Raw genomic sequence first — 113430 nt, forward strand, 5'->3', positions numbered from 1 at the left:
CCTTGTGGGGAGGGGACATGGGTGGGGGTCGCCCGTCACAAGGCGTGCCGGCATGAATTCCCAAGCACAGCCCCCCACCCGCGAGCTTTCGGTTGGGATGCCCCCCTCAACTCATCCAATTGCCGCCGTCGACATTGTAGGTCTGGGCGACGATGTAATCGGCCTCCGCACTTGCCAGAAACACGGCCATGCCGGTCAGATCCTCCGCCCGGCCCATGCGCCCGTAAGGCACCGCTTCGCCGACGAGCCGCTTCTTCTCCCCGAGCGGCCGGTTCTCGTACTTGGCAAACAGCGCATCGACGCCGTCCCAGTGCTCGCCGTCGACCACACCCGGCGCGATCGCATTGACGTTGATCTTGTGCTGGATGAGATCGAGGCCCGCCGACTGCGTGAGGCTGATCACGGCCGCCTTCGTCGCGCAGTAGACCGCGACGAGCGCTTCCCCGCGCCGCCCGGCCTGGCTCGCCATATTGATGATCTTGCCGCCTTCGCCCTTGTCGATCATCGCCTTCGCCACCGCCTGCAGCATGAAGAGCGTGCCGGAGACGTTGATCGCAAAGAGCCGGTCGAAACTCTCCCGGCGGATTTCGACGATCGGCGAAAGATCGAAGAGGGCGGCATTGTTGATCAGAATGTCGATGCGCCCAGTGCGGTCCAGAACCCGCGCCACCGCCGCGTCGATCGAGGCTTGATCGGTGACGTCGAGCGGCACCGCATAGGCTGCCTCGCCGATCTCGGCCGCCGTTGCCTCGGCGCGGTCGAGGTTGATGTCGGCGATCGCGACCCTCGCCCCTTCGCGCACATAGGCTTCCGCAAAGGCGCGCCCGATGCCGCGCGCCGAGCCGGTGATGATGGCGGATTTGCCTTCCAGCCGCCTCATGACAGCGCCATGCCCTCGGCGTCGAAGCGATGGATCTTGTCGTCCTGCGGCGTCAGAAACACGCGGTCGCCGTGGCGCACGGGAAACTCGCCGTCGGCGCGTGCCGTCAGCATCCCGGCGCGCTCCGTCTCCACATGCAGGAACGTGTCGGAGCCGAGATGCTCTGAGACGCTGACCCGGCCTTCCCAGCGACCTTCTTCGAGCGACAATTCCATATGCTCCGGCCGGATGCCGACCTTCGCCGCGTCGCGCCGCTCCGCCACCGCGCCCTCGATGAAATTCATCTTCGGCGAGCCGATGAAGCCCGCGACGAAGAGATTGCGCGGCTTGGAATAGAGTTCGAGCGGCGTGCCCACCTGCTCGATGATGCCAGCGCGCAGGACGACGATGCGGTCGGCCATGGTCATGGCCTCCACCTGATCATGCGTGACGTAGATCATCGTCGTCTCGAGCTTGTTGTGCAGCTCGGAGATTTCCAGGCGCATATTCACCCTGAGCGCCGCATCGAGGTTCGACAAAGGCTCGTCGAACAGGAAGGCCGCCGGCTCGCGCACGATCGCTCGCCCGATGGCGACGCGCTGGCGCTGGCCGCCGGAAAGCTGCCCCGGCCGCCGGTCGAGATAATCGGTGAGGTTCAAAACGCGCGCCGCATCGTCGATCTTGCGGTCGATCTCGGCCTTGTCGAACCCCGCCATCTTCAAAGGAAAGGCGATGTTCTTCCGCACACTCATATGCGGGTAGAGCGCGTAGGACTGGAACACCATGGCGAGGCCCCGCTTGGCCGGCGGCGTTTCCGTGGCGTCCCGCCCGTCGATCTTGATCTCGCCGGACGTCACGTCTTCGAGCCCCGCGATCAGCCGCAGAAGCGTCGACTTTCCGCAGCCGGACGGGCCGACGAAGACGATGAATTCGCCATCCTCGATTTCGAGATCGAGCGGCGGGATCACCTGGACATTGCCGAAAGTCTTGGTGATCTGGTTGAGCGAGATGTGTCCCATATCCGTCCCTTTTCGCCGCGTTTGTCGCCGCGCCGTTTATTGTCGGGTGCCGCCGGGGCGGCAGCCGCGTCTTGGTCGCGCCCCTATTTGACCGCCCCAAAGGTGAGGCCGCGCACGAGCTGCTTCTGGCTGAACCAGCCGAGGATCAGGATCGGCGCGATCGCCATGGTCGAGGCGGCCGAAAGCTTGGCGTAGAAAAGCCCCTCCGGGCTCGAATAAGACGCGATGAACGCCGTCAGCGGCGCCGATTTCGCGGCCGTCAGGTTCAAGGTCCAAAACGCCTCGTTCCAGGCGAGGATGATGTTGAGGAGAAGCGTCGAGGCGATCCCCGGCACCGCCATCGGCGTCAGCACGTAAAGGATCTCCGAGCGCAGCCCCGCCCCGTCCATCCGCGCCGCCTCCAGGATCTCGCCCGGAATCTCGCGGAAATACGTGAACAGCATCCAGATGATGATCGGCAGGTTGATCAGCATCACCACGATGACGAGGCCCAAAAGCGTGTCGAGCAGCCCGGTATCGCGGAAGATGAGATAGATCGGGATCAAGACGCCGACGGGCGGCAGCATCTTGGTCGACAGCATCCACATCAACACGTTCTTGGTCTGCTTGCCGGGCACGAAGGCCATCGACCACGCCGCCGGGATGGCGACGAGGAGGCCCAGAACCGTCGAGCCGAGCGAAATCACCACCGAATTCCAGAAATGCCGGAAATAGGCGGAGCGCTCCTGCACCTCGGTGTAATTGTCGAGCGTCCAGTCGAAGAACACGAAGGAGGGCGGCGAAGCGATCGCCTCCGCCTCCGTCTTGAAGCTCGTCAGGATCGTCCACAGGATCGGGAAGAAGATCAAAATCCCGATCGTCCAGGCGATCAGCGTCATGGTGAGCTTGCGCCCTGTCGTGGGGGTGTGGGCCATGGCTCAGACGTCCAGGTTCTTGCCGATCATCCGCATCAGGAAGATCGCGACGATATTGGCGAGAATGACGGCGACGATGCCGCCGGCCGACCCGCCGCCCACATCGAACTGCAGGAGCGACTGGGCGTAGACGAGATAGGTGATGTTGGTCGTGGCATAGCCCGGCCCGCCATTGGTGGTGACGAGGATCTCCGCGAACACCGAGAGCAGGAAGATCGTCTGAATGAGCACGACGACGGTGATGGCGCGCGCCAGATGCGGCAGCATGATGTGGAAGAATCGGCTCAAAGGCCCCGCCCCGTCCATTTCCGCCGCTTCGAGCTGGTCGCGGTCGAGCGATTGCAGCGCCGTCAGCAGGATGAGCGTCGCAAAGGGCAGCCATTGCCACGACACGATCCAGATGATCGAGGCGAGCGGCGCCTGACCGAGAAAGTCGAAGGGCTGCATCCCGAGCGCCCGAAAAATGTTCGAGAAGAGCCCGTTCACGGGATTCATGAACATGTTCTTCCACACGAGCGCGGAGACCGTCGGCATGACGAAGAACGGCGCGATCACCAGAACCCGCACGATCCCCTGCCCCCACATCGGCTGATCGAGCAGGATCGCCAGAAGCACGCCGCCGAAGATGGTGATGACGAGAACGCCACCGACGAGAAGAAGCGTGTTGATGAGCGCGGAGAAGAACGCCGGATCGGTCAGGAAGAACCGATAGTTCATGAAGCCGATGAAATCGTGCGTTCCCGGCATCAGAAGATTGTAGCGCAGGAACGAGAAGTAGAGCGTCATCGACAAGGGGATCAGCATCCAGCCGAGCAGAAGAAGCACGGCGGGAGAGATCATCAGTCGCGCGGCGGAACGCGAATGCGCAGTGGCCATGAGCGAACCCTTTCGGGCGATGAGGAACGAGCCGGTGAAGAGGGCCCGGGCGGACGCCGCAACGGCATCCGTCCGCGCCGATCATGTCGAGGCGGTCACGGCGTCGGCGACCGCCCCAGGCAGGTGCGTGAAGCCGGCGATATGCGGCCGGTCACGCGCGGCGCATCACTTCGGATAGCCGGCCTTCGTCATCTCGCGGTTCGTCAGCTGCTGGGCGTTCTGGATCGCCTGATCCGCACTCATCTGCCCGGCAAGCGCGGCGGAGAACATCTGCCCGACGGCCGTGCCGATGCCCTGGAATTCCGGAATGGCGACGAACTGTCCGCCCGTATACGGCACGTCCTGAACGGACGGCTTGTCGGGCGTCGCCGCCTGCATCGAATTCAAGGTCATCTCGGCGAAGGGCGCTTCCTTCTGGTATTCCTTGTTCTCGTAGAGCGAGGTACGGGTTCCCGGAGGTGCCGCGCGCCAGCCTTCCTTGTCGGCGACGAGCTTGGTGTAATCCTTCGACGTCGCCCAGGCGATGAACTGCTTGGCCGCATCTTCCGAATTCGTCGAGGTCGGAATGGCGAGGTTCCACGACCACAGCCAGTTGCCGTGGTTGTCGACGCCTTCCTTGTTCGGGAACTGCGCAAAGGCGACCTTGTCGGCGACGGTCGATTCATCGGGATCGGTCACGAAGGAGGCGGCGACCGTGGCGTCGATCCAGATGCCGCATTTGCCCTGCTGGAAGAGCGACAGGTTCTCGTTGAAGCCGTTCGAGGAGGCTCCCGGAGGGCCGTAATCGTTCATCATGTCGAGGTAGTCGTTGACCGCCGCTTTCCATTCCGGGCTGTCGAGCTGGGCCTTCCAATCCTTGTCGAACCAGGCCGCGCCGTAGGAATTCGCCATGGCCGTCAGAAACGCCATGTTCTCGCCCCAGCCCGGCTTGCCGCGCAGGCAGATACCGTAGACGTCGTTCGACTTGTCCGTCATCGCCTCGGCGGCTTTCTGGATATCCGACCAGGTCGGCTGATCGGGGATATCCACGCCCGCCTTTTCGGCGAGATCGGTGCGGTACATGACCATCGCCGATTCCCCGTAGAACGGCGCCGCATAGAGCTTGTCCTCATAGGTCAGCGCACTGCGGATCGCCGGCAGGATATCGTCGGTGTCGTAGCCGTCCGGCATGTCGTCGAGCGCGACGAGCCAGTTCTGCTTCGCCCAGATCGGCACCTCGTAATTGCCGATGGTCATGACGTCGTACTGACCGCCCTTGGTGGCGATATCCGTCGTCACGCGCTGGCGCAGCACGTTTTCTTCCAAAGTCACCCATTCCAGCTGGATATCCGGGTGCTTCTTGGTGAAATCCTCGGCGAGCTTCTGCATGCGGATCATATCGCCATTGTTGACGGTGGCGATGGTGATCGTTTCGGCATGCGCTGCGGCAGTGAAGGCGGCGACGGATACAGCGCCGGCCACCCAAATGGAGCGTCTCATCAGGTTTCCTCCGTTCCGCGTCTTTGGCCCGAAGGCCTCGCGGCTTATCAATATCGGAAAGACACGACACCGGATGTCGATATCGCATCCCTCTGCCCGCACCGAACGGCACGGACATTAAGGGCGAAGTTGCGCGAAACCGCGGCCCTCGCCTCATCTTCGGATATCTAAATTGTCGTCCGCTGCACGAAGGGAAAGACCCGACGGCAACTTGCGCAAGACTAGATCACGCGGTTTTGCCGCTGTCAAATAAATAAATCACTTTGATTTTGCAATTAATCGGGCAGCAGAATAAGTCCCGATTCCCTCGTGACTTAGCGCCAATGTCGCAGTGTTCCCAAAATTTAAAACCGGTGAGTTTCAAATCCTGAGACTGCGCGTTTATTCTTCGCGCTCCCAGGGCGGCACGCTGCCGAAATGTGCGCTCAGATAATCGATGAAGGCGCGCACCCGCGGCGACAGATTCCGCTTCTCCGAATAGAGCGCCAGAATGTCCGACCCGTCGTCGGCGTAATCCGGCAAGAGCCTGACGAGCCGCCCGGCCTTGATGTCCTCGCCGACGAGATAGGTCGAAAGCCGCGCGATCCCGAGGCCGGAAAGCGCCGCGTGATAGATCGCATCGGCGCTGTTCGCCTCGAAATTGCCGGTGAGCGGCACGGGATCGGTCCCCTCCGCCCCTTCCAGATGCCAGTCGTTCCAGCGCGTCACGGTCGACAGGCGCAGGCAATTGTGATGCGCGAGATCCTGGCGCGTCGTGGGGGTCCCGGCGCGCTTCAGATAGGCGGGCGCCGCGCAGATCACGCGCCGGTTGCGGGCGAGCTTGCGCGCCACCGCAAAACTGTCCTCCACCTGCTCGGTGAAGCGGATGGCGACGTCGATGCCCTCCGCCGCGAGATCGATCGGCCGATCCGTCACCTCGAGCGAGACCTTGAGCTCCGGATAGCGCGCCATGAACTCCGGCATGATCGGCAGAAGCTGTGCCTTGGCGAAGGCGACGGTGGCCGCGATCCGCAGGACCCCGACCGGCTGGCCGCTGATCGCGGTGGCGAGGTTTTCCGCCTCCGACACCCTGGCCGCGAGATCGGCGCAGCGCTCGTAGAAGGCGCGCCCCTCTTCCGTCAGCGACAGGCCGTGCTTGCTGCGGTTGAGAAGCCGCACCTTGAGCCGATCTTCCAGAAATCCGATCTGCCGGCTGACCGCCGACGGCGTCAGGCCGAGCGAGCGCGCCGCCGCCGAAAAGCTCTCGCTCTCCACCACGGTCGCAAACAGGATCATCTGGCTCGGAAGTTCCATCACACCTCGGCTTTGCAGCTGGGTCACAGCCCCTTTGACCCAAGGGCGCCTTCGCAAGCGCCGCCGCCGTCATTATTTGTGCATCACAGCACGATTATATTGCGCCGCAATATCGGCGTAGGGCCCGACACCATCAAGATAAAAACGGGTTCGTGGGAGCGCACCAAAGAGCGGTTGCAGGCGACTACCGCAATGCAGCACAGGTTGGCGAAAGCCCGTCGAGGCAGACTGCCGGCCCCCGAACCGAAATTTTAGACGGCAATCCCCCTGCCGTCCCATGATGGAGAAGCCACATGAAGACCCTCACTCTCGCACGCCCCGCTTCCGGGCCGCTCGCCGCACCGGCCTCGACCGTATCGATGGGCGATGGCGCGCGCACCCTCTTCTCGCGCGTCTGGACGTCCGTGAAGCAGCGCTACCAGTATGGCGAACTCGTGCGCGAGCTTCAGCGCTATCACGACCGCGACCTCGCCGATATGGGCTTCGACCGCAGCGAAATCCGTCGCGTCGCGTATGAAGGCGCCTACGGCCGCGCCCGCGCCTGATCGGCCGTTCTCCGGTCGGCCGTCCGTTCGCAAGACCGCTCGAAAAACCTCCATCACCCGTCCAGGCTGGCGGCAGCACCAAGCTCCGCTCGCCGGGGCGGATCGGCGCCGCGGCGTCCGCAGGTGATGCCGGCCGCCTCCGTGGCGAAGGCGAGAAGCGCCTCCACCTCGTCCCGCCGCAGCATGGAAAGCGCCTCGCGCGATTTCGTCGAGCGCTCTGAAAGGCCTGCGATCAAGGCGGCCATGAAACTGTCGCCCGCCCCGACCGTATCGACGACGTCGACCTCGGAGCCTTTGACGGACACCCGTCCGAACGAGCCGAAGGCTTCCGCCCCCTCCCGGCCATAAGTGACGACGACCAGGGTCGCGCCTGCCGCCCGCCAGCGTTCGGCGGTCTCCGCCGGCGGCGCGCTCGGATAAAGAAGTGCGAGATCCTCCTCGCTCACCTTGACGAGATCCGTCGTCGGCAGAAACGCATCGAGGCGTTCGCGCCAGAGGGATAGATCCGGCTCCACGTTGAGCCGCACATTGGGATCGAGCGTCACCAGCCGCTCGCCCGCCTCTCGCCCCAGAAGCGACAGCAGGCTCGTGCCGATCGGTTCGGTGACGAGTGAAAACGAGCCGGCATGCACGCCCCAGATATCGCGGCTGAAAACCGGCAGATCGGACAGGTTGACGGCCCGGTCCGCCGCCCCGTCTCCATAAAACGCATAAGACGGCGAGCCGTCTTTGCCGAGCGTCACCAGGCTCAAGGTCGTGCGTCGGCTGGAGCGCAGAAGAAACCCGGTCTCCACGCCTTCCGTCTTGAGTGCCGCAAAAAGCTTTTCGCCCAGAAGATCGGTCGAAAGACCGGTGAAGAGCGCCGCCTCCTGGTCGAGACGCGCGAGCCCGACGGCGACGTTGAAAGGCGATCCGCCGATGCGCGCGTCGAAAGAGAGCCCTTCGCCCTGATCCGAACCGTAAAGATCCCAGAGCGCCTCGCCGCAGACGACGAACATCAGGCCGCTCCTGTCGGAATGTGAGGAAAGCCTCGCTGCATCTTCTCCTCCCGCCGGCTGCCTGTTTTTCTCGGCCCGTTTGTGGCCTGTCTTTCCGGCCTTATGATCTTGCTCGGCGGGCCGGGATGGCCGGCGGCGCCGCGCTCGGGCCGGCGGCTTCCACACGAGCCGACCCCCAGAGATGGGCAGCGCAGCGCCGCCTGACCGGCAGCCATGGCGCACGTACCCATCCACATCGGACACCTAAAGTCAATAACTAAATCACATTGGTTTTTTAATTTCCTTTCGGCTAGCCTGCCCTGCCGCAAGAGGACGAACCGCAAGGACTGCGAAGGCACGGCGAGATGCGAGGCGGAGACACAACCGGGCTGCGCGCCTACAACGAGCGCCTGATCATCCACGCGCTCCTGCGCGCCGGCGCCTTGTCGAAGGCGGAGATCGCGCGCGAGACCGGCCTCTCCGGCCAGGCCGCCTCGGTCATCGTCAACCGCCTCCTCGCCGAAGGTCTCCTCATCAAGCGCGACAAGGTCCGCGGCCAGGTCGGCCAGCCGTCGACCCCGATCGCCCCCAATCCGAAGGGCGCCTTTTCTCTCGGCGTCAAGATCGGCCGCCGCAGCGTCGAGGCGATCCTGGTCAATCTTCTGGGCGAGGTCATCGCATCCGCCCAGGAAAGCTACGACGCACCCCTGCCCGAAGAGACGGTCCGCCTCGCCATCGCCCAGGCGAGCGACCTTCTCGCCTCCCTCGACGCCTCCTCCAGAAAGCGCGTCGTCGGCCTCGGCATCGCCATGCCGAGCGAGCTTGAGTCCTGGGCGCCGGAGCTCGATCTCGCGCCGGGCACCCTCGACGCCTGGCGCGACATCGACGTCGCCGCAGCGCTTCAGGAGGCGACGGGCCTCCCCGCCTCCCTCCACAACGACGCGACGGCCGCCTGCGCCGCGGAAGTCATCCTGGGCGATGCCGTCACCCGCCGCAGCGCGCTCTACCTTTATCTCGGCACCTTCATCGGCGGCGGCATCGTCATCGACGGCAAGCTCTATCGCGGCGAGCAGTTCAACGCCGGCGCCATCGGCTCCATGCCGACCGCCCATCAGAGCGCCACGGGCGCGCCGCAGCAGCTCATCCACACCGCCTCCATCATCCAGCTGCAGCAGGCCTTCATCGAGGAAGGCATCGACGCCGGCGAGGCGCTTCTGCGCGGCGACGACGTTCCGGGGGCGGCACGTATCTTCGATGTCTGGGCCCTGCAGGCGGCAGAGGAAATGGCCCGCGCCGTCATCTCGGCCATGAGCGTCATCGATTTCGAGACGATCGTGGTCGACGGCCTGCTGCCACCGGCCTGGCGCACCCGCATCACCGGCCACCTCGCCGAGGCCGTGCAGGATTTCAACCGCCTCGGCCTCAGCCGGGCCGAGATCGTCTCAGGCTCTGTCGGGCCGATGGCGCGGGTTCTGGGCGCCGCCATGCTGCCGCTCCAGGCACGCTTTTCGCCGAACACCGACCTCCTCGTGCGCCAGACGATTACGCGCCAGAGCGACGCCGAAGCCGCGCCTTCGTTCGCAAACGAGCCGCAGGCCGGATAGCCGCCGTCCGCAGCCGCAATCCGCAGGCGCTGTCCGCCCGCTCTTTGCATTCGGGCCGGCTTGTGCCCATCATGGCTCCAAACAAGAAAACGATTTCTCTCGGGGGTCCATCCTCGCGAGAAACCGAGGAAACCCTCTTGAGGACCGTCCATGAGTCTCGCCCCCATGAGCCTCGCCCCATGAGCCTCACTGCCGCGCGCAGCGTTGAGCCTGCGCCGCGCGTTCCCGAATTCGGGCCCTGGCTCGCCCAGGCCTCGATCCTCGTCGTCGACGACGAGCCGGGCATGCGCAATTTTCTCGTCCGCACGCTGAAGCCCCGCTGCAAGCGCCTGGAAGAGGCCGCCGACACGGCCGAAGCCTCCAAAAGGCTCGACGAGCATCATTTCGACGTCGTCATTCTCGACAACATCATGCCCGGCAAGAGCGGCGTCGAATGGCTGACGGAACAGCGCGAGATCGGCCTTTTCGCCGATGCGATCCTGATCACCGCCTATGCCGATCTCGAAACCGCCATCCAGGCGCTGCGCGCCGGCGCCGTCGATTTCGTCTTGAAACCCTTTCGCTCCAACCAGATCCTCAACGCCGTCGCGCGCTGCCTCGACCGCATCCGTCTGCAGCGCGAAATCCATGTCCTGCGCCACGAATTGCGCTCCACCGCCGATCACATGCTGCTGCGCGACAAGCTGATCGGCCATTCCGCCGGCATCGGCGAGGTGCGCGACACCATCGCCCGCGTGGCGCCCCTGCCGACCTCGGTTCTCATCACCGGCCAGTCCGGCACGGGCAAGGAGGTGGCGGCGCGCTCCATCCACGCCCTCTCCGAGCGCGCCGACAAGCCCTTCGTCGCCGTCAATTGCGCCGCCATGCCGACCGACATGCTGGAGGCGGAGCTTTTCGGCCACCTCAAAGGCGCCTTCACCGGCGCCGATGCGGGCCGCGAGGGCCTCTTCATCCATGCCCATGGCGGCACGCTCTTTCTCGACGAGATCGCCGAACTGCCGCTTGCCATGCAGAGCAAGCTCCTGCGCACGATCGAAGACCGGCGCGTGCGCCCGGTCGGCTCGGAGCGCGAAGTGCCGGTCGATGTGCGCTTCATCTTTGCCACCAATGCCGACCTCGAAACCGCCGTCGAAGAGGGCCGCTTCCGCACCGATCTCTTCTACCGCATCAACGTCATGCAGATCGCCATGCCGCCGCTCGCCGCCCGCGGCGAGGACGTGATCGAGCTCGCCACCCTCTTCATGCAGCGCCTGTCGAAGCAGCTCGGCATGCCCCCGGTCGAAATCGATGCCGCGGTACGCGCGGGCCTCGCCGCCTATGACTGGCCCGGCAATGTCCGCGAGCTCCGCAACCTCATCGAGCGCTCGCTCATCCTCGGCCGCTTCCCGCCGGAATTTCGCGGCGATCCCGCCCCCGGCGCGGAAGGCACGCACGCCCCCGATATCACCGGCGAACCGGGCGAAGCACTCGAAGAGGTGGAGCGCCGCCATATCCTGCGCGTTCTGGAAGCGACCGGCGGCAACCGCGCCGAGGCCGCCCGCCGCCTCGGCATCTCGCGCAAGACCATCGATCGCAAATGCTCAGCCTGGAACCTCTGAGCTGGAGCCGCTGAGATGAGTTTGGAGCCGGCGCAGCCCGGCCCTGAGAGGATCGGCGAAAAAATCGGCCGCCACCGCTCGGTTCGCTTCCGCCTCCTGGCGATCGCGCTCCTGCCGACCTTCGTCATCCTGCCGCTTCTTCTCGGCGTCACCATCGTCCGCTGGAACGCGAAATTCGACCAGCTTCTGAAGTCGAAGGTGCATGGCGACCTCACCATCGCCGACCAGTATTTCAACCGCATCCTGGAGACGACCGGCGACGAGATCGACGCGCTCGGCCGCTCCGCCGAATTCCGGGACGTGGTCGAGGCCGGCGCGCCCGCCCCGCTCGCATCTTATCTGGAGAAGAGCCGCAAGGCGCTCGGCCTCGATTTTCTCTATCTCGTCAGCACAGGCGACGGCGTGCGCGCCACTTCCCCGTCCGGCGCAGCCCCGAACCTTTCGGGCGACCGGCCGGTCGTCCAAAGCGCCCTTGCCGGCAAGCCCACGACGGCAATCGACATCTTTTCCGGCGACGACCTCGCCGCCATTTCGCCGGCGCTTGCCGCGCAGGCGCGCCTTCCCCTCGTCGACACGCCCAACGCCGTGCCGACCGACAAGACGGCCGAAACCCGCGGCATGGTCGTGCATTCGGCAAGCCCCGTCAGACTGCCCGGCCAGGGCCCCGCCGCCCTCGTCGGCGGCCTCCTCCTCAATCAGAACCTCGTCTTCATCGATACGATCAACGACCTCGTCTACCGCGAGGAGAGCCTGCCCGCCGGCAGCCAGGGCACGGCGACCCTTTTTCTCGACGATGTGCGCGTCTCCACCAATGTCCGGCTTTTCGAGGACAAGCGCGCCCTCGGCACCCGCGTCTCCGCCGCCGTGCGTTCCGCCGTCCTCGGCGAAGGCCGCGTCTGGCTCGACAGCGCCTTCGTCGTCAACGACTGGTACATCTCCGCCTACGAGCCGATCACCGACAGTTTCGGGCGCCGCGTCGGCATGCTCTATGTCGGGTTCCTGGAAGCACCGTTTCAGCGCACCAAGCTCGTCTCGCTTCTCACCCTCATCGCCGCCTTCGCCGCCGTCACCGCCTTGAGCGTGCCGCTCTTCCTGCGCTGGGCGGGCTCCGTCTTCCGCCCCTTGGAGCGCATGACGGAGACGATCTCCAAGGTGGAGGCCGGCGATATGAGCGCCCGCACCGCCCTTCCCGACAATGAAGACGAGATCGCCCGCGTCGCCGCCCATCTCGACGGGCTTCTCGATCAGGTGCAGGAGCGCGACCGGCAACTCCGCTCCTGGAACGAGGAGCTCAACGCCCGCGTCGCGGACCGCACGCGCGAGCTGAGCGAAGCGAACCGCCAGCTCGAGGCGACGACGAAACAGCTCATCATGTCGGAAAAGCTCGCGGCCATCGGCGAGATCACGGCGGGCGTCGCCCACGAGATCAACAATCCCGTCGCCGTCATGCAGGGCAATCTCGAAGTCATGCGCTCGATCCTCGGCGACGCCGCCGCCCCCGCCGAAACGGAGATCCGCCTCATCGACGAACAGATCGACCGCATCGGCCAGATCGTGACGAAGCTCCTGCAATTCGCCCGGCCGGAGGAATATGCGGGCTTCGTCGAGAGCCACGCCCCCGCCGACGTCGTCGCCGACTGCCTGCCCCTCGTCCAGCATCTCCTCAACAAGGCGGAGATCGAGGTGGCGCGCCGCTACACCGCCACCCGCCTCGTCCTCATGAACCGCACCGAGCTGCAGCAGGTGCTGGTCAACCTCATCGTCAACGCCATCCACGCCATGCCGGAGGGCGGCCGGCTGACGATTACGACCTCCGATACGGATCGCGACGGCACGCCGGGCATTCAGATCGCGGTCGAAGACACCGGCACCGGCATCCCCCCGGAGGTGCTGTCGAAAATCTTCGATCCCTTCTTCACCACCAAGCGCCAGGAGGGCACCGGCCTCGGCCTCTCGATCAGCCAGACGCTGATCGTTCAGCAGGGCGGCTCCCTGACGGTCACAAGCACGCCGGGCGAAGGCACGACCTTCGTGATCTGGCTTCCCGAAGCGCGCTGACGGCACCAGATCGCCCCGCCACGCCCTCGGCGTCACAGAGACAATTTGTCCTATTTTTGCTGACGTCTCTTCCCGCCCGAGGGACGTTTTGTCCTTCTGCCCCTCGACAAGACTCCCGGAAAACCGCGGCTTTCCCGCCTCCCCCGTTCTGGCATCCCTCTTGCGTAGCGTCCTCACGCCACGCCGAAAAAACGGGCGGGCGCTGCGCGGCCATGCTCCGCGCAGGGAGGAAACGACAAGGGGCGCTCACTTGCCGAAAGACCGCGATCACGCGGCGCGGCGGGGCGAGCCCGGGAGGGAAAATCGCGACATGTTCGACAGCCTCAAGAAGGAACACATCGTCGCCGGCGAGAACTTCAACCGTTGGAAGGTTCCGCCGGCCTCGATCGCCATCCATCTGTGCATCGGCTCCGTCTATGCCTGGAGTATCTTCAACCCGCCGCTGACGCGTGAATTCGGCGTCGTCGCCGCCTCCGCCGGTGACTGGAGCCTGCAATCCGTCGTCTGGATCTTCTCCGTCGCCATCGTCTTTCTGGGCCTTGCCGCGGCCTTCGCCGGCAAGTGGCTCGAAGAAGTCGGCCCGCGCATGGTCGGGGTCGTCGCGGCGCTCTGCTGGGGCGGCGGCTTCATCGTCGGCGGCCTCGGCATCGTCACCCACCAGCTCTGGCTCGTCTATCTCGGCTACGGCGTCATCGGCGGCTGCGGCCTCGGCCTCGGCTATGTCTCGCCCGTCTCGACCCTGATCCGCTGGTTCCCGGACCGGCGCGGCATGGCGACCGGCATGGCCATCATGGGCTTTGGCGGCGGCGCCATGATCGCCACGCCGATCAAGGAATTTCTGCTGCGCACCTTCTATGAGGTTCCGACCTATCTCGGGCCGGAAAGCGCCGTCTCCCTCGTCACCGAGGGCGGTCGCCGCATGGCCGAGGTCAACGGCCAGATGGTCGAGGTCGTCGTCGCCGGTGCCAAACAGGTCGCCGCAGCCCCCGTCGCCATCGAGCCCGGCATCTACGTCGCCGGCACCGGCAACACCGGCGCCGCGATGACCTTCTTCACCCTCGGCGTCATCTACTTCGTCGTCATGGTCATCGCCTCCTTCTCCTACCGCGTACCGCGGGAGGGCTGGAAGCCGGCCGGTTGGGAGCCGGCCGCCGCGCATGTCGCCCAGCGCAAGATGATCTCCGACAACGACGTCCACATCGACCAGGCGCTGAAGACGCCGCAATTCTATCTTCTGTGGATCGTGCTCTGCTTCAACGTCACCGCGGGCATCGGCGTCATCGGCGTCGCCAAGACCATGATGACGGAGATTTTTGGCACCACCCTGCCGTTGATCGTGAACTCCGCCTTCGCGGCGACCTACGTCTTCATGATCTCGGTCTTCAACATGGTCGGCCGCTTCCTGTGGGCTTCGGCATCGGACTATATCGGCCGCAAGAACACCTATTATTGCTTCTTCGTTCTTGGCACGATCCTCTATCTGTCGATCCCGTTTGCGGCCCAGCAGGTGAGCGTCGATCCGGCGGTGACGTGGCTCGTCATGTTCTACGCCGCGACGATGATCATCTTCACCATGTATGGCGGCGGCTTTGCCACCATCCCCGCCTATCTCGCCGACATTTTTGGCACCAAATATGTGGGCGGCATCCATGGCCGGCTTCTGACGGCGTGGAGCACCGCGGGCGTTCTCGGCCCCCTCGCCATCACGCAGCTGCGGGAAATGTCCCTGTCGAACGCGATCCACGATCTCGCGGCCCGCATCGATCCTTCCGTCTTCCGGGAGAAATTCGGCGCCGGCATCGATCAGCTCGACCAGATGATCGCCGCCAATACGGTGACGATCGGCCGGCTGATGGAGATCGCCCCCGCCGGCACCGTCGATCCGACGCCGAGCCTCTACAACACCACCATGTACTGCATGGCGGGGCTCCTGGTGCTCGCGCTCATCGCCAATTCCCTCGTCCGTCCGGTGCACGAGAAGCACCATATCGACGAGACGACGGAGGAGATCGAAGGGCGCGTCGTCGCCGCCGCCGAATGATGGGACTTGCGGCCGGGCATCATGCCCGGCCGTCTTTTTCCCCTGCGGCAGGGCGCGTCACCCGGCCGCCGTTTAGCTCCCAGGCCGAGCGTCGCGCCCGGCCCTCTCTCATCGCCATGACCGGGCCCTTGCCCCGTCCGGCTTTTCTCAACGCCCGCATCCTGTATCGTGGGCACGTCGCAGGCGGGCCGAAGATCCGCAAGGCGGCGGGAGACGCTCATGATCGACAAGCTGGAAATGTTCATCGCGCTTGCCCGCGAAAAACATTTCGGCCGCGCCGCAGAGGATTGCCGCGTCACCCAGCCGACGCTCTCCTCGGCGATCAAGCAGCTCGAAGATCAGTTCGGCGTCATGCTGGTGCGCCGCGGCTCGCGCTATCAGGGGCTGACGCCGGAAGGCCAGCGCGTCCTGGAATGGGCGCGCCGCATCGTCGCCGACGTCCGCTCCATGCAGGAGGACCTGAGAACTGCGCGCTACGGCCTCTCCGGGCATCTGCGCATCGCCGCCATCCCGACGGCGCTCTCCGCCGTCGCCGAGCTGACCGCGCCCTTTGCGGAGGCCCATCCCGGCATCACCTTCACCGTCCTGTCGCGCAATTCGGTCGAGATCCTGTCGCTTCTGGAAAATCTCGAGATCGATGTCGGCATCACCTATCTCGACAACGAGCCGCTCGGCCGCGTCACCACCGTGCCGCTCTACGAGGAGCGCTACGCCTTCGTCACCCAGGCGGACGGGCCGCATGCCGGCAAGTCGAGCATCACCTGGAAAGAGGTGGCGGCCGCGCCGCTCTGCCTGTTGACGCCCGACATGCAGAACCGCCGCATCGTCAATCAGAAGATGGGCGAGGCCGGTGCGAGCGCCAATCCGACGCTCGAATCCAACTCCGTCATCACCCTCTTCGCCCATGTGCGCACCGGCCGCTGGTCGAGCGTCATGCCCTGGCGGCTGGTGGACGCCTTCGGACGTCTGGACAATCTAACGGCGATCCCGATCGTGGAACCGGAGGCCGTGGAAAGCATCGGCCTCGTCGCCGCCTACCGCGAGCCGCACACGCCGGTTCTTGCCGCCCTTCTCGCCGAAGCCCGCAAGGTCTCGCAGCTTCTGCCCCGAGAGAAACAACCCTCGGCCTAGCGCTCGATAGGTTTTCCCGATCACTCGACGGGATAACGCTATTGATAAGACATGACGTCGCGCGTCAAAATTACCGCAATAAGAAATCCGGCAAAAACAATCGCCGGCCATGGGAGGAAGAATGACTGCCCAGACAGGCGCAGCGGACATTGCCGTCCGCGCCACAGCGATCGTCGATGCCAACGCCGCCCTCGAAGGCCCGCTCCTGCCGATCCTGCACGATCTCCAGGAAGAGTTCGGCTGCGTGCCGGAAGAGGCCGTGCCGGTCATCGCCAACCGCCTCAATCTGAGCCGCGCCGAAGTCCATGGCGTCGTCAGCTTCTATCCCGACTTCCACCACACCCCCTCCGGCCGCCATGTGCTGAAGGTCTGCCGCGCCGAGGCCTGCCAGTCGATGGGCGGCGAAAAAATCGCCGACCGCGTGCGCTCGGCCCTCGGCATCGACTGGCATGAGACGACGCCCGACGGCGCCGTCACGCTCGAACCCGTCTACTGCCTCGGCCTCTGCTCCTGCGCCCCGGCCGCGATGCTCGACGGCGAGGTGACCGGCCGCCTCGACGAAACCCGCCTCGCCCCGCTTCTCGACGAGGCCCGGCGATGACCGATCCCGTCAAAGGCCCCATCAAGGTTTACGTCCCGCGCGATGCCGGCGCGCTGGCGCTCGGCGCCGACAAGGTCGCGGCCGAAATCGCTCGCGAGGCGGAGGCCCGCGGTCTCGATATCCGTCTCATCCGCAACGGCTCCCGCGGCCTCTTCTTCCTGGAGCCGATGGTCGAGGTGGCGACCGAAGACGGCCGTCTCGCCTATGGCCCGGTCGCTCCGGGCGACGTCGCCTCTCTCTTCGATGCGGGCTTTCTCACGGGCGGCGACCACCCCCTCGCCCAGGGCGAAACCGAAAAAATCCCCTTCCTCGCCCGCCAGACCCGCCTCACCTTCGCGCGCTGCGGCATCATCGATCCGCTCGATCCGGCCGATTACGAGGCGCATGGCGGCCTGAAGGGGCTGCGCAATGCCGTCATGATGACGCCCGAAGAGATCGTCGAGACGATGATCACGTCGGGGCTCCGCGGTCGCGGCGGCGCCGGCTTCCCGACCGGCATCAAGTGGAAGACCGTCGCCGAAGCGAAAGGCGAGCAGAAATACATCGTCTGCAACGCCGACGAGGGCGACAGCGGCACCTATTCCGACCGCATGATCATGGAGGGCGACCCCTTCATGCTGATCGAGGGCATGGTGATCGCGGGCCTCGCCACCGGCGCGACGCGCGGCTACGTCTACACCCGCTCCGAATATCCGCATGCGATTGCGACGATGCGCGACGCGATCGCCATTGCCCGCAGCCACGGCTTTCTCGGCCCCGACATTCTGGGCTCGGGCCACGCCTTCGACATGGAAATCCGCATGGGCGCCGGCGCCTATGTCTGCGGCGAGGAAACCTCGCTCCTGAACAGCCTGGAAGGCAAGCGCGGCGTCGTGCGCGCCAAGCCGCCGCTTCCCGCGCATGAGGGCTTTCTCGGCCGCCCGACCGTCGTCAACAACGTCATCTCGCTTGCGACCGTGCCGGCGATCCTCGACCACGGGCCGGAATTCTTCCGCGATTTCGGCGTCGGCCATTCGCATGGCACGATCCCGATCCAGATCGCGGGCAACGTCAAGAATGGCGGCCTCTTCGAGATCGCCTTCGGCCTCACCTTGCACGAGCTCGTCGACGAGATCGGCGGCGGCACCAGAAGCGGCCGCCCGGTCAAGGCGGTGCAGGTCGGCGGCCCGCTCGGCGCCTATTTCCCGCTCGCCCTCTTCGACACGATCTTCGATTACGAAGCCTATACGGCGAAGAACGGCCTGATCGGCCATGCCGGCATCGTCGTCTTCGACGACACCGTCGACATGCTGAAGCAGGCCCGCTTCGCCATGGAATTCTGCGCCATTGAATCCTGCGGCAAGTGCACCCCCTGCCGCATCGGCTCCGTGCGCGGTGTCGAGGTCGTCGACAGGATCGCGGCGGGCGAGGATCCTGACGCGCAGATCGCCCTCATGACCGACCTCTGCCAGACCATGCGCTTCGGTTCGCTCTGTGCCCTCGGGGGCTTCACGCCCTTCCCGGTCCTGAGCGCGATCGAACATTTCCCCGACGATTTCCGCCCCACCCCCTTCGCCGAAGCCGCCGAGTAAAACCGAGGAGCAGCCTGATGAGCCTCATCCACGAAATCGACTACGGCACCCCCGCCTCCACCTCCGAAGAGACGGTGTCGCTCACGATCGACGGCTTCGAGATCAGCGTCCCGGCCGGCACCTCGGTCATGCGCGCGGCCGCCGAAGCCGGCATTCAGGTGCCGAAACTCTGCGCCACCGACATGGTAAAATCCTTCGGCTCCTGCCGCCTCTGCCTCGTCGAGATCGAGGGACGGCGCGGCACCCCCGCCTCCTGCACCACGCCGGTCACCCCCGACATGGTCGTGCATACCCAGACGCCGCGCCTCAAGGAGATCCGCCGCGGCGTCATGGAGCTCTATATCTCCGACCACCCGCTCGACTGCCTCACCTGCGCGGCGAACGGCGATTGCGAACTCCAGGACATGGCGGGCGAGGTCGGCCTGCGCGACGTGCGCTACGGCTATGACGGTGCCAACCACGTCAAGGCGAGGAACAACGGCGAGGCGAACCCGCGCTATCGGCCGAAGGACGAAACCAATCCCTATTTCACCTTCGATCCCACGAAATGCATCGTCTGCTCGCGCTGCGTGCGCGCCTGCGAGGAGGTGCAGGGCACCTTCGCGCTGACGATCGAAGGCCGCGGCTTCGGCTCCGTGGTCGCCGCCGGCCAGGACGAAGAGTTCCTGGCATCAGAATGCGTCTCCTGCGGCGCCTGCGTCCAGGCCTGCCCGACGGCGACGCTCCAGGAAAAGTCGGTGATCGAGAACGGCCTGCCGGAGCATGCGCGCGTCACCACCTGCGCCTATTGCGGCGTCGGCTGCTCCTTCAAGGCGGAGATGCGCGGCGAGGAACTCATCCGCATGGTCCCCTACAAGGAAGGCAAGGCGAACCGCGGCCATTCCTGCGTCAAGGGTCGCTTCGCCTATGGCTATGCCAACCACAAGGACCGCATCCTCAACCCGATGATCCGCGAAAAGATCACCGATCCCTGGCGCGAGGTCTCCTGGGAGGAGGCGCTCGCCCATACGGCGTCCGAATTCCGCCGCATCCAGCATCAATACGGCCGCTCCGCGCTCGGCGGCATCACCTCCTCGCGCTGCACCAACGAGGAGACCTTCATCGTTCAGAAGCTGGTGCGCGCCGGCTTCGGCAACAACAATGTCGACACCTGCGCCCGCGTCTGCCATTCGCCGACCGGCTACGGCCTCAAGACCACGTTTGGCACCTCCGCCGGCACGCAGGATTTCGACAGCGTCGAGAAGACCAACGTCGTCATCCTGATCGGCGCCAATCCGACCGACGGCCATCCCGTCTTCGCCTCCCGCCTCAAGAAGCGTCTGCGCGAAGGGGCCAAACTCATCGTCATCGATCCGCGCCGCATCGATCTCGTGCGCTCGCCGCATATCGAGGCGTCCTATCACCTCCCCCTGAAGCCGGGCTCCAACGTCGCCATCCTGACCGCACTCGCCCATGTCGTCGTCACCGAAGGCCTCTTCGACGAGGCCTTCATCCGCGAGCGCTGCGACTGGGACGAGTTCCAGGATTGGGCGGCCTTCGTCTCCGAGCCGCGCAACTCACCGGAGGAAGTGGAAAAAATCTCCGGCGTGCCGGCCGCCGCCATCCGCGGCGCGGCACGTCTCTATGCGACCGGCGGCAACGGCGCGGTCTATTACGGCCTCGGCGTGACGGAGCACAGCCAGGGCTCCACCACCGTCATGGCGATCGCCAATCTCGCCATGGCGACCGGCAATCTCGGCCGCCCGGGCGTCGGCGTGAACCCGCTCCGCGGCCAGAACAACGTCCAGGGCTCCTGCGATATGGGCTCCTTCCCGCATGAGCTGCCGGGCTATCGCCATATCTCCGACGAGGCGACGCGCGACATCTTCGAAAAGCTCTGGAACGTCACCCTCGACGACGAGCCGGGGCTTCGGATCCCCAACATGCTCGATGCGGCCGTCGACGGCACCTTCCGCGGCATCTACATCCAGGGCGAGGACATCCTGCAGTCCGACCCCGATACCAAGCATGTCGCCGCCGGCCTCGCCGCCATGGAATGCGTCGTCGTCCACGACCTCTTCCTCAACGAGACGGCGAATTACGCCCATGTCTTCCTGCCGGGCTCCACCTTCCTGGAGAAGGACGGCACCTTTACGAACGCCGAGCGGCGCATCAACCGCGTCCGCCGCGTCATGGCGCCGAAGAACGGCTATGCCGATTGGGAGGTGACGCAGCTTCTGGCGAACGCGCTCGGCTGCGGCTGGAACTACACCCATCCGCGCGAGATCATGGCCGAAATCGCGGCCACCACGCCGAGCTTTGCCGGCGTCACCTACGACATCCTGGAAAAGGAAGGCTCGGTGCAATGGCCGTGCAACGAGAAGGCGCCGCAGGGCACGCCGGTCATGCATGTCGGCGGCTTCCAGCGCGGCAAGGGCAAATTCGTCGTCACCGAATATGTGGCGACGGATGAAAAGACCGGCCCGCGCTTCCCGCTCCTTCTGACGACCGGCCGCATCCTCACCCAGTACAATGTCGGCGCGCAGACGAGGCGCACGGCGAACACCGTCTGGCACGAGGAAGATCGCCTCGAAATCCATCCCCACGACGCCGAACAGCGCGGCATCAAGGACGGCGACTGGGTGCGGCTCGCGAGCCGCTCCGGCGAGACCTCGCTGAAAGCCCGCATCACCGACCGCGTCGCGCCGGGCGTCGTCTACACGACCTTCCACCATCCGGGCACGCAGGCGAACGTCATCACCACGGATTTCTCCGACTGGGCGACCAACTGCCCGGAATACAAGGTGACCGCCGTCCAGGTCGCGCTGTCGAACGGACCGAGCGACTGGCAGCAGGAATATGAGGAGCAGACCCGTCAGGCCCGCCGCATCGCCCCGGCAATGGAAGCGGCGGAGTGAGAGAGGCGCCGAATGAGGACGCGAGGATGACGCAAAAGACCCATCACCCGGTCGCCCGCATCGCCCATCGCCTCGGCAAGGCGCGGCCGGGCGAACGCGACCTGCCGGAAGAGACGGCCATCGCCCTCACCTATGGCGGCACCACCCAGGCGGTGATGATGGCGACCCCGGCCGATCTCGTCGATTTCGCCGTCGGCTTCACCCTGACGGAGGGCATCGTCGACACGGCCGAGGCGATCGACGCCGTCGATATCGTCGAGCTCGAAGACGGCATCGACGTGCAGATCATGCTCGCCGAGGAGGCGGACCAAAAGCTCGCCGAACGCCGCCGCCACCTCGCCGGTCCCGTCGGCTGCGGTCTCTGCGGCATCGAGAGCCTGGAAGGCGCCATGCGCCAGCCGCCCGTCGTCCCCACCTCCGATCTCACGTTGTCGCCGGCCGACATCGCCCGTGCCATGGGCGCGCTCTCCCGGGCCCAGCCGCTGCACGCCGCAACGCGCGCCGTGCATGCCGCGGGCCTCTACGCTCCGGGCGAAGGCCTCGTCGCCGTGCGCGAGGACGTCGGCCGCCACAATGCGCTCGACAAGCTCGCAGGCGCGCTTGCCCGCCGCGCCATCCCGGCCGCCAATGGCGCCATCGTCCTGACGAGCCGCGTCTCGGTCGAAATGGTGCAGAAGGCGGCGGTCGCCGGCAGCCCGATCCTGCTTGCCGTCTCGGCCCCCACGGCACTTGCCGTGCGCATGGCGGAGGCCGCCGGCATCACCCTCGTCGCCATCGTCCGCGACCGCGACTTTGAAGTCTTCACCCATCCCGAGCGAATTACCGACGGCACTGTCGACACCGGAAAGGTCTCCCATGTCGCCTGACAAACTCGCCTATATGGCGAACCAGATCGCCACCTTCTTCAAGAGCCGCCCGGAACACGAGGCCGCCGCCGGCGTCGCCGACCACATCAACTCCTTCTGGGAACCGCGCATGCGCGCAAAACTCTTCGAGATCCTGGATGCGGGCGGCACCGGCCTCGACCCCCTCGTCGCCGAAGCCGCCCCGATGATCCGCCAGCCGAAGCCCGAGCGCGCCTGAACAGGAGCGCACCCGCCCCTTTCGAACACCATCCCGAAAGACGGCGCCCGGCCCCCGCCGGACGCCCCCGTCAAAATCCCTCGTCTCAGATCTCGCCGCGGCCCATCCGCCCGGCGATATGGTCCGCCTGCCGCAGCGCCAGCGCCACGATCGTCAGGGTCGGGTTCTCCGCCGCCCCGGTCGTGAATTGCGAGCCGTCTGAGACGAAGAGATTGTCGATGTCGTGCGTCTGGCCGTAGCGGTTGACGACGCCGTCGCGCGCATTCTCGCTCATCCGGTTGGTGCCGAGATTGTGCGTCGAGGGATAAGGCGGCGTATGGATCGTGCGCACCGCGCCCACCGCATCATAGATCGCCGACCCTTGGGTGTAGGCATGCTGGCGCATGGCGTTGTCGTTCGGATGATCGTCGAAATGCACGTCCGGGATGGGCATGCCGAAATCGTCGGTCTCGTCTGACAGCGTGACGCGGTTTTCCGCCCGCGGCATGTCCTCGCCCACGATCCAGATGCCGGCCATGTTGCTGTAGCCGTCCATCGCGGAGGCGAAATCCCGCCCCCATTTGCCGGGATCGAGAAACGCCGCCATGAACGGCAGGCCGAGCGACAGGGTCTCGAACTCGTAGCCGCCGGCAAAGCCGCGCGAGGTGTCGTGCTTTGCCTCGTCGCGCACGATCCCCGCCATGGTCGTGCCGCGATACATGTGCACCGGCTTGTCGAACACCGCATAGACCGAGCCGGTCGTGTGGCGCATGTAATTGCGGCCGACCTCGCCGGAGGAATTTGCGAGCCCGTCCGGGAATTTCGACGAATGCGAATTGAGGAGAAGCCGCGGGCTCTCGATCGAATTGCCGGCAACGCAGACGATGCGCGCCTTCTGCCTCTGCTCGCGCCCCTCTTTGTCGGCGTAGACGACGCCGGTCACGCGGCCCTCGTCATTGTGCTCGATGCGCAGAACCTGACAGTCCGGCCGCACTTCGAGCTTTCCGGTCGCCTCGCCTTTCGGGATTTCCGCCACCAGCGTCGACCATTTGGCGCCGGATTTGCAGCCCTGGAAACAGAAGCCGATCTGCAGGCAGGAAGCCCGTCCGTCGCGGGGCTCGGAATTGATCGCCATCCGCCCGGTATGCACCTCCTTGTAGCCGATCTTGCGGGCACCGGCCTCCAACACCTTGAAGTTGTTGTTGCCGGGCAGGCCGGGAATGCCGTTGGTGCGCGTCACGCCCATCCGGTCTTCGGCCATGGCGTACCACGGCTCCATCTCGTCAAGGTCGATCGGCCAGTCGAGAAGCGTCGCGCCTTCGATCTCGCCGTAATGCGTCTTCGTCTTGAACTCGTGCTCCTGGAAGCGCAGCGAGGCGCCCGCCCAGTGGACGGAGGAGCCGCCGACCGCCTTCACGATCCAGGCCGGCAGGTTCGGAAAATCCTTCGCCACCCGCCAGTCGCCGGAGGTGAGACGCTTGTCCTTCCAGGCGAGCTGCGTGAAGGAATCCCATTCGTCGTTGATGAAATCCCAGGTTTCGTGGCGCGATCCCGCCTCCAGGATCACCGTATCGATGCCCTTGAGGGCGAGCTGCGTGCCGAGCGTGCCGCCACCGGCGCCCGAGCCGATGATGACGACGACGCTGTCGTCGTTCTTGTCGTAAGGAGCAGACATGTCGTTTCCTCCCGGACTCCGATGGCTGGCCGCGCATGCGCAAGCGCAGCCGAACGAGCCCGTCTTTTCTGGTGCGTTTCGTCGCTGAGACTGCCGGCCTAGAGCCAGGCGATGTCGTCGAAGCCGCGGTCGATATAGCCGCCCTTGTCCGCCGACGCCCCTTCGTAGCCGAAGATCGGCCACAGCTCCTTCTGGTTGTAGAGGCCGACGACGAGGTTCGAACGCACCTTCTGCATGAAGGGCTCGTCTGCGATCGCTTCCAGAAGCGCGACCCGGTCCGCCTCGTTCTCGATCGCCGCGTAATCGGCGCCATGGGCGTCATGCGCGGACTTGTCGAGTGCGGCGACCCCTTCTTCGAGCAGGTTGAGCTCGTCCTCCGAGGCACGTGCCGCCTCGTCGAGGATATCGACCGCCTTGGCGTAGTAGCGGTCTTCGAGCTGGTCGTGCGGATAGCAGTCGCGCGACATCTGCACGAGGGTCGCGAAAGTCTCCGGCTTCGTGGAACGGGGCATCTGCGCCCAGGCGCGCCCGACCACCGTCCCCGCCGGCGTAATCGTCATGGCGAGAAGCCCGCTTCCCACTTTCAGGAAGCCGCGTCTCGTCGGTCGTGTGAGGCTCGTCATCTTGCATTTCCTCCTAGGGATTTTTTCTTGATTGGGAGCGCCGCTTATTGCGCGGTCGTCTCCGCGGTTTGGGGCCGGCGCCAGGCGCCGGCCCGCAAACTCACTTGTAGCGGCCCTGCCGCTCCAGAACTTCGATCTTGTAGCCGTCCGGATCCTCGATGAAGAAAAACCGCGCCAGCGCTTTGCCCTCATGCGTCATCGCCTTGATATCCTTGGGCGAAAGCCCGGCGGCCACGAGGCGCTGATGCTCGCCTTCGAGATCGGCGACGGAGACCGCCATATGGCCGTAGCCGTTGCCGAGCTGATACGGCTGGCTCTGATCCTTGTTGATCGTCAGCTCCAGCTCGAACTCGCTCTCGTCATTGGCGAGATAGACGAGCGTGAAATCGTCGAAGTCGAAGCGTCCGGCGACCTTCAGGCCGAACGCCTTGTCGTAGAACTCGACCGAACGCGCCTCTTCGGCAACGCGGATCATCATGTGAATTATCTTCGCCACAATCGTCCTTTCATGTCTCGCGCCATCGGGCGGCTCGGCGGACGAGGCGGACGGTTCTGGCGCGGCGCGGACATCGAGCCGCCCCGTCGGTGCCAGCAATCTTTGCGCCCGGTGGAGCGCATCGGCGGCGCGCCCGGTCGGCCGAAATTGCCGGTGCGGCGCGCCTCTTCCTCATCCGCCAGCTCATCCCGGCTGACGGTTGAAGTCTACTGCCCTGCCCGCAAGGCAGGTAGTATCATGATAATACAATTGCGCTTTTGCCCGCGCGCCTCGGCCTCTTGCGACCGAAATGGCCCTCATCGGCGATCGCGCGCGCCTCTCGCGCCGCCTCGCGCCGCGGGGTCCGGCCTCAGCCGAGCGCCACGGCCTCGCCGGAAACGCCCGTCGGGCGCTGCGTCTTGCCGGCGGCAAGCCCCGCCTTCTCCTCGGGCTGCGCGGCGGCGCCGCGCCGCTCCAGATGCACGAGGCAGGTGCAGCGCAGGAGCGAGGAGAAGTTCCGCGCCTCGCCATGCAGTGCGAGCACCTCGTCGTGCAGCGTCGTCAGAAACTTGGCGAGCGAAAACCCCTGCTCGGCGGCGAGCTCTTCGAGCACCTGCCAGAAGGCCGTCTCCAGCCGGATCGAGGTGGCATGGCCGGAGAGCCGGATGGAGCGGGTCTCGCTGTCGTAGAGTTCGCGGGGCATGCCCGCAAAGAGATGGCACATCGTCGACCTCGTTCCGCTGTTCCCGCCTCTCGGACATCAGTAAACGGCGGAAGCGGCGGCGAAGACAAGCATCTTCTGTTCCGCCCGCGGGGTCGCGCCTCCGCCCAACCCCCTCCACGTCACAAGGGGCCACGCGGCGGACACATCCCCCGACACGCCTGCCGGCCACCTTGCGCCGCTCGGAAATGACGGCACCGCCCCATCCGCCACAAAAGCTCCCGCAAGAAAAACCCGTTCCCGCCCCTGCGTCAGCCGGCGTTTCTCAGAAAATCTCTGCATTGTCGTCCCGATCTGACTTGAAGTTTCAGGCAAACCGGTGCGACAACATGCACCGAGCGGAATAAAACAAAGAACCGCTCCGCGGCTGCTGTGAACAAAAGACGGCGGGGCCGCAGGGAGGATGACAATGCTTCCCCGCAAACCCGCTGCGCATTGGGCAACTGTGATCAGGCGGGGAAATGTCGGAATTCATTCTCGAGACCGAGAATCTCACGAAGTATTTTGCCGGCTTCGCGGCGGTCAGTGGCGTCAATCTCGGGGTCCGTGAGGGCACGATCCATGCTCTCATCGGCCCGAACGGCGCCGGCAAGACGACCTGCTTCAACCTCATCACCAAATTCCTGCAACCGAGCTCGGGCACGATCCGCTACGCCGGCCACGACATCACCCGGTCGACGCCGCATCACGTGGCGCGGGACGGGCTCGTGCGCTCGTTTCAGATCTCCGCGGTCTTCCCGCATCTGACGGCGCTCGAAAACGTCCGCCTGGCGCTGCAGCGCCCGACCGGCCTCTCCTTCCATTTCTGGAAGTCGAGCCGGGTTCTGGAGCGGCTGCACGAGCGCGCCTACGAGCTTCTCTCAGCCGTCGGCCTGTCGGAATTCACCGACACGTTGGCCGTCGAGATGCCCTATGGCCGCAAGCGCGCGCTCGAGATCGCCACGACGCTGGCGCTCGAACCCAAGGTCATGCTCCTCGACGAGCCGATGGCAGGCATGGGCCATGAGGACATCGCCCGCGTCTCCGATCTCATCCGCCAGGTGGCGCAGAACCGCACCGTCCTGATGGTGGAACACAATCTCGAAGTCGTCGCCGATCTCTCCGACACGATCACGGTCCTGCAGCGCGGCCAGATCCTGGCGGAAGGCAGCTACGACGAGGTCTCACAAAACCCCGAGGTCCGGGAGGCCTATATGGGCACGGGCGACGAGGCGGAGGCATGAGCGTGCGCAAGACCATCCTCGAAGTCTCCGATCTCAACGCCTGGTACGGCGAATCCCACGTTCTCCACGGCGTCGATTTCGAAGTCCGCGAAGGCGAGGTCGTCAGCCTTCTGGGGCGCAACGGCGCCGGCAAGACGACGACTTTGCGCTCCATCATGGGCCTCGTCGGGCGCCGCTCCGGCTCGATCCGCTTCGACGACCAGGAGCTCATCGACCTGAAGCCCGACAAGGTCGCCCGCCGCGGCATCGCCTATTGCCCGGAAGAGCGCGGCATCTTTGCGAGCCTCACCGTGGAAGAGAACCTTCTCCTGCCCCCCGTCGTGCAGAAGGGCGGCCTGCCCATCCCCGAAATCTACGAGCTCTTTCCGAACCTGAAGGAGCGGCTTCTCGGCGCCTCCGGCACCCGCCTGTCCGGCGGCGAGCAGCAGATGCTGGCGATCGGCCGGATTCTGCGCACCGGGGCGAAACTCCTCCTGCTCGACGAGCCGACGGAAGGCCTCGCCCCCGTCATCGTCCAGCAGATCGGCGCCAGCGTGCGCCGCCTGCAGGAGCTCGGCTTCACCGTTCTGCTGGTCGAACAGAACTTCCATTTCGCCGCCCGCCTCGCCGACCGTCACTACGTCATCGAGCATGGCCGCGTCGTCGACCGCTACCAGCGCGACGACATCAAGACGCGCATGGGCGAACTCAACGAACTTCTGGGCGTGTAACGGACGGCGCCCGGAACACCACAAAAAGTCCAAACGAGAGGAGAACCCCAATGAGCATCAAATCGGTCGCCCTGGCCTCAACCGCGCTTGCCGCACTCGCCGCGATGGTGGGCGCCGCCCAGGCGGAGATTTCCGACAACGTCGTCAAGATCGGCGTCCTCAACGACCGCTCCGGCCTTTATGCCGATCTCTCCGGCGAAGGCTCCGTCGTCGCCGCCCGCATGGCGGTGGAAGATTTCGGCGGCAAGGTCGGTGACGCCAATATCGAAGTCGTCTCCGCCGACCATCAGAACAAGCCCGATGTCGGCTCTTCCATTGCCCGCGAATGGATCGACCAGGACGGCGTCGACGTCATCGTCGACGTGCCGACCTCCTCCGTGGCGCTCGCCGTCCAGCAGGTGACCTCGGAAAAGGATACGGCGTTTCTCGATTCCGGCGCCGGCTCGACCGCGCTCACCAACGACCAGTGCGCCCCGACCTTCGTGCACTGGACCTACGACACCTACGCCATGTCGGTCGGCACCGGTAAGGCGGTCGTCGAACAGGGCGGCAAGAGCTGGTTCTTCCTGACCGCCGATTACGCCTTTGGCCATCAGCTCGAAAAGGACACCTCGGCGGTCGTGAAGGAGAATGGCGGCGAGGTTCTGGGCTCCGTCAATCACCCGCTCTCCACCTCCGACTTTTCCTCCTTCCTGCTGCAGGCGCAGGCCTCGGGCGCCGATGTCATCGGCCTTGCCAACGCCGGCGGCGACACCACCAACGCGATCAAGCAGGCGAACTCCTTCGGCATCGTCCAGGGCGGCCAGAAGCTCGCGGCCCTTCTGGGCTTCATCACCGATGTCGACGCCCTCGGCCTCGATGTCGCGAAGGGCCTGACGCTGACGACGGGCTTCTACTGGGACCGCACCGACGAGACGCGGGAATTCGCCGATCGCTTCGCCGAGAAGATGAACGGCCAGAAGCCGACCATGGTGCAGGCCGGCGTCTATTCCGCCGTCACGCATTATCTGAAAGCCGTGGACGAGATCGACGATGACGGCGGCGAAGCGGTCGTCACCCAGATGAAGAAGATGCCGATCAACGACTTCTTCGCCGAGAACGGCAAGATCCGCGAGGACGGCCGCATGGTCCACGACATGTATCTCGTCGAGGTGAAGGGCCCGGACGAGTCCAAAGGCAAGTGGGACTATTACAACATCGTCAAGACGATCCCGGGCGATGAGGCCTTCCAGCCGCTCGACAAGGGCAGCTGCAAGCTCGTCAGCAACTGATCGTCCCTGAAATGGCCCGGCGCGGCCTCGCCGCCCGGGCTTCCCGCCAACGCCAGGTTCCCCCAACCAAGGAAAGGCTCGTATGCAGGAAATCCTGGGTGTGCCGGCGCCCCTGTTGTTCGGGCAGCTTCTGATCGGGCTCATCAACGGCTCGTTCTACGCGCTGTTGAGCCTCGGCCTGGCCGTCATCTTCGGCGTTCTGAACGTCATCAATTTCGCCCACGGGGCGCTCTATATGATGGGCGCCTTCGTCGCCTGGCTCTTGTTGCATCATCTCGGCATCGGCTACTGGCCGAGCCTCATCGTCGCCCCGTTGATCGTCGGTGTCTTCGGCATCGTCATCGAGCGCACCATGCTGTCTCGCCTCTATGACCTCGACCATCTCTATGGCCTGCTTCTGACCTTCGGCCTCGCCCTCATCATCGAGGGCACCTTCATCAATTTCTACGGCGTCTCCGGCCAGCCCTACGCCCCGCCGGAAATCCTGACCGGCGGGCACAATCTCGGCTTCATGTTCCTGCCGACCTACCGCGCCTGGGTGATCGTCGCCTCGCTTCTCGTCTGCGTCGGCACCTGGCTTCTGGTGGAGCGCACGCGTCTCGGCGCCTATCTGCGCGCCGCGGTCGAAAACCGCGAGCTCGTGCGCGCCTTCGGCATCAACGTGCCCTTGATGATGACCCTCACCTACGGTTTCGCGGTGGCGCTGGCGGCCTTTGCGGGCGTTCTCGCCGCGCCCGTCTATACGGTGAGCCCGATCATGGGCCAGCATCTCATCATCGTCGTCTTCGCCATCGTCGTCATCGGCGGCCTCGGCTCCATCTTCGGCTCCATCGTCACCGGGCTCGGCATCGGCATCGTCGAAGGCCTGACGAAGACCTTCTACCCGGAGGCCTCCTCCACCGTCGTCTTCGTCATCATGGCGATCGTTCTCATCTTGCGGCCGAACGGCCTTTTCGGGAGGCCCCGCGAATGACCGACACGACCTCCAATGTCGAACTCAGCGACGACACGTTTCGCAGGCATCGCCTCGCCGGCTATCTGATCGCTGCCGTCGGCATCGCCGCCCTCGCCGTCGCGCCGTTCCTCGGCATCTATCCGATCTTCCTGATGAAGCTTCTGTGCTTCGCCCTCTTCGCCTGCGCCTTCAATTTGATGCTCGGCTATGTCGGGCTTCTCTCTTTCGGCCACGCCGCCTTCTTCGGCATGGCGGCCTATGTGGCGGGCCATGCCGTCAAGGTCTGGGGCATCGGCACGGTCTTCGGCATCGCGGCGGGCACCCTCACCGCAGGCGTGATGGGCCTCGTCTTCGGCGCGATCGCCATCCGCCAGAAGGGCATCTATTTCGCCATGATCACGCTGGCGCTCGCCCAGATGGTCTTCTTCTTCTGCCTGCAGGCACCCTTCACCCATGGCGAGGACGGCATCCAGGGCATTCCGCGCGGCACCGTCTTCGGGCTCATCGATCTCCGCGACACGCTGACCATGTATTATTTCGTCGCCGTGATCTTCGCCGCCGGATTCTTCGTCCTCTACCGTACCGTTCATTCGCCCTTCGGCCAGGCTTTGAAAGGCATCCGCGAGAACGAGCCACGCATGATCTCGCTCGGCTATCCGGTCGCGCTCCTGAAGGTGCTCGCCTTCACCATGTCGGCGACGATCACCGGCCTTGCCGGCGCGACGAAGGCGATCGTCTTCCAGAGCGCCACCCTGACGGACGTCAACTGGCACATGTCGGGTGAAGTCGTGCTGATGACCCTGATCGGCGGCATGGGCACCATTCTCGGACCCGTCGTCGGCGCCGGCATCGTCATCGCGCTGCAGAACTATCTGTCGACGATCGGCTCCTGGGTGACGGTCGTCATGGGCGCCATCTTCGTCATCTGCGTCCTGACCTTCCGAAGAGGCATCGTCGGCGAAATTTTGGCCTGGATGCGCCGATAGAGCGGCTCGGACGAACCGCTCTATCGCGGGGCTCGGGGGAGAACCCCAGCCCGATGAGACTTCGCGTCGGCGGCGATCCGCTGCCTCGAGCCGCCTGCGCAATGTCCGCATCGCGCTTTGCGTCTCTCTAGCCGGACCGCCCTGCCGACGCGAAAAAGAATCGCTTCCCTCAAAATGAGCGAGGCTCCGGAGCGGGCCGACGCCCGCGCCACTGTCGCTCAGACCTTAACCGAGTCGGGCCTTATGCGGCACGAACGTTCTCCAGGAACTGGTTCATCGCACTGCGCAGGGAGCCGAGCCGCGTGTCGAGATCGCCCACCGATTGGCGCAATTCGTTGCTCGCATTCCCGGTCTGCATTGCCGATTGCGACACTTTGCCGATCGACGCGCTGACATCCTGAGTGCCGGTCGCGGCCTCGGTGATGTTGCGGGCGATCTCGCTCGTGGCGGCGTTCTGCTGCTCGGTGGAGGCTGCGATCTCGTCGGAGCGCTGGGCGATGTCGCGCACCATCTCGGCGATGGAATGCGTCGCCTCGATGGAGACGTCCGCCGCCGAGCGGATGTCGGCGATCTGGCGGTTGATTTCCTCCGTCGCCTTGGCCGTCTGCTCGGCGAGCGCCTTCACCTCGGCGGCGACGACGGCAAAGCCCTTGCCCGCCTCGCCGGCCCGCGCCGCCTCGATCGTCGCGTTGAGCGCCAGGAGATTGGTCTGCGAGGCGATGTCGGTGATGAGCTGCGTCACGTCGCCGATCCGCCGCACGACCGCGTTGAGCCCGTCGACCGCCTGGCTCGACCGCTCCACCTCGTCGGCCGCCGTGCGGGCGACCTTCGAGGAGGCCTCGATTTGGGCACTGATGTCGCGCGTGGAGGCGGACAATTCCTCCGTGGCGCTCGCCACCGTCTGCACGTTGTTGGTCGCCTGTTCGGCCGCCGACGAAACCGACAGAGACTGCTGGCTCGTGGAGCTCGAGACCTCCTGCAGAAGACCGGCCGTCTCCTCCAGATGCTGCGAAGCGGAGCTGATCTCGCCGGAAAGGCTGAGAACGGACGCCTCAAACTCGTCGGCGAGGCGCAGCATCGCTTCGCGGCGCTGCCGGTTCGCGGTCTCGCGCTCTTCCGCCGAGGCGATCTCCAATTCCCGCGCCCGCACCAGGCTCGCACGGAAGACGGAGAGCGCATTGTGCATCCGCCCGATCTCGTCGGCGCGCTTCACTTCCGTGATCGTCATGTCCGTGTGGCCCTCGGACAGGTCCTGGGTGACCTTGGCGAGATTGCCGAGCGGGCGCACGACGCTCAGATGGTTGAAGATGCCGAAGAGCACGGCGCAGAGCGCGCTGATCACGGCGCTGACGATCGCCACCGTCTCCACCATCGACAGGGCACCGTTCTGGGCGGTCGCAAGCACGCCCTGCTGCTCGGCAAGTTCCGTGAGGCTCATCTTGATATCCTCGCGCACCGCCCGGAAGGCCGCCTGGCCGTTGCCGGCCGCTTCGATCGCCTTGGCGAGATCGACGGTCATCGGATCGCGCATCAGCGTGATCTGGCGCACGACGAAATCCTCATACCATTGGCGCCACTTCGTCATGGCGTCTTGGATGTGGTCGGCAATTTCGAGATGCGCGAGCATCGGCGCGATCTCGGCGGCGAGCGCTTCGGTGTCCGCCCGTTTCGCCTCGATCCTGGCGACCCAGTCGCGGTCGCCGGTCAGAAGGAAGTTCTTGAGGCCGACGGACTGGTCTTCGATGACGCCTTCGAGCTTGGAGATTTCGATGATCGAGTTCTGAAGTTCGCCGTAATTGGCCACGGCGCGTTCGGCGTCGACCGCCTGGAGATAGATGACGGAATTGAGCACGAGACCGATCACGGTCAAAACCGTGAAGGCCAGGATCGCTTTCAGTGTCACGGACATGTTGTTGAGCACGGTCAGGTCTCCGATCACTTGGCCATGGCGAGCTTGCGGCGCGCCAGCTCGGTCAGATTGATTTCGACGGTGACCGCGCCGATCGGCGTGTTGCTGGCTTCTTCGGCGAGCGTCATGTTCACCTGCGCCCGCCAGATATGCAGAGTGTCGTCGTATTCCGGCGCGTCGATGAAGACGGCGCCCGCGCCCTTCGGATAGGTCTCCTGGAACTTCGCCTCGTCGCCCTGCCAGAAATCGCCGGTGATCGAGGACTGCCCGACATTCAGCCCCTTGTCGTCCATCACGAAGATCTCGACGAAGAGACCGGCCGACTGGCCCTGCATGCGCGTGAGATAGACCGACAGCGGGTTCGACAGCGTCGCCGCGATCAACGGCTTGTCGACGGCCTCGCGCTCGGTCTTCCATTGCGTGTCGAGCTCGTCGATCTTGGCCTGATCGAGCGCGCCATAGCGCGCGTTCTGCGTCCTGACGGAGAGGCGCACGACTTCTGAATCCATCCAGGTGCGGATCTCGTCCATGACCTGGGCATCGATGAGCCGCTTGGGATCGGGCGCCACGGGATCGGACGGCACAGGTTCGGCCTTCGCGGCGAAGGCTGGAACCGCCACGAGGGCGGCCATGGCAAGTCGGAGCATGGGCGTTTCGTTCCAAACAGAAAATACGGTCTTCGCACCCATAAAATTTCAGGCTGTCGCGAAGCTTGAAAGCTCCTCCAAGGGTTGCGGAGGCGCTGTCGGGCCGCGTGGCACCCTTGAGCGAGAGGCATGCAGGCCTCTCTGCCCGTGGGCTGCCGGCGGCCGAATCCGGTCGGCCGGCGCCTAACACAGGTGAGTGACGGTCGGCCGGCACGGGTGCAGCGTGATCTGCGCGAACGGTCGGTATGGAGCAGGCGCATCGCTTGATGAAGGAAGCGCCGTGCCTCGCTATTTCTTCAACGTCTATCCGGACAGCGCGGAGCTCGACCGCGAGGGCACCGAAATCGCCGACTCCTACGAAGCCCAGGCCGAAGCCGTCCGCATGGCCGGAGAGATCATGCGCGATCTCGGTCGCCGCTTCTGGACGGGCGAGGAATGGCGTCTCGACGTGATCGACGCCGAAGGCAACAGGATCTTCGTCGTCCGCTTCTCGGCCAGAGAGGTCGCCGACGGCGAACTCTGAGCCGTCAGGCGTGCGGGCGGGGCGCGAGCTTCTGTTGGTCCAGATGCAGGTAGTTCGGCGTGAAGCCGGCGAACTCTTCCAACCGTTCGATGTCGTGAATGACGAGACGGGACCCCGCAAACGAGATCAGCCCGTCGCCGCGCAGCCGCTGCAAGACGCGGTTCATGTGCACGTTCGACAGGCCGAGCGTGTCGGCGAGATCGATCTGCGTCAGCGGAAGCTCGTAGCTGTCGCCGTTGGCGAGCCCGACCGCTCTCAGCCGATAGAGCAGCTCGCAGAGGAGATGCGCGGCCCGCTCCGTCGCCTCGCGGCCGCCGAGATTGACGAGCCATTCGCGCAACGTGGCTTCGTCCACGAGAGCCGATGCCCACATCGCCTGGGCGAGCTTCGGCCTTTCCATGAGCTTGAGGATCCGCTCCCTTGGAATATCCACGACCTTGCAGGGCGACAGCGCCGACAGCGAATGGTCCATCTCCTTCAGGATGAAGATGTGCAGATCGCAGAAATCGCCGGGGATGAGATAGGCCATGATATGCCGGCTGCCCTCCGGCAGGATCTTGTAGCGGCAGGCGAAGCCTTCGAGGATCAGATGCACATGGTCGGGCTCGTCGCCCTCCTGAATGAGATCGGTCCGCGCCCGCACCGAACGGGTCTTCTCGATGAGCTCGCCCAGAAGCCGGCAATCCTCCTGATCGAGAGCAACGAACCCTTTGAGCTTTCTGATCAGCGGATTATCGCATTCCTGTCCGTCCTGCATTCCGACGTCCCTTTGTCGATCTCCGTCGTTGAAAACGAAGCTCAGCACGAATGCTATTCGATTTCTACGCCTGTTCTTTGCGCTCAGCGGCGGTGATAACCTCCGAACTGCACCGAACTACCTCCCCTCCACGAAAAACTCCGGGCTGCCGCGCCAGACGAGCCGCCAGGAGGCGCCCGGCCGCACATTCTGGATGATACCCGGATCGAAGGCGACGAAGCAGCGTCCGCCCGGCCGGCGCACCGAGGGATAGAGCAGCCCGCGACAGCCCTCGCGGCGGAGTTCGGCGGCAAGGGCCTGCCCCGCCGGATAGCCGAGAGAGGGATCGGGATCGAGCGCCGCCGCCTCCCTCTCCGGCACGGCTCTGCCCGTCTCGATCTCGGGAAAATCGCCGATGAAATCGGCGAGAAGCTCCACATAATGCGCTTCGTCGTCGAAAATGCCGATGAAGGCGAGCTCTCGCGTGCGGTGGAAGCCGACCTCCGCCGTCGCCGTCACCACGTCGTCGGCCGCGTACCAGGCGCCGCGCTCGCCAGAATTGAAGCGGTTGCCCGTCGGGCGCGTATAGGTGAAGGCCGCGTTGATATGGCTTTCGCCATAGACTTTGAGATCGTGCGCGCGGCGGGCGAAAACCAGTTCGCGGCGATCGAGCGCCGGGCTCCCCTCGCGTTCGGCGATCAGCCGGGCGCTGGTCTCGCCTTCGAGCTCCGCCAGAATCGCCGCCTCCTCGTCGCTGTCGACGAGGCCGCGCAGCACCGGCGGCTTGTGATGCGTTTGCGAAATGAGACGAACGAGCCCGCGCGCCTCGAGCGGGGTGATCTTCACGCCCCGCCCCGCAGGGCATCGACGTAACTGCGCACGCGCAGGATTTTCGGCAAGCCCCCTTCGATCATCGCATCGATCGGGCGGCGCCCGTCGAATTCCGGACCCTTGTTGGGAAGCCGGACCCATCGGCGCGCGATCGGCGGATTGAAATAGAGTTCGAGCGATTTGTAGAGGCCGACGATGGCGCTGAGCCTCAGCATCTGATCGCGCGTGAGATCGCCGGCAAAGCCCGGCCTGCGCGCCCGCTTCCAGGTCGATTCCGACATGTCGGCGAGCAGGGCCGCCTCGCGCCCCGTCAGCGACCATGAATCCGCGATGCGGCCCACCGCCTTCAAGGCGACGGCCCGCACATCTTCCGCCGAAGGCTCTTTGAGCGCGTCTTCCATCAGCATCTCCCGATGCGGAAGATTAGGTCATATGGACTGATTTACAAGATCATATGAGCGGGAAACGTCCCTCAACCGCCCTTGCGCGCCCGGATGTCGCTCAAGACCTCGGTGTCGATCAAATCGTCGTCGCGGATGCGGTTGTCGTAGTTTTCCACGCCCATGAAGCGCGCCATCGCGGCGATCTTCTCGGGTCCCCAGATACCCGCCGAATTGGAACTATCCGGATCGAGATAGCCCTCGCGCATCAGCAATCGAATTAAATATGGAGCGATTTTGCTATCAATTTGAATGAGATTGTCGGGATCCGATCCGAAATAGGAAAGACGGTGGAGCCGGTAGCAGCGCGATAGCTCCGAAATGGGATCGGTATGATCGTAAATGGAGATATCGACAGCCTTGCCCTGCCGCCCGCCATAGCCGGCCCCGGCCAGGAACACCTGCAGCCCCGCCGATTGCACGCCCCGCAATTCGCCGCCCGCCTCCTGGCCTGCAACGAGCGCCGCGATCAGCCGCTCCTGAAAATCGCCCTTGGCGCTCTCGAAACGCGCCACCATCGCCGCCGGCACGTCCTCGGAGGCGAGCGAATTGCCATGCGCGAGCGCATTGTCTCCGAAGGCGACGGAGGCCGCGCCGTCCCAGCTTTCCACCGCCGCGCCGGTGTGCTGCGCCGCCCGCCCATCGGCCGCGAGGATGGCGATCTGGCGTTCGCCCGCGGCCGCATCCTCGGCGAGAACGAGATCGAGCACCGTCTCCGGCGGCACGCCGAGCGCCAGAAGGTCGAGCCCCTTCGTGCCGTGATCGGGATTGGAAAAAGCCTGCGTCGCGATCACCCCGACACCCGCCCGTCCGTGGCAGATGAGGTTGGCGACGCCCGGAAATTTCGACTGCACGGCGATACCGAGCGCCCCGGTCTCGGGCTCTCGGGCGAGAATGGAATAGGTCATGGCCCATCATAGCCGACGACAGGCGGCCTCAAAAAGGCCCGCGCCCCGTCTGCGAAGTGGACCGGGGCATTCTCCTGCGGGCGCGCGCCGGTTCGCGGAGAGCCGGCTCACCTCTCATCCGTGGACGATGGATCGCCGAGCCCGGCCTGCGCCAGAGCGAGAGCCGTCACGACGAAGCGGGCATAGGCCAGGGCCGGCCCACCCCCCATCTCGATGGCCACATCGATCGTCTCGTAGATTTCCTCTTCGCTCGCCCCATGCGTCAGTGCCTGATGCAGATGCCATTCCATACACGGCTCACATTTCGTGACGATCGAAACGGCAAGCGCCATCAATTCCTTCGCCTTCACGTCTATTGCGCCGGGCGCGAAAGCGGCCTTCTCGACGTCCAGAAATTTTTCATAGCTCTTCGCATGACGAAGAAGGTTCGTATGCGCCCGCCGCCTCTCGGAAATGCTGTTCTCTATCTTCTCTTTCGTCAGATCCATGATGGCTTACCTCCTTCGCAAAGTCCTGCCGGCGAATGGACAGTGACGCGCGGCCTGGCCGGATGGCAGCGTGCCGATCGCAAACCTGCGGCCTCCGGGAAGCGAGGATGAGCCTCGCCATGGATGACGTCCACAGCAAGCCCCTGCGGGCCACGCCGCATCGCCCGCGGAGCCGCATGCCCCTTCCCCGTGCGTCTACCCCTCGACGACGAATTCCTCCGGCAGGTTCTTGTGCGTCTCGCCGAGCCTGTCGCGGCGAATGACGACCGAGCGGTGCACCCGCGCGCCCGGCGCGATCTTGCGCCCCGAGAAGAAGGCGGGCCAGGCGAGACCGAGAACGCTCCGCCCGCCCGAACCCGGCGCACAGAGCCGCGGCAGATATTCGAAGATCGCCCAGAACCAGTTCATCGATTTGTGCCGTTTGCCGAGCGGATCGGGCTCTTCGTATTTCGTCGCCCCCTCGCCGCAAACGATACGCCGCACCACCTCTTCGGAATAGACGAGCCCCATATCCGCCGTCTCGCCGATCATCCAGGCGAGCGGCACCTTGGCGAGGCCGCTCTCCGCCTCCGGATAGCCGCCGCCGACATCGCCGTGCACACCGGCAAACCACACCTCGCGGACATCCTGGTTTTCCGCCTCCGGCCAGAGCTGCGCGCGGAACATGACGCGAAGCTCGTCGATCGCCACGGCGTGGCGCACGCGTTCGACACTCGGATTGGCATTGGTGAAGGCATGCGAGCGCAGCCGGATACGATAGCCGCCATGCTCGATGACGGAGGCGACGGTATCGAAGAGCCCGAGAAGCCGGATCGGCGGATGCTCGGTCTGCAAAACCCGGTCGTAGAGCCGGATCTCGTCGAGCTTCGTCTCGCGCTCGGCGCCGACGCTGCGATAGGCGCGGTAGGCGTAGTCGAGGAGGTTGAAATTGCGCGTCTCGAGAATGCCGATCGCGTGGATGAAGCCGGCGAGCACCGTCGCCGAATAGGCGCCCCGGCTGAAGCCGAAGAGATAGATCCGGTCGCCGCTCACCCAGGTCTCGGCGAGAAAGCGGTAGGCTTCCTTGACGTTCTCATCGAGGCCCCAGCCCGTCATCATGCCCCAGAATTCGACGACGCGTGGCCACCACCTCACCCAGGAATTGTCGGCGGCGAGCGTCCCGACGCCCGGATCGTACCAGACGAGCTGGTCCTCGCTTTTCTCCAGCGTGCCGTAAAGGCGCAGGATATTGGTACGGTCTTCGGAGATTTCGTTCGACGTGCCGTCGAAGAGAATGACGATATTCTTGGGCATTGCCCCCTCCGGCCTCTCCCGGAGGGAATTTATCACAAGATTGCAGGCGTCAGGCGCAGAAAGACCGGCCTGCGCCGCATCCGAAACTCAGCGCATCAAGCCGGCCTTGCGCAGTGCGTCCTCGATCACCTTGCCAACACCGGAGATCGAGGGCCCGGAGGCCGAGCGTCCGGAGCCTTTGGACCGGCTGCCGCTCTCCCCGCGCGTCTTCGCGCCAGCCGTCTTCGCGCCAGCCGTCTTCTCCTTGGCGGTCGCGCCGGCGCCGTTGCGGAGCGGCTGCGCCGCCGCCCGCAGAGGCGTGTCCGCCATGCGCATGATCGCCTTGCGTGTGCGCCCGCCGGCGGGTTCTGAGGCAATCCCGAAGAAGCGCGCGATATGCAGCGTCGACGAAATGTCGACGTCGAGCATGAAGGGCGCCGGCGTGCCATAGCCGTTCGGCCCGTCCGCCTCGATCGGCGTGCCGTGGCCCATGCCGGTGATGGAAAACTCCTCGATCACCGCGCGCCCGTTGCGGTCGTGCCAGACCCGGTGCGGATAGCCGTCGACCTCGTCCGTCCGGTCGGGTTCGGCGGCGACGTGATGCAGCGCCCGCCATTGCGCCAATGTCGCCTCGACATTGATCGGATCGACGGTGCGGTCGCCCGTCCCGTGCCACAGCGAAATGATCGGCCAGGGCCCGTTATGGTCGGAGGCGCCGCGCACGGCCGCCTGCAGCTCGTCTTCGCCGGGCAGGCCATGGCCGCGCATCCGGTCGAAGGCGGCGGGCATCGAGGTGGCGCTGCCATAGGGAATGCCGGCAATGAGCGCGCCGCCGGCAAAGACCTCCGGATAGGTCGCAAGCATGACGCCCGCCATCGCGCCCCCCGCCGACAGGCCGGTGACGAAGACGCGGCTGCGGTCGAGCCGGTACGTCACCACCATATGCTCCACCATCTGGCGGATCGACAGCGCCTCGCCGGAGCCGCGGCGGATATCGTCCTCCTGGAACCAGTTGAAGCAGAGATTGGGGTTGTTGCCGCGCTGCTGCTCGGGAAACAGAAGCGCGAATTTCGCCTCGTCGGCGAGCCGCGACCAGCCGGAGCCGTGGTCGTAGCCGGCCGCGCTTTGCGTGCATCCGTGCAGCACGACGACGAGCGGAGCCCCCTCCGGAAGGTCGTCGGGAACATAGGCTCGCGCGCGCAGCGCCCCGGGATTGGAGCCGAAGCGGGAGATCTCGAAAAGGCGATCGACCACCGGTCCGCGCGGGAGATGAAATCCCTTCAAGGCGGAAAGCCGGGCAATGGTGTCGGACAGGTTTCTCAACGTGGTTCCTCTAGAGCCGCTTCCCCGAAGCGGCAGGGGGAAAACGGCCGCGCATCGATATGGTTGCTGCAGTGCACAATAGCGCTCCGCAACCACAGGTGAAACTCTTTCCAGATGAATGATTGGAGAGAATCTTATCCGTCGGCGCTGGTGCCAGCCTGCCGCCCCGGCCCGCTGATCTGCCGGCCGGTCTGCCTGCCGGTCTGCCCGTCCTCGACTTCCCGGCCTTTCCGCCCCTCGATGAAATCGCGATCGCGCGCGATTTCCGCTGCCAGAAAGTCGAGAAGCGCGCGAATGCGCGCGGCATGGCGGAGATCGGGATGCGTCAAAAGCCAGAGATCGGTGGCAAAAGCCGGTTCGGCAGAGGCAAGCCGCGTCAAACCGGGCTCGGCATTGCCGATGAAGCATGGCAGATGCCCGATGCCGATCCCCTCCGCGATCGCCTCGGCAAGGCCAAGAACGCTGCTGATGCGGTAGACGATCTTCTCCGCCGGCACGTGTTCGTGGACGAAGCGCACCGCCTTGAGCCCCGCCATCCGCTCGCCGAGCGCCACCCAGGGCCGATCGAACAGGTCCGTGACCTCCACCTCTTCCGCACTCGGAAAATCGGCCGCCCGCCCGTAAAGTCCCCAGTTGATGCGGGCCACACGCCGCCCAACGAGGTTTTCGGGCGGCGTATCGGTCGCCCGGATGGCCACGTCGGCGTCCCGCTTGGAAAGATTGAGCGCCTGGTTGGAAACGACGATGTCGAGGCGCACGCGCGGTTCCTTCTCGCGAAAGCGCGCAAACAGCGGCGTGAAGAGATGCGTCAGAAGCGTGTCGCTCGTCGTCACGCGCACCTCGCCCTCAGGCACCACCTCGGCCCCGGCGACCTTGCGTCCAAAACCCGTGATGCGCTCGTCGATATCGCTGGCGAGCTCCACCATCTCCTCGCCCACCGCCGTCGGCACATAGCCGGTGCGATGGCGTTCGAAGAGGCTCACCCCGAGCGTCGCCTCGATCTGCCCGAGCCTTCGAAACACGGTCGAATGGTTGATGCCGAGAAGCTCGGCCGCGGCCGGAAGCCGGCCCGCGTCGGCAATCGCCTTGATCAGGCGGAAATCGTCCCAGGCGAGATTCTTGAACGGCTCGACCAATCTTTCCCTCAAACAGAATGGCGGCCGCGCTCCCGGGAAGGAGAACGCGGCCGGTCTTTTCGAAATCTGTCGTGAAGCCTCATGCGGCTTCCGCGACCCGGCCCGCATGGGCAGACGCCGGCAGCACCGTGCGGCGCAGCGCAAAGGCCCCGTCGCCGATCAGCGCCTGAACGAGAGCCGCCACCGACAGGAACGCCGGATATTCCCAGCCACCATTGGCCGCGGAGAAGCTCCAGCCGTTCGGCGCATGCACCCAGATGGCGCCCAGGAGGATCGGCAGAACCAGGATGGAGATGAGGCGGCTGTAAACGCCGGCGATCAGCGCCAGCCCGCCAAAAAGCTCGCCGAGAATGATTGGCCAGGCGAAGAGCGTCGGCAGGCCGAGCTGGGCGAGAAAGCCTTCGAAGCCCGGAACGGTGAAGGTCACGATCTTCATATAAGCGTGGGCGATGAGCATCACGCCGAGCGAGATGCGCAGGAGGAAGGCGCCATAGGGGGCAAGGCGGTTATCGATCATCTGTCGCTCCAATTTCGGTTGGTCTTCCCCGAAATTGAACATTCCCCACATGCAATTCAAACGGCTTCTTTGCACATATATCATTGCATCGGCGCAATGTCTTCCCCATCGCAATCGGCCGTTCCCAGCCTATCTGTGGGAGGAACGAAAGAGCGCGTTCGTCACGAACGCATCTGATGGGAGCTTCCACCATGCGCCACAACGGCATCCACCACGTGACCGCGATCGCGGCTTCGGCGCGACGCAATCTCGATTTCTTCACCCGCATCCTCGGCATGCGCCTCGTCAAGAAGACGGTGAATTTCGACGATCCCGGCGGCTACCACTTCTATTATGGCGACGAGGCCGGCCATCCGAGCACCATCCTCACCTTCTTCCCGCTGGAGCATGCCGCCCCCGGCCGCGCCGGCATCGGCGAAACGCAGGAGACGCGGTTTCTCGTGCCCGAGGCCTCGCTCAGCTTCTGGACGCACCGCCTCGTCGACAAGGGCGTCGCCCATGAGGCGCCCACGAAACTCTTCGGCGAGACGACGATCCCCTTCACCGATCCCGACGGCACGCATCTCGCGCTCGTCGGCGTCGCGGGTGCTGAGGCCGAACCCGGCTGGTCGGATGGCGAGATTCCTCAGGAGCACGCGATCCGCGGCATCCACAGCGTCAAGCTCCTCCTCGAGGACGCGGAGCCGACGGCGGAGATCCTGACGGATGTGCTGGGCTTTGAAGCCGCCGGCAAAGACGGTTCGCTTGCGCGCTTTCAGGCAAAGGGCAGCGCCCCGGCAACGCCCGGAACCTTCGTCGATCTGCATGCCGCCGGCGAGTTCCTGCGCGGCCGCATGGGCGCGGGCTCCGTCCACCACATCGCCTTCCGGGCCGACGAGGCCGGTCAGGCGGAGATGGCGCGGCGCCTGCGCGAGGTGCACCGCATCGCCACGACAGAGCAGAAGGACCGCAAATATTTCCGCTCGGTCTATTTCCGCGAGCCGGGCGGCGTGCTCTTCGAGATCGCAACCGACGATCCGGGCTTTGCCATCGACGAGACCGAGACGGATCTCGGCCAGGCCTTGAAACTGCCCGACCAATACGAGGCCCGGCGGACGGAGATCGAAGCCGTCCTGCCTGAGCTCGCCTGAAAAACCCCGGCGCGCCCTCCCCGGCGCGCCGACCCTGAAGAATGCGGGCGCAGCCGGATCGCCGCCGGGGCAAATCTTACTTGTGACATCCGGGAGCAGGCGTTTCGTCGTCGGTTCCCCAGCTCTCCAGCCACCGGTCGACCTCGTCGGCGGTCGCATGCATCCCCGTCTCGCGGAACTCTTCCCACGCCTGCAGCGTGTCGCGCCGAAGCGCCTCACGCCTCTCCTCGCGCTCCACATACTGCGCGATGGCTTCCCGCATGATCCAATGCGACGTGCGTTGCCGCGCCTCGGCGAGATGCCGGACGCGCGCCTTCATCTCGTCATCGAGCTTGATGGATGTTGCAGATGCCATGCGCGCCTCGACGCCAAAAGGTAATACCTTTTGGCACCATATCGCATCTGCGCCGGGATGGTCCACTGTCGGCACGCATGCGAAGCCCGGCGCGCCGACCCCTCAGGCCATCGCGGCGACGCGCGGCTCGGTCCGGGCGGGCGTCTCGCCGGCATGGCGGGCAAGCCGTGCCGCACTCTCTTCGGTGATCGCCGCGATCATGCGCAGCGCCTCCGGAGTGAAGTCGGGCTGGTAGTAGGAGGGCTCGCTGATCCGCTCGGCCGCAAGCACCGGCAGATTGCCCCCCTCGAGCCCGCAATGGCCGGCGATCGCCGCCATCTCGCGCGCCGGATCGGCACAAAGCCGCTCATAGGGCACGATGCGGGTGGCCGCCGCGAGCGTCGGATCGGCGTCGAGCTTGTCGGCGACATGCCCATAGAGCGCCGCCCAGTAACGCGCCCAACCTTCGACGTCCTGGCCCTCGGCCCACAGCCGCATGATCTCCGGCGCCTGGCTGTCGCCGAGCCCGATCGCCCGCCGCTCCAGGCCGAATTCGAAATGCCCGGTGCGGCTCAGATGCCGCGTGATGCGCGGATCGGCCTTGCCGGCTTCGACGAAGAGCCGGTGCTGCTTCATCAGGGAGGCGATATGCCAGACCGGGTCGCGCACCGGCACCAGGAAGCGCGCACCGGGAAAGAGTTTTTGCAGGTAGGAAAGCCGCGTGACGTTGTAATTGCCCTTGGCGAGATAGCGCCGCCCGCCGCGCAGCACGAGAAGCTTGGCGATATGCTCGCGGTAGAAGCGCTCGAACTCCGGATGCGCGGTCGCCCGGTCGAGCACGGCGGACGTCGCCGGATCGTGCAGACCGGCAAAGAACGCCATCCAGATCACCTCTTCGAAGGCTTCCGGGCTTTCCGGCGTCACCAAAATGCGGTCCTTGTGCGCCCGCTCCTCCGCCGGGGCCTCGCCGCTCGCCGCATGGTCGGTGAACCAGTTCCAGGCAAACGGCGTCATCACGGCCGGAAAATCGCGGTAGCGGTGCGTGGCGACGTCGGGATGGGTCGCGAGAAGCTCGAGAAGCATCGTGCTGCCGGAGCGCGCGAGACCCGTCACATAGATCGGCCGCTCCACGCGGATCTCCGCGATGCGCTCGCGCGCCATCCGCGTTTCGAAATCGCCGAGCCGGATGAACGCTCTCGGATGCCGCTCCACGAGGCCGCTCAGAAAATCCATCCAGCCGCTGACCTTCGGGCCGCTCGTCTCAGACTTTGCCATCTATTCGATCCTGCGCCATCTATTCGATCCTCCGGATGGATTTTGCGGCGAACGACATCAGGATCAGCGCCGGAAAGAAGATGATCTCCCAGCCGCGCGCCCAGGACGGCCCGGCCGTCACGATCTCCCGCTTCGGCAGGTCGATCTCGATCTCGTCGACCGGCGCCTCGTCGGCGAGATAGCCGATCGGATTGCCGATGATGTAGTTCCACCATTGCTTCTTGTGCACGACAGGCACCGGCGCCTTCACCGGCACGTCGGCGATCGTCGCCCCGTTCGCGTCCTTGACGATGGCACGCGGCGCCGGCCGGTCTTCCACCCACTCGCCGCCGTAATTGCCCGAGGCCCGCACGGTGACGCTCTGGCCCTCCGGCGGCAGCGTGCGCGCATAGGAGGAATCGAGCCACAGAATGAGGGTGAGAAGCGGCAGCGAGGCGATCAGCGTCGACGGCAGCACGAGAAACACCCGTTTGAGGGCAAGTCCCAGCATGTTGCGGATGAGCCCGCCCGCCTCGTCGAAAGGCCCGTCGAACTCCGAAAGCCTCTCCTGCGCGCCCTTCAGCGCGACCCGCAATTCCGCGATCCGCGCCTGCGGCGACAACAGCCGGTAGAGCTCCATGGAGGCGATCGAGGCGACAGACGCCCAGATCAGGACCACCACGAAGGAGGGCAGAATGTGCGACAGCTGTCCGTCGATCCAGCCGAACAGCGGCGCCGGCAGATCAAGAAGCCCCATTCGCCGTCCGTTCGCTGACGCCGGCCGGCTCTGCGGTCGCGGCCTCGGAAGAAAGCGGGGCGGCACCGGCGGCATTCTCCTGCCGCGCAGCACCCGCCTTGCGGCGATTGCGCATCATTTTACGCACAGGCCAGGCGACGACGAAGCTGATCGCAAGGCCGATCGCGGCGACGAGCGCCCACAGCGCACCGAGAAGGCTGAGCCCCGCGCCGGGGCCCACATAGGCGAAGGCGGCCGAAGGCAGAAGTGCTGCGGTCACAGCAAAAAACACAAACCGTCTCATATCGTTTTCTTCCCTGTCTGGCTCGTCGCCTGCAACGAGCTGGTGAAGGAGGCATCGAAATAATCGGGGGGCAGCCGCTGGCCCCAGCACAGGATGGAAAGGCGGGGCACCGTCTCACCGGCGAGCGTCTCCGCCCGCACCGGATTGATGTACTCCCAGACGATGTCGCCCTCGCGCGTCACCTCCAGAAGCCGCCCGCCGGAGGATTCGGTGATGAGCGTATTGCCGTTCTTCAAACGCTGCTGCGCCGAACGGATCATGCTGTCGAGCGGCGCTTCGGGCGTGCCGCCATATTCCCAGACGATCTCCGACGTGCGCGGATTGACCTCGATGACGCGCGAGCGGGCATTGGCACGCTCGTAATTGCCGAAATTGTCGAAAAGGATGAGATCGCCGTTCGGCAGAATGTCCGGATCGTGCTGGCCGAGCCAGTCGGAGCGCTTCGCCCAGGTGATCGTCTCCTCATCGGGATCGAGGACCGCGACGGCGCCGAGTTCGCGGAAGGACAGAAGCACCTGCCCCTCTTTCGCATAGGGGAAATTCGCCGCCTCTTCCGCCGTGATGTAATCGACATTGTTGGTGTGCAGCGGGTCCGACACGGCGAAGGCCGACACGGTGTAGAGCATCTGCCGGAATTCCGACCGCGCCACCGCCTGAATGAGCGCGATCTTCTTCAGCTCTTGTCCGTCCGGCGACAGGATGACGAGAAAATCGTCGAGCCGCGGCTGCTTGAAATTGTCGAATCCGTCGAGCTTTTCGTTCACGAATTCATGCGTGATGACGTAGATCCGCCCGTCCGGCCCGACATCGATGTCGTGATGGGCGTTGGCGAGATAGCTCCAGATGACGTTGGAATCCTTGTCGAGCTTGGCGACGCCGTAGCCGTAGGGCGTGTCGCCCGCCCCCTCGTAGACGACGAGAAGATCGCCGTTCGGATAGGCGATCGCCTTGCGGAAATAGACGAAGGCGTCGGGCTGCGGCCGTTTCACAGCGGCGCCCTCGTGCCAGACGTAGCTGTAGGGCCGGCGCCATTCGTGCACGACGGTGCCGTCCATGGCGATGAGCCGCGCCACCGCCTCCTCGCCGGAGGTATAGAGCGTCAGCCCCTGCTCGGTCCGCGTCGCATCGTTCACCGTCACGCCCTTGTCGGGCCGGCGCTCGGGATACCAGAGATCCGTCAGATAGAGATTTTGCGTCGTGGTGGCGCGGTCGTAGAGCGCCTTGCCGCCGAGATAGGCATCGCTGATCTGCGGCCCGGGCGTCACCCCGGCCGTCGTCATGATCGCCCCCGCAACGAAGGCGATGAACACGAGCGAAATGAAAAACCCCGCCTTGAAAATCCGGTCCGCGGACGATCCGTCCTCGCCTTCCCCCATCCCCCTTTCGGGGGGCAAACTGCCCATTCCTGTCCCGCTCCTTTTGTCCGCTGACCTCGCGGAAGAAGAACGGCCTCCTCGGGCAACAATATGGTCACAAAACGGCTAACACCGCCCTTTTTGCGGGCCTTCTCGGCGCTGCGGCAATCGGCACAGACCGCGGGCCGCGCGCATCATCGGAAGACCTCTGCCCCTCCCTGGCCCTCTCTGACCCCCTCCTGGCCGCGCCCTGCCCACTTCCGGCCTCTCCGAGCCGCCTCCCGGACAAAGGCCCACCTCCGGCTCTCGCTCCGCAAGACGACGGACCAGACGTCAGGCGTGGGAAACACTCACCCCAGCGACAGAAAGAGAAGCAGAAAAGAGATGACACCGCCCCTCCATTGACAGATGGTCATCTTGTCGTACCATGAAATCAATAGGATATCTCTTGCGGCGAGAGGTTTGTTCTATGGATTCCTTTGGTCTTTCGGTACAGAAAAACAAATCATCGGAAAAACGACTACTTTCTGATGATGCCATCCTGCGGCGCAATGCACGAGCGCAAGCCGAAGGGGCAGCGCTCGTCCAGGCCACCGCCAACGAGACACTTGAGGCGGGCGAAGTCAGCCAATTCATCGGAACGATCAATGGCGTGCCCATTCCGCCCGGAGAAATGCAGGACCCCGCCTGGACCGTCCTCGGCAACACCTATCTTTTTGACGCCATCGCCTATGCGGTCGCCGCCGGGACGACGAACCCGGCCAATATGAACGCCTATCCCCTCAATATGATTCCGGAGATGGCGCTCCCCTTGCACGCCCTCATTCCCATCACGGTCCAATTGAGAGGAACATATACGGGAGATCCGCCAGGACCGTTCTTCGCCTCTTCGGATTTTCAGGTGGGAAAGGCCGGCTACGCATACCCGACGACCTTCGAATATTTTGGCGCCCACGCGACAATCCAGGACGAAGACGGAGAGCTGTGGGTGAAATTCGCCGGAGATCACGACGATTCCGGCATCACGCTGTTCACGAAATTTCACAGCTTTACGAACAGCGGCAGAATTTATGCGATAAATCTCGTTAATGTAAATTACTATTTTTTCTATAATGGCCGCGCCACACAAATCCTGACGACGAATGGAAATTATTACTTTGACGGAAACGCCTATCCCTACCCAGATACACAAGTCGATGTCACGCAAGACGACGTCGAATATACGGTCGAATTCGACGACGATCCCGGCTTTCTCCTCGCCGACTCCTTGAAGAAGTGCGATTACCTCGATTGGAGATTTTCCGCCCAGACGTATTTCTTCTACGACAACGCAGCCTATGGCGTTCGACCCGTCCTTCTCGGGTTCCCGACATCTTGGGGATACTATGCGCGGGCGGCATACGATGACGGCTGGGCGATCACCGACCAGGCCGCAACGCCCCCGGCAGTCATTCAATCGATGGTGCTGCCGCAATGGCCGCACAACATCGTCGGGCAGGAGTCGATCGGAAGGCCTGCCGCGAACCGGAAAGGCAGGCGCAAATGACGGCCGCTCGAAGCACGCTCGTCCAGTTCCAGAATGGCACGAATGCCTTTCTGACAAGGCAATCCTGGAATCTGGCCCACGGCATCTGGACCGAAGACATGTTGCCGCCGGAACAAATCGGGGCGGGCAGCGCAGCCCAGCCCCTGACGGTGAGCTGGGAGAGTGAATCCGATGGTTTCATGACGGGGACCGAGGGGTCCGTGACCTATCTTTTGCAGGATGGGCAGACGACCCTCTATATCTATTGGGACAATCCCTTCGTCGGCTCCAACAGCTACGACATCAAACTGGATGGCCCGCTGTCTTCGGATTACAGCGTGGATCATTCCGGGGGGTCCGGCGACAACGCCACCGTGACCTTCTCGTTGAAAGCCGCCTCCTAGGCCATATGGGCTCCTGGAGCTAAAAGCGCAGACACATCAGGTTCGAGGCGGCCTTCGGAGCCTCGGCACCGGCGCACGGTGGCACGACCTGCCAGAGGCCGGGCTTCTCCAAGGCCGACCAGTCCCCAGGCCTCCGAGACCGCCCCGAAAAGACCGCCCGCAACAGCCGCGCGACCATCTCGCTTGCTGCGCTTGTTCTATGGCTGAGGGAAGCGTTCGCGCGACCTGGCGGCGATCGACGTCTGGTCGCCCGGCCGCACCCCACCTAATTTCCGGGCATGACTTCGATGCTTTGCCGGGGCAGGATGCATCCTGTCACACCTCACAGGCCCGCCGGCCGCACCCACCGACAAGATGCTGAGTGCTTGAACGCTCAGAAACGCCACCCCGGACATGCCCGTTCGAAAACCCCGCCCAGTTCGAAAATTCTTCAATGGAGAGACACCGTGAAAACACGCAAGCTTGCCGACAACCTTGAGGTCTCGGCCCTCGGCTTCGGCTGCATGGGCCTCAATTTCGGCTTCACAGATTTCCCGGAAGAGAACGACGCCGTGGCGCTCATCCGTGCCGCCGTGGAACGGGGCGTCACCTTCTTCGACACGGCCGAGGTCTATGGCCCCTTCACCAACGAGAAAATCGTCGGCGAGGCCTTGCGGCCCGTGCGCGACAAGGTCGTGATCGCCACCAAGTTCGGCTTCCACATCGTGGACGGCAAGCAGGCGGGCATGAACAGTCGGCCGCAACACATCAAGGAGGTCGCCGACGCGTCCCTGAAGCGGCTCGGCATCGACGAGATCGACCTCTTCTATCAGCACCGCGTCGACCCGGACGTGCCGATCGAGGAGGTGGCCGGCACCGTCAAGGAGCTGATCGCCGAAGGCAAGGTGAAGCATTTCGGCATGTCGGAACCGGGCGCGGAGACGCTGCGCCGGGCGCATGCGGTGCAGCCGGTGGCCGCCGTGCAGAACGAATATTCGCTATGGACGCGGGGCGTCGAAACCAACGGCATCCTTAAGGCCTGCGAGGAGCTCGGCATCGGCCTCGTTCCCTATTCTCCGCTCGGCAAGGGTTTCCTGACCGGCTCGATGAGCAAGGACACGAAGATCAGCGAGACGGATTTCCGCGCCCTCCTGCCGCGCTTCACGCCGGAAGCGATGGAGAAGAACCAGGCGCTGATCGATCTTCTGAAACAGGTCGCCGCGGAGAAGGAGGCGACGCCGGCGCAGATCGCGCTCGCCTGGCTTCTGGCGCAAAAGCCCTGGATCGTGCCGATCCCCGGCACCACCAAGCTCCACCGCCTTGAGGAAAATCTCGCCTCGGCCGAAATCGAGCTCAGCGAGAACGATCTCGGCCGCATCAGTGCCGCTCTCGCCGAGATCGACGTCGAAGGCGAGCGCTATCCCGAACATCTGCTGGCGGCCACCGGCCGCTGAGGCCCGCAGACGCAAAAAGGCCGGATCGCAAGGCACCGCCTCCCGATCCGGCCTCCGCAGAATTTTGAGCTGAAGCCTGAGCCCCAGCGGCTCAGGCGAATTCGAAGCGGATCGGCTGCGCGCCTTCCCACAACGTCATCGGGCCGAGCTTCGCGAGATCCTCGAGCCCCGAGGTCAGCGTGATGAAATGGTTGCCGGCGAGCTGGCCGACCTTTGAGGCGAAATGCACGCCGCCATAGGCGAGCAGGATCTCCGTCTCGCTGATCCCGCCCGGATAGAGCACGATCTGGCCGGGCGCCGGATAGCTCGTATGGTTCTCGTAACCGACGCCGAACTGCATGTCGCCGAGCGGGATCCACACGCCCTCGCCGCTCCAGCGCACATGCACGATCTTGCTTTCGAACGGCATCACCTTGCGGAACGCCGCGCAGGTCTGAGGCGCCGCCTCTTCCTCGAGCCTCGCATCGAACCGGTATGGCCCCGCATGCACCACGAGCTTCGACATCGTGTCCTCCCATTCCTCGCAACCGGCCGCTTTTCCCGCACTTTCGCGAGAGCCACAAGCACCCGGCGCCACGCCCTGCCCCGGCGGCTCGCGGCGCCTTCGCCGGGAAACGCGTCGCGCGCATCGTTTGACCAATGGAGGAAGTGCTTCTTCTGTGGCAAAGAGAACAGATTGGGGGAGAAGAGCCGAAAGGCTCGGGTTGTGATCAGGATGGATGCGCAGGAGGAGGAGGTTGGTCCGACCTCTGTGGAACAGGCGACGGCGCTCATCCGGCGCGCCATCGTCACCGCCGAATATCGGCCGGGCGAGCGCCTGAAGGTCGCCGATGCGGCGCGCCGCTTCGGCTTCAGCGCCATGCCGGTGCGCGAGGCTTTGCGCAAATTGGAGGGCGAAGGGCTCGTCGCCATCCTGCCCAATCGCGGCGCCGTCATCCGCCCGATCGACGAGAAATTCCTGAAGGACGTCTACGAGGTCCGCACCGCGCTCGAAACGCTCGCGGTGCAGCGGCTCATGCCGCGCATCACCCTCGCCATGCTCGACGAGCTCGCAGCCCTGCAGGCGGCCCATGCCGCGGCGGTGGAGAGAGCCGATCTCGAAGAGATCATCATGGCCAACCGCGCCTTGCACACCAGGCTCTTCGAACTGGCCGGCAATGCGGAGGCGACGCGCCTCTTCGAGCTTGGCTGGGAGCTCATCTATGCGCTCCGCCGGCGCCTCGGCTACCGGCCCAACCGGCTCGCCTCCGTGATCGAAGAGCACCGGCTCCTCGTCGATGCGCTCCGCCGGCACGATTTCGCCGCCTGCGCCGCCATCCTGCGCATGCACAACACCGCCGGCATGGAAGACATGATCGCCTCGCTCGCGGGCGAGTGAGCCACCCGCCGATTTCAGATTGGAGGGCGATTTCGGAACGATGCCTCCGTCATGCCGTTCGTCTCCACTCACACAGTGGAAAGGACGCCATGATAAGGGCTTTCGCCGCCACCCTGCGCGCCGCTTCGAGCGCGACCGCAATCGCCGGGCTCACCGCCGCCGCGGCTCTTGCCGCAGCGCCCGTCCTTGTGCCGACAACCGCGGCCGCCGCCCCCAAGGGCTGGACGACGTATGCCGATCCCCACTCCGGCGCCCGCCTCGCCTATCCCGAAGAGCTTTTCCCGCAAGAGGCACCCCTCGCCTATGGCACCGCCTTCGTCGGCGATGAGGCGCGGCTCGAACTCTCCGCCCGCGCGGTCGAAGGCGTCGACGACGCCGCCGATCTGCGCGCCCTCATGCGCGGCACCGGCGGCTACGAAAACGTCACCTACTCGCCGCAGGGGCAGAACTGGCTGGTCGTCTCCGGCTATCGCGGTTCGGACATTTTTTACGAAAAGTTCTTCGTGCGCGGCGACACGGTGCAGGGTTTCAGCCTGCAATATCCCGCCGCAAAGCGCGGCATTTTCGATTCTGTCGTCGAAGGCGTAGAGGATTCCTTCCGTGCCGGCCGCCCCGAGACGAGATGAGATGAGCCGCTAAGCCCCCGCCCGATCTGCGCAATCCCGGCCCCGTCCGGCTCCCTCGCGGCCTTCACGCCGTTCGGTTCCATCGCCGCGACGCCACGCCGCAGCGCCGCCTTCCGCCGGGCTCGCGGAGCCGATTGAACTTTCAGAGGCCACTCCGACAGGCGGTTTTCCGCCTTCTGCCGGGCCCGCCCATTCGCCCTCGCGCCGCAGCCGAGTTTGCAAACCCGTCGGTTTTTAATCTCTTCGACTCAAGCTCCTTAACTGCAAAATCAAGTGTTTCTGTTCTGCTGCGTCAGCTTCGGAAAACTGCAACATCGCGCAGGCAAGCAGGACACGAAGGCCCACAGCCTCCGGATCATCCACGATAACCACAACACAGCTGCCATTTTAGAGACGATGTAGTTTTGATTACGACGGCGAGATTCGGGATCTCTCGGCAAAATCTATCCCGACAAAACAGCATCCCGAATAAACCTAATTTTGAAGATTGCACGACAATGAGATCAAAATACAAATTGCAGGCCCCTTAATGTTCCGCCTTTCACTGTTCTTAGCCACCTTACTTTCAACCATTGTCGGCAGCCCCGTCGCCGCACAGGACCTGACGCTGCGCTGGCTCGGCGCAAGCGGCGCCGTTCTCGCGGAAAAGCTGATGAGCGTGGAAGACATCGAGGCGCTCGAGCAGCAGGTGATCGTCACCCACACGCCCTGGGAGGCGGGAAACCAGACCTTCAGCGGCCCGCTCCTCGCCACCCTCGCCGATCTTGCGGGTCTCCCCGTCGTCGAAGCGGCTCTCGTCGCGCTCAACGATTATTCCGCCGAAATCCCGCAATCGGACTGGGCGCTCTACGACGTCATCATGGCGGTGCGCCACGACGGTGAGGAAATGCGCATCCGCGACAAGGGCCCCTTCCGCATCGTCTATCCCGTCGACGCGTATCCCGAGCTTGCGAGCCATCTCTACCACAGCCGGATGATCTGGCAGATCCGGAGCATCGACTTCCGTGTTGAGTAAGAAGGCAAAAATCGCGCGCAAGCTGCTTGCCGGCGCCCTCGTCGTCACGACGCTCGGCCTCTTCATCGCCACCGGCATGCTCTATCTCCGCCAGTCCGAGCAGCGCCAGCTCCTGGCAACCTCCATCCGCAGCTCCGGCTGGGTCGCCTATCAGGCGCAGCTCGAATACGTCAAAACCACCGCCACTCTGGATATCGCCCGCGACGATCCCTCCCCCCGCATCATCGACCAGCTCAGGCTGCGTCTGGAACTTCTCGATTCGCGCCTGCCGCTCCTCTATGCCTCGGAAGAAGGCCGCCTGATTGCGGGCATCGATGCGTTCGCCCCGGCCCTCAAGGCCTATCGGACGCGCATCGACGCCTATCTCGCCCGGCTCGAAGCCCCGCTTCCGCCACCTCCGAAGAGCGGGCGCCTCATCTCGCAATGGCGCAGCGAACTCGTTCCTCTCGGGCGCGATCTGCAAACCATCCTGGAGGCGGCCGTCGTCGACAACGACGAGATCAACCGCCGCGAAGCCGCGCTTTCGAAAGAAACGGCAGCGCTTCCCCTCACCTTGATGTTCATCAGCGGCAGCGGCCTCATTTTGCTTCTCGTCGTCCAGGCACGACGCGATCGCCGGCGTCTGCACGACGTCCTGGAGGCGCGGCGCGCCCAGATCGAGGTCGAAACCAGCTTCGAAAAGACCATGCAGGCGATGCCCTTCGTCGCCTTGATCTTCGATCCGGACACCCACGAAGTGAAATTCGCCAATGACGAAGCGCTTGAGCTCGTCGGCGCCCCGCTCACCCATCCGGATTGGACCCGGCTCATCCGCTCCGCCATCGACGTGTCCAAGGCAACGGATCAGGGCGAAACCCGCTCCACGATTTTGAGCTTCGGTCGCCGCGACGGCGAGATCAGCTCCCTGCGCGGCACCATTTCGCCCGCGCGCTGGCGCGGCCGGCGGCTGCGCATGCTGGCCCTCGCCGACGTCACCAAATTGCGCGATGCCGAACTCAAGGTGATGCAGGCGGCGAAGCTCGCGACGCTCGGCGAAATGGCGACCGCCATCGCCCATGAAACCAACCAGCCTCTCGCCGTCATCCGGCTCGCCATCGCCAATGCCCGCCGCCTCTTGGAGAATGGCGAGACCGGCGAGGCGCTCGCCGCCAAACTCACCCGCATCAGCGACCAGGTGGAACGGGTGAAGCGCATCACCGACCAGGTCCGCCGCTATGGGCGCCTCACCTCACAGCAATGCGAGCCCTTCGCCCTTCACGACGCCGTTCAGCTCGCCATCGGCTTCGTCGCCGAGCAATATCGCGCCGCCGGCATCCGCCTCGATATCGACCTCGATTTCTCCACCGATCTCGCCGTCGCCGGCGAACAGACGATGTTCGAGCAGGTCATCGTCAACATTCTGGTGAATGCCCGCGATGCCCTCGATGCGCTTCACGATCGCGACATCGATCGAATTCCGGTTCTCCAGGTGCGCGGCTGGGCGCAGGCCGGCTCGGTCGTCCTGGAACTCGAAGACAATGCCGGCGGCATTCCCGAAGAGATCATCGCGCATCTCTTCGATCCCTTCGTGACGACGAAACCCGTCGGCAAGGGCACCGGTCTCGGTCTTTCCATGGCCCGCAACATCGTACGCGACATGAGCGGCGACATCGTCGCCCGCAACGTCAGAGCCGGGGCATGCTTCACCATCCGCCTGCCCATCGCCTCTGAGGCCCTCTCGCTTGAAGAAGCCGCCTGATGTCACCTCGCTCAATTTTGATCTGTGAGGACGAGCGCGAGCTTGCGGCCGAAATCGCCGAATTTCTGGAGGCCGAACACTGGCGACCGACCTTGTGCGCCAGCGTTTCGCAGGCACACGCTCTGCTTGTGCAAGGACTTGCGCCCGATTGCCTTTTGACCGATCTGCGCCTTGGCGAAATGAGCGGCCTCGACCTCATTGCCCGCACCCGGCGGCTCCCGAAACCGCTGCGTCCGCGGGTTCTCGCTCTCATCACCGGCGAGGCGACGGACGTCGCGCTCGGCGAACCCTTCGGCCCCGACGTCCTCTTCTTCAAGCCCGTCGATCCGTTCGAAATGCTGGCGGATCTGGAAGCGCGTTTCGTGGACTGCAAAATCATCCGCTGGCCGCTCGCCACGGTCCGCCGGAATGCAGCTTCGCGTTGAAGCCCCTTGCCCCTGTCGCCCAAAGCTGAGAGACTTGGCCCAATGCAACAAAAGGACGCAGAGCGCTCTTTTGTTGCTGCAGCCTCTGTCTCCGATCTCTCGGGGCAGAATGCCTTCGGGCAAGAATGATGCGGACCTTCAGGCTGTTTACACGATGCGGACCAACGGATTAAGTCGCCCTTGGGGGCGGTCGGGCTATGGGCGGCCGTTTGCGGCCGGACAACTCGATGGGTGTATCGTCAATGAAAGCTTAGCAAGCTTCGCGCGTTTCGGATCAATTGACTAAACCCCGTCTTAGGAAGTGCCTCTCAATCTCCGCCGTGAAACGGAAGGAGGCATCGTGAGGTATCAGCACGATATGGATACCAAGGAACCTGGTGCCAGAACCAAATCCCAGCCGCAGATTCTTCTCGTCGACGACGATATCGACATTCTCGACGAGCTGGCCGAAGGCTTGGCCGCGCTTGATCTGCCGCCGCTGAAGGCGAGCACCGCCGTCGAAGCTCTGGCGATCGTACAGCGCAACCCAGGTTTGCGCGTCATCGTCACCGATCTGCAGATGCCGCAGATCGATGGAATCGAGCTTTTGCAGAAGCTGACGGCAAGGCGGAACAGCCGGCCGCTCACGGCCGTGGTCATGACGGGCAACGCCTCGCTCGATCGCGCCGTCGCGGCGCTGCGTCTCAATGCCGTCGATTTTCTTCAAAAGCCGGTGTCCGCGGAAGAGGTGGCGATCGCCATCCGCCGGGCCCTCGACCTCACCGGCCGCACGAGCCCCGAACCGTCCAAGTCTGCAACGGAATCCGATTATCTTCGCGCCCTGGTCGCAGCACGCACCGATCGCGACGCGATCTTCAAGGCGAAGCTCTTCTCCGATCCGGCCTGGGACATGATGCTGGATCTCGCCGTCGCGGAAGCCACCGGCCGCTTCGTCTCCGTCACGAGCCTGTGTCTCGCCTCCGGCGTCGCCACGACCACGGCTTTGCGCCGCATCGACGAATTGCAGGAGGCGGATCTCATCATGCGCTTCCCCGACGAGACCGACCGTCGTCGCACCCTCGTCCGCCTGACCGAAACCGGTCTTGAGCGCATGCATGCTTTTGTCGAGCGTCAGGCCGCTCGTCTGGGCCTCAAGGTCGGCTGAGCCGCCTCAGGCTCCCCAATCTCTTTTGGGGGCGTCTCTCGGGGCCACCGTCTGGGGCCTCTCTCGGGGGGCCTCTCTCGGGGGGCCACTCTCAGAGCCGCTCCCGGGTCCCGGCCCGGGGTTCTTGACGGTCTGTCTACGGCTCTCTTGTCCGCGTCTCTTCGCGGCTCTCCCAGGGTCGTTGCCCGGGTCTCTGCCTTCTTCGGGAAAAGTCCGCCGCCGCTCAGGCGACGAACTGGTAGCCGAGATAGCGCTTCGCATCGATCACCTCGAAGCCGAGGCGCAGGCGGAGCTTCTTGCGCAGCTTGCTGATGTGGCCTTCCACCACCGTCTCGTCGACGTCGTCGTTGAAGACGCCGTAGATGGCGTTGAAGATCTGCGTCTTGGTCACGCGGCGCATGCGGTTCTTCGCCAGATATTCGAGGATGTGGCGCTCGCGGCGCGGCAGGGCGAGCGGCTCGCCGTCGACTTCCGGGTCGCGGCCGTCGAAGAAGATCTTCAGCCGGTCGCTGGAGACCTCCTGCTTCGGGCCGTTCATGCGCCGCCACACGGCATCGGAGCGCGCCACGATCTCTTTCACATGGATCGGCTTGCGCACCACGTCGTCGATGCCCGCCGTGAAGAGCTCCAGCGTCTGCTCGAGAGAGCGCACGTCGCTCAGGGCGATGATCGGGGCCCGCGAATGGCTGCGGATGAGGTTCGGATAGTTGGGCCGCTCGGCGAAATCGCCGAGGAGGAAGCCCTGCACCGCCGACAGATCCCGCTCAGCGGCCGTCGTCAGCCATTCCTGGAACTCATCGGAGTCGAAACCGACAGCGGAAAGGCCTTCGCGGCTGAACATGGACGTGAAACCGGCAGCGACCTCTGCCCGGGGATCAACAACGACGTACATCTCGCACCCTCGGTATTTAAATTAAAATTTTTCGTATTCCGCAGTATTTGTTGCAGGAGAACTGCGGCTCCGATGGGTTTCGAAGTACCGATCACTTTCATTCCACTCAATCACAACTGAATCCGTTGCCGGAGACGTTTCACTCCAAAATGCTGGATAATAAAATGTTACCGTTCGCGGGCCGAAAAAAGCCCGGATTTCTACGGTTTTCGGAGGGGCTCGGGCGGCGCGCAGCGCGCGTCTGGCGCGCGAGAACGGCGATTGAGAGGATCGGCGGGCCGAATTGTTGCCGATGCGCCACGGTTTTTCAGCCGAAAAGACGCCCGATCGCGCTCGATCGCCCCGGAAGCGGGGCAATTAGATTGTCTTTTGGACTCAAAAAGGAACGATCTCGCCAGGCGCGAGGCACACGACGGCGTGAAGACGGGAAAAGCGACCCGAAAAAAGGGCACGAAGAGGAAGGGACGGGGTGAGGCGCGCGGCTGCCGAAGCAGCCGCGCGGACGACCGCGAGAGTGAGAGGAGCGGCGGTCGTGGAGACGGTTGCGCCGAAAGCCTCCTGAAAGACAATCCGGAAGCTCAACGGGCGCGTCGGCCCACACCTTGAAGGTCGGGCCTGCGGAAGGTGATCAGTTCTCGAAGACGGCTTCGATCTTGCCCTTCAGCGTCTGCGCGTTGAACGGCTTCACGATGTAATTGCTCACGCCTTCTTTCTTGGCGGCGATGACGTTTTCCGACTTCGCCTCGGCCGTGACCATGATGAACGGCGTGGCGTTCAGCTTGTCGTCGGCACGCACCTGCTTCAGAAGCTCGTAACCGGTCATCGGCTCCATGTTCCAGTCAGAGATGACGAGGCCGTAGTCGCGCTCCTTCATCTTGTTGAGCGCCTCGCTGCCATCGGCCGCTTCGTCGATATCTTCGAAGCCGAGCTGCTTTAACAGGTTCTTAATGATCCGGATCATCGTCTTGTAATCGTCGACGACAAGGATCGGCATGGAAAGGTTCAACGACATTCGCCGCGCTCCGTATAGAATCTAGACTGCACCGCTATCTCCGGCGGGATCGAGGTGTGTTTAAATTGAACTGACTTGCGCCAGGCTTGCGCCGCAAACCCCCGCCATCTTTTCTCTTTTCGGACCTTCGAATATACAGTCGCCACTTTCTTTGATGGGATAGGGTTCACGTATGTCCGCAAAGCGCGCCACCGCGAAAAAGGATGTGACCGAGCAGGAGGCTTGGGCACAGCACGCCACCGAGCAGCTCAGCCTGGCACTTCGCCTCGACAAGATTTTCACCGAGCTTTCCGAGCTCCGGCAGATCGCCGGCAAGCAGGATGAGGTCGTCGCCGACCAGCAGAAGCTGTGGCTTGGCGTCGAGGCCATTCAGCACGCCATCCGCGACACGCGCGGCGAAATCGCCTCGATCCACGCCAAGGCTGTCGATTCCAAGCAGTTCAACCGCGCAGCCGACGAGCTTGATGCCGTCGTCGCCGACACGGAGGGCGCCACCGAGACGATCCTCACCTCCGCCGAAGAGATCGACGACATCGCCAGAAAGCTCGGCAAGACACTCGGTGATGACGAGCGCGCCCAGCTGCAGGGGATCAACGACCGCTGCATCGCCATCTTTGAGGCGTGCAACTTTCAGGACATCACCGGCCAGCGCATCTCCAAGGTCGTCAACCTCCTGCAATTCATCGAAGGCCGCATCGACAAGATGCTGAAGATCTGGTCCGGCGAGACCAATGCGTTCGAGGAACATGCCGAAGACGAGCGCGAGGGCGACGAGGCGCTCCTCAACGGTCCGGCGCTCAAGAGCGACGACAACGTCGTTTCGCAGGACGACATCGATTCCCTCTTCAACTGACATCTTCCCCGGGCCGAAAGCGTCGCAACCGTCCGGGGCAGCCGCCAGAAAAGCCGCCTGAAAGATCTTCGGGCAGCCACCTTCGAGCCTTCGCACACGCCCGCCTCGCGCGGGCGTTTTCTTATGGTGCATCGCGCATTCCGCACAACTTCGTGAGCGTCGGCGGAGACTTCCGCAGAGAACCGCCGTTTCCGGCCCTACGCCTTTCGTGGGGTGTCCCGGTGTCGCATTCCGGTCCCGATATGTATTGGCAAAACCGGCTCGGCGGGGACGGGGCACCTCCGCGGAGTTCGCAGCTTTGCGAACTCGCACCTGAACGAAGATTGATCCGAAGGATATTATGATGCGTAGACTTCTCCTTTCCCTTGCCGTCCTTGCCGCTCCGAGCCTGGCCCTCGCCCAGTCGCCGCAGGATGTGGCCGATGCCCGGATCGGCTATTTCCGCCTGCTCGGTCTTGAGATGCACGACCTCGCCGCCATGGCGAAGGGCGAAAAAGATTATGATGCCGAGGCCGCGAAAACCCATGCCGCGAACCTCGAGGCGCTGACGCATTATTCGATGGCCGGCCTCCTCGCCCCCGGCACCTCCAACAAGGACCTGCCCGGCAAGACCCGCGCTCTGCCGGCGATCTGGGACGACATGGATGGCATGCATGCGAAGGCCGAGGCCTACGTCGCCGCTGTCCAGAACCTCAACACCGTCGCCGGCGAAGGCCTCGACCAGCTGCGTCCGGCCGTCGGCAAGCTCGGCGGCGCCTGCAAATCCTGCCACGACGATTTCCGCGCCAAGGATTTCTGAGCCGGAATTTGAAGCCTGGAACGTCTGGTTCGGAGCCTCTCCGGGCCAGGCGCTCCTCGAACCCGAGGAACGATTAACCCAAGGGATCTGAGACATGTCGACAATGAGCGAACCGGGCCGGGGTCCAGTCCCCCGCCCCTCCGGCGATATCCCGCACCGCACCGGACACGCCGAGCACGCACCCTTGCAGGCCGGTGAGGAGATCCGCGTCTGGGATCCGGTGGTGCGCATCTTTCACTGGGCCCTGGTCGTGGCCTTCGCGGCCGCCTGGGGGCTCGGCAAGTTCGGCCCGGACGAGATGACCCTGCATTTTTATGCGGGCTACACGGTGGCGGCTCTCGTCGTCATCCGCATCGTCTGGGGTTTTGTCGGGTCCGCCAATGCGCGCTTCGTGAACTTCGTCAAAGGCCCGCGCAGGATCCTGCATTACGCCCGCCACTTCGCCTCGCGCGAACCGTCGAACTGCCCCGGGCACAACCCTCTCGGCGCCCTCTTCATCGTCGGCGTCCTGATCGTGCTCGCCATGCAGATCGGCACCGGCCTCCTGGCCGATCCGGAGGATTACATCAACGCCGGACCGCTCGCCAAATACGTCTCCATCGAGACGGCGCGGCAGGCGCTCTCATGGCACGAACCCCTCTCGACGCTGCTCCTGATCATGGTGGGCGTCCACATCGCCTCGATCGTCTTCTACAAGCTCTACAAGCACGAAGACCTGATCACGCCGATGTTCACCGGCCGCAAGAAAGGCCTGTGAGAAACCCGGTCCGCGGGCTCCCCCCGCGGGCCGTCTCGCCGGATGGCATCCCGCACCTCCCGTGACGGGGCCTCACGCACAGGCCTCGACATAGGCGAGATACGGCATCACGCCGATATGAAACAGTTTCACCTTGCCGTCCCGGCCGATCTCGAAGCGCAGCGCCGAACTGCCGCTTTCGGCATTGGGTGCCGTCAGATATTTGGCCGGCGCCTCTTCATATTTGTGCGGCTCCTCGCGGAAGCCGCCGAACCAGCTCCGCACCTCTGTCTCGCTGGAGCCGACACCCACGCCCTCGGCCAGCTTGACGTCTGAGCGCTGCCCGACGGTGATGCGCTGCACCTTGCCGTCGGCGACGATCGCATAGACGCCGGGATAATCGGGCGAACTCACCGTGCGGCAGGCCTCGCTCGTCTGCGCCCCCCGCTCCGCAAAACTTCCCCCCTCCGGCACCGCCTCGCCGATCCTGAGATCGCCGAGACCCTCGAGCCCGATCACGTTTCCGGACGCGGGGGCCGACCCGGCCTCGGGCGAGGCAACAGGCGCCGATGCGGACGATGCGGCAGGCGCGCCCGTCTCCGACGCCCCCTCAGACCCCGTATCGGGTGCCGTCTCAGAGCCGCTCCCAGCACTGGCCGCCGGGCTTTCCGAGGTTTGCGAAGAAGCCCCGTTCCCCTTCTGCTGATCTGCGTCCGGAGAGCAGGCTGCAAGGGCGACGAGGAGGGCGAGAGGAAGAAGGGGAAGAGAAGGAAAGCGTGTCATCGCTCCAGAACGCCCGTGGCGCCGCGAGGTTTCCTCGCCACGGCGCGCTGTCGCGCGCACGCCCGCGAAACCGCCCAAGCGCCACCGAGATGTCCAATTGATTTCAATCAATTACACCTTGCCCCGGGTTTTGCATGACTATATGACAGTCACGAAGGTCTATTACGCTAGGTGCATACGCATGACATCTCAATCTCCACGGGAAAATTGATGTCATCGTAGAGAATAGGCGTATGGTGTCGGGATCTATACTTGAAAAAGTAAGTTCAGAGGGCGCAAAGCCCCCGATATCGACGCTGTTTTTTGAAAAATCCGGCGCCAGACCCGCCATTCTCATTTCCTCCGCTGGTCTCATCTCCCGGATTGCCGGCCCCGCGCCGATCCGCACATCCGGTCGCCCGGGCGCAGCTTCCCCTTCCGCCGCCCGCCTTCCGCCGCATGTGAAGGCGAGACGCTGCACGGGGCTTCGAAACGCCCTCTCCTCCCCTATCTTCATCTCGGACCCGACGACCTTCCGCGGCGCACCTGCCGCGCGTCATGAAGGCCGTTCCATGCCGAGAGGCAGATGCTGCGCCATGGCCCGAGGCCCGGCGCAGAGGCGCGATATCTCAGCGCCACCCAAGCTCCCCACTCCTGAAAAGGAAGACAAGCCGTGAAGAAGTTGATCAACAACGCCGAAGACGTGACGCTGGAACAGCTCAAGGGGTTCGGCCTCGCGCATCCTGAGATCGAGGTCCATTTCGACCCGAATTACGTCGCCGTCGCCGGCGGCGTCCAGAACCGGGTGGCCGTCGTCTCCGGCGGCGGTGCCGGCCACGAGCCGCTTCACGGCGGTTATGTCGGCATGGGCATGCTCGATGCGGCCTGCCCCGGCCAGACCTTCACCTCGCCGACCCCCGATCAGATGTATGAAGCCGGCAAGGCCGTGAACGGCGGCAAGGGCATCCTGCAGATCATCAAGAACTACACCGGCGACGTGCTGAACTTCCGCATGGCCGCCGATCTCCTGCGCGACGAGGGCATCGAAGTCCGCAACGTCGTCATCGACGACGACGTCGCCTTGAAGGATTCGCTCTACACCGCCGGCCGCCGCGGCCTCGGCACCACCGTCATCGCCGAAAAGGTCTGCGGCGCCGCCTCCCAGGAAGGCTACGACCTCGACCAGCTCGCCGCCCTCTGCAAGAAGGTCAACATCCACGGCAAGAGCATGGGCATGGCCCTCACCCCCTGCACCACGCCGCAGAACGGCACGCCGAGCTTCGAACTCGCCGACAACGAGATGGAAATCGGCATCGGCATTCACGGCGAGCCCGGAACCGAGCGCATGCCGATCAAGAGCGCCGACGAGATCACCGAAATCCTCGCCACCCGCATTCTGGAAGACGGCGCCTACACCCGCGAGCTCACCGAATGGGATTCTGAGAAGGGCGATTGGGTCGATGTCGAGGTGAAGGACATCACCTTCCAGTCCGGCGACGAGGCGATCGCCATCGTCAACAGCATGGGCGCAACGCCGATCTCGGAGCTCTACACGGTCTACGCCAAGCTCGCCGAAGTCGCCGAAAAGCACGGCTTGAAGATCGTCCGCAAGCTCATCGGCCATTACATCACCTCGCTCGAAATGGCCGGCGTCTCGATCACGCTGGTGAAGGCCGACGAGGAGATCCTGCGCCTTTACGATGCGCCGGTGAACACACCGGCTCTGCGTTGGGGTGTGTGACCATGAGCGACACCACGAACAGCACGGCGGCCGTTTCGGCCGCCGCCATCCGCCTCTGGCTCCAGAAGAGCGCCGAGGTGCTCGCTGAAAAGCGCGCCTACCTCACCGAGCTCGATTCCCCCATCGGCGATGCCGATCACGGCAACAACATGGACCGCGGCTTCAAGGCCGTCGTCGCGACGCTCTCCGACAAGGAAGATGTCGGCGCCGTCCTGAAGGCCGTCGCCATGACGCTGATCTCCAAGGTCGGCGGCGCTTCGGGCCCGCTTTACGGCACCTTCTTCCTCGACGCCGGCAAACCCTTTGCGGGCAAGGCCGAACTTGAGCCGGCCGATCTCGTGACGATGTTCGAAGACGGCATCGCCGGGGTGAAAAAACGCGGCCGCGCCGAACCCGGCATGAAGACCATGCTCGATGCGCAGATCCCGGCCGCCGAAGCGCTGAAAGCCGCGGTCGCCGAGGGCAAGAGCGCCGCCGAAGCGCTCAAAGCCGCTGCCGACGCCGCGGAAGAAGGCATGAAGGCGACGATCCCGATGCAGGCCCAGCGCGGCCGGGCGAGCTATCTCGGCGAACGCAGCATCGACCATCAGGATCCGGGGGCGACCTCGAGCTATCTGATCATCCGTGCGCTCGCCGATGCGGTCGCCGAGACGTCGCAATGATCGGCATCGTCGTCGTCTCGCACAGCGCCAGGCTTGCCGAGGGCGTGAAGGAACTCGCCGATGGGATGACCCAGGTCGAGATCCCGATCGCCGCGGCCGGCGGCGTCGATGATCCGGACAACCCTCTGGGCACGGATGGCATCCGTGTCCTGGAGGCGATCCACGAGGTCATGTCGGATGAAGGCGTCCTGATCTTCGCCGATCTCGGCTCGGCAAAGCTCAGCGCCGACATGGCGATCGACCTCCTGGAGCCCGAAGAACAGGAAAAGGTCAAATTCTGCGACGCGCCGCTGGTGGAAGGCGTTCTCGCCGCCGCCGTGCAGATCGCCTCCGGCGGCAAGCTCGCCGACGTCATGCGTGAGGCCCAGGAGGCCGGCGCGATCGCCGCTCCCGAAGCGGACTCAGAAGACACCGACGCCGCTGCGCCAAAAGACGACAGCGACACCAAGGCCGAGGAATTCGTCATCCGCAACCGGCATGGCCTCCATGCCCGCCCGGCCTCGCTGCTCGTTCAGACGATGAATGGCTTCGACGGCGACATCCGTCTGGAAAACCTCACCAAGGGCAAGAAGCCGGTCAACGCCAAGAGCATCAACGGCATCATGCTCTCGGCCGTCACCGGCAATGACCGCATCCGCCTCACCGCTGCGCCGGAAGAGGCAGACGCGGTCTTTGCCGCCATGCGCCGCCTCGTCGAGGACAATTTCGGCGAAGACGACGCGATGCCGGCCGAGGCGCCCGCACCTTCAAAGCCGTCCCCGTCCGAGCCCCAGGCCGCCGCCTCTCCCGGCACGTCGGAGGCACCGGAGGCGACCGACACGCTGACCGGCATCACCATCGCACCCGGCTTCGCCCTCGGCCCGCTCCATCATGTCCGCCAGGAAATGCCGAAGATCGAGGCGGCCGCAATCGACGATCCCGACGCCGAAATCGCGCGTTTCGACAAGGCGCTGCAAGATGCGGAAGCGGAGATCAAGGCCGCCATGCAGGCGATGGGTGAGGGCCTGAGCGACTATGATCGCCAGATCTTTTCCGCCCACATCACCTATCTCCACGACCCGGAAATCACCGGCGGCGTGCGCGAGCGCATCCGCTCCGAAAAGCTCGGCGCGGCCGCAATCTGGCAGGAGACGATGTCGGAGCTCGCCGACACCTATTCCGGGCTCGAAGACAAGCTCCTGCAGGGCCGGGCCGCCGATATCGTCGATGTCGGCCAGCGCGTCCTGCGCTTTCTCGTCGGCGACGAGGCGGCCTCCGCCCTCCCCGACGAGCCGGCCATTCTGGCGTTTCACGAATTGCGCCCTTCCGACGTCCTGCGCCTCGCCGACACGTCGGTTCTCGGCATCTGTTCCGCGGTCGGCGGTGAAACCTCCCATGCCGGCATTTTGGCGAGCAATCTGTCGATCCCCGTCGTCTTCTCCCTCGGCGAGGGGCTGAACGGCGTGAAAGACGGCCAGAAAGTCCTGCTCGACGGCGGCAAGGCCCGTCTCGATCTTGCGCCCGATCCGGATGACATCGCCAGGATGGAGCGCGACCGCGCCGCCTTCGAAGCCCTTCGCGCCGAAGCGGAAGCGGCCAAAGACCTCGCGGCCGAAACCAAAGACGGCCACCGCGTGCGCGCCGCCGCCAACATGGCCTCGCTCGAAGAGCTCGCCGCCGTCGCCGACAGCGGCGCGGAAGAAATCGGCCTGATGCGCACCGAATTCCTCTTCATGGACCGCGACGCGGCGCCCGACGAGGACGAGCAGACGGAGATCTACAAGCGCATCATCGCCGGCCTGAAGGGCAAACCCCTCACCGTGCGCACCATGGATATCGGCGGCGACAAGCCGGTCGCCTATATGGACCGGCCGGCGGAGGAAAACCCCAATCTCGGCTGGCGTGGCCTGCGCTACAGCCTCGACGAGACGGCGCTCTTCGACACCCAGCTCGCGGCGACCCTCAGGGCGAGCGCCGAGGGTCCCGTGCGCATCATGTTCCCGATGGTTTCCACGCTTGAGGAGCTGCGGGCCGCAAAAGATCGGCTGCAAGCCGTCAAGGACAGGCTCGGCAAGGCCGGCCAGCCCTTCGACGACAAGCTCGAAATCGGCATCATGATCGAGGTGCCGGCCGCCGCCGAAATGGCCGACCGCCTCGCCCCGGAGGTCGATTTCTTCAGCATCGGCACCAACGACCTCACGCAATATATGATGGCGGCCGACCGGGCGAACCCGAAGGTGCAAAAGCTCTCCGATCCGCTCCAGCCGGCGGTCCTGCGCATGATCGCCCGCGCGATCGCAGCCGCCCACGAGGCCGGCATCTGGATCGGCATGTGCGGGGCGATGGCCGGCAACCGCCTCGCCGCCCCGGTCCTTCTCGGTCTCGGGCTCGACGAGTTCAGCATGAAGCCCGTCGATATCGGCACCTTCAAGCTCACCGTCCGCCGCCTCGCAAAGCCCGCCTGCGAGGATCTCGCAGCCGAAGTGCTGAAGCTTGACGGGGCGGAAGCCGTCCGCAAACGCGTCACGGCCTTCCTCGACGAAATCGAGACGGGCTGAAAACCTGTGGCCAGGCCTGGGCCGGGCTTAGGCCAGGCCTGGGCCGGGCTTAGGCCAGGCCCAGAGCCGCCTGAGCCGCCCCGAAGACAAACCCGCCGACGCCTCACCCCTTCGTCAGGATGGCGCCGGCGATCACGTCGAAAAGGTGGTCGGCCCGCGCCCGAAGCGCCGGCTGATCCCGCAGCCACGCGAGCGCACTCAACAGCGCAAAGAAGTCCGTGCCGTCGAGATCGGCCCGCGCCGCGCCCTCCGCCTGCGCCCGGGCGAGAAGCCGCCCGCCCGCCGCGTGCATCTCCTGGCAGGAGGCATGAAGCGCCGAGGCCTCGTCGGCGATCGCCGCCACCATCGCCTCGATCGCCCCCCTGAAATTGTGCGCGACGGCGACGGCCTCGCGCAGCCACGCCACCAGCGCATCCCCCGATGAATGTGTGGCTTCAAGCTCCGCGGCCCGCGCCGTCAGCGCATCGAAGCTTTCGCGCAGCAGCGCATCGAGCAGCGCCTCGCGGCTCGGAAAGTGGCGATAGAGCGTCCCCAGGCCGACGCCGGCCCGGCGCGCGATATCGCGCAGCGAGGCATCGGCGCCCTCTTCGGCGACCACCTCGCGCGCCACGGCCAGAAGCTGCGCGTAATTCTTCCTCGCGTCGGCTCGCATTCTCTCCCCTTGACAAACGGAACACTGCTCCGAATATATGGAGCACCGTTCCGGATATTCCTATCCCATCCACCGCAAGGGTGAAAGCCATGTCGCCAGAGACGATGCCTGCGACCCTCAGCGAGACCATGAAAGCCGTTCGCTTCCACGCCTTCGGCGGGCCGGACGTGCTCCGCTACGAGGACGCGCCGAAGCCCTCGCCGGCACCGGGCGAAGTCCTCGTGCGCGTCCATGCGATCGGCCTCAACCCGCCCGACTGGTACCTGCGCGACGGCTACAGCATGCTGCCGCTCGAATGGCAGCCGAAGGTCGACTTCCCGGCCATTCCGGGAACCGACATATCCGGCACCGTCGAAGCGCTCGGCCCCGGCACCGAAGGTTTCGCAGCGGGCGACGACGTCTATGCGATGGTGCGCTTTCCCGAAGGTCTCGCCGGGCAAAGCCGGGCTTACGCGGAATATGTCACCGTGCCGGCGTCCGAGCTTGCTCGAAAACCCGCCGGCATCGATCACGCCCATGCGGCCGCCGCCCCGATGTCGCTTTTGACCGCCTGGCAGTTTCTGATCGACCTCGGCCACGATGAGCCGAACCCGTTGCAGCCGGCGCAGCATCGCCCGGTCCCCCTTGCCGGCAAGACCGTGCTCGTCAACGGCGCGGCGGGCGGCGTCGGGCATTTCGCGGTGCAGATCGCAAAGTGGCAGGGCGCGCGCGTCATCGCCGTCGCTTCCGGCCGCAACGAGGCTTTTCTGCGCGGTCTCGGCGCCGATGATGTCATCGACTACACCAGGACTCCGCCCGAAGAGGTCGTCCACGATCTCGATCTCGTCGTGGATGCCGTCGGCGGCCCACGAACCGGCCGCTTCCTCGCCACCCTGAAACCCGGCGGGGCCCTCTTTCCGATCTTCCCGCTCGGTTTTGCCGGCACTGAGGAAGCCGAGAAGCGCGGCATCACGGTCTCCGCGACGCAGGTGCGCTCGAGCGGCACGCAGCTTGCCGAACTCGCCCGCCGCCTCGACGACGGCACCTTTCGCGCAATGATCGACAGCACCTTCCCGCTCGCCGAAGCGCGTCAGGCCCACGAACGCGCTGCGCAAGGTCACATCCAGGGCAAGATCGTCCTCACCGTCGCCTGAGACGGCGCTTCAAACCCGCCAGGGCCTGCGTCATCTGTCGAGATGGCGCAGCACCGGCTGGCCCTTGAGGACGAGCCGGATCTGCCCGCGGCCCTGGCGCAGGAGGCGCACCGGCAGCGCCCGCTCGTCGAGCCGGCGTTGCAGAAGGAGAAGCCGCGTCTCCAGATTGTCCTTGTAGTCCGGGAGCCGGAGATCGCGCGCCAGGCGGATCTCACGATTGCTGAAATCCGTGCGCGTCTCGCGCAGATACGCGTCCAGGAGATGCACGAGCACCCGGCCCGCCACGCCCTTGATGACATAGCGGCCGTCGATGAAGACGCTGTCGTCAAACGCGTGATGATCGACCTGAAACGTCGCTTCGGGCGGCTCCTCGGCGGCGCCCTCCCCCTCGTCCGAAGCGCTCTCGCGCGCCAGCATCTCGGCAAGCGCGACGGCCTGCGCCGCCTGATGCGCGACGATCGCAAGCCCCGTCTCCGCGCTCGTCCCGAAAGCGAGGCGCTCGCGGCTTTCCACGAAGATCACGCCCTGCACGCTGCCATGCGCCATCATCGGCACGGCGATCTGGCTCATCGCATCGGCAAGCCCCGGCAGCGCGATCATGCGCGACCGGTCCTCGTCCGCGCCCGCCTGCCGCACAGCCGCGCCATAGCGGCGGACGCGGCTCATATCGCTCACTTTCACGGTATGCCCCCGGGCGGCGGCCATGCCGATCACGCCCTCCCCGACCGCCACTTCCGAACCGATGCCGGAGCGCTCGTAGCCGAGACTGCCGATCGTCGTCAGCGTCCCGCCGCTCCCTTCTGCGCCCGCGCCCTCACTCGCCACGGGGCTCGCGCCCCCGCCCGGTCCCCCGTTCGGTCCAACCAGAACCATGACATGCCGATAGCCGAACTGCCGGTTGAGCCCCTGCAGGATCTCGTCGACCACCCCGGTGAGCTCGCTTTCCCCCGCAATCCGCTCGACGACGGCTGCGACCTCGGCAAGGCTCGGCTCGCGGGCAACGGGCGCCGGCATGCCGCCTTCGGGCGAGGGGCATTCGACGATATCCTCGACGCGAAACACATCGACGCTGCGCAGGCGCATCACGCCGGCCATGCCGACCTGCGCGCTCGTCGCCGCAAGCAGCGCTGCGACCCGCACGAAGAGCGGCCCCTCCTCCATCCGGCGCTGAAAGCTGAGGCCGAGGCGAAACTGCCGTCCGTCGCGCCCATCGACCAGAAGAAGCGTCGCCACCGGGTTGGCGCGCAGATTGGCGGCGGTCTTGGTGAAGAACTGGTTCGACAGCGCCACATGCGCCTCGTCCACCCGCACCACATGCGAGAGATAGGAGACGTTGGGCGTGCCGTCCTCGGCGACGGTCGCAACGACCGAGGGAATGACGCCTTCGAAACAGCCCGAAAGATCTGCAAGGCTGAGGCTCACCTCTCCGCCTCCACTTCCTTGCCGGCGCGCGGCCCCGGCGTCTGGTGAAAGACCGCCTCGATCGCCAGGCGCACGAGAACCGGCTCGCGCCCGGAAAGCCAGAGAGAGCTCATCGCCGGCGTCACGCCGAGCGCGGCGAGCGCCTCCGTCATCGCCGCGATATAGCGGGCCGAGCGGTCGCGCGCGGCGGGCGGCGCCTCGCCCACCAGCGCTCGGCCCTTCACCTGGTAGGAGACGTAATCGACCGGCCGCGTGAAGGTGATCGCCGCAGCGCCGGTGTCGCGGAGATTGGCGACCGTCGCCCCCCATTGCCAGGCGGAGACGACGATCTCGACCGCGCTTGCGTCCGGCACCGACCACGCACCGACGCCCCGGCCGATCTCCGCCCGGTTCGCCCGGTCGCGCGTTCCAACGATCATCATCACGGGGCTCGCGATGAAATCGGCAAGCTCCTGGTCGATCCGCATGGCCATGACGCCCGAACCCCGGCCCACGCCGGCACCGCCCGAGCTTAGGCGAATTTTAGGATCGCGTCGCCGCCCTTAAGAGGCATTTAGGAAGCGCCGGCCCGCCCCTCTTTCTAAAAGCCGTCCGACCGCGCCACGCCACGTCCAAGGCGCGCCACCGGGAGAAGCAACCCATGTCTTTCAATTTAGAGACCTATCTCGCCCGCATCGGGCTCAGCCAAGGCCCGGCGACCCTGGAAGGCCTGACCGCGCTCCAGCGCGCCCAGATGGCGACGATCGCTTTTGAGGATATCGAGCCCTATCTCGGCATCGTCCCCGACCTTTCGCCGGACGCGATCTGGCAGAAACTCGTCATCCGGCGGCGCGGCGGCTATTGCTTCGAATTGAACGGCCTCTTCGGTGCGGCGCTGAAGGCGCTCGGCTTCACCGCAAGGCCGGTTCTCGCCCGCGTCCGCATGGGCGCTGCGACGGGCGGCATCCGTGCCCATCTCGCCTGGATCGCAACGCTTGAAGGGCGCGATTATCTCGTCGATGCCGGCTTCGGCGGTCCCGGCCCCTTCGGCCCGCTCGAACTCGTTATGAACGAGGAGCAGACGGTCGCCGGCGCCACCTTCCGCTTCGGCTATGACGCGGCAACCGGCGAGACCCTCCTCCAGCGGCGCGAGGGCGAGCAATTTCTCCAGCTCTTCGGCTTCGACGACAGCCCCTTCACCGCCATCGACATCGAAAGCGCCAATTATCTCTGCACCCATTGGCGGGCCGGCGCCCCCTTCCCGGACAATCTGATGCTGAGCCTGACGCGCCCCGAAGCCCAGCTCACCCTGATGAACCGGACGGCAAAGCGCGTCAGCGCCGACGGCGTCACGAAAGACTGGCAGATCGCCTCCCCGGCCGAGCTCGAACGCCTCGTCGTGGAAGGTTTCGGCCTGAATTACGAGCGCCGCGTGATCGGCGCCCTGTGGGAGAAACTCTATGCGGGGCGCCTCGAACTCGCCGCCTGACCCGCCCCCGTCACCCCGAAATCCCCTTTCGGGGTGACGGCGCCTTTTCGGAAGGACGACGCGCCTTCGCGATGAAGACATTCCTGCCGGGTGAAAACGCGGCCGCGTCCGGCGCATCGCGCCCGCCGGCCACCGCCGCACCACCTCCGCGCCCTCAGGCGAAATCCTCAACGCGCCAGATCTTCAATGAGAACGAACCGCTCCCAAAGGATCGGCAGATCCGGCGAAAACCCGCCATTGCGTTCAAAATAGCCGCGATGGCCCGCGCGCCAGCCCTCCAGGCTGTCGTCCTCGCCCTCGGCGAGCGCCATCGCTTCCGTCACCTCGTCGAAGCGGCATTCGACCAGCTCGACCGTCTCGATGACGAGCGCCGGCGTGTCGTCCCAGTTGAGCGCGATGTCCCGCCGCCCGATGGTGGGCATCGGCTCGCCAGCCTCGAAGTCCCGCAGCGCGCCGCAGGTCGCCACCTTCTTGCCGGCCCGCACCAGCGCAAGAAGCGTGTCGCACAACGCGGCGCTGTCGCCGAACTTGAACGTCTCCGCCCCCGGATACCGCCGCTTCAGCGCCGCCAACTCCTCAGACATCAGAGCATCTCCCTCCTGCCTCCCAAGGCCCCGCCGCATACGGCACATCCGACCCCATGCGTATCGCTTCGGAGCATAACCGAGTCGCGAACTTGACGTTTTATGACAGAAAACCGAGACCCCTCGCCGGCACCCCCTCTTCGGACAGCAGGAAGGAAACCATGGGACAGCCAAAGCAGCCGTTTGTTTCGTGGGGAGCCGCTTTGTTTGTGGCGATACCCGCAGCCCTCTTCGCGATCCAGGCACAAGCCGCCGAGGCGAAGCCGTTCGATGCGGCGAAGGCGTTCTGCGAACGGCAGACTTTCGTCCTGGAACGCATCGAGGAGGTCGGCCCGTGGCTCGACTATTTCAGCGGCCTGCGCAATGGACGCTCGCCCGTGCCGGATGCGAATTGCCCGAGCTCCACGGTCCGCGCCATCCTCAACATCGCCACCAGCAGCACCGTTGAGATCGCTGAAGCGCAACGATCCGCCCTTCACGGCTTCTACGTCGCAAGATCCATGGAGCCGGAACTGGGCGATCGAATTGTCGATCCCGACGGCTCCTTTCGCTATCGCAGCGACGTCGTGCTGATGAGCTTCGTCTGGCTGCTGTGCCCCGGGCATGGAGAGGAAAGGCTTTCCTGCGTGACGGGCATCATCGAAGACTTTCCCACCCAGTTCGTAGAAACGAGCCCGGTCTTTTGCGACTTCGCGGCGCTCGACAAGGCGAAGGTCGAATGGCCTCCCAACCGAGAGGTACGTCCCCTGGTCTGCGCAGCCGGCGGAACCTCGCAATCCGCCAACCCCGAAGCATGGCTGAGACGGGCCGGAATCATCCTCGGAGACTAGGCGGACGCATCGATCGTGCCGGCGCCTCCGATGGCCGCCATATATGCGCCGCCCCCTTGCGCATTCTCATGTCTGACGACCGAACCCGGAAAACCCATGCGGATACGACACATCTTCGCCGCCGCCCTCCTCGCTGGCCTTCTGCCGACGCACGCCCTGGCGGACACGCTCGCGCTGTCGCTGGCAGAGGCCGAGATCGTGTTCAACGAGGCGAGCCGGCAATGGGAGGTCGTCATCCGTCTCGACGATGACAGCGCGAAAGCCTTCGCCCGGTTCACGCAGGCCCATCTGCAGGAAAAGATCGCCGTCATGGTCGACGGCAAGGTGCTCGTCACGCCGATGATCCACTCACCGATCTACGGCGGCCCTCTCCCGATCGGCGGCTCGGAAAGCCAGGCCAAAAGCCAGGATCTGGCCGAGCGATTGCAGAGCGGCCGCGCCATCCTCACCGTCGCCCCGGCAAAATAGCCACCGCCCACGGGCCGCATCCGCGACCATTCCACGGCGCCGACAACCCGTCCGGGGCCATTCTCTCAACACCACCTCTCCGGGCAGCAGAAAGCCGGGCCTCGCCCGCAGGTCACGCCCTACTTGCCAGCGACCGCCGTGAGAATGGCGAGCGACATGAACGAAAAGAAACCGCCCATGGAAAGAAACATGATATTTCTATCTCGGCGAAATTCCTTCTTCGTAAACAAATATCCGAACCGCTCTGAACTCTTAGCCGCGCACCGCCCCAGAGTCGAAGGCTTCATATCGATCAAGTTAAGTTTTCCGATAACTATAAACGTATTAATAAAACCAACAAAAAGGCTGATAGTGAAAAGCACCCCCAGAGCGTTTCTGACAAATGCAATATCAATCAGATCCATCTGATCTCCCCTCACCGGAATCGACATCTGAGGCCCATCCTGCGCCCCGCCCAAGAGACTGATCGCGCGGCGCGGCTCTGTCAAAACCAACGGCCGCTCCGATCTTGGATGCCATCGGAGACGATTGCGCGCTCCGAAAGCTGCGTTGGAAATCCGCCGCCCGTGAATCGCGTCAGCAATGCGCCCTTCCAACCGTTCCCGTATCCAAGCTTTCTGCCCAAAAGCGGATATTCGCGTGACCAAGAGCAGCAGCGCATTCGCGAACGAGACTGCCATTCGTCTCGGAGTGTTATCTCGCGTCCTTCCGCACGTCCGACCTGATCTTGTCGATGACGGCGCGCGTCGCGGCGGGCATATGACGCTGGCGGGGGTAGGTCAGATGAAAGCCCGCGAACGGCGCGCTCCAGCGTTCCAGCAAGGGGGTCAGAGACCCTGCCGCAATATGATCACGAACCGTATCCTCGATAGCGAAGGCGATGCCAAGCCCGTCCAGAGCCGCCCTTTGCGCCACCGTCTTATCATTCACGACCAGTCCCCCCGACGGCGTGATGGAGAACCAGCGGCCGTCCTCGAAGAACTCCCACGGAAAGGGATGCAACTGGCCGGGCCAGCGCCAGCAGATACAATCGTGGGCCAATAGATCGCGCGGATGACCGGGGGCGCCGTGCCGCGACAGATAGGCAGGGGACGCGACCGCGATCTGGCGCAGATCCGCGCCCAAGGGCACGGCGATCATATCCTGAGCGATGACCTCGCCGATACGGATGGCGATGTCGAAGCCATCGGCGACGGGATCTCTGACGGCATCGTCCAGAGTGATGTCGAGCGTCACCTCGGGCAGGTCCCGACGCAAGTCGGGGAGGACCGGCAGCAGGAATCTCTCCGCGGCCGACCGGAACGTGACGATGCGGACCGTTCCCCGTGGGCCGCCCTTGCTGTGCGCCTGTGCCAGCGCCGCGGACATTTCCGCCACTGCAGGTTCCATGCGGCCCCTCAGATGCGCGCCCGCCTCGGTCAGCACCACGCTTCGGGTCGTCCGCTGGAACATCTGCTGCCCCACCTCGGCCTCAAAGGCGCGGATGGTCTGGCTGAGAGCCGAGGGCGTGACGCCCAGCTTCTCGGCCGCGCGCGAGAAATTGAGCGTCTCGGCGACGGCAAGGAAAGCACGAATTTGCGCGAAATCGGTGGGCGTCATGGATGCAATTGTGAAGCTGACCTAACAAGCCTAATAAATCTTTCGTAGATTATAAAGCCCTGCAGCCACGCGTATCTCCGTCGCAAAGGAGATACGTATGACTGAAGATCTTGCCGGCCGAACAGCCCTCGTGACCGGTGCCGCCCGCGGGATCGGCCGCGCCACGGCCCTGACACTGCGCGCACGCGGCGCGCAGATCCTCGCCACAGACATGTCGGAAGCCGTGCATGATCTTGCGGCCGACGGCATTGCGACCCTGACCGGAAATATCGCGGATGAAGAAACCGCCATTCGCAGCGTCGCCCTGGCCGTGGAACGCTTTGGCAGGCTCGACATCCTTGTCAACAACGCCGGCCGGACGATGAACAAGCCGCTCGTCGACATGAGCCTGGCGGATTGGGATGACGTGATGTCCGTCAACGCGCGCGGCACCTTCCTGCATGCGCGCGAGGCGGTACGGGCCATGCTGTCCAGCGGAGGGGTCATCGTCAACATGGCCTCGATCGTGGCGCAGGTGGCGATGAAGGATACCGCCGTCTACGCGGCGTCCAAAGGCGCGATTGCACAACTGACCAAGGTCATTGCGGTCGAATATGGCGATCGCGGCATTCGCGCCAATGCGGTCCTGCCCGGCGTGATCGAAACCGACATCCTGGAGGATATCGTGCCCGACAGCCGCGCCACTCTGGCCAGCTATGGCGCCGCCCATCCCCTGGGTCGCGTCGGCCAGCCGCAGGACATTGCCGAGGTCGTGGCCTTCCTCGCCTCGCCCGCCTCCGCCTTCATGACGGGCACGCTTGTGACCGCCGATGGCGGCTTCACCGCACTTTGAAAGGATAGACGATGCCCTCCATTCTTATGATCGGGGCCGAACGCGGTCTTGGTCTTGGCCTGGCGCAGACCCTTCACGCACAGGGCTGGCAGGTCACCGGCACTGCCCGTTACGGCGCAGACACGAGCAGTCTGGGCAAAGTCGCAAAGGTCGCCCATGTCGATGTCACGCGGGCCGACGAGATCGCGCCGCTGCGCGCTCAGATCGGCACCTTCGACGTCATTTTCCTGGTCGCCGGTGTTTACGGCCCGCTGCACAACTCGGTTGTTGAGGCGACCGAGGACGAGCTGTCCGATATCATGATGACCAATTGCTTCGGTCCCATCCGCCTGGCCCGTCACTTGCTGGACCGGCTGAACGAGGGCGGAACGCTCGCGGTGATGTCGTCGCACCGCGCAAGCATCGCGATGAACACGGAGCCGGGCCTGAAGCTGGACCTTTATCGGGCCAGCAAGGTGGCCCTCAACATGCTCGCCCGCACGATCCATGCCGACACCGGGCTGACCGTCCTGTCGATCCATCCCGGCTGGGTCGCCACCGCCATGGGCACGCTGGACGGCACGGTCGAGGCGGAGATCAGCGTCGAGGAAAGCGTGACCGGAATGGCCGAGGTGCTGAAAGCCAATATGGGATGCCGGGAGCACCGTTATCTGGACCGGCGAGGCAATACGCTGCCCTGGTGATCTCAAACTGGTGATCTCAAACTGGTGATTTCAAAGACGGCCGGCCGCGCGGCGTTCGCCGGGCGAGCGTTCATTCGGAGGCCGCCGTTCCCGCCTGCTGAACTCGAAATCTACTGGTCTCCTGTCGGCCCATCACGACCGCCCCATAGATGGCTTGGATAGTTAGCTTCCAGTCCACTTTCGGGATGCTTTCCCGAATAGCGGACCTCGGACCCGGGGTAGCATTCACCGTAAGCTCGACTACGTTGGACCATCCAAGGACTGAATCGCGAGGCTTCGTGCAGCATCGGCGTGAATTCCTCCAAATGGTCGCGTTCTCGGCAGCCGGGCTGACGCTTGCAGGCTGCAAGGAGAAGAACGCGAGGATGAATGAGTTGTGGCACCAGTGGCAGGCCGACTGGAGATGGATGCAACGGGTCGCCGAGCGGCGAGGCTGGAACCTATCTCCCCTGGCGATTTCTGCCCCGGCCAGTGGGGCCGCGCTGCGGCGCCTTGAGGCGGCGGCGGGAATGTCCATTCCCGAACAGCTTCGCGAGGTGCTGTCGGGCTGTGCCGCTAGCGTGAGGTTCGGATGGAACATGCCTTCGCATCTCACCCCGATGGAGCAGCGCAACTTCCCGACCAGCAGCTTCAACCGCGGCTTCGTCTGGGATTTCGACCAGATCGAGAACCATGCGATCCCGGGTTTCCTCGCCATGAAGCAGGGTCTGGCCGAGGTGGACGAGAGCGAAGCGCCCAACACCCCGGACATGTGGGAGCGGCAGTTCCCGGTGTTCTGGCTGATCAACGGCGACATCCTGACGATCGACATGCGCCGGGCTGACGGCCCGCATCCCGTCCGCTACTTCAGCCATGAGCTGGAGGTGCTGCATGGGCAGGCACTCGCGCCCGACTTCCTGACATTCGTCTCCGAGATGGCACGGCTCGGCCAGGCAGGTACCGAATGGGCCTCGTGGATGCTCTTCGGCGAATGGGACGAGGATCGCTACTACCTGCGTGCCGACAGTCCCGGCGGGCGTGAGTGGCGGCGATGGCTGGAGAGTGACCCGGCCGTGGTGGAGCCTGACGAGCCGCCGCCGGTGATCCTCGGCGAAACCGCGGCCGAGCGAGTCCTACTGGAGGCCGCGCAACGCGGCGACACGCCTGCGGCGATGGCCGCCTTGGCCGGCGGCGCCCGTCCCGATGTGGTCTGGAACCCGGAGTGGATACGGAACGGGCCGTCATCATCATCCGACGACGAGTTCGCCACGGCCGTGACCTTTGCCGTTCGTCGCAACGACACAAGCCTTGTCGAGCGACTTTTGGCGCATGGCGCCTCGCTCGACACACGGCACTTGGCCGTTGCGGAGGCTGTATCCCGTGCGTCGGTTGATACCCTACGCTGGCTCTGCCGTAAGGGCGCGCGCGTCGATGGCTGGAAGAATGAGCGCTACTGGCCCATCCACCTCCTCATGACCCAGCGCCAGCGCCTCGTCGCCGCAAATTCCGAGGAACTCGAACTACAGCTCAGAGAAGAATACGGCCTGGACAGCGATGAGATGGATGCCGAGACCGCGGCACTCAGACGTGAGGCGTTGGAGCCGCTGCTTCAGCGGGACGTTAAAGCATTCATCACGCCGCAGGACTACCTGGCCATGCTCGAAACGCTGCTCGAAAGCGGCGCCGCGCCGGATGCCCCTTGGGACAACGGCATCACCATGCTGATGTGGGGCGGGCCGGAGAGCGCCCGCATCCTGCTACGGTACGGCGCCGACCCGAACTATCATGCCCCGGACGGAACGACGCCGCTCCATTTCACGCGTTCGGCCGCTGTCGCCCGCGTTCTGGTCGAAGCCGGAGCCGACGTGAATGCCCTCGCATCTCCGAACGGGCGGAAGAGTGAAACCGACCCGGTCTATACGCCGCTGCAGTCTTCGCTCATGCTCGCTGACTTGCGCGGAATCGAACTGGCCGAGACGCTTCTCGATCTCGGAGCAGATCCCTCCAAACGCGACGGCGAAGGCTACCCCACGCTCGGCTATGCGACCAACGTCCCGGCCTTCGAGTTGATGAGGCCTTACGGTCTCGATTCGCACGAGCGCATGCCCGACGGCGGCACGCTCCTGCACCGCCTCTACAAACAGCATAGTGTGATCCGCGCAGACTTCCCGAAGGAGGTGGAGATCCTCGACCTCCTCCTGGCCGAAGGTCTTGATATCAACGCACAGGACAATGCAGGGCAGACAGTCCTTCACATCGCGGCACCGAACGCCATCGACGCCGCCTCGATTGAAATTCTTCTCGAACGGGGTGCAGATAAAAGCCTGCGAGATGCGAACGGCAAACGGGCGCTCGACCTGATCCCTCGCTCCAGGCAGGACCTTCGAGGCGCTCTGACATCGGCACGGTGAGGCATTCAGGATTCACGCCACATCGGCGATCCGCACTGATAGCTCTCGGGACCACGCAACTGGGGTCTTCATGGCAGCAAAGAGTCGGGAGCCGAAGGGCAGCTTTTCGCCATACCGTCCATAGAGCTGCCGGTCCGCCCTCCATCCCCCGCCGCCCGTCAATCGCGTCAGCAACGCGCCCAAGCTTGCCATTCAATGCCGCTCGGATAACTATTGAAAGCTCGTTCCTCACGTAGCGGGCGAAAACAAAATCGGGGTGCGGACGGCTTGGCAAAAGGCCTCTAGGACAGTCGCATCTGACCACAGCCGATGGTGCTGCGACCGCAGAGTCTACTGCGGCGTGATTTGTCGGGATCGGAGCAGCTCAATCACAGCCCGTCGATCCACGCCGTCAGCGCGGCGTTCACGTCTTCGGGACGGTCCTGCATGATCCAGTGCCCGGCATGCTCCCACGCTTCGACCTTTGACGCTGGATGAGAGAACCAGGGCCGCATCCGCTCGGCTTGCGCGTCGTCGCGGCACAAATGATAGACCGGCACGCGAAGCTTGCGACAGAAGACTTCGCTCTGCGCGCCGACGCCGACCTGGTTGGCCCCTAGAAACAGTGGTCCGAACGTCTCACGCACCACATGGGCGGGCATGCCCTGGACCCGCCGCGCGTGCCAGCGCTTCATCGCCAGAGCCGTGGCCGGATCGTAGAACTGTTCGAAGAGCGCAGGCGCGACCGATCCAGGATCACCAGTGCCGAGAGCGGCGTTGACCTTCTGGAATACCGGAGTGAGGTTTTCGGCGAACCCCAAAGAGCCATCTACCGACACGACGGCATCCACGATGTCGGGCCGCTTGGCTGCAAGCCGGGCGGCAAGCTGCCCACCCATCGAATGCCCGACCAGCACAAACCGCTCCGTCGGATATCCGGTGTCGATGAACGCCTCCAGGTCCGAGACGTAGTCGGCAGGGTCGTAGGCGCCCGACGGAACGACCTCCGACCAGCCGTGCCCGCGCAAATCGACGGCCACGGTGCGATAGCGACTTTCCAGAACGGGAAGCTGCCAGCACCAATCGTTCGAGTCCGCCGTCCATCCGTGGAGCAGGAGGAGATTTCGGCCCTTGCCGCTTTCCGTCGAGAAAAGGCGGGCGGTTGTTCGCGCCGCTGCCGCCGCGCGGGCCGGCACCATTGCCATGACGCCCGCAGCACCTGCAAAACCAAGCAGACTTCGCCTCGACAAACTCGGTTGATCCATTTCCATCTGGTCCTGATGCCGTTGTCGCGCCACTTCTCATAGAAGCTGACATCAAGATGCACATCGGATATCTAGGATCAATTACGCACCTGAAAGTGCGCAGATGGATGTGAGGATATCTAGTGGCTGATGGACACGATCCGGTTTTCTTTGCCGATTGCGCGGCGCGATCCTTCTTCGATCAGGTGGCGAACAAGTGGGCGGTGATGATCCTGACGATCCTCAGTGAGCGGCCGTCGCGCTTCAACGAGATGAAGCGCCGTATGGAGGGGGTCACCCACAAGGCACTGACCCAGGCGCTGCGCCGGCTGGAGCGCAATGGCCTGCTCTCACGCCGGGTCCTAGCAACCTCGCCTGTCGCCGTGGAATACTCCATCACCCCCCCTCGGGCAGACGCTGCAAGTTCCCTTCCGGGCAGTCTATGACTGGTCAATCGAAAATCTCGATAAAATAGAAGAAGCCAAACGGCGCTATGATGCCATGCAGGCTGACCACGGCTCGGCGGATGCTTAAAGCCCTCGTCCCGCCTCGCAAATGTCCGCTGTTATGAAGCATAACAATCGCCGGAACGGCGCCCCCCGGCAAAATCGCGCCCGGCGATCTCGACCCGCACACGACAGCCCCCCAGTTTGACCTCCACCGCCTCTAAGCGGCCGGCGTTTGGCCCGAGAGAACCTGCCGGAAGACGGGCATGTCGATATTGCCGCCGGTCAGGATGAGGGCGACGCGTTTGCCGCGAAAGCGTTCGCGCTCGCCCATCAGCGCGGCCAGAGGCGCGGCGCCTGCCCCTTCCGCCATGTTGTGCGTGTCGGTGTAGAGAATGCGAATTGCCTCGGCGATTTCGTCCTCGCCGACCTGCAAGATGCCCGCCGCGCCGTTCAGAATAATCTCCAGCGCCTCCGCCTGAGGCTCGCGGCACGCCACGCCGTCGGCAAATGTGCGTGCGGTCGAGGTGGGCCGGGGGCGGCCGGCTTCGAAGGATTGCGCAAAGGCCGGCGCGTTTCGGGCGACCACGCCCCAGATCTCCGTCTTCAGCCCCAACAGATCGCGCAGCGTGATCAGGCTGCAGATCCCCGATCCCATGCCGACCGGAACGAGGACGGCATCGATATCGGCGTGGTCGGTGAACAATTCGTGGGCGTAGGTCGCGACCCCCGCAACGATATCGCGGTGGAAGGAGGGGACGAACATAAAGCCGTGCGAGGCCTGATAGCCCGTCGCAATCTCCCGGCTTTCGTCGAAATCCTTGCCCGCGACGATGACCTCGCCGCCGAACGCCGCCATCGCCGCGTTCTTTTCGCGCGAATTGCCTTCCGGAACGATGATTTTCGCCGGAATGCCGGCTCGGGCGGCGCCGATGGCGATGGATTGACCGTGGTTGCCGCGCGTCGCCGTCACCAGGCCGGGCGGCAGGGCACCGGCGCGGCGCAGGTTTTCGACATAAAACAGCCCACCCCGCGCTTTGAACGAGCCGGTGGGCGTGTGGTTTTCATGCTTGACGATGACCTCCGCCCCGGTCCGGCTCGCCAGAAGAGGCCAGGCATAGGCCGGTGTCGGTTTGACGGTCGTGCCGACGACGGCAACGGCGGCGTCCAGGTCGTTCAGGGAAAAGAGCATTGCAAAATCCTTGCGTGGCAATGGCGCTTGGATCATGCCCCCCGCGTGCCCCGGCGGGCTTTCATGAATCCGATGCGAAATCGCCTGCGCCCATGAACTGCGGGTGAGGATGCCACTGCAAAATGCTACGCTGCGGCATGACGACGACGCACAGCATGGGCGCTTGCCCCACCGAGCCGGTCAGGACGTACGAAGACGCGACATGGCGGGTGGAGCTCCTCCCCCGGCAGGCCTACGAAACGCGCTACACGCCCGAACGGCCGGTGATCGGCTTTGCGTTTGATCGACAGAATGGCGTGCATGCCTTTGCGGGCGACAGGAATCGTGATTTTGCGGCGCGTGCGAACGGCTTCGCCTACCTGCCCGCCGGCTGCGAAATCTACTCGCGCTCTGAAGGTGGCGGCGAATATCTCAGAATTCTGCGCAAGAACGGACGAGATGCGAGGCCGCGCGAGCGGCACTTCAGCGATTTTGCCCATCGGGCGGCCACCAATTCAGCCCACCGTTTGCGCCGGCAAATTCTGCTTCAGGACACCCGCGATCCCCTCGCGATCGAAGCGCTGGCCCTCGACCTCGAGCGTGCGGCAACGGCGATCATCGATGGCTCGGAACCTCGCGATTTGGCGGCCCATTGGATGACGCAGAGACGCATGAGCCGTGTCGAGGCGATCATCGAAGCGCGCTTTGCCCAGGCTTTGACTGTCGCGGAATTGGCCGAGGCTCTCGACTTGTCGGCCGATTTCTTCACCCGCGCCTTTCGCGCGGCTTTCGGCCGGACCCCGCGCGACGCCATCATCGACCGCCGCATTCGCCATGCACGGGATCTGCTGTTGAAGGGCGATGCGCCGTTGGCCGCCATCGCCCTGGCGAGCGGCTTCTCCTCTCACGCCCATATGACCGCACAGTTCAGCCAACGGTTGGGGATGTGCCCCAGCAAATTTCGGCGGACATGATGTCGGTTGCTGCAGGCTCTGCGGCCCCACAGCAAAACGCGCATCCCGTCATCGCGTTCTCTTTCGGCAAAATCCCGCCCGGCGATCTCGACATGCAGGTCACAGAGTCCGGGCTGGGCTCGACCGTGCGGGAGTTGACCGGATTATTTCTATACCGTAGATATTCTACACCGTAGAAAACCCCTATCCGGGCTCGACCGCGTCGCCCGTGCCGCCAGCGCCAGGCGCAGATGGTCGGATGATTGACACAGACATGAGCGCCACGCCCGGCCTTTTCGACCTGAGTGACGAACGTGGTGTGCTGAGAACATCCATCGCGATGACGCTGATGGTCTCGGCGCTCGGCATCGGCTTTGGCCTCATCGCCGGTTCGTTCTCGATCCTCTTCGACGGCGTGTATTCGCTGGTCGATGCCAGCATGAGCCTCCTGTCCCTGCTCGTGGTCAATCTCATCACATCTTATGCCGCCTCCAAGAAACTGCCCCGCCGGTTGCACGAGCGCTTCTCCGTAGGGTTCTGGCATCTGGAGCCGATGGTGCTGGGGCTGAACGGCACGCTTCTGATCGGCGTCGCGATCTATGCGCTTTTCAACGCGATCAGCAGCCTGCTCGAAGGAGGCCGCGATCTCGAATTCGATTGGGCCATCGTCTACGCCGTCATCACGCTGATCGTCTGCGTGGTCACCGCCGTCGTCGAGACACGCGCCAACCGCGGGATCGATTCCGATTTCGTGCGGCTCGACGTCAAAGGCTGGGTCATGTCCGCGGGCATCACGGGAGCTCTCCTGATCGCCTTCTGCATGGGCTATGGGATCCAGGATACGAAATGGCAGTGGGTTTCGCCCTATATCGACCCGTCGGTTCTGACACTCGTCTGTCTGCTTCTCATCCCGCTGCCAGTCGCGACCGTGCGGCAGGCGATGGCCGACATCTTCCTCGTCACGCCCGCCGACCTGAAGTCACATATCGAGGAGGTGGCGAGGGCTTTCGTCGACAAGCACGGCTTCGTTTCGCACCGCGCCTATGTGGCGCGGGTCGGCCGCTCGAAGGATATCGAGCTCTATTTCATAGTCCCGCCCGATGCACCGGCGCGCCACATCCGCGAATGGGACGCGCTGCGTGAAGAGGTCGGCGCGGCCATCGGCGGCGAAGGGCCGGATCGCTGGCTCACGATCGTCTTCACAGGGGACCCCGCATGGGCGGACTGATGCGCCCGACGCGATGAAGAGAGGATGGCACAGCCATGGCGAGAAAGACGAGCCACCTTGCCGCTGGCCCGCGAAACCTGTCGAAGAACACCATCCTCGAGACCGCCATAGACTTGATGGAAGAAGCCCGCGAGAGCGGCTTCAGCCTTCGCAAGCTCGGCGAGCGCGTCGGTTGCGATCCGATGGCGATCCTCTACCACTTCGGCAATAAGAACGGCCTGTTTCGCGCGATGGCCGACGAACTGATGGCAAGGCTCGAGACTGTCGACGAGTCGAAGCCGTGGAATGAGAGGCTGCGCAACCATGCCCGCCAGTATCGCACACTGGCGCTCGGCCATCCGAACACCTTCGGCCTGACGCAGCGGTTTCTCAACACCGGCATCTCGGATTTCGCGCATATCGAGATGGTGCATCGCGCGCTGGCCGATGCCGGAATCCCCGACACGGAGGCCCCGGCTGTCTGCCTTGCCTGGTATGCCTCCGTGATCGGCCTGTGCATGGGTGAAATCGGTGGGCTGATCCGGCCTGCGACCGAGGCCGAGACGCAGGAGATCCTGGAAACGCCCGAAAGACGATATCCGCATCTGCATGCGCTCGCCCCCGCCTATCGGTCGCTCGATCCCGAAATGGCGTTCGAAACCGCCAGCGATATCCTGATCCAGGGAATTGCGCGTCTGTCTTGAGCAAGATGCGCAAAGGCTCGGAACGGAACCGTCTTGCTGAAAGATCTCACGATCCGCGCGTTCGACGCGGCGACGGACACCGAAAACCTCTCAAGGATCTGGCTGGACGCATCCCTCCTGGCGCCTCCCTCCTGGCGCATCCCGTCATCGGGCGCGCCCGGCGCTTCAATCACCCGAATTCCGGGGTGATGGCGCGCCGGATTACACGGTCGGAACGGTGCCGCCGTCGATCACGTACTCGGCGCCGGTGATCGCACCGGCGCGCTCGCAGGCGGAAGGCGATCAGGCTCGCCACGTCCTCCGGCCTGGAGAACCGGCCGATCGGAACCCCGCCGAGCGCGTTCATGAGGATGCGCTTGCCATGCGCGATGCCGGTGCCCGCCTCGGCCGTCCGGGGCCGGCAGATCCGAATGGCGGCGGGTCAGCGAGTTTCTGGGCCGAGACCCGCCGTCGCACGTCCCGCCTAAGACACCGGGCGAAGCCCGTAGCGGCCGGCGGATCGGAGAGCGCAGCAAAAAGCCAGGATCTGGCCAAGCGATTGCAGACCGGCCGCTCCATCCTCAACGTCGTCCCTCAGCAATAGCCACCGCCACGCACTACTTGCCAGCGACCGCCATGCGTGTATGCGCCACCTAACCAAGGCAGGATTGGCGTGTCATCCGGCGGGCCAAATCTGTCTCGATCAACTGCATCCACGCCTCATTCTAAGCACGGACCGTTGCGATGCCAGCCCCCGCGCTTCAGGCGACAAGAGCACGCAACCAATGTCGATTGCGCGCGCTCCAAAAGAGGTGTTGGAAATCCGCCGCCCGTGAATCGCGTCAGCTATGCGCCCATGCAGGTCATTCCTATAGCCATATCTGCCGCTTGAAAGCGGACATTCGGCATGGAAGAGGTGTAAGGGCCATTATGGAATGACTAGGAACCGCAACGGAATATAGGTTTATCGACCATGCGTGATCTGTTTTCGGAGGTTCTCGACCTGCAAAAAATTTTTCAGCTAAGAACACTCCCGCCATACAACGAAGAGGCATCCTGATCCGTGGAGCAATTCCGCAGGAATTGCGAACGTGGCCTTCAGTTTCGGCTGAAGCAGCCAAGCCTTATCAGGGGCAGATCGATGTTGAAGGGCGGGACGAAACAGGTCGAAAGACGTTTATTCCTTGGGTAAGGGTGTATTCGCCTGAACTGTCGCTTTCAGCCCAGCATGGATGGTATGCCGTCTATTTGTTCGAGCCTGAGGGGGGTGGCGTTTCGCTATGCCTGAGTCACGGGTCGACCCAGTTCGACGGTCAAGGCTACATCGCACGGCCACAGGAAGAAGTTGAGCCGTTACTAGTGTGGGCTCGTGACACGATCGGGAAGAGAGCCGAAGAAAGTGGTTTTCGATTGGGCGTCGATCTACGTGCGGAAAATGCTTTGGGAAGAGCCTATGAGCGTACCACTGCTTATTCAAAACACTATGAAGCGACGAACCTCCAGAAATAGCTGAGGTTCGTCAAATCTTCGCTCCTTTGAAACGCCCAGGAACAGGCGGGCATGGTTCGGTCTATCGGCCGAGGGGCGTCGCTCGGTTGAGCGCAGAGCGATGAGAGCCGCCCGGGAATGGCTAGTGTGCGATGGCTATCAGAAGATTAAAGACACCAGCGCCAACTCGTCGTTCGATTTCACGGCTGTTCGCAACGGAAATGAATTCGTGGTCGAGGTGAAAGGCACCACCACGAACGGCGAGGCGATTCTGATTACTGCTGCTGAGGTAAAAGTTCATAAGGCTCGGTATCCTCAGAATATTCTAATCCTTGTCAGCAGTATCGAGCTAGTCAGCGACGCGGAGGCAACTTGCGGATTAGTGCAAGTCCATGCTCCATGGGATGCACAAGCGGCTGCGCTAGAGCCGATTGCCTATCGCTGCATACTGTAGCACCACTCCGTCTTTCGAAGGCAGTTAGGGGCAGGAGAATGTGAGTTTTCGCGCCTTCGCCCATCCATATACAAACTGCCGAATTTCTTCGGTCCGGTGCTGCGGTGCGACCTTGCCGTCACGCATGGAAACGGTCGCTTCGTGTCCAATGAGCCAAGGAAGCAGTCCGAGGCGGTCATAACTCTCTCCCGGATCTGAATACCCAGGATTAAGCCACTGCACGAAGATGTCAAAATCATTCTCGGTAACGTAATTGAGCGTTTGACGCACTGCTTCGATATATTGCATCGAACATAAAATAACACAGCAGTCTTTATTTTCTATTATATCTCCCGCGTAAAGCTGACGCTCTTCAGGAGATCCGCTTATTAAAAAGACCCTTACACATTCCCCGCCATAGAGAGTTAAAGTCCTATTATTTCGACCCGTCCGAACAGTCGCTCCAAATAATGTGTTCCACGTACTCGACTTACCTGAGTTCCGGTTGCCCAGAACACCCACAAAAAGGCGGTGTCCCAAGTTATCCTCCTGCACCTGACGCTCACCACTATACACGTCGTTTTGGCCTCAGCTGCGAACTGTCAGCAGCTTCAATCTGAAATAGAATCACCGTGGTCTGTTTTCACGCAAAACGTTCGCATCTTAGGTCGTAAGAGAGCGCTTTTAATACCTCGTATCCCGGGAAACCCGAATGGCTGCTTTCTACAATCCCGCCCAGAAGCTGCCATTCCCCTTCCGGCCCATCCCTCCCGCTCCACTTCTCGTTCCGCCTCTCGCGCGGCGCCCTCCAGCTCGTCCGCCCTCCATCCCCCAGCAAAATCCCACCCGGCGTTCTCGACATGCACGCCACCGCCTCCCGGTTCGACCTCCACCGCATCTAAGCGACCGGCGTTTGGCCCGAGAGAATCTGCCGGAAGACGGGCATGTCGATATTGCCCCCGGTCAGGATGAGGGCGACGCGTTTGCCGAGAAAGCGTTCGCGCGCGCCCATCAGCGCGGCCAGAGGCGCAGCACCGGCCCCTTCCGCCATGTTGTGCGTGTCGGTGTAGTGAATGCGGATTGCCTCGGCGATTTCGTCCTCGCCGACCTGCAAGATGCCCGCCGCGCCGTTCATCGCGGTCCGGCGCCGGAGTTAAGACCGGCGACCTGCTCCGGGCATCGTCTTGTGCGAGGGGGTCATGCACGATGTCACGATCCGTGCCTTCGACGCGGCGACGGACACCGAAAGACTTTCAAAGATCTGGCTGGACGCATCCGTCCTGGCGCCTCGCTCCTGGCGCATCCCGTCATCGGCCGCGCCCGGCTCTTCAATCACCCGAACTCCGGGGTGATTGAAGAGCCGGATTACACGGTCGGAACGGTGCCGCCGTCGATCACGTACTCGGCGCCGGTGATCGCACCGGCGCGCTCGGAGGCGAGGAAGGCGATCAGGCTTGCCACTTCCTCCGGCCTGGAGAACCGGCCGATCGGAACCCCGCCGAGCGCGTTCATGAGGATGCGCTTGCCATGCGCGATGTCGGTGCCCGCCTCGGCCGCCAGGCGCCCGGCGAGCCGTACCGCAGCCTCCGTTTCGATCCCGCCCGGCGAGACCCGCAGCACGCGGACCCCTTTCGGTGAGACCTCCTTTGAAAGGCTCTTGCTGTAAGTCGAAAGCGCCGCCTTCGCGGCCGCATAGGCCGTCGTCGCCTCCGGCAGTGGCAGCTGGCGCTGGATCGAAGTCACGTGGATGACGACGCCGTGTCCCTCAGCCACCATGCCGGGGACGAGCGCACGGTCGAGCCTCACCGCCGGCATCAAGTTGAGGTCGATCTCTTTCGCCCATTCCGCATCGCTCAACGCCGCGAAACCGCCAGCGGGGGCTGACGAGCCGCCGAGCATGTGGACGACGATGTCGATACCGCCCAGGCGCTCGCGAACCTCGCCGGCGAGCCTGGCACAATCGGCGGCAACGGTCAGGTCCGCCTCGACGAACATCGCCGCGTCGACGTTCTCCGGCCTCGATCGCGCCGTCGTCAGAACGTTTGCACCGAGCTCGCGAAACAGGGAGACCGTAGCCGCACCCGCGCCGCGGGTGCCGGAGGTGATGAGCACACGCTTGCCCTCCAATGTGAGGAAGGCGCTCATACGCCGATCTCCAAGGCGGCGATCCGATCGCCCTTGAGACGGAACCCGAAGGTCAGCACAGCCGGACTGCCTGGAAAGTCACCGCGCACCTCTGCCCGGACGCGATATGTGTCATGCGCCTCAGACCCTTCGAGCGGCTGCGCGCAGTGCCGATATTTTTCCTTCGTCTCGCGCCACCAGGCCGCAATCGCCTCCAGCCCACAATGCTCCTGGCCCTCGTCGCGCACGACGGCATCGGGCGTAAGGGTCTGAAGCAAGGTCTCAAGATCGTGGCGCCTGTCGGCAGCGAAGTAGGTTTCGATCGGGGAAGGCAGGTTCATGCCGCCGCTCCATCTGGTCGTTGCGTTCACCTCAAATCTATGTGTGGACGCAGGTCCGGATAACCGAGATGATGAGGGATGAAGCGTCACGAAAATCGGGACAATGGATCGGCTCGGGTTGAATGATCTGCAGGCGGTGCTCGCCATTGCGCGCAAAGGCTCCTTCCGCGCCGCCGCTCTTGATCTCGGCATGTCGACGACGGCGCTCAGCAACGCCATCGGCAAGCTGGAGAGGGAGCTCGGCATCCGCCTCTTCAATCGCACGACGCGCAGCGTCTCCTTGACCGGTGCGGGGCGCATCTTCGTGGACCAGGTCGCCCCGCCGCTTCAGGACATCCGCGATGCGATCGACGTCGTGCGGTCGCAGCAGGCGACACCTTCCGGGACGATCCGCATCAACACCTTCGCCACGGCAGCGCGCGAGATCCTCTCGCCCCTCGTGCTCGCGTTCCTCCACCGCTATCCGGAGGTCCATGTCGATCTCGTCAGCGAGGGGTGCCTGGTCGACATCGTCGCCGAAGGTTTCGATCTCGGCCTGCGGTCGGCCGATCTCGTGCCGAGCGACATGATCGCGGTGCCGCTGGGCCCGCCCCAGCGGCACGCGGTGGTCGCTTCGACGGGTTATTTCGAACGGCATGAGAGGCCGCGCGTCCCACCCGACCTCCTCGGCCATAGATGCATCCGCGTCCGCCTGCCGAACGGGGCGCTCTACCGGTGGCAATTCCGAAAAGGAGATCAGACCGCGCAGATCGACGTCGACGGGCCGATCACCCTGGACGAGGCGAGCCTCGCACGAACCGCCGCCCTCGAAGGCATCGGTCTCGGCTTCTTCATTGAGTCGAACGTGCGGGAAGACATCGCAGCGGGTCGCCTGATCCGCGTGCTCGAGGACTGGACTCCGCCGCTCGCGCCGCTCTGCCTGTACTATCCGGGCCGCCGCAACCCACCTGCCGCCATGAAAGCCTTCATCCGCCTCGCGCGCGAATGCAGCCCAAAGATCGGGCGGTGACGCCCCCTCGGCTTCTGAAGATCGGCCGCTCGACGAGGATGTTGCCCCCTCACGCCACCGCCTGCATCTCCCCCGCCTCTCCCGGCTCCATCTCCCCCGGCTCCATCTCGCCGGCTTTCGCCAGGCGTTCGAACGGCTGCGTGCCGCAGGCGAGAAGCAGCGCCAGTTCGCTTGCCGGCCGCGGCTCGCTGAAGAGATAGCCCTGCACCTCGGTGCAGCCCTCGCGCGACAGGCGTTCCAGCTGCTCGGGCGTCTCCACCCCCTCCGCCGTCGTCAGCATCTGCAGGCTCCGCCCAAGCCCGGTGACGGCGCGGATGATCGCCATCGCCTCCGGCCGGTCGGAGAGTTCGCGCACGAAGGACTGGTCGATCTTGAGCTTGTCGAAGGGGAATTTCTGCAGGTAACTCAGCGAGGAATAGCCGGTGCCGAAATCGTCCATGGAAATGCGGATGCCGAGATCCTTGAGCTCCTGCAGCACCGCCACATTCCCCGCGCTGCCGTGCAGCAGCACAGATTCCGTAATCTCCAGCTCGAGCCGCGCCGGATCGAGCCCGGATTCCTGAAGCGCCTCGACGACCGTCTCCACGAGCCGCTTCGTCTTGAACTGCACCGGCGACAGATTGACGGCGATCTTGATCATCTCCGGCCAGCCCGCCGCCTCCGCGCAGGCCTGCCGCAACACCCATTCGCCGATCGGCACGATGAGGCCGATCTCTTCGGCGACCGGAATGAAGGCATCGGGCGGGATCATGCCGCGTTCGGGATGCGGCCAGCGCAACAAGGCCTCGAACCCCGTCACCCGCCGCGTCGCGACATTGAGGAGCGGCTGGTAATAGAGCTCGAATTCGTGGTTCACCAGCGCCTTGCGCAGATCGAGTTCGAGCGCGCGCCGCGCCTGCAGCCGCGCATCCATGCCGGGCTCGAAAAAGCGAAACGTGCTGCGCCCGTCGGCCTTGGCGCGGTAGAGCGCCATATCGGCGTTCTTCAACAAAGTATCCGCCTCGCACCCGTCGAGCGGCGAGAACGCGATGCCGATGCTGGTGCCGACGGCGACCTGATGGCCGTCGATATCGAAAGGCTTTTCGATCGCCTCGATGAGCCGGCCGGCAAGCCCGCTCGCATCTGAAGGGTCGTCGAGATCGGCCTGGATGATGGCGAATTCGTCGCCGCCGAGCCGCGCAACAAAGTCCGTCTCGCGCAGCGTGCGGTTGAAGCGCTCCGCCACCGCCTGCAACAGCTTGTCGCCGATCGGATGGCCGAGCGTGTCGTTGACGCCCTTGAAATGGTCGAGGTCGAGGCAGAGGACGGCGAGCGCCCCCTCCGTCCGCCTGGCGCGCAGAAGATCGGCTTCGAGCCGCGTGCGGAAAAGAAGCCGGTTCGGCAGGTCGGTCAGCGCGTCGTGATGGGCCATATGCTCCACCCGCGCCTCCGCCTTGCGCCGTTCGGTGACGTCGATCACCGACAGGAGAATGACCGGCCGCCGCTCCACAAAAAGCTCGCGCGCATAGGGAAACACCTCGATCCGCCGCCCGTCCGCCGTCACATGGATCCAGGATTGCTCCACCGGCCGCGCCGCCTGGCCAGCCCCTGAGCGCGTCTCCGACAGCGCCTCCAGAAACTCGCGCATGCGCGTGCGGTCGCCGGGGGCGGCGACATCGAGCACATCCATCGCCAGAAAGTCCTCAGGCCCATAGCCGTAATGCACGCTCGCCGCCCGATTGACGCGGATGATCTGGCGGCTTTCCTTGTCGACGAGCCACATCGGCACGGGATTGTCGTCGAAGAGCGTGCGCAGCGCCTCCTCGCGGGCGCGGATGTCGGCGATGTCGCTCACCGTCACCGAGACGAGATCGCCCGTCGGCGCCACGCCGAAGCGCAGATGCCGCGCCCCCGCCCCAGCAGTGCCCGCCTCCCCCTCGAACGTCGCCCCCTCAAACGTCGCTTCAAAATGCGTCCGCCCCCCGTCGCAGACGCAGGCGAGCAGCGCCGAAACGAGATCCTGCCCCGGAAACAGCCCCGCAAGATCGGACATTCTTTGCCAGGAGAGCGCCCCCGCCTCCCGGTCGAGGAGCCGTGCCGCCGCCTGGTTCAAGGCGATGATCTCGAAATCGACCGCCGCCCCCGCCCGGTCGCGGATCGCCTGCAGCGCCAGCATCCCCTCCATCGTGGCGCCGAACATCGTCTCCAGAAGATCCTGCCGCACCGCGTGCTCGTCGAGAAGCAGGATGAAGCTCACCGGCCCCCACCTGTTCGAGAGCGGCAGCGCCCAGAGATCGTAGGTGGCGATCGCCCCGTTGACGATCATATGCGTCTCGACGCGCTCCGGCCGGCAGCTTTCCTCGGCGCGCGCGATGACCTCGCAAATGGCGCGGGCGCGGTCGCGGCGAAGCCCGGAGACCACCGCCGCACCATTCTCCCCGCCATCGGCATCGAAAGCGGTGTCGGCCCAGGCGGCAAAGGCGGGGCCGATGCGCAGAAGCCGCAAATCCTCCGCCTCGCCGGCATCGCGAAACGCCAGCGCCTTCATCTCGATGAGCCGCCCGAGATGCCCGAGCGCCACGCTCTCATAAGACGGCAGCGTCTCGCCCGGCCGAATTTCCGAAGCCCAACGCCGCAAAAAATGCTGCACCGGATTGTCGAAACGCAAACCCGCCTTCGCCGCCCCAGTCTCTCTCTCGTGTCCGGTCATCTCACCGCTTCGATCATCTTGACGTCAGTATCGACATCACTTGGGCCACCCGAAACCCCCAAGGATATCGACAGACGTAACGGCGAGTTCTGACCAAACCGTAAGAATTTACTGCAATAAAACCGTCACAATACACGCAACACTGGCATCTTTCGGAGAGACCATCCGAAGAGGCGAGCCAGTTTGCGAACTTTCTCAAAAACGCGCCCCCGCCGCACGACATTCCGGCACGGCACCAACCAAGGGCACGGCTCCCCCCTCTCCCCTTGAGGGAGAGGGTGGCCGGCGAAGCCGGTCGGGTGAGGGGTGGAGTTTGCCGTGGTGTAATAGCTTGGCGCAGCGCCTCAAATCCCTGCGAAGCAATTCGCTTTACAATAATCGAGCTGCGATTGAGCCAAGTCTGCTTTGCGCCCATTTCGGTCGTTCGCGTAGATAGAACGCGATCCCGAAAGCTGCCGCGAGCTGAGCGTTCCCCCAAACGGCTCCTATTAGGGCGCTGGCGCAGGTTGCTTCCGGTGCGTTCGAAGATGGCCGTTCCGCCAGGCTGCCGCTCGGGACATGACGGCAATAGCGGCCTGGAAAGCTCTCACGACCGCTGGTCACTCTTAGCCACTCGACCGGCAAGTTTGAGCAAATTAATGCTGGACGAGCCTCAATCTATTGACGACATACACACGATGACGGAGCGGGGAGGACCAACCACCCAGGCAGGGATCTATTACCAGAACAGCATCGCCGCGCTGTATCTAGGTGATCTGCTGCGATGGGACATTGCGAACCCGGTCGAACGGGTCGTCGAGGTCCGTGTCGAAGCACCGGCGCATGTCGACGACATCGTCATCCGCTACAGCGATCGACACCGTGAATGGGTTCAGGCGAAACTGACCATCGCGCCCCGCGGCAAAGCCTGGGAGAAACTCTGGGTCGATTTCGTCGCACAGCGTGAGGCCGAGGATTTCAGCGCCGAGGATCGACTTGTCCTGCTGCTTGGGACGACGTCACCACTGGCGCAAACCCTCACCGACCTTGCCGAGCGCGCCCAACACGGCAACGCCGACGAATGGCGTTCGCGCCTAACCAGCGATCAAGCCGCACTTGCGACGAGCATTGAGGCGCTTGTCGGCGATGCCCATCGGATCTTCCAGCGGCTCCGCGTCGAACGAATCGAAGATGTCCGGCTGGTACGTGATTTCGCGCCTTACCGCCTTCCACCGTCGACGGCCTCGAAGGATCAGCTCCTCGTCTTCCTGCGCGATCTTGCCGGCGGCGAGGCGCGGATGCGCGGTATCTTCGAAGGCGCACGCCTGCGTCAGAGCCTGCGAACGATTTACGGGGTCGTCGTACGTCCGCCCGGCGTCTGGGGTCTCGACGCCTATCTCGAGGCCGTTCGGAATCTGGCGCAGATCGCAGTCCCCGGAACTGCCGTCGGCGGGAGCTGCGATGCATTGTTCCTTTGGCCCCAGGCGCGGTCGAGTGAAGGAGAAAAATCGCAGATCGAGGACGAGTTCGGAGGGGGCGGGCAGATCCTAGAGAGCGACCTCATCGACCTCGGCGATTTTCCCTCGCTCGAGCGCAGAGCGTTGATCGTTCACGCCGGACCTGGTTTCGGCAAGTCGACGTTGCTCCTGGCCCTCTCGTCGCGCCTCAGCCGAACAGAGAGGGTGCCCGCCATCATTCCGCTCGCGGGCCTGGCGACGACGGGAAAGGACGTGCTTGGCTACCTCACGGCAGTGCTCAACGGCGAATTCAAGGTTGCGCTCGACTGGGAGCAGTTGAGCGAGGATGGCTCGGCCGTCTTGCTATTCGACGGACTGGACGAAGTTGCGCCGGAACGCCGCGCAGCCGTCATCCGCCATGTGCAAGTCTACAAGGCGCGCTTCCCCAACACCCCATGGATGATGACTGTACGCGATCCCGCGGTGATACCAGCCGGCTTCGACGCCCCGAAATACGAAATCTTGCCGCTGTCCGAGGAGGAGGTGAAGGGGTTCGTCACATCTTGGCGCCCGGACCTCCGCGCGCCACGCATCGCGGCTTTCATCGCCAAGATGGACGCACATCAGGATCTGGCAGCGCTGATCCGAATACCACTGTTCCTCTCGCTGCTGCTTGCGACATGGGATGGCGAGGCCCCGCTTCCAAATGGCCGCGCCGACCTCATCGAGAACTATCTAACGACACTGTTCCGGCCTGATGCGCATAAGGACACGCCGCGGCCGGTGGACCCGGACCGACTTCGCGCGGCAACCGAAGCGCTGTCGTTTGAGCTGCTCGAACGCGGCGAGATCGGGGTGGGCGAACGGGACGTACGCAAGGTGATGGCCGCGCATGCCAATGGCGGCATTTCGGCCGACCAGCTTTACGACGATGCCATTCGCTGCGGTTTGCTGCGCCGGCAAGGCGGAGGTCGGCTCGCCTTCCCGTTCCCGATCGTCCAGGAATATCTCGCTGCCTGCCACCTGATTGCTCATCACAAGGACGAGATCGCCGCGCGCGCCGGTCGCGCGATTGAGCGACCATGGGCACAAGCCATCCAGTTCGCGCTCGAACAGCTAGACGATGCCACCGGGATCGCCGAGGCGCTTCTGGGCCGTCAGGACGACGCATTCGCAAGCATGGCGCGGTTACTCGGTCGCTGCATCGCTAATGGGATGCGCTGCGATACCAACGTCACGAATGCGGTCGGCCGCCGACTCGTGGCCGCATGGCCCCACGCCAGCTTTTGGACGGGCAAACGGATCGGTCAGCTTTTGCTCGATCGCTGGACCGAGCCGCTACTGCCGGAGCTTCGCACCAAACTTCACAACAAATACCTGATTCATGACGGCGCCGGCGATATCCTCGCCAAGCTTGCCGACGACGCACTAATCCTGGACGTCTTGCGCGCACATATCGCTGAGGAGATTTCGCCCAACATCGGTCTCTTGCAGGACTTGGTGATGCCGCTCTCGGCTACCGTGTTCGAGGATTATATGGCGGCGACCGCTCGCGAACGTAATAACATCAGGCAACTCTGGGCGCTCGGCGCGCTGATCGCCCGGCTCGACGCGACGCGCATCGACAAGGCCCGTCTAATTGACATCGCGCATGATACGAATCGACCCGATATCATCCGGCTCGCAGTCTGCCGCCTGTTGGGCGGCTCGGTTCCCGACGATTATTGGGTGATGATTGAGCGCGGCCTGCGCTCTCGAGATTATCACCGGTTTTCGGCAGCGCGCGACGCGCTCGAATGCGCCCCCGATCTCGAAGAGGAACTAATCCGGCTGTTATCGGGGCTGACGATCCCCAAACGCGCGCGAGGAGAACTGGTCGACTATCTTCGACGTATTTTTCCCAATGCCGAGAGATACTTGGCCTTCGCCCGGGCCGCCAGCACCGATCCCCGGCTTGATACCGCGACGCGCGACAAGATCCGCCTGTGGGGCGCGATCATCGGCGATGTCACGATGTTCGAAAGTCTGCTCGCCGATGTGTCGCGGCTCTCCCCGAGAGACCTTGCCACCCTCTCCGAGATGCTTGCCGACTATCCCGACCGTGATCATGGCTTGCGTCTGGTTAAGGCGCTGGAGAAGCGGACGCTTACGCCCTCACAGAAGATTCAGGTCGCGCGTGCCTTGCTGATTGGCGCACGCTACAAGCTAGAGCGAATCAATCTTAGCAGCGCCACGGTCATAAAATGCCCGCCCCATGCAGCGCTGGACGCGATCCTCGCCCTGATCGATCGCTGGCGGACAACGACTGTGTTTGATCGTCTCGAGAGGCTTCTTATAGAGACGATCGGCACCGAAGCTGGGCTGGATGGCTCAGCGGAGACACTGGAGTATCATCTGCGGTCGATCATACTCGAGGAGATCGTTGGCGACTTCGACAATCCCTATAACAATCCCGTTCGCAGCGCACTGTCGGCCCTGCAGGATCGTGGTGTCAGCCTGCCGCTCGATATCCTCTCGCTATTGGTCGAGACCTCGGAGTCCAATGCCCGCATCGGTGCTCTCTACGCGATCGGCGCGCTCGGAACCCGCGACGCCCTCAGTTACCTGCTGGCGCTCAGCCGCACCGACAAGGAGGACTGGTCGTCGATCCTCCAGAACGCCGAGAAGCTTGCCGCACGCTTGAACCTGTTTGTGGTGCGAACTGCAGATGGGCTCGCATATGCTGAAGGGGATGCGCTTTCACCCTGAACCTGCAGACCGTGCGCTACGCGCATTCGTGAGCAACGGCATTAGGGTGCGAGACCGGACCAACCTAAGGCCGCGGCGGTCGTCACTCAGTTTTCGTGAACGCGCCGCAAGCCGAAGGAAGGACCGGTGAAGATCTCAACATGGCAGTTAACCGCTGCTTTTTCATCTAAACCTGTCAGACGGCTATCGACCCATCTCCGTCCCCCTCACCGCTTACCCCTACCCGCAAAACTCCTTCGATTCCTTCGTCCACGCCCCAAACCCCGTTGCCACCATGTTGGTGATGACGGCGCAGACATAGCGCTTCTGCGCCGGGTTGTTGTTGGGCCCGGCATGGTAGCGGGCAACGGCGAGCGTCCAGCTGCCCTCGCGCTTGCGAAGATTGGTCAAAAACCGCGCCGCGTAATCGACGTTCTTCTTCGGATTGAACATTTCGGCCGGGGACTCGAAATGTTCGGAATGAAAATGGTGGTTGATCTGCATGCAGCCCATGTCGATCAGCTTGGAGCCGGCGGCGCGCGAGCGTTTGAATTCTTCGAGCGCATCGGCCACGCTCTTGCCGAAGAACGGGCGGCCGTGAATGTTCATGGCATAGGGCTGCAGCGAGCCTTTGCGGCCCGTCTCCGTCAGCCCGACAGCATAGAGAACGCCGAGCGGGACGCCATATTTCTTCGCCGCGATCGCCATTTCGCGCTCGCAGATATTGCCGCCCGCAGCCTTCCCCGCCGCCTTGCCGGCCGCGCCGGCCCCGTCACCAAGCGTGGCGGCCGCCCCCGCCGCCCCGCAGGTCGCCGCGATCAGGCTAAACGAACAGGCCGCCGCGAGAGCGGTTTTCCTCAGAAGCCTGGCCATGTCTCTGCTCCTCTGGGGTTTGGGTCTGTTGTCCGCCGCCGTTCTGGCCGCCCGTTCCGTTCTCGCCGGCACCGCCCTGTTGCGTGCCCGCCTGCGGCCCGCCGTTCGCGGAGCCGTTGCCCATCGCAAACGCGATGCCGGAGCGTGCCGCATTCGACGACGTATCGATCTGCGGCAGCGCGCGTTCAGACTGAATGGTCACGCTGTCGGGCTCCTGCCCGGCCGCCTTCAGGATCTCCGACAGCTTGTGGCTGTCCTCTTCCAGCATGCGGGCGGTCTCCGGCCGGCTCGCCTTCAACGTCACCGAAAGTTCGCCCTGGCGCATGCGGAGTTCCACCTGAACGGTGCCGAGCGATTCCGGCTGCAACTGGATGCGCAACAGTCGCGCCGGGCTGTTGAACGCCTGCTGCGCCGGCGAATTGGCCGACGCCGCGGAATTGGCCGAGCGCGCCGTCTCCGCCGTCTGCGATCCGCCGCCACCGCGGTTTTCTGCGACGATCGCATCCGCGATCCGCTTCAACTCGCCGCCCGGAAGCCCGGCATTGTCCCCGTCGGCCCCCGCCTCGGCCAGGTCCGCGGTCTTAGCGGTCGCAGCACGAGTCTCGGCCAACTTCGCCGAGAGTGCGGCTTCTCCCCGCTCCTGCGCACCCGCCCGGCCCTGACCGCGCGCCTCGCGCCCAAGCACCAGCTCCGGCCCCGGGGCTTGCGTGCTAAGCCCTTCCGCAGAAACGGTTTTCTGCGACAGCTCGGCGGTCGAAAGCGCCTGTGCGAAGCGTGATCCCGGCGTCAGCACCGGCGCGAAGTTCGTTTCCTGCTGGATCACGTCGACCCGGTGCATGACGTAGGGAGTTGTCCCCGCCTCGCCAGAAAGTTTATATCCTTCAAAGGCTTGCGTAATGGCACGCGAGGCCGGGAAGAGGCCTGTGGCGCCATTCTGCGCTTTCGCGCCGCTTGTCTCGTTGGTTTTTCCCGCATCGACGACTTGCGCGAGGGCATCCGCCGCAAAATCGATGGTTTGCGCGGGTTTTTCGCCCGATTTCGCCTCTTCGGGGCGCGATTTATCCTGCGGCTTCGCGCTCTCCTCGGCGGGGGCAGACGCCTGCAGGTCCGACGAAATCTCTTTATCCGTCAGCGTGTTAGTGCCGTCTTCTGCGGTCTCGGCGGTCTTTTCCGCGCCCGCCTCGCCGGCCACCTTCGCCGCGGCGTCCTTGTCGCGTTTCTGCGCCTCGGCCCGGCGCATGGCGATCCGCGGGTCGTCGCCGGAAGTCTTTGATTTCGTTTGGTTTTCCTGACCCTCTGCACCAGCGATACGCCGCCTCAGCCGCGCCGCCGCATCCTCGGCGCCGCCGGTCTCGTCGGCCGCTTCACCGCCTGTGCCGTCGCGGCCTTTCGCGTCGGCATTTTTCTCTTTTATATCCGTGTCTTGGGCTCTCGACATGACATCTGCAGCGGGCTTTTTCTCCGCCTCCGCAGTTCCATTCTGCATGAGCTTCGCGAAGCCGTCCCCCGCCTCCGCCGCGCCCTTCCCGCCCGCACTCGCCTTGCCATCCGGCCGCGCCGGCCCTGTGAGAAAAGGTAGATCAGCCACGTTCATTGGGCTCCCCCGAGCAGTTCATCGGCCGCCTCAACCGCCTGTTGGGCGCGCGCGATGGTGGGATTTGTCTGTGAAAATTCATCTTTCAATTCAGCAGCTTGCGACGATGCGGCGGCGCTCGCCGGGATCGCGTCCGCAGCGGTTTCGTCAGCGGGGCGATCGGCGGCCACATCCGCCAGTGTGACCTGAGGTGCCCTACGGATGCTGTCGGCAATCCCCAAAACCACGTCGAGAAGATCCCGGTCCGCCTCCTCCAAAAGGTTGCGATCGATCTTCTTGAGAGCCGCGCTCGCGCCGTCGAACGTCTCCACCCCAACGACAGACACAGCCGCCTTGTAGAGATGCGCCTGCTCTTTGGCGGTGTCGCCGAGATCCGCCATCGCCAGAACCCGGTCCGCCGCAAAACGCGCAATCGGAGCCTTCGCCTGCACGACGGCCGCGCGCGCGATGATCAGATAGAGTTCCTGACGCGCCGCCGGCTCCATGTCGCTCAAGATGTCGTCAAGCCTCGGTAATTCCTCAGGATTATCGACGAACTTCATGCGCGTGAGCGCGGTCGCGAAACGCTGCCGGAAGTTGCCCGCATAGACCGAGTGGCGGAAGCGCTGCAGATATTGGCGCGACAGGAGCGCGAATTTCTCCACCTGCTGAAGCTCCGCCACAACGAGGATCTCGCGTCGCAAAGCCGCTTCTTCGGCCAGCGTGCCCGGCGCCAGCAAGCGTGCCTCGTCAAGGAGCGCAGAGGCCCGAACGGGGTCTTCCGACACGACGAGAGCGGCCTGAGCGATGGCGACCTGGCTCCCGGTCGAGGTGAAGCTCCGCGCCTTCACGTCCGCCAGAGCTTCCTTTGCCGCCTGCGCCCGCCCCTCTGCATAGGCAAGCGCGCCTCGCATCAATTGCTCATCGATGGCCGGCAGAGGTTCAGAGCGCAGAATGTCCCGCAGCACGGCCGGCCTGCCGCCGCTCAGCACGTAGCCGACAAGAGACACCGCATTGCGTGGATCCTGCCAGGTCTCCTGGGGTGCCTTGCGAAATTCCACTTCAATGCGATCCAGAACCTGGCGCTGTTCAGCCAGCGCCTCCGTCGATCCTTGAGCGATCCGATCCTGCACGCTCTGCAGGTCACGGAACAGGGCGGCAGCATCGAGGCCGGGACGTGGGGTGACCGGCAAGGGCTCGACCTTCGCCACCGCCTCACCATGGCCATCACCAGCGGCGGCTGCAGATTCTCCTTCGCCTGCCGCATGTTCCGTTCCGCTGCCTGCATGCGCATCGTCCGCAACATGTTCATCGGCACCACTTTCAGGCTTATCGCTGGCGTGGTCACCGCTTTGGCTCTGGTCAGCACCGGCGGAACTCCGATTGGCCTCCGTCGTGGCGCCATCCTCGACATGTACGTCCCCAGATGCATGGTCGCCGCCGCCCACCGCCGCCTGCTGAAGAGCCTTATCCCCATCGCCGCCCTCGGATGCGTCATCGTGCGAAGCGGGGACCGTATGAGTCCCTTCATTCGTCGCCGGAGCATGTGAGGTTTCTGCGGCAGGCATCCTCTCATTCGGCTGCGTTCCGTTCTGGATCTTCCAGGCGTCGCCCACGACCTGAGGACCACCGTTGGGTGTGACCTCCTCAGGATGGAAGCCTGCATTGTGACTTTCATCCGCTCCAGCAACAGGCACAGATGGGCTGTCGTTTTTAGGGGTGGTGTCCTGCGCCAGTTCAGACGCGGTTTGATCAGCCAAATTCTCAGAGGACATGCCGCCGCTTGCGGCGCGAGCGCTTTCGGCAGCTCCGCGCTCCCCCGCGGCCTCGCCACTGCCATCGTCTGGCCTCCGAGAGGCCGAAGCCGCAGCACGATCGTCTGAAGCCGAATGGGACACGCGATCGACGTTTTCACCTGCATCGGCAGGCTCGGTCGCGACGTCTTCTCCTGGGCCACCGGAAACACCCTGACCTTCCGAACCGACGGAACTGTCCGCAACGCCCGAAGGCACGGGACCTTCCGATCCGTCGCCATCAGCGCTGGCGGCCGAGAGCCTCTCGGTGTCGATCGCTACGTCCGGAGCATTCGGCGCTGGCTCTTCGCTCGAGGTTGCCGCCCGCTCAGCAGCTGCAATCTCAGCAGCGACAGGCGCGGGGTTCTGCTCGACAACCTCTTTAGCAGCCGCATCGTCCTCCACGGAGGCCGATTGCACGCCCTCGTGGACTGCCGCATCAGCATGATTGGTCGCGACGTCTACCTGAGTGTCCGTTGCCAAGCTCTCAAAAGGCGCAGCATCTCCCGGAACCTCCGAGACAGGCTGTACGGCGTCTTGATTCCGACCGCTTTCTGTCGTCCCGGAGGCCGTTGGCCGCGCACGCGGCAGCCGGGGGGCTGCTACGGAAGCGCGTCGGCTCGCCTGCGCTGGCCGATCCATCGCATCAGTCCCGACTCCGGGATCAAAGTTCGGTATCGGAGCAGGCGGCACTTGCTCACGCCCGAAGAGCCTAAGGCCCCGCGAGAAGAAAGAAGGGCGGTTGCCCCGATCCGTGGATGACGGAAGATCAAGGACGCGCGCCGGACGCAAACGGTCCGAGCCCGTCTGCGCGAACACGGCGTTTGGTACGGCCACAAAAAGAAGCGACAGCGCAGCCACGATGATCCTGAGCTTCATGCCGCGCATCATGCCGGCTCCTTGAGCAGAATCTCGATACGACGGTTTTCTGCCGCATTGGGGTCTTCAGGATTCTTGAGGTTGCGGTCGGCAAAACCTTCGATCGCGCGGATGCGCGTTTCTGCAAGACGCCCTCTTGTCAGCATATAATACGCCATGTGGGCACGGGCCGTGGACAGGCGCCAATTGTCATAGGTCGGAGAACGAAAGGGCCGTCCGTCCGTATAGCCCCGAACGACGATGTCTCCCGGACGATCAACCAGGAGCTCCGAAACGCTTTCCATCGCAACAACGACGACAGGTTTCGGAATGGCCGAGCCGATTTCGAACATGGAGAAGTCCATTTCGTCCGTAAGGCTGATCAGAATCCCCTCGGGGGTCGCCTGCACGCTGATGTTTGGTGCATCGAGTTCGCCGAGCTTTTTCTTGAGCTCTGCTTGAAGCTGCGCTTCCATCTGTGCCGCTTCGACTCTCTCTGCCTGGCTCACACCCTTGGCAGAACCCGGCCCGACCTGAGGAAAGAGCACAGGCTGATTATAGGAAGCGTCTGCGATATCTTTCTCGCTCGCCGCAGCGGCATCCAGCTGCCGATCGCTCGGTCTTTCGGCAATTTTTTTGACGTCTCCAGGCTTCTTAGTCTTCGACTGAGAAGCTGGCTGCATCTGCCAGTATACGGGATCAAAGGGATCACGATAGACTTCGCCACCCGTCACACCGACGATACCCGTCTCGCCGACAGGTGCTTCCATAGTTGCGGGATCGGCCGGCGGAACTTCATCGGCCAGCTCAGCCAGGACGAGATAGGGATCGCTAAAGGCCGCCTGTTCAGCCGTCATTGTCGCGTCGGTCGCAGGACGGTCGAGCGGGGGAGAGTTGCCGTCAGCACCTCCAGCGCTTTCTCCTCGAGCTTCCTCGTGAGCAGCGGCGTCACGTTTAGCTTCTTCATCCTGACCGTGACCGCCGTCGAGTGGGCCTGGGGTACCCCGCTCATCGCCATCACCGGTGCGTCTGCTCTCACTATCGCCTTCTCCAATCTCCTCCGGGTTGTTGAGTCCTTTCCGGTCGGTGATGCTGGCCGAGAGCTTGACAGGATTGAAATAGTTGGCGATCGACTTCTTCACTTCCTCATCAGTGACGTTGATCAGCCACATAATCAAAAAGAAAGCCATCATCGCCGTCATGAAGTCGGCATGCGCAACCTTCCACGCGCTCGAATGAGACTCATGCTCTTCGTCCTCGTAGCGCTTGATGATGATGAGTTCTTGATGTTCCTTGGCGTCGTCAGACATTTTCGGCTCCGCTGATCGCCAACGACACGCGCTCGCGCCAAGCTTGCAACTGCGTCTCGATGATGGTGGGGCCCGCAGTCACCCGCACATCCGGCCCTTTGCCCATCCTGAAATCGATCCCGTTCGCCATCTCGCCGAGGCGACCCTTCACAGCATCAAGAAGATCCTGCGGACCCACCACTTCGAGGACAGGCTCGTCCTCCCGGCTTCTCATATCGATGATCATGTCGGACAGATCGGCGACGGCCTGCTGGGCGATTGCAGAACCGACCAGAGGGATCAGGATGGCGGCCACAGCTTCACTGAGGCTTGCATTGAGTTCGCTGAACGCATTGCCGATGCTTTCGGCGACCTTTTCTGCTTCCTCAGCCACCCAATCGGCGCGCTTTTGTTCAAGCTCTGCTACGAAACTGGCGCGCACCTCCTCCAAGGCTGACTCTTTTTCGCGTCGGCCGGCCGCAAGCCCTCCCGCGAACCCAGCGTCTCTCGCTGCCGCCAAGGCCTTCTCAGGATCCTCTTTGGGTGGTTTGACAGCGAAAATACTAGCCAGGGTCGGTTCGACACGCGGCGTTTCAGCTGGAAACTCTGGGAGAACCTTGCGCAAGTTGCGGCCTGCCTCGGGCTCATCAAAGTCGGGTAGAAGGCGGACAAGAGCGTGCATCATCATGCCCCTTCCACGCGCATCCATTGCCGCAGGATCGTCGCCGCCTGCTCTTCGTCGAAGTCGATGATCTGCTCGAGACGCTTCTGCGGTGTGCGGTTCTTCTTGCTCGTCAGATCTTCGATCAGATTGATCTGTTCCGGAGGCGCCAGCCCTGCGAGATGACCATCGGCCATATCCGCGTCATCCGGGCCAGGCAGCATTCCGGCAGCCGCCTCACCTTCAAGGGCGACCGCACCGGCTTCCAACGGCTGGCTGCGACCGAGGACAGTCTTCAGCGTGGGACGAAGGCCGAACCAGATCAGCAAGATGGCCATGATCAGGATAGTGCCGGCATTGATAAGCGTGCCGCTCTGACGCATCAGCACTTCGCCCATCGAAGGGCCAGGCACTGGCTCAAGGTCGTTGCCGCCATCGGCAAACACGACCGATGAGACCTTAAGCTGATCGCCGCGCTCTTTGTTGAAGCCTGTGGCCGACTGGACGAGCTGCTCGATCTCCATGAGCCGCGTTTCGATCGGCATCACGTCGGGTTGACCCTCATCGGCCTGAAGTCGCGCCTGATTGACGAGAACCGCGATGGACAAGTTCTCCACCTCGTAGCCGTCATGAACGGTGTCGACTTTCTTGGAAGAAATCTCGAAATTGGTCAGTTCTTCGCGCCGCGAGTTTTCTTCGTTGGAGCTATTGCCGCCGCCGGCCGCCATCTGCGCGACTGGGATGTTCTGCTGCACGGTCGCAGCGGAATCGGTCGTGCTGTTTTGGCTGGTGCCGGCTTCCTTCACGACGCGCACGGAGCGCTCCACCCGGGATTCCGGATCGAAGATGACTTCGCTAACCTGCTTGCGGTCGGTGTTGAGACGAGTGGAAACGCTGATCTGAAAGTTGTCGTAGCCGAGGTAAGGCGTCAGCGTGCGCCGGATCTTCTCTTCCAACTCGCGGTCGACGCGCCGCTTGAGATCGTCCATGAGGCCGCCACCCGAGGCGGAAGGATCCTCGCCCGAGACAAGAACCACTCCCTCGGTGTTGAGGACGGTGACTGCGTTCGTGTCCATGCCCGGCAGGGATGCGGCGACGAGATGGCGGATAGCGTTGGCAGCCGTCGCATCATCGGGAAGGCGCGTGCGGATAACGACCGAGGCGGATGCCTTTTGCTGGTCGCGCCGAAACGAGGCGCGATCGGGCAGCACGATGTGGACGCGCGCCGCCTTGATTCCGTCCATGGTCTGGATGGTGCGCGCAAGCTCGCCTTCGAGGGCGCGTACACGTGTGACATCCTGCATGAAAGAGGTGAGGCCGAAGGAGCCGAGCTCGTTAAACAGCTCGTAGCCGGAATGGGTGCTCTGCGGGAGGCCTTTTTCTGCGAGAAGCATCCGGGCACGTGCCGTATCGGCATGACCGACAAGAACCGACGTGCCATCGGGAGCTACGTCGAAGCCAATCCCGTTGTCTTTCAGGACCGATCCAATTTGGCCGACATCTTCGCGGCTGAGACCACTATAGAGGATCTCTCGCTCCGGCTTGCTCAGGTAGAAGGCACCGAGACCGATCGCCAGGAGCACGGTCGCGCCCACAATTCCCAGGGCAGCAAGCCGCCGGCCGCCGAGCCCAGCGAGATTGGCCCACAGCTTATCCATCTGCTCGCGCGCGTTCATCAAGTCTCCCCACGCCATACAGTCTTGCATTGCGTCTCATGGGGATTTGACGTGATAAGCTTGCCTCAGCGTTGCATACGAAAAAAGCCACGCTCCTTTCGGAGCGTGGCTCTCTTGGTCCGCCTGCACGGGGGAGGAGCGTGAGGCGAAACCTTGGAAGGTTCTTACCTCGCTATCTTCACCTCGCTTAACGGAAGAGCGACAGGATGTTCTGGCTCGAGGAGTTGGCGATGCTGAGCGACTGCACAGCCAGCTGCTGCTGGGTCTGGAGAGCCTTCAGCTTCGTGGATTCCTCTTCCATGTCCGCGTCGACCAGGGCGCCAACGCCCGTGTCGATCGTGCTCATCAGGGTCTTCACGAACTCCGTCTGCATGTCGATGCGGGTCTGAACCGTACCGAGAGAAGACGCAGCCGAGGTCACCTGACCAAGCGCCTCATCGACGACCTTCATGAAGTTCTGCACTTCGGTGCCGGAGGCCGACGAGATGTCGATCGTGGCAACGGAGGCAGCACCGGCCGAAGCCGCCGAAGTCGTCACGTCGGTGGCCGACAGGCCGAGTGAAGCGACAGTGATACCGGTCGTGCCGGCAGTCGTAGCACCAGAGATGCTGAAGTTGTCAGTAGACGAGAACTCAACCTGGTCGGAGCCGTCCAGAACCACGTTGATGCCCTCAATACCGGCGTCCTTCAGGGCCTGAGTGTAGACCGCCGCAAGATCGGCATTCGAACGGATCGAGGTATCAGACAGTCCGGCATCCGCCAGGGTCTGCTGAGTGATCTCGACCGTCTTGGCCGGAGCGCCGTTCTGCGACACGCTGAAGCTGATCTTGTCGTCAGCCGCAGCAAAGTCCACTGCAGTCGTCTCGACCGTCGCCGCAACCAACGAATTGGAGGTGTAGGTATTCAGGTCGATCGTCTTGTCGAGGATACCGAACTGAGAGGTACCATCGCCATAGAGACGGGTGTCCGTGATATCGACGTCGATGGTGCCAATCGCAAGCTTGTTGTTGGCATCACGCGACAGAGACGACACGATCTCCTTGTTGAAGGCCGTGCTGGAGCCCGTGCTCAGCCAGTTCTGGCCGGAGAACGACGCGGATTCCGCGATCGTCTTCAGCTGGTCCTGGTAAGCCGAAATCTGCTCCTGAACCTTCGCCCGGTCGACACCTTCGCCCGTCGCAGCACCAAGGCTCGCCTTGATTTTGGTCAGGACTTCTTCAGCCTTGGAGAGGCCGGTATAAGCCGCATCGACGGTGGCCGAGCCCATGCCAAGAGCGTCCTTCACGGCCGACATGGCCTGATTGTCGGAGCGCATGGTCGTGGCGATGGACCAGTAGGCGGCGTTGTCGGAAGCGGTGTTCACCCGCAGGCCGGTGGAAACCCGGTTGTTCGTCTCGTCCAGGTTGGAGTTGATCGAACGCAGGGTCTGCAGGGCGACCATTGCGGAGGTGTTGGTGATAAGGCTAGACATAATTGATGTCCCTTCAGACTAAGTGTCAGAGATATTGATGGGGACATGCCGGGCTTTCACCGGCATGGCAGGGCGGCATCATGCCTTTGGTGGGACGGAGCACTCGGCTTCCGTAACTGCTGCCCGTGTCGAGCAACCAACCTGCCATGCATGAAGGGATAGCAGCGCAAGCTTGCGTGAAGCTTGCAGACACGCCGGTTTTTCGAACGGCTGCGCGAAAAAGTCTCTGGTCGGGCCGGCTCTCAAAACAAAAACGGCGGGGAAGCCCCCGCCGTAGAGCGTCAAAAGAAGAGTTGTCGCGCCCTCAGGCGGCACGCACCGTTGCCAGGAAGCTCTGCACTTCCTGCTTGAGGCGGTGGCTTTCCTGAGACAGAGAGCGCGCCGAAGCCAGAACCTGCGAAGAGGCAGCACCCGTGGCGCCTGCCCCCTCCTGCACATCGAGGATATTGGTGGCGACCTGCGCCGTGCCATGCGCCGCTTCTTGGATGTTCTCGGCGATCTCGCGGGTCGCCTCATACTGCTGCTCCGCGGCATCGGCGACCGCCGCAGATATCTCAGACATGCGTGCAATGGTCTCCGTGATGGAACGGATCGAACTCTCCGCCTCATCGGTCGCCTGCTGCATAGAGGTGATCTGGCCGACAATTTCTTCCGTCGCCTTCGCCGTCTGGGCAGCGAGCGTTTTCACTTCCATCGCCACAACTGCAAAGCCCTTGCCGGCATCGCCGGCGCGGGCTGCCTCTATGGTCGCATTGAGCGCAAGCAAATTGGTCTGCTCGGCAATCGCCGTGATCAGGTTCACGACCGCCCCCACACGACGAGCCGCATCGGCGAGATCGACCACTCGGCGATTGGCGCTGCCAGCCTGTTCGACCGCTTCACCAGCAATCTTGGCGCTCTCCTGAACGCGACGGCTGATCTCTCCGACCGACGCACCAAGTTCTTCTGAGGCAGACGCCACGGACTGGACGTTGGATGAAGTCTGACCGGAGATGCTGACGACCGTGCTCGACAGGTTTTCAGTGCGTTCCGCCGTTTCTGTCATCGAGCCAGCAGCCGCTTCAAGTTCCGTTGCCGCAGACGACACGCCCTCGGTGACCTCGCCGACCGCATTTTCGAACATATCCGCAAGACGCTGCATTTCCTGGCGTCTCTCCGCCTCCGCCTGGCGCGATTTGTTTTCGCGCTCTTCGGCTTCAAGCTGCGCCTTCTCGATGGCCTTCTGCTTGAAAACCTCGACGGCGCGAGCGATCTCGCCGACTTCGTCACCGCGATCGAGCCCGGGCAGGACAATCTCGAAGTTACCACCGGCGAGTTCGTTCATGGCCGCGGTCGTGGCATGCATTGCCTGTGAGATACGTCTGGCAACGAAACCGCAGATTGCTGCCACGACGAGCAGCACGAGGCCACCAATCATGAGAACGGTCTTTGCCGTTGCCCATGTCTGCGCGCGCAAATCATCAATGTAGACGCCGGTTCCGATCACCCAGCCCCAGGGAGCGAACTCGTCGACATAGGAGAGCTTTGGCTGCGGCTCAGCTGAGCCGGGTTTTGGCCATTCATAGCGAACGAACCCCCGGCCCTGTTTGGCCACCAGATCGAGCATCTCAACGAAGAGATGCTTGCCGGACGGATCCGTGATCGAGGTCAGATCCGTGCCATTGAGCTCCGGCTTGATCGGATGCATCACCATGCGGGCGTTGCGATCCTTGATCCAGAAATACTCATTGTCACCATAACGTAGCGCCCCGATACGGCGAGCCGCATCCGCCTGAGCATCTTGAAGCGAGCGAGCGCCACGCGCGACCGATGCCTCTTCTTCTTTGGCGATGTCGAGCGCGAGTTCAGTTAGGTGCGAAAGCTCACGCCCCTTCTGATCTTCGAGCGCGTGACCCAGCTCAAGCAGCTGGAAACCAGAGATGGCAGAAAAACCTATAAAGCCGACAGCAAGGACCGCATAAATCTTATGTCCAAGCCTAAGACGAAGCCCTCTTTTCATTGAGTGTGCCCCCTATTGACGTTGCGTGAGCACACAAGGCTTTAGTCAGCTTGCACCGGGCTTGCGTCAGACTTCCGCTGACGTTCACGGAAATGTCAGACCGGATTGTTCAAGGTTGCGGTTAATTTTCTGGGAGGTTGGACAAGTCTGACGCTCGCGAGGTCAGAAGAAAGAACGCACCAATCCCCCGACCAAAAGATTCCATCCGTCGATCAGGACGAAAAACAGGATCTTAAAGGGCAAGGCGATGACCGCCGGCGGCATCATCATCATACCCATGGACATGACGAGCGTGGCGACGATCATGTCGATCACGAGGAATGGAAGAACGATCAAGAAACCGATTTCAAAACCACGTCGTAGCTCAGAGATCATGAAAGCGGGAATGAGAACACGCAACGGCACGGATTCCGCTTGTGTCGCCTGGGCTCCCGTCTCCGGAAGCGCGGGCCCCGTTCCCTCTTCCGCTCCAGGCTTGCTGGCGGAAAGATCGGCGAAAAGTTGGAGATCCTTCGGTCGGACCTGCGTCAACATGAAATCGTGGAATGGATCGGTGATCCGTTCGAACGCTTCTTGTTCGGTGATTTCATTGTTTGTGAGCGGCTGAAGGCCCTCGGTCCAGGCCCGATCGAGAGTCGGCCCCATCACATAGAAGGTCATGAACAGCGACAGGCTGATCAAGACGAGATTGCCTGGCGTGCCCTGCAGGCCTAGGCCGGAGCGTAGAAACGACAGAGCGATGATGAAGCGCGTAAAGCTCGTCACCATGATGAGAAGGCCCGGCGCGATCGACAGAACTGTCAAGATAGCGACCAGCTGCACGATGCGGCCGGTCGCGGCCGCATCACCAGAAGGGATGAGGCTCTCCAGGTCGGGCACTTGTGCGTGGGCTGCAACCCCCAGGAAGGGCACCAGCAAAAGGGCGAAGAACAAGCGCTTCATCGAAACTGTCTCACAAGGTGGGAAGCCGCCATTGGTGTTTATTGAACGACCATCGTCTCGATGATCAGCTCGCTCACCTTGCCGTTGGTCCTCACGACGGAACGATCGTTGAGATCGTCGCGCAAGTGCTGCAATGCACTCGGGCCCTGGAATTGCGACAGCGGCATGGTCCGCACGAAGGCCATGATGTCCTCGCGGATCTCCCCGGCGGTCACCTCCGGGTTTTCAAGGGCGCCGTTGGGAAACACGATAGAGGTTTCGAGGCGAACCCAGACATCCGACGGATCGGCCACATTCACAACGACCGGACCGACGGGCTGCAACACCATGTCTCCGGAATAGAGCAGCTGCGGCTCATCTTCCGGCTTCTCCTTGAGCTTCTCGGTGACCGTCGCTTCGATGGCGCCGGCCAGATAGATCCCTATGCCCGCGCCAGCTCCGCCGGCAAGCAGCGTGACAGCAAGCACGCCAAGAAGACCCATCAGGAAGGAGCCCTTTTTCTTGGGCGCCTCCTCACCGACATCGTCGGCCAAAGCCGCGGATGCGTCGCTCATCAGAAAGGCACCACTTTGTCGTAAATCCGCTGGCCCCAGGCCGGCTGCTGCATGTCGGAAATTCGGCCGCGGCCGCCATACGAGATGCGCGCCTCCGCGATCTTGTCATAGGAGACAGAATTATCCGTGGAGATGTCGGAAAGTCTGACGATGCCGGCGATATTGAGCACGCGGACCTCGTTGTTGACCTTCACCTCCTGTGAACCGCTGATCATCAGATTGCCGTTGGGCAATTCCTCGGTGACCAGCGCAGCAATCGACAAACGCAGTTTTTCCGAGCGATCGATCGAGCCCTCGCCCTTGGTCGACGTCTTTGACGCAACATTGAGACCGCCGGAGCCCTCACCCGATTCCTTTTCGACGTTGAAGCCGCCGAAGCCGAGAAACCCGCCAAAGCTGAGATCGGACTTCGAATCTCGCGATCGGTCGCTTTGGTTGTCGAATTGGGCCTTGTCGTTAATCTGGATATTGACCGTGATGACGTCACCGACTTGCCTTGCCTTACGATCGGTGAAGAGGACTTGCTTGTTCCCGCTCCAGAGAGACTGGAACGTCTTCGGCTCCGGCTCGACAAAGCTGACAGGCAGAGGCTGGCGGTTCACAACGATCCCCTCGCCCACCGGGCTTAGCTCCGGTCCGGTGATGATGTTGTCGTGCGAGCAGCCGCCCATGACGAGCAGCACCGCGATTGTGCAGATCTTTTTCATCCCGGATTTTTCGCCTCATCACTCGCTCTTGCGAGCCCTGCCATCGTAGTCGTGAGCTGCGCCGCCTTGATTGGCTCCATCTCGTTCAAGATCGCGCTCGCGCTGCGAGGCTTGAGCTTGACCAATATCGCGGCCGCAGCGGCCGGCGCCATCACAGCCATCTGCTGAGACGCTGCATCGGGGCGCATTTGCGTGAATATCGCGACGACGCTTTCCTCAGCCTTGCGCAGGAAGTCCTCGCGACGTTTCAGCCATTCTTCATATTCCGCGCGCTTCTTTTCGAGAGCTTCGATACGTCCGTTGACGTCTTCCTCGAGCTTCTTCAGAGCAGCGACCTGGCGCGCATAGCGCGCATCCGTGGCCTCGTCGGTGATGTTGCTGCAATACTGCCGCGCATTTTCCGACTGCACAGCTGCCGTGGTCTGCGCAGGCGCAGGTTTCGGCTCAGTCTGCAGAACGGAAGCCGCATTGGCATCCCCAGCGACCGCGCCGGTCGCAGGTGGTTCCGCATCCAACGGAATGGGCAGGACATTCGCTATATCCTGCGCTTGCTGTGCAGCATTCGACATCTGCGCCTTGGCGAAAGCAGGCACCAAAACCAAGGCGCTCGTTGCCAGCAGACAGGCAAGCGACTTACGAAATTCTCGGACAGGCGTGCTCATCTTCGGCTGCCTTTCTCCAGATTTTTCTCAAGGGCCGGGGCCGGTTGGGTGCCCGACAGTCCGTGCTACTGAACGACGAGTTCGCCCTGAAGCGCACCGGAAGTTTTGATAGCTTGAAGGATCGCGATGATATCGCTCGGTTTCAGCCCGATCTGGTTGAGCCCATGCACGAGGGTCTTCAAATCGGTCCCGCCGATGATGGCGAGATGACCGTCCTCCTCGGTGGCGTCGACCTGGGTCAGCGGCGTCACAACGGTCTGTCCGTCGCTGAACGGCTCCGGCTGCGACACCTGCGGCATCTCGGTCACCCGCACAGTGAGATTGCCATGGGTCAGGGCAACCTGTGAGATCTGAACATTGGAGCCGATGACGACCGTGCCGGTGCGCTGATCGACGACGACGCGCGCCGGGGTGTCCGGTGCCACTCTTAGCTGCCCGATCGCGGCCATGAAGCGAGCGGACGTGATCCCGGCGGGCCTGCGCACGGCGACACTCCTCAGATCACGTTCGACAGCCAGCGAGCGCCCGAACTGACGGCTCGTATAGGCATTGACCGCATCAGCAATCATCGCCGCGGTTTTGAAGTCCGGGTTGTTGAGCACGAGGACAAGCTCGCCCAGGTCTTCCATCGAGCCCGGAACCTCACGTTCCACGATCGCTCCGTTCGGAATCCGGCCGACCGTCGGAACGCCCTGCGTCACAGTCTCAGCCTGCCCGCCCACGCTGAGGCCAGAGACCGCAACCGGCCCCTGTGCGACGGCGTAAACCTCACCATCGCCGGCTGAGAGTGGGGTCATCAACAAGGTACCGCCCTTAAGTGAGGTTGCATCACCAATGGACGCGACGTTCACGTCGATCTCACCACCGCGCCCAGCGAAGGCCGGCAGATTGGCGGTCACGGTCACACCGGCGACATTGCGGGCGCGCAGGGCCGCCCCACTCACATTGATACCAAGACGGTCGAGCATCGATTCCAAAGCCTGACCAGTGAAGGGCGAATTGCGCATGGAATCGCCCGTACCTTGCAGACCGATGACAAGGCCGTAGCCGATCAGTTGGTTCTCTCGCACACCTTGAACCGTCGTGATGTCCTTGATGCGAGCTCCGGAGGACGGATCGATACCCGCAATCTGATTGGGATCCCCGATCGGCACATTTCCGACGAGATCGGCGGCCCAGACTGTGTCGGCGGCAACGAGCGCAACAGCGCAAAGGACGGCGGCAAGCCTTTTCATTGTCCCACCTTCACGCTTCCGTCCCCCTGGACGACCCCGGCAATCACCTGGCCGGAATCGACATTGCGGACGCGAATGACATCTCCGAGAGAACCCGCCTCGAGAGCGAGCACTCCGGCCGTCATCGACAGCCCTCCGGACTGATAGACCGCCCGCGTGAGCGAGCCGCGCGCGATGATTTCCGGCTCCTCTACCGCATTCGACGGGATGAGCCGTTCCGGCACGAGAGTACGTCGCGCCACTTTGCCGACGAGGGCATCGATATCGTCAACCACCGGATAGCGCGAACGCGTATTCGGCAGGAAGTTCATCTCCTTCAGCATATCCCGATCGATCACATCGCCCGGATAAACGGTGACGGACGGAACAGGCAGGAGATCGTAGGGTTGATCCTGCTGCTGCGCGGCAGCCGGAACGCTCGCTGCGAACACAAGCGCGCAGGCAACGAGAATGCGTC

At 64.0% G+C, this 113430-nt stretch carries 106 protein-coding genes and 2 pseudogenes (1 of these 108 cut by a window edge); 49 read left to right on the forward strand and 59 right to left on the reverse strand.

Annotated features, from left to right (window positions below):
* Positions 1–106: 106 nt before the first annotated feature.
* The 6 genes from L0F51_RS08100 to L0F51_RS08125 form a co-directional block, all read right to left on the reverse strand.
* A complete protein-coding gene (locus L0F51_RS08100) occupies positions 107–880 on the reverse strand; it encodes an L-iditol 2-dehydrogenase (RefSeq protein WP_234628690.1) in 774 nt (257 codons plus the stop codon).
* On the reverse strand, positions 877–1878 hold the full coding sequence (locus tag L0F51_RS08105; protein WP_234628691.1) for an ABC transporter ATP-binding protein: 1002 nt from the start codon (positions 1876–1878) through the stop codon (positions 877–879). Before L0F51_RS08105 ends, L0F51_RS08100 begins: the two co-directional genes overlap by 4 nt.
* An 83-nt stretch (positions 1879–1961) precedes the next feature.
* Entirely contained in the window at positions 1962–2792 is an 831-nt protein-coding gene (locus tag L0F51_RS08110) for a carbohydrate ABC transporter permease (RefSeq protein ID WP_234628692.1), read from the reverse strand.
* A 3-nt stretch (positions 2793–2795) separates the two neighbouring features.
* Positions 2796–3668: a carbohydrate ABC transporter permease gene (locus tag L0F51_RS08115; RefSeq protein ID WP_234628693.1), complete on the reverse strand. Its 873-nt coding sequence runs from the start codon at positions 3666–3668 to the stop codon at positions 2796–2798.
* Positions 3669–3833: 165 nt separating this feature from the next.
* The gene (locus tag L0F51_RS08120) at positions 3834–5147 is read right to left on the reverse strand and encodes a sugar ABC transporter substrate-binding protein (protein ID WP_234628694.1); all 1314 of its coding nucleotides are present in this window, start codon (positions 5145–5147) and stop codon (positions 3834–3836) included.
* A gap of 381 nt (positions 5148–5528) precedes the next feature.
* Positions 5529–6440 (reverse strand): LysR family transcriptional regulator, encoded by a 912-nt coding sequence (locus L0F51_RS08125; RefSeq protein ID WP_234628695.1) that lies wholly within the window; start codon positions 6438–6440, stop codon positions 5529–5531.
* Between the two features lie 293 nt (positions 6441–6733).
* Between L0F51_RS08125 and L0F51_RS08130 the strand changes: the two genes are divergently transcribed.
* Positions 6734–6985, forward strand: a complete 252-nt coding sequence (locus tag L0F51_RS08130) for a DUF1127 domain-containing protein (RefSeq protein WP_234628696.1) — start codon at positions 6734–6736, stop codon at positions 6983–6985.
* 53 nt (positions 6986–7038) lie between these two features.
* On the opposite strand, the gene L0F51_RS08135 is transcribed toward L0F51_RS08130, so the two are convergent.
* Positions 7039–7983: a carbohydrate kinase gene (locus L0F51_RS08135; protein ID WP_234628697.1), complete on the reverse strand. Its 945-nt coding sequence runs from the start codon at positions 7981–7983 to the stop codon at positions 7039–7041.
* 344 nt (positions 7984–8327) lie between these two features.
* Between L0F51_RS08135 and L0F51_RS08140 the strand changes: the two genes are divergently transcribed.
* The 10 genes from L0F51_RS08140 to L0F51_RS08185 all read left to right on the forward strand — a co-directional run bounded on the left by L0F51_RS08140 (position 8328) and on the right by L0F51_RS08185 (position 22546).
* The gene (locus L0F51_RS08140) at positions 8328–9566 is read left to right on the forward strand and encodes an ROK family transcriptional regulator (RefSeq protein WP_234628698.1); all 1239 of its coding nucleotides are present in this window, start codon (positions 8328–8330) and stop codon (positions 9564–9566) included.
* Positions 9567–9745: 179 nt separating this feature from the next.
* Positions 9746–11164, forward strand: coding sequence for a sigma-54 dependent transcriptional regulator (locus tag L0F51_RS08145; RefSeq protein WP_234628699.1), 1419 nt, complete (start codon positions 9746–9748; stop codon positions 11162–11164).
* A 15-nt stretch (positions 11165–11179) separates the two neighbouring features.
* Complete coding sequence (locus L0F51_RS08150) at positions 11180–13222, forward strand: ATP-binding protein (protein WP_234628700.1); 2043 nt, start codon at positions 11180–11182, stop codon at positions 13220–13222.
* A gap of 310 nt (positions 13223–13532) precedes the next feature.
* Entirely contained in the window at positions 13533–15263 is a 1731-nt protein-coding gene (locus tag L0F51_RS08155; RefSeq protein WP_234628701.1) for an OFA family MFS transporter, read from the forward strand.
* A 219-nt stretch (positions 15264–15482) separates the two neighbouring features.
* Positions 15483–16394: a LysR family transcriptional regulator gene (locus L0F51_RS08160; RefSeq protein WP_234628702.1), complete on the forward strand. Its 912-nt coding sequence runs from the start codon at positions 15483–15485 to the stop codon at positions 16392–16394.
* Positions 16395–16515: 121 nt separating this feature from the next.
* Entirely contained in the window at positions 16516–16995 is a 480-nt protein-coding gene (locus tag L0F51_RS08165; protein ID WP_128291285.1) for a formate dehydrogenase subunit gamma, read from the forward strand.
* Positions 16992–18566 carry an NADH-quinone oxidoreductase subunit NuoF gene (locus L0F51_RS08170; RefSeq protein ID WP_234628703.1) on the forward strand — a complete coding sequence of 525 codons (1575 nt, stop codon included), beginning with the start codon at positions 16992–16994 and terminating at the stop codon, positions 18564–18566. The genes L0F51_RS08165 and L0F51_RS08170 overlap by 4 nt, the downstream gene beginning before the upstream one ends.
* Before the next feature lie 17 nt (positions 18567–18583).
* Complete coding sequence (gene fdhF, locus L0F51_RS08175) at positions 18584–21463, forward strand: formate dehydrogenase subunit alpha (RefSeq protein WP_234628704.1); 2880 nt, start codon at positions 18584–18586, stop codon at positions 21461–21463.
* 26 nt (positions 21464–21489) lie between these two features.
* Complete coding sequence (gene fdhD / locus L0F51_RS08180; protein WP_234628705.1) at positions 21490–22329, forward strand: formate dehydrogenase accessory sulfurtransferase FdhD; 840 nt, start codon at positions 21490–21492, stop codon at positions 22327–22329.
* Entirely contained in the window at positions 22319–22546 is a 228-nt protein-coding gene (locus tag L0F51_RS08185; protein ID WP_234628706.1) for a formate dehydrogenase subunit delta, read from the forward strand. The genes fdhD and L0F51_RS08185 overlap by 11 nt, the downstream gene beginning before the upstream one ends.
* 85 nt (positions 22547–22631) lie before the next feature.
* Here the strand turns inward: L0F51_RS08185 and L0F51_RS08190 are convergent, their stop codons facing one another.
* From L0F51_RS08190 to L0F51_RS08205, 4 genes are all read right to left on the reverse strand, one after another.
* On the reverse strand, positions 22632–24200 hold the full coding sequence (locus L0F51_RS08190) for a GMC family oxidoreductase (protein WP_234628707.1): 1569 nt from the start codon (positions 24198–24200) through the stop codon (positions 22632–22634).
* A gap of 98 nt (positions 24201–24298) precedes the next feature.
* The gene (locus tag L0F51_RS08195; RefSeq protein ID WP_234628708.1) at positions 24299–24823 is read right to left on the reverse strand and encodes a gluconate 2-dehydrogenase subunit 3 family protein; all 525 of its coding nucleotides are present in this window, start codon (positions 24821–24823) and stop codon (positions 24299–24301) included.
* A 100-nt stretch (positions 24824–24923) separates the two neighbouring features.
* A complete protein-coding gene (locus L0F51_RS08200) occupies positions 24924–25319 on the reverse strand; it encodes a VOC family protein (RefSeq protein WP_234628709.1) in 396 nt (131 codons plus the stop codon).
* A 349-nt stretch (positions 25320–25668) separates the two neighbouring features.
* Positions 25669–26022 carry a ribbon-helix-helix domain-containing protein gene (locus L0F51_RS08205; RefSeq protein WP_234628710.1) on the reverse strand — a complete coding sequence of 118 codons (354 nt, stop codon included), beginning with the start codon at positions 26020–26022 and terminating at the stop codon, positions 25669–25671.
* A gap of 458 nt (positions 26023–26480) precedes the next feature.
* Here L0F51_RS08205 and L0F51_RS08210 point away from each other — a divergent pair, with 458 nt between their 5' ends.
* The 5 genes from L0F51_RS08210 (at position 26481) to L0F51_RS08230 (ending at position 31164) form a co-directional block, all read left to right on the forward strand.
* Positions 26481–27242, forward strand: a complete 762-nt coding sequence (locus tag L0F51_RS08210; protein WP_234628711.1) for an ABC transporter ATP-binding protein — start codon at positions 26481–26483, stop codon at positions 27240–27242.
* Complete coding sequence (locus L0F51_RS08215) at positions 27239–27952, forward strand: ABC transporter ATP-binding protein (RefSeq protein WP_128291278.1); 714 nt, start codon at positions 27239–27241, stop codon at positions 27950–27952. The genes L0F51_RS08210 and L0F51_RS08215 overlap by 4 nt, the downstream gene beginning before the upstream one ends.
* 56 nt (positions 27953–28008) lie before the next feature.
* The gene (locus L0F51_RS08220; RefSeq protein ID WP_370642381.1) at positions 28009–29223 is read left to right on the forward strand and encodes an ABC transporter substrate-binding protein; all 1215 of its coding nucleotides are present in this window, start codon (positions 28009–28011) and stop codon (positions 29221–29223) included.
* Between the two features lie 82 nt (positions 29224–29305).
* Positions 29306–30196 (forward strand): branched-chain amino acid ABC transporter permease, encoded by an 891-nt coding sequence (locus tag L0F51_RS08225; protein ID WP_234628713.1) that lies wholly within the window; start codon positions 29306–29308, stop codon positions 30194–30196.
* Entirely contained in the window at positions 30193–31164 is a 972-nt protein-coding gene (locus tag L0F51_RS08230; RefSeq protein ID WP_234628714.1) for a branched-chain amino acid ABC transporter permease, read from the forward strand. The genes L0F51_RS08225 and L0F51_RS08230 overlap by 4 nt, the downstream gene beginning before the upstream one ends.
* Before the next feature lie 241 nt (positions 31165–31405).
* Here the strand turns inward: L0F51_RS08230 and L0F51_RS08235 are convergent, their stop codons facing one another.
* Both L0F51_RS08235 and L0F51_RS08240 read right to left on the reverse strand, forming a co-directional pair.
* Complete coding sequence (locus L0F51_RS08235) at positions 31406–33085, reverse strand: methyl-accepting chemotaxis protein (RefSeq protein ID WP_234628715.1); 1680 nt, start codon at positions 33083–33085, stop codon at positions 31406–31408.
* 14 nt (positions 33086–33099) lie between these two features.
* On the reverse strand, positions 33100–33720 hold the full coding sequence (locus L0F51_RS08240) for a hypothetical protein (RefSeq protein WP_234628716.1): 621 nt from the start codon (positions 33718–33720) through the stop codon (positions 33100–33102).
* A gap of 280 nt (positions 33721–34000) precedes the next feature.
* On the opposite strand from L0F51_RS08240, the gene L0F51_RS08245 reads away from it, so the two are divergent.
* Positions 34001–34243 carry a hypothetical protein gene (locus L0F51_RS08245; RefSeq protein WP_234628717.1) on the forward strand — a complete coding sequence of 81 codons (243 nt, stop codon included), beginning with the start codon at positions 34001–34003 and terminating at the stop codon, positions 34241–34243.
* A 4-nt stretch (positions 34244–34247) separates the two neighbouring features.
* On the opposite strand, the gene L0F51_RS08250 is transcribed toward L0F51_RS08245, so the two are convergent.
* The 9 genes from L0F51_RS08250 to L0F51_RS08290 form a co-directional block, all read right to left on the reverse strand.
* On the reverse strand, positions 34248–35000 hold the full coding sequence (locus L0F51_RS08250; protein ID WP_234628718.1) for a Crp/Fnr family transcriptional regulator: 753 nt from the start codon (positions 34998–35000) through the stop codon (positions 34248–34250).
* A 117-nt stretch (positions 35001–35117) separates the two neighbouring features.
* Entirely contained in the window at positions 35118–35825 is a 708-nt protein-coding gene (locus L0F51_RS08255; RefSeq protein WP_234628719.1) for an RES family NAD+ phosphorylase, read from the reverse strand.
* Complete coding sequence (locus L0F51_RS08260) at positions 35822–36211, reverse strand: MbcA/ParS/Xre antitoxin family protein (RefSeq protein ID WP_234628720.1); 390 nt, start codon at positions 36209–36211, stop codon at positions 35822–35824. Before L0F51_RS08260 ends, L0F51_RS08255 begins: the two co-directional genes overlap by 4 nt.
* A 71-nt stretch (positions 36212–36282) precedes the next feature.
* On the reverse strand, positions 36283–37158 hold the full coding sequence (locus L0F51_RS08265; protein WP_234628721.1) for a DUF1028 domain-containing protein: 876 nt from the start codon (positions 37156–37158) through the stop codon (positions 36283–36285).
* Positions 37159–37265: 107 nt separating this feature from the next.
* Positions 37266–37646, reverse strand: coding sequence for a carboxymuconolactone decarboxylase family protein (locus L0F51_RS08270; protein WP_234628722.1), 381 nt, complete (start codon positions 37644–37646; stop codon positions 37266–37268).
* A 195-nt stretch (positions 37647–37841) separates the two neighbouring features.
* The gene (locus tag L0F51_RS08275) at positions 37842–38939 is read right to left on the reverse strand and encodes a DUF2235 domain-containing protein (RefSeq protein WP_234628723.1); all 1098 of its coding nucleotides are present in this window, start codon (positions 38937–38939) and stop codon (positions 37842–37844) included.
* Between the two features lie 87 nt (positions 38940–39026).
* A complete protein-coding gene (locus L0F51_RS08280; protein WP_234628724.1) occupies positions 39027–40241 on the reverse strand; it encodes a PHB depolymerase family esterase in 1215 nt (404 codons plus the stop codon).
* Positions 40242–40375: 134 nt separating this feature from the next.
* Positions 40376–41377, reverse strand: a complete 1002-nt coding sequence (locus L0F51_RS08285) for a LysR family transcriptional regulator (RefSeq protein ID WP_234628725.1) — start codon at positions 41375–41377, stop codon at positions 40376–40378.
* Between the two features lie 79 nt (positions 41378–41456).
* The gene (locus L0F51_RS08290; RefSeq protein ID WP_234628726.1) at positions 41457–41894 is read right to left on the reverse strand and encodes a DoxX family protein; all 438 of its coding nucleotides are present in this window, start codon (positions 41892–41894) and stop codon (positions 41457–41459) included.
* Positions 41895–42085: 191 nt separating this feature from the next.
* On the opposite strand from L0F51_RS08290, the gene L0F51_RS08295 reads away from it, so the two are divergent.
* Entirely contained in the window at positions 42086–43024 is a 939-nt protein-coding gene (locus L0F51_RS08295) for a ring-cleaving dioxygenase (protein ID WP_234629381.1), read from the forward strand.
* A gap of 76 nt (positions 43025–43100) precedes the next feature.
* Here L0F51_RS08295 and L0F51_RS08300 read toward each other — a convergent pair whose 3' ends face one another.
* From L0F51_RS08300 to L0F51_RS08320, 5 genes are all read right to left on the reverse strand, one after another.
* Positions 43101–43379 (reverse strand): CopG family ribbon-helix-helix protein, encoded by a 279-nt coding sequence (locus L0F51_RS08300; RefSeq protein ID WP_234628727.1) that lies wholly within the window; start codon positions 43377–43379, stop codon positions 43101–43103.
* A gap of 102 nt (positions 43380–43481) precedes the next feature.
* A complete protein-coding gene (locus L0F51_RS08305; protein ID WP_234628728.1) occupies positions 43482–44633 on the reverse strand; it encodes a sulfotransferase in 1152 nt (383 codons plus the stop codon).
* A 19-nt stretch (positions 44634–44652) separates the two neighbouring features.
* Positions 44653–45369, reverse strand: a complete 717-nt coding sequence (locus L0F51_RS08310) for a hypothetical protein (RefSeq protein ID WP_234628729.1) — start codon at positions 45367–45369, stop codon at positions 44653–44655.
* Positions 45356–45640 carry a hypothetical protein gene (locus L0F51_RS08315; RefSeq protein WP_234628730.1) on the reverse strand — a complete coding sequence of 95 codons (285 nt, stop codon included), beginning with the start codon at positions 45638–45640 and terminating at the stop codon, positions 45356–45358. Before L0F51_RS08315 ends, L0F51_RS08310 begins: the two co-directional genes overlap by 14 nt.
* Positions 45641–45648: 8 nt before the next feature.
* Entirely contained in the window at positions 45649–47055 is a 1407-nt protein-coding gene (locus L0F51_RS08320; protein ID WP_234628731.1) for an arylsulfotransferase family protein, read from the reverse strand.
* Positions 47056–47476: 421 nt separating this feature from the next.
* Here L0F51_RS08320 and L0F51_RS08325 point away from each other — a divergent pair, with 421 nt between their 5' ends.
* The 3 genes from L0F51_RS08325 to L0F51_RS08335 all read left to right on the forward strand — a co-directional run bounded on the left by L0F51_RS08325 (position 47477) and on the right by L0F51_RS08335 (position 50369).
* Positions 47477–48553: a hypothetical protein gene (locus L0F51_RS08325; protein WP_234628732.1), complete on the forward strand. Its 1077-nt coding sequence runs from the start codon at positions 47477–47479 to the stop codon at positions 48551–48553.
* A complete protein-coding gene (locus L0F51_RS08330; protein WP_234628733.1) occupies positions 48550–48936 on the forward strand; it encodes an aegerolysin family protein in 387 nt (128 codons plus the stop codon). The genes L0F51_RS08325 and L0F51_RS08330 overlap by 4 nt, the downstream gene beginning before the upstream one ends.
* Before the next feature lie 446 nt (positions 48937–49382).
* Complete coding sequence (locus L0F51_RS08335) at positions 49383–50369, forward strand: aldo/keto reductase (RefSeq protein ID WP_234628734.1); 987 nt, start codon at positions 49383–49385, stop codon at positions 50367–50369.
* 91 nt (positions 50370–50460) lie between these two features.
* On the opposite strand, the gene L0F51_RS08340 is transcribed toward L0F51_RS08335, so the two are convergent.
* Positions 50461–50874, reverse strand: a complete 414-nt coding sequence (locus tag L0F51_RS08340; protein WP_234628735.1) for a DUF3830 family protein — start codon at positions 50872–50874, stop codon at positions 50461–50463.
* A 210-nt stretch (positions 50875–51084) separates the two neighbouring features.
* Between L0F51_RS08340 and L0F51_RS08345 the strand changes: the two genes are divergently transcribed.
* The 6 genes from L0F51_RS08345 to L0F51_RS08370 all read left to right on the forward strand — a co-directional run bounded on the left by L0F51_RS08345 (position 51085) and on the right by L0F51_RS08370 (position 56695).
* Complete coding sequence (locus tag L0F51_RS08345; RefSeq protein ID WP_234629382.1) at positions 51085–51747, forward strand: GntR family transcriptional regulator; 663 nt, start codon at positions 51085–51087, stop codon at positions 51745–51747.
* An 89-nt stretch (positions 51748–51836) separates the two neighbouring features.
* Entirely contained in the window at positions 51837–52373 is a 537-nt protein-coding gene (locus L0F51_RS08350; protein ID WP_234628736.1) for a hypothetical protein, read from the forward strand.
* Positions 52374–52902: 529 nt separating this feature from the next.
* Positions 52903–53388, forward strand: a complete 486-nt coding sequence (locus L0F51_RS08355) for a molybdopterin-dependent oxidoreductase (RefSeq protein ID WP_234628737.1) — start codon at positions 52903–52905, stop codon at positions 53386–53388.
* Positions 53381–55126 (forward strand): sensor histidine kinase, encoded by a 1746-nt coding sequence (locus L0F51_RS08360; RefSeq protein WP_234628738.1) that lies wholly within the window; start codon positions 53381–53383, stop codon positions 55124–55126. Before L0F51_RS08355 ends, L0F51_RS08360 begins: the two co-directional genes overlap by 8 nt.
* Complete coding sequence (locus L0F51_RS08365) at positions 55126–55551, forward strand: response regulator (protein ID WP_234628739.1); 426 nt, start codon at positions 55126–55128, stop codon at positions 55549–55551. The genes L0F51_RS08360 and L0F51_RS08365 overlap by 1 nt, the downstream gene beginning before the upstream one ends.
* A gap of 340 nt (positions 55552–55891) precedes the next feature.
* Positions 55892–56695 (forward strand): response regulator, encoded by an 804-nt coding sequence (locus L0F51_RS08370; protein ID WP_234628740.1) that lies wholly within the window; start codon positions 55892–55894, stop codon positions 56693–56695.
* Positions 56696–56918: 223 nt separating this feature from the next.
* Here L0F51_RS08370 and L0F51_RS08375 read toward each other — a convergent pair whose 3' ends face one another.
* Complete coding sequence (locus L0F51_RS08375) at positions 56919–57587, reverse strand: response regulator transcription factor (RefSeq protein WP_234628741.1); 669 nt, start codon at positions 57585–57587, stop codon at positions 56919–56921.
* A gap of 628 nt (positions 57588–58215) precedes the next feature.
* Positions 58216–58599: a response regulator gene (locus tag L0F51_RS08380; protein ID WP_234628742.1), complete on the reverse strand. Its 384-nt coding sequence runs from the start codon at positions 58597–58599 to the stop codon at positions 58216–58218.
* Between the two features lie 172 nt (positions 58600–58771).
* Here L0F51_RS08380 and L0F51_RS08385 point away from each other — a divergent pair, with 172 nt between their 5' ends.
* The 3 genes from L0F51_RS08385 to L0F51_RS08395 all read left to right on the forward strand — a co-directional run bounded on the left by L0F51_RS08385 (position 58772) and on the right by L0F51_RS08395 (position 61008).
* Positions 58772–59452, forward strand: a complete 681-nt coding sequence (locus L0F51_RS08385; protein WP_234628743.1) for a protein phosphatase CheZ — start codon at positions 58772–58774, stop codon at positions 59450–59452.
* A 343-nt stretch (positions 59453–59795) separates the two neighbouring features.
* Entirely contained in the window at positions 59796–60251 is a 456-nt protein-coding gene (locus tag L0F51_RS08390; RefSeq protein WP_234628744.1) for a cytochrome c, read from the forward strand.
* Positions 60252–60345: 94 nt separating this feature from the next.
* The gene (locus L0F51_RS08395; protein ID WP_234628745.1) at positions 60346–61008 is read left to right on the forward strand and encodes a cytochrome b/b6 domain-containing protein; all 663 of its coding nucleotides are present in this window, start codon (positions 60346–60348) and stop codon (positions 61006–61008) included.
* A gap of 72 nt (positions 61009–61080) precedes the next feature.
* Here L0F51_RS08395 and L0F51_RS08400 read toward each other — a convergent pair whose 3' ends face one another.
* The gene (locus L0F51_RS08400) at positions 61081–61506 is read right to left on the reverse strand and encodes a hypothetical protein (RefSeq protein WP_234628746.1); all 426 of its coding nucleotides are present in this window, start codon (positions 61504–61506) and stop codon (positions 61081–61083) included.
* A gap of 916 nt (positions 61507–62422) precedes the next feature.
* Between L0F51_RS08400 and dhaK the strand changes: the two genes are divergently transcribed.
* Genes dhaK through ptsP form a run of 3 tightly spaced genes read left to right on the forward strand, consistent with a single transcriptional unit; the run spans position 62423 to position 66689 of the window.
* Positions 62423–63490, forward strand: a complete 1068-nt coding sequence (dhaK, locus tag L0F51_RS08405; protein ID WP_234628747.1) for a dihydroxyacetone kinase subunit DhaK — start codon at positions 62423–62425, stop codon at positions 63488–63490.
* 2 nt (positions 63491–63492) lie between these two features.
* The gene (dhaL, locus tag L0F51_RS08410) at positions 63493–64152 is read left to right on the forward strand and encodes a dihydroxyacetone kinase subunit DhaL (protein ID WP_234628748.1); all 660 of its coding nucleotides are present in this window, start codon (positions 63493–63495) and stop codon (positions 64150–64152) included.
* Positions 64149–66689 carry a phosphoenolpyruvate--protein phosphotransferase gene (gene ptsP, locus L0F51_RS08415; protein ID WP_234628749.1) on the forward strand — a complete coding sequence of 847 codons (2541 nt, stop codon included), beginning with the start codon at positions 64149–64151 and terminating at the stop codon, positions 66687–66689. Before dhaL ends, ptsP begins: the two co-directional genes overlap by 4 nt.
* Before the next feature lie 103 nt (positions 66690–66792).
* On the opposite strand, the gene L0F51_RS08420 is transcribed toward ptsP, so the two are convergent.
* Complete coding sequence (locus L0F51_RS08420) at positions 66793–67341, reverse strand: TetR/AcrR family transcriptional regulator (protein ID WP_234628750.1); 549 nt, start codon at positions 67339–67341, stop codon at positions 66793–66795.
* 89 nt (positions 67342–67430) lie between these two features.
* Between L0F51_RS08420 and L0F51_RS08425 the strand changes: the two genes are divergently transcribed.
* Positions 67431–68474: an NADP-dependent oxidoreductase gene (locus L0F51_RS08425; RefSeq protein WP_234628751.1), complete on the forward strand. Its 1044-nt coding sequence runs from the start codon at positions 67431–67433 to the stop codon at positions 68472–68474.
* A 30-nt stretch (positions 68475–68504) separates the two neighbouring features.
* Here L0F51_RS08425 and L0F51_RS08430 read toward each other — a convergent pair whose 3' ends face one another.
* Positions 68505–69896, reverse strand: coding sequence for a pyridoxamine 5'-phosphate oxidase family protein (locus tag L0F51_RS08430; protein WP_234628752.1), 1392 nt, complete (start codon positions 69894–69896; stop codon positions 68505–68507).
* Positions 69893–70369, reverse strand: coding sequence for a hypothetical protein (locus L0F51_RS08435; RefSeq protein WP_234628753.1), 477 nt, complete (start codon positions 70367–70369; stop codon positions 69893–69895). The genes L0F51_RS08430 and L0F51_RS08435 overlap by 4 nt, the downstream gene beginning before the upstream one ends.
* 167 nt (positions 70370–70536) lie before the next feature.
* Here L0F51_RS08435 and L0F51_RS08440 point away from each other — a divergent pair, with 167 nt between their 5' ends.
* Positions 70537–71364: an arylamine N-acetyltransferase gene (locus tag L0F51_RS08440; RefSeq protein ID WP_234628754.1), complete on the forward strand. Its 828-nt coding sequence runs from the start codon at positions 70537–70539 to the stop codon at positions 71362–71364.
* 167 nt (positions 71365–71531) lie between these two features.
* Here L0F51_RS08440 and L0F51_RS08445 read toward each other — a convergent pair whose 3' ends face one another.
* Positions 71532–71948, reverse strand: a complete 417-nt coding sequence (locus L0F51_RS08445) for an ASCH domain-containing protein (protein ID WP_234628755.1) — start codon at positions 71946–71948, stop codon at positions 71532–71534.
* 209 nt (positions 71949–72157) lie between these two features.
* Here L0F51_RS08445 and L0F51_RS08450 point away from each other — a divergent pair, with 209 nt between their 5' ends.
* Together L0F51_RS08450 and L0F51_RS08455 are read left to right on the forward strand one after the other, a co-directional pair.
* On the forward strand, positions 72158–72778 hold the full coding sequence (locus L0F51_RS08450) for a hypothetical protein (RefSeq protein ID WP_234628756.1): 621 nt from the start codon (positions 72158–72160) through the stop codon (positions 72776–72778).
* 96 nt (positions 72779–72874) lie between these two features.
* Positions 72875–73246 carry a hypothetical protein gene (locus tag L0F51_RS08455; protein ID WP_234628757.1) on the forward strand — a complete coding sequence of 124 codons (372 nt, stop codon included), beginning with the start codon at positions 72875–72877 and terminating at the stop codon, positions 73244–73246.
* Positions 73247–73365: 119 nt separating this feature from the next.
* Here L0F51_RS08455 and L0F51_RS08460 read toward each other — a convergent pair whose 3' ends face one another.
* Positions 73366–73926 (reverse strand): hypothetical protein, encoded by a 561-nt coding sequence (locus tag L0F51_RS08460; protein ID WP_234628758.1) that lies wholly within the window; start codon positions 73924–73926, stop codon positions 73366–73368.
* A gap of 13 nt (positions 73927–73939) precedes the next feature.
* Positions 73940–74845 (reverse strand): LysR family transcriptional regulator, encoded by a 906-nt coding sequence (locus L0F51_RS08465; protein WP_234628759.1) that lies wholly within the window; start codon positions 74843–74845, stop codon positions 73940–73942.
* A gap of 97 nt (positions 74846–74942) precedes the next feature.
* Here L0F51_RS08465 and L0F51_RS08470 point away from each other — a divergent pair, with 97 nt between their 5' ends.
* From L0F51_RS08470 to L0F51_RS20145, 3 genes are all read left to right on the forward strand, one after another.
* Positions 74943–75677 carry an SDR family NAD(P)-dependent oxidoreductase gene (locus tag L0F51_RS08470; RefSeq protein WP_234628760.1) on the forward strand — a complete coding sequence of 245 codons (735 nt, stop codon included), beginning with the start codon at positions 74943–74945 and terminating at the stop codon, positions 75675–75677.
* Positions 75678–75688: 11 nt separating this feature from the next.
* Complete coding sequence (locus L0F51_RS08475; protein ID WP_234628761.1) at positions 75689–76360, forward strand: SDR family oxidoreductase; 672 nt, start codon at positions 75689–75691, stop codon at positions 76358–76360.
* Positions 76361–76638: 278 nt separating this feature from the next.
* Positions 76639–78750, forward strand: a complete 2112-nt coding sequence (locus L0F51_RS20145; protein ID WP_234628762.1) for an ankyrin repeat domain-containing protein — start codon at positions 76639–76641, stop codon at positions 78748–78750.
* 368 nt (positions 78751–79118) lie between these two features.
* Here L0F51_RS20145 and L0F51_RS08485 read toward each other — a convergent pair whose 3' ends face one another.
* On the reverse strand, positions 79119–79934 hold the full coding sequence (locus tag L0F51_RS08485) for an alpha/beta fold hydrolase (protein ID WP_234628763.1): 816 nt from the start codon (positions 79932–79934) through the stop codon (positions 79119–79121).
* A 182-nt stretch (positions 79935–80116) separates the two neighbouring features.
* Here L0F51_RS08485 and L0F51_RS08490 point away from each other — a divergent pair, with 182 nt between their 5' ends.
* Positions 80117–80419, forward strand: coding sequence for a winged helix-turn-helix transcriptional regulator (locus L0F51_RS08490; RefSeq protein ID WP_370642337.1), 303 nt, complete (start codon positions 80117–80119; stop codon positions 80417–80419).
* 220 nt (positions 80420–80639) lie between these two features.
* Here L0F51_RS08490 and L0F51_RS08495 read toward each other — a convergent pair whose 3' ends face one another.
* Positions 80640–81611, reverse strand: a complete 972-nt coding sequence (locus L0F51_RS08495; protein WP_234628764.1) for a threonine dehydratase — start codon at positions 81609–81611, stop codon at positions 80640–80642.
* 122 nt (positions 81612–81733) lie between these two features.
* Between L0F51_RS08495 and L0F51_RS08500 the strand changes: the two genes are divergently transcribed.
* The 3 genes from L0F51_RS08500 (at position 81734) to L0F51_RS08510 (ending at position 84454) form a co-directional block, all read left to right on the forward strand.
* Positions 81734–82564: a helix-turn-helix domain-containing protein gene (locus tag L0F51_RS08500; RefSeq protein WP_234628765.1), complete on the forward strand. Its 831-nt coding sequence runs from the start codon at positions 81734–81736 to the stop codon at positions 82562–82564.
* A 238-nt stretch (positions 82565–82802) separates the two neighbouring features.
* Positions 82803–83771: a cation diffusion facilitator family transporter gene (locus tag L0F51_RS08505; protein WP_234628766.1), complete on the forward strand. Its 969-nt coding sequence runs from the start codon at positions 82803–82805 to the stop codon at positions 83769–83771.
* A 35-nt stretch (positions 83772–83806) separates the two neighbouring features.
* Entirely contained in the window at positions 83807–84454 is a 648-nt protein-coding gene (locus L0F51_RS08510; protein ID WP_234628767.1) for a TetR/AcrR family transcriptional regulator, read from the forward strand.
* 201 nt (positions 84455–84655) lie between these two features.
* Here the strand turns inward: L0F51_RS08510 and L0F51_RS08515 are convergent.
* Positions 84656–84839, reverse strand: a pseudogene (locus tag L0F51_RS08515) (SDR family oxidoreductase); the annotation flags it as partial.
* Positions 84840–85492: 653 nt separating this feature from the next.
* Here L0F51_RS08515 and L0F51_RS20150 point away from each other — a divergent pair.
* Together L0F51_RS20150 and L0F51_RS08520 are read left to right on the forward strand one after the other, a co-directional pair.
* Positions 85493–85942, forward strand: coding sequence for an MrcB family domain-containing protein (locus L0F51_RS20150; protein WP_370642382.1), 450 nt, complete (start codon positions 85493–85495; stop codon positions 85940–85942).
* A gap of 97 nt (positions 85943–86039) precedes the next feature.
* Positions 86040–86375 (forward strand): annotated as a pseudogene (locus L0F51_RS08520) (protein NO VEIN domain-containing protein); the annotation flags it as partial.
* 24 nt (positions 86376–86399) lie between these two features.
* On the opposite strand, the gene L0F51_RS08525 reads toward L0F51_RS08520, so the two are convergent.
* The 4 genes from L0F51_RS08525 to L0F51_RS08540 all read right to left on the reverse strand — a co-directional run bounded on the left by L0F51_RS08525 (position 86400) and on the right by L0F51_RS08540 (position 88819).
* The gene (locus tag L0F51_RS08525; protein WP_234628769.1) at positions 86400–86894 is read right to left on the reverse strand and encodes a hypothetical protein; all 495 of its coding nucleotides are present in this window, start codon (positions 86892–86894) and stop codon (positions 86400–86402) included.
* 358 nt (positions 86895–87252) lie between these two features.
* A complete protein-coding gene (locus tag L0F51_RS08530; protein WP_234628770.1) occupies positions 87253–87489 on the reverse strand; it encodes a hypothetical protein in 237 nt (78 codons plus the stop codon).
* A gap of 230 nt (positions 87490–87719) precedes the next feature.
* Positions 87720–88499, reverse strand: coding sequence for an SDR family oxidoreductase (locus L0F51_RS08535; protein ID WP_234628771.1), 780 nt, complete (start codon positions 88497–88499; stop codon positions 87720–87722).
* The gene (locus tag L0F51_RS08540) at positions 88496–88819 is read right to left on the reverse strand and encodes a nuclear transport factor 2 family protein (RefSeq protein ID WP_234628772.1); all 324 of its coding nucleotides are present in this window, start codon (positions 88817–88819) and stop codon (positions 88496–88498) included. The genes L0F51_RS08535 and L0F51_RS08540 overlap by 4 nt, the downstream gene beginning before the upstream one ends.
* Before the next feature lie 103 nt (positions 88820–88922).
* Here L0F51_RS08540 and L0F51_RS08545 point away from each other — a divergent pair, with 103 nt between their 5' ends.
* Complete coding sequence (locus L0F51_RS08545) at positions 88923–89828, forward strand: LysR family transcriptional regulator (protein WP_234628773.1); 906 nt, start codon at positions 88923–88925, stop codon at positions 89826–89828.
* 49 nt (positions 89829–89877) lie between these two features.
* Here L0F51_RS08545 and L0F51_RS08550 read toward each other — a convergent pair whose 3' ends face one another.
* Positions 89878–92517 carry a bifunctional diguanylate cyclase/phosphodiesterase gene (locus L0F51_RS08550; protein WP_234628774.1) on the reverse strand — a complete coding sequence of 880 codons (2640 nt, stop codon included), beginning with the start codon at positions 92515–92517 and terminating at the stop codon, positions 89878–89880.
* A gap of 638 nt (positions 92518–93155) precedes the next feature.
* Here L0F51_RS08550 and L0F51_RS08555 point away from each other — a divergent pair.
* Positions 93156–96701: an NACHT domain-containing NTPase gene (locus tag L0F51_RS08555; protein ID WP_234628775.1), complete on the forward strand. Its 3546-nt coding sequence runs from the start codon at positions 93156–93158 to the stop codon at positions 96699–96701.
* A 219-nt stretch (positions 96702–96920) separates the two neighbouring features.
* On the opposite strand, the gene L0F51_RS08560 is transcribed toward L0F51_RS08555, so the two are convergent.
* The 3 genes from L0F51_RS08560 to L0F51_RS08570 are packed head-to-tail and all read right to left on the reverse strand — an operon-like array spanning position 96921 to position 100259.
* Positions 96921–97553 carry a transglycosylase SLT domain-containing protein gene (locus tag L0F51_RS08560; RefSeq protein WP_370642338.1) on the reverse strand — a complete coding sequence of 211 codons (633 nt, stop codon included), beginning with the start codon at positions 97551–97553 and terminating at the stop codon, positions 96921–96923.
* On the reverse strand, positions 97504–99141 hold the full coding sequence (locus L0F51_RS20155; protein WP_234628776.1) for a flagellar hook-length control protein FliK: 1638 nt from the start codon (positions 99139–99141) through the stop codon (positions 97504–97506). The genes L0F51_RS08560 and L0F51_RS20155 overlap by 50 nt, the downstream gene beginning before the upstream one ends.
* A gap of 2 nt (positions 99142–99143) precedes the next feature.
* Positions 99144–100259 carry a chemotaxis protein MotC gene (locus L0F51_RS08570; RefSeq protein ID WP_234628777.1) on the reverse strand — a complete coding sequence of 372 codons (1116 nt, stop codon included), beginning with the start codon at positions 100257–100259 and terminating at the stop codon, positions 99144–99146.
* On the opposite strand from L0F51_RS08570, the gene L0F51_RS08575 reads away from it, so the two are divergent.
* Positions 100239–100676, forward strand: a complete 438-nt coding sequence (locus L0F51_RS08575) for a hypothetical protein (RefSeq protein ID WP_234628778.1) — start codon at positions 100239–100241, stop codon at positions 100674–100676. The two genes, L0F51_RS08570 and L0F51_RS08575, sit on opposite strands and share 21 nt — an antisense overlap.
* Positions 100677–101806: 1130 nt before the next feature.
* Here L0F51_RS08575 and L0F51_RS08580 read toward each other — a convergent pair.
* From L0F51_RS08580 to flgA, 11 genes are all read right to left on the reverse strand, one after another.
* Positions 101807–103087, reverse strand: a complete 1281-nt coding sequence (locus L0F51_RS08580; protein WP_234628779.1) for a MotB family protein — start codon at positions 103085–103087, stop codon at positions 101807–101809.
* Positions 103080–103754, reverse strand: a complete 675-nt coding sequence (locus L0F51_RS08585) for a hypothetical protein (RefSeq protein WP_234628780.1) — start codon at positions 103752–103754, stop codon at positions 103080–103082. Before L0F51_RS08585 ends, L0F51_RS08580 begins: the two co-directional genes overlap by 8 nt.
* On the reverse strand, positions 103751–105403 hold the full coding sequence (gene fliF / locus L0F51_RS08590) for a flagellar basal-body MS-ring/collar protein FliF (RefSeq protein WP_234628781.1): 1653 nt from the start codon (positions 105401–105403) through the stop codon (positions 103751–103753). Before fliF ends, L0F51_RS08585 begins: the two co-directional genes overlap by 4 nt.
* A gap of 187 nt (positions 105404–105590) precedes the next feature.
* Positions 105591–106874, reverse strand: coding sequence for a flagellin (locus tag L0F51_RS08595; RefSeq protein ID WP_255701295.1), 1284 nt, complete (start codon positions 106872–106874; stop codon positions 105591–105593).
* Between the two features lie 304 nt (positions 106875–107178).
* Positions 107179–108873 (reverse strand): methyl-accepting chemotaxis protein, encoded by a 1695-nt coding sequence (locus L0F51_RS08600; RefSeq protein WP_234628783.1) that lies wholly within the window; start codon positions 108871–108873, stop codon positions 107179–107181.
* A gap of 162 nt (positions 108874–109035) precedes the next feature.
* A complete protein-coding gene (gene fliP, locus L0F51_RS08605; protein WP_234628784.1) occupies positions 109036–109815 on the reverse strand; it encodes a flagellar type III secretion system pore protein FliP in 780 nt (259 codons plus the stop codon).
* Between the two features lie 38 nt (positions 109816–109853).
* On the reverse strand, positions 109854–110369 hold the full coding sequence (locus tag L0F51_RS08610; RefSeq protein WP_234628785.1) for a flagellar basal body-associated FliL family protein: 516 nt from the start codon (positions 110367–110369) through the stop codon (positions 109854–109856).
* On the reverse strand, positions 110369–111076 hold the full coding sequence (flgH, locus tag L0F51_RS08615; protein WP_092810359.1) for a flagellar basal body L-ring protein FlgH: 708 nt from the start codon (positions 111074–111076) through the stop codon (positions 110369–110371). The genes L0F51_RS08610 and flgH overlap by 1 nt, the downstream gene beginning before the upstream one ends.
* Positions 111073–111738: a MotE family protein gene (locus L0F51_RS08620; protein ID WP_234628786.1), complete on the reverse strand. Its 666-nt coding sequence runs from the start codon at positions 111736–111738 to the stop codon at positions 111073–111075. The genes flgH and L0F51_RS08620 overlap by 4 nt, the downstream gene beginning before the upstream one ends.
* Positions 111739–111803: 65 nt before the next feature.
* The gene (flgI, locus tag L0F51_RS08625; protein WP_234628787.1) at positions 111804–112973 is read right to left on the reverse strand and encodes a flagellar basal body P-ring protein FlgI; all 1170 of its coding nucleotides are present in this window, start codon (positions 112971–112973) and stop codon (positions 111804–111806) included.
* Positions 112970–113430: the 3' portion of a flagellar basal body P-ring formation chaperone FlgA gene (gene flgA, locus L0F51_RS08630; protein WP_234628788.1), read on the reverse strand. The gene runs 70 nt beyond the window's last position; 461 of the gene's 531 nt are visible here — the last part of the coding sequence; its start codon lies beyond the right edge, outside the window; the stop codon is at positions 112970–112972. The genes flgI and flgA overlap by 4 nt, the downstream gene beginning before the upstream one ends.

It is taken from the genome of Afifella sp. H1R, assembly GCF_021462425.1.
Classification (GTDB): Bacteria; Pseudomonadota; Alphaproteobacteria; order Rhizobiales; family Afifellaceae; genus Afifella; species Afifella aestuarii.

Excerpts from the sequence above, each read along its gene's own strand:
- L0F51_RS08100 (WP_234628690.1), bottom strand. The coding sequence starts at position 880 with ATGAGGCGGCTGGAAGGCAAATCCGCCATCATCACCGGCTCGGCGCGC.
- L0F51_RS08105 (WP_234628691.1), bottom strand. The coding sequence starts at position 1,878 with ATGGGACACATCTCGCTCAACCAGATCACCAAGACTTTCGGCAATGTC.
- L0F51_RS08110 (WP_234628692.1), bottom strand. The coding sequence starts at position 2,792 with ATGGCCCACACCCCCACGACAGGGCGCAAGCTCACCATGACGCTGATC.
- L0F51_RS08115 (WP_234628693.1), bottom strand. The coding sequence starts at position 3,668 with ATGGCCACTGCGCATTCGCGTTCCGCCGCGCGACTGATGATCTCTCCC.
- L0F51_RS08120 (WP_234628694.1), bottom strand. The coding sequence starts at position 5,147 with ATGAGACGCTCCATTTGGGTGGCCGGCGCTGTATCCGTCGCCGCCTTC.
- L0F51_RS08125 (WP_234628695.1), bottom strand. The coding sequence starts at position 6,440 with ATGGAACTTCCGAGCCAGATGATCCTGTTTGCGACCGTGGTGGAGAGC.
- L0F51_RS08130 (WP_234628696.1), top strand. The coding sequence starts at position 6,734 with ATGAAGACCCTCACTCTCGCACGCCCCGCTTCCGGGCCGCTCGCCGCA.
- L0F51_RS08135 (WP_234628697.1), bottom strand. The coding sequence starts at position 7,983 with ATGTTCGTCGTCTGCGGCGAGGCGCTCTGGGATCTTTACGGTTCGGAT.
- L0F51_RS08140 (WP_234628698.1), top strand. The coding sequence starts at position 8,328 with ATGCGAGGCGGAGACACAACCGGGCTGCGCGCCTACAACGAGCGCCTG.
- L0F51_RS08145 (WP_234628699.1), top strand. The coding sequence starts at position 9,746 with ATGAGCCTCACTGCCGCGCGCAGCGTTGAGCCTGCGCCGCGCGTTCCC.
- L0F51_RS08150 (WP_234628700.1), top strand. The coding sequence starts at position 11,180 with ATGAGTTTGGAGCCGGCGCAGCCCGGCCCTGAGAGGATCGGCGAAAAA.
- L0F51_RS08155 (WP_234628701.1), top strand. The coding sequence starts at position 13,533 with ATGTTCGACAGCCTCAAGAAGGAACACATCGTCGCCGGCGAGAACTTC.
- L0F51_RS08160 (WP_234628702.1), top strand. The coding sequence starts at position 15,483 with ATGATCGACAAGCTGGAAATGTTCATCGCGCTTGCCCGCGAAAAACAT.
- L0F51_RS08165 (WP_128291285.1), top strand. The coding sequence starts at position 16,516 with ATGACTGCCCAGACAGGCGCAGCGGACATTGCCGTCCGCGCCACAGCG.
- L0F51_RS08170 (WP_234628703.1), top strand. The coding sequence starts at position 16,992 with ATGACCGATCCCGTCAAAGGCCCCATCAAGGTTTACGTCCCGCGCGAT.
- fdhF (WP_234628704.1), top strand. The coding sequence starts at position 18,584 with ATGAGCCTCATCCACGAAATCGACTACGGCACCCCCGCCTCCACCTCC.
- fdhD (WP_234628705.1), top strand. The coding sequence starts at position 21,490 with ATGACGCAAAAGACCCATCACCCGGTCGCCCGCATCGCCCATCGCCTC.
- L0F51_RS08185 (WP_234628706.1), top strand. The coding sequence starts at position 22,319 with ATGTCGCCTGACAAACTCGCCTATATGGCGAACCAGATCGCCACCTTC.
- L0F51_RS08190 (WP_234628707.1), bottom strand. The coding sequence starts at position 24,200 with ATGTCTGCTCCTTACGACAAGAACGACGACAGCGTCGTCGTCATCATC.
- L0F51_RS08195 (WP_234628708.1), bottom strand. The coding sequence starts at position 24,823 with ATGACGAGCCTCACACGACCGACGAGACGCGGCTTCCTGAAAGTGGGA.
- L0F51_RS08205 (WP_234628710.1), bottom strand. The coding sequence starts at position 26,022 with ATGTGCCATCTCTTTGCGGGCATGCCCCGCGAACTCTACGACAGCGAG.
- L0F51_RS08210 (WP_234628711.1), top strand. The coding sequence starts at position 26,481 with ATGTCGGAATTCATTCTCGAGACCGAGAATCTCACGAAGTATTTTGCC.
- L0F51_RS08215 (WP_128291278.1), top strand. The coding sequence starts at position 27,239 with ATGAGCGTGCGCAAGACCATCCTCGAAGTCTCCGATCTCAACGCCTGG.
- L0F51_RS08225 (WP_234628713.1), top strand. The coding sequence starts at position 29,306 with ATGCAGGAAATCCTGGGTGTGCCGGCGCCCCTGTTGTTCGGGCAGCTT.
- L0F51_RS08230 (WP_234628714.1), top strand. The coding sequence starts at position 30,193 with ATGACCGACACGACCTCCAATGTCGAACTCAGCGACGACACGTTTCGC.
- L0F51_RS08240 (WP_234628716.1), bottom strand. The coding sequence starts at position 33,720 with ATGCTCCGACTTGCCATGGCCGCCCTCGTGGCGGTTCCAGCCTTCGCC.
- L0F51_RS08250 (WP_234628718.1), bottom strand. The coding sequence starts at position 35,000 with ATGCAGGACGGACAGGAATGCGATAATCCGCTGATCAGAAAGCTCAAA.
- L0F51_RS08260 (WP_234628720.1), bottom strand. The coding sequence starts at position 36,211 with ATGGAAGACGCGCTCAAAGAGCCTTCGGCGGAAGATGTGCGGGCCGTC.
- L0F51_RS08265 (WP_234628721.1), bottom strand. The coding sequence starts at position 37,158 with ATGACCTATTCCATTCTCGCCCGAGAGCCCGAGACCGGGGCGCTCGGT.
- L0F51_RS08270 (WP_234628722.1), bottom strand. The coding sequence starts at position 37,646 with ATGGATCTGACGAAAGAGAAGATAGAGAACAGCATTTCCGAGAGGCGG.
- L0F51_RS08275 (WP_234628723.1), bottom strand. The coding sequence starts at position 38,939 with ATGCCCAAGAATATCGTCATTCTCTTCGACGGCACGTCGAACGAAATC.
- L0F51_RS08290 (WP_234628726.1), bottom strand. The coding sequence starts at position 41,894 with ATGATCGATAACCGCCTTGCCCCCTATGGCGCCTTCCTCCTGCGCATC.
- L0F51_RS08295 (WP_234629381.1), top strand. The coding sequence starts at position 42,086 with ATGCGCCACAACGGCATCCACCACGTGACCGCGATCGCGGCTTCGGCG.
- L0F51_RS08300 (WP_234628727.1), bottom strand. The coding sequence starts at position 43,379 with ATGGCATCTGCAACATCCATCAAGCTCGATGACGAGATGAAGGCGCGC.
- L0F51_RS08305 (WP_234628728.1), bottom strand. The coding sequence starts at position 44,633 with ATGGCAAAGTCTGAGACGAGCGGCCCGAAGGTCAGCGGCTGGATGGAT.
- L0F51_RS08310 (WP_234628729.1), bottom strand. The coding sequence starts at position 45,369 with ATGGGGCTTCTTGATCTGCCGGCGCCGCTGTTCGGCTGGATCGACGGA.
- L0F51_RS08320 (WP_234628731.1), bottom strand. The coding sequence starts at position 47,055 with ATGGGCAGTTTGCCCCCCGAAAGGGGGATGGGGGAAGGCGAGGACGGA.
- L0F51_RS08325 (WP_234628732.1), top strand. The coding sequence starts at position 47,477 with ATGGATTCCTTTGGTCTTTCGGTACAGAAAAACAAATCATCGGAAAAA.
- L0F51_RS08330 (WP_234628733.1), top strand. The coding sequence starts at position 48,550 with ATGACGGCCGCTCGAAGCACGCTCGTCCAGTTCCAGAATGGCACGAAT.
- L0F51_RS08340 (WP_234628735.1), bottom strand. The coding sequence starts at position 50,874 with ATGTCGAAGCTCGTGGTGCATGCGGGGCCATACCGGTTCGATGCGAGG.
- L0F51_RS08345 (WP_234629382.1), top strand. The coding sequence starts at position 51,085 with ATGGATGCGCAGGAGGAGGAGGTTGGTCCGACCTCTGTGGAACAGGCG.
- L0F51_RS08350 (WP_234628736.1), top strand. The coding sequence starts at position 51,837 with ATGATAAGGGCTTTCGCCGCCACCCTGCGCGCCGCTTCGAGCGCGACC.
- L0F51_RS08355 (WP_234628737.1), top strand. The coding sequence starts at position 52,903 with ATGTTCCGCCTTTCACTGTTCTTAGCCACCTTACTTTCAACCATTGTC.
- L0F51_RS08365 (WP_234628739.1), top strand. The coding sequence starts at position 55,126 with ATGTCACCTCGCTCAATTTTGATCTGTGAGGACGAGCGCGAGCTTGCG.
- L0F51_RS08375 (WP_234628741.1), bottom strand. The coding sequence starts at position 57,587 with ATGTACGTCGTTGTTGATCCCCGGGCAGAGGTCGCTGCCGGTTTCACG.
- L0F51_RS08380 (WP_234628742.1), bottom strand. The coding sequence starts at position 58,599 with ATGTCGTTGAACCTTTCCATGCCGATCCTTGTCGTCGACGATTACAAG.
- L0F51_RS08385 (WP_234628743.1), top strand. The coding sequence starts at position 58,772 with ATGTCCGCAAAGCGCGCCACCGCGAAAAAGGATGTGACCGAGCAGGAG.
- L0F51_RS08390 (WP_234628744.1), top strand. The coding sequence starts at position 59,796 with ATGCGTAGACTTCTCCTTTCCCTTGCCGTCCTTGCCGCTCCGAGCCTG.
- L0F51_RS08395 (WP_234628745.1), top strand. The coding sequence starts at position 60,346 with ATGTCGACAATGAGCGAACCGGGCCGGGGTCCAGTCCCCCGCCCCTCC.
- dhaL (WP_234628748.1), top strand. The coding sequence starts at position 63,493 with ATGAGCGACACCACGAACAGCACGGCGGCCGTTTCGGCCGCCGCCATC.
- ptsP (WP_234628749.1), top strand. The coding sequence starts at position 64,149 with ATGATCGGCATCGTCGTCGTCTCGCACAGCGCCAGGCTTGCCGAGGGC.
- L0F51_RS08420 (WP_234628750.1), bottom strand. The coding sequence starts at position 67,341 with ATGCGAGCCGACGCGAGGAAGAATTACGCGCAGCTTCTGGCCGTGGCG.
- L0F51_RS08425 (WP_234628751.1), top strand. The coding sequence starts at position 67,431 with ATGTCGCCAGAGACGATGCCTGCGACCCTCAGCGAGACCATGAAAGCC.
- L0F51_RS08435 (WP_234628753.1), bottom strand. The coding sequence starts at position 70,369 with ATGGCCATGCGGATCGACCAGGAGCTTGCCGATTTCATCGCGAGCCCC.
- L0F51_RS08440 (WP_234628754.1), top strand. The coding sequence starts at position 70,537 with ATGTCTTTCAATTTAGAGACCTATCTCGCCCGCATCGGGCTCAGCCAA.
- L0F51_RS08445 (WP_234628755.1), bottom strand. The coding sequence starts at position 71,948 with ATGTCTGAGGAGTTGGCGGCGCTGAAGCGGCGGTATCCGGGGGCGGAG.
- L0F51_RS08455 (WP_234628757.1), top strand. The coding sequence starts at position 72,875 with ATGCGGATACGACACATCTTCGCCGCCGCCCTCCTCGCTGGCCTTCTG.
- L0F51_RS08460 (WP_234628758.1), bottom strand. The coding sequence starts at position 73,926 with ATGGCAGTCTCGTTCGCGAATGCGCTGCTGCTCTTGGTCACGCGAATA.
- L0F51_RS08465 (WP_234628759.1), bottom strand. The coding sequence starts at position 74,845 with ATGACGCCCACCGATTTCGCGCAAATTCGTGCTTTCCTTGCCGTCGCC.
- L0F51_RS08470 (WP_234628760.1), top strand. The coding sequence starts at position 74,943 with ATGACTGAAGATCTTGCCGGCCGAACAGCCCTCGTGACCGGTGCCGCC.
- L0F51_RS08475 (WP_234628761.1), top strand. The coding sequence starts at position 75,689 with ATGCCCTCCATTCTTATGATCGGGGCCGAACGCGGTCTTGGTCTTGGC.
- L0F51_RS08485 (WP_234628763.1), bottom strand. The coding sequence starts at position 79,934 with ATGGCAATGGTGCCGGCCCGCGCGGCGGCAGCGGCGCGAACAACCGCC.
- L0F51_RS08495 (WP_234628764.1), bottom strand. The coding sequence starts at position 81,611 with ATGCTCTTTTCCCTGAACGACCTGGACGCCGCCGTTGCCGTCGTCGGC.
- L0F51_RS08500 (WP_234628765.1), top strand. The coding sequence starts at position 81,734 with ATGCTACGCTGCGGCATGACGACGACGCACAGCATGGGCGCTTGCCCC.
- L0F51_RS08505 (WP_234628766.1), top strand. The coding sequence starts at position 82,803 with ATGATTGACACAGACATGAGCGCCACGCCCGGCCTTTTCGACCTGAGT.
- L0F51_RS08510 (WP_234628767.1), top strand. The coding sequence starts at position 83,807 with ATGGCGAGAAAGACGAGCCACCTTGCCGCTGGCCCGCGAAACCTGTCG.
- L0F51_RS08530 (WP_234628770.1), bottom strand. The coding sequence starts at position 87,489 with ATGAACGGCGCGGCGGGCATCTTGCAGGTCGGCGAGGACGAAATCGCC.
- L0F51_RS08535 (WP_234628771.1), bottom strand. The coding sequence starts at position 88,499 with ATGAGCGCCTTCCTCACATTGGAGGGCAAGCGTGTGCTCATCACCTCC.
- L0F51_RS08540 (WP_234628772.1), bottom strand. The coding sequence starts at position 88,819 with ATGAACCTGCCTTCCCCGATCGAAACCTACTTCGCTGCCGACAGGCGC.
- L0F51_RS08545 (WP_234628773.1), top strand. The coding sequence starts at position 88,923 with ATGGATCGGCTCGGGTTGAATGATCTGCAGGCGGTGCTCGCCATTGCG.
- L0F51_RS08550 (WP_234628774.1), bottom strand. The coding sequence starts at position 92,517 with ATGACCGGACACGAGAGAGAGACTGGGGCGGCGAAGGCGGGTTTGCGT.
- L0F51_RS08555 (WP_234628775.1), top strand. The coding sequence starts at position 93,156 with ATGCTGGACGAGCCTCAATCTATTGACGACATACACACGATGACGGAG.
- L0F51_RS08560 (WP_370642338.1), bottom strand. The coding sequence starts at position 97,553 with ATGGCCAGGCTTCTGAGGAAAACCGCTCTCGCGGCGGCCTGTTCGTTT.
- L0F51_RS08580 (WP_234628779.1), bottom strand. The coding sequence starts at position 103,087 with ATGTCTGACGACGCCAAGGAACATCAAGAACTCATCATCATCAAGCGC.
- L0F51_RS08585 (WP_234628780.1), bottom strand. The coding sequence starts at position 103,754 with ATGATGATGCACGCTCTTGTCCGCCTTCTACCCGACTTTGATGAGCCC.
- fliF (WP_234628781.1), bottom strand. The coding sequence starts at position 105,403 with ATGAACGCGCGCGAGCAGATGGATAAGCTGTGGGCCAATCTCGCTGGG.
- L0F51_RS08595 (WP_255701295.1), bottom strand. The coding sequence starts at position 106,874 with ATGTCTAGCCTTATCACCAACACCTCCGCAATGGTCGCCCTGCAGACC.
- L0F51_RS08600 (WP_234628783.1), bottom strand. The coding sequence starts at position 108,873 with ATGAAAAGAGGGCTTCGTCTTAGGCTTGGACATAAGATTTATGCGGTC.
- fliP (WP_234628784.1), bottom strand. The coding sequence starts at position 109,815 with ATGAAGCGCTTGTTCTTCGCCCTTTTGCTGGTGCCCTTCCTGGGGGTT.
- L0F51_RS08610 (WP_234628785.1), bottom strand. The coding sequence starts at position 110,369 with ATGAGCGACGCATCCGCGGCTTTGGCCGACGATGTCGGTGAGGAGGCG.
- flgH (WP_092810359.1), bottom strand. The coding sequence starts at position 111,076 with ATGAAAAAGATCTGCACAATCGCGGTGCTGCTCGTCATGGGCGGCTGC.
- L0F51_RS08620 (WP_234628786.1), bottom strand. The coding sequence starts at position 111,738 with ATGAGCACGCCTGTCCGAGAATTTCGTAAGTCGCTTGCCTGTCTGCTG.
- flgI (WP_234628787.1), bottom strand. The coding sequence starts at position 112,973 with ATGAAAAGGCTTGCCGCCGTCCTTTGCGCTGTTGCGCTCGTTGCCGCC.